123 protein-coding genes and 4 pseudogenes (2 of these 127 running past the window's edge) are annotated in these 111,778 nt (G+C 52.0%); 67 read left to right on the top strand and 60 right to left on the bottom strand.

Going from position 1 to position 111,778, the window contains the following annotated elements:
- The 9 genes from murA to NHAL_RS01670 form a co-directional block, all read right to left on the bottom strand.
- Positions 1–1,234, bottom strand: partial view of a UDP-N-acetylglucosamine 1-carboxyvinyltransferase gene (murA, locus tag NHAL_RS01705; protein ID WP_013031440.1) — the 5' portion only. It extends 62 nt beyond the left edge of the window; the window shows 1,234 of its 1,296 coding nt (coding positions 1–1,234); the start codon lies at positions 1,232–1,234; its stop codon lies off the left edge, out of view.
- 60 nt (positions 1,235–1,294) lie between these two features.
- On the bottom strand, positions 1,295–1,522 hold the full coding sequence (locus NHAL_RS01700; RefSeq protein ID WP_013031439.1) for a BolA family protein: 228 nt from the start codon (positions 1,520–1,522) through the stop codon (positions 1,295–1,297).
- Between the two features lie 96 nt (positions 1,523–1,618).
- Complete coding sequence (locus tag NHAL_RS01695; protein WP_013031438.1) at positions 1,619–2,263, bottom strand: MlaC/ttg2D family ABC transporter substrate-binding protein; 645 nt, start codon at positions 2,261–2,263, stop codon at positions 1,619–1,621.
- Between the two features lie 338 nt (positions 2,264–2,601).
- On the bottom strand, positions 2,602–2,808 hold the full coding sequence (locus NHAL_RS20085; protein WP_238985414.1) for a transposase: 207 nt from the start codon (positions 2,806–2,808) through the stop codon (positions 2,602–2,604).
- A gap of 17 nt (positions 2,809–2,825) precedes the next feature.
- Positions 2,826–3,191 (bottom strand): STAS domain-containing protein, encoded by a 366-nt coding sequence (locus NHAL_RS01690; protein WP_013031437.1) that lies wholly within the window; start codon positions 3,189–3,191, stop codon positions 2,826–2,828.
- A complete protein-coding gene (locus NHAL_RS01685; RefSeq protein WP_013031436.1) occupies positions 3,192–3,833 on the bottom strand; it encodes an MlaC/ttg2D family ABC transporter substrate-binding protein in 642 nt (213 codons plus the stop codon).
- Between the two features lie 78 nt (positions 3,834–3,911).
- Positions 3,912–4,379, bottom strand: coding sequence for an outer membrane lipid asymmetry maintenance protein MlaD (gene mlaD, locus NHAL_RS01680; RefSeq protein ID WP_013031435.1), 468 nt, complete (start codon positions 4,377–4,379; stop codon positions 3,912–3,914).
- Between the two features lies 1 nt (position 4,380).
- The gene (gene mlaE / locus NHAL_RS01675; protein WP_013031434.1) at positions 4,381–5,163 is read right to left on the bottom strand and encodes a lipid asymmetry maintenance ABC transporter permease subunit MlaE; all 783 of its coding nucleotides are present in this window, start codon (positions 5,161–5,163) and stop codon (positions 4,381–4,383) included.
- Positions 5,160–6,035: an ABC transporter ATP-binding protein gene (locus NHAL_RS01670; RefSeq protein WP_013031433.1), complete on the bottom strand. Its 876-nt coding sequence runs from the start codon at positions 6,033–6,035 to the stop codon at positions 5,160–5,162. Before NHAL_RS01670 ends, mlaE begins: the two co-directional genes overlap by 4 nt.
- A gap of 203 nt (positions 6,036–6,238) precedes the next feature.
- Here NHAL_RS01670 and NHAL_RS20880 point away from each other — a divergent pair, with 203 nt between their 5' ends.
- From NHAL_RS20880 to mgtE, 16 genes are all read left to right on the top strand, one after another.
- On the top strand, positions 6,239–6,388 hold the full coding sequence (locus tag NHAL_RS20880; RefSeq protein ID WP_157862463.1) for a hypothetical protein: 150 nt from the start codon (positions 6,239–6,241) through the stop codon (positions 6,386–6,388).
- A 158-nt stretch (positions 6,389–6,546) separates the two neighbouring features.
- Positions 6,547–7,329 carry an MlaA family lipoprotein gene (locus tag NHAL_RS01665; protein ID WP_013031432.1) on the top strand — a complete coding sequence of 261 codons (783 nt, stop codon included), beginning with the start codon at positions 6,547–6,549 and terminating at the stop codon, positions 7,327–7,329.
- 141 nt (positions 7,330–7,470) lie between these two features.
- Positions 7,471–8,487 carry a KpsF/GutQ family sugar-phosphate isomerase gene (locus NHAL_RS01660; RefSeq protein ID WP_013031431.1) on the top strand — a complete coding sequence of 339 codons (1,017 nt, stop codon included), beginning with the start codon at positions 7,471–7,473 and terminating at the stop codon, positions 8,485–8,487.
- A gap of 21 nt (positions 8,488–8,508) precedes the next feature.
- Positions 8,509–9,030: a 3-deoxy-manno-octulosonate-8-phosphatase KdsC gene (gene kdsC / locus NHAL_RS01655; RefSeq protein ID WP_013031430.1), complete on the top strand. Its 522-nt coding sequence runs from the start codon at positions 8,509–8,511 to the stop codon at positions 9,028–9,030.
- Positions 9,031–9,091: 61 nt separating this feature from the next.
- Entirely contained in the window at positions 9,092–9,601 is a 510-nt protein-coding gene (gene lptC, locus NHAL_RS01650) for an LPS export ABC transporter periplasmic protein LptC (protein WP_238985413.1), read from the top strand.
- A complete protein-coding gene (lptA, locus tag NHAL_RS01645; protein WP_013031428.1) occupies positions 9,579–10,406 on the top strand; it encodes a lipopolysaccharide transport periplasmic protein LptA in 828 nt (275 codons plus the stop codon). The genes lptC and lptA overlap by 23 nt, the downstream gene beginning before the upstream one ends.
- Positions 10,407–10,419: 13 nt before the next feature.
- Positions 10,420–11,145: an LPS export ABC transporter ATP-binding protein gene (gene lptB / locus NHAL_RS01640; protein WP_013031427.1), complete on the top strand. Its 726-nt coding sequence runs from the start codon at positions 10,420–10,422 to the stop codon at positions 11,143–11,145.
- A 67-nt stretch (positions 11,146–11,212) separates the two neighbouring features.
- Entirely contained in the window at positions 11,213–12,661 is a 1,449-nt protein-coding gene (locus NHAL_RS01635) for an RNA polymerase factor sigma-54 (RefSeq protein WP_013031426.1), read from the top strand.
- A 26-nt stretch (positions 12,662–12,687) separates the two neighbouring features.
- Positions 12,688–13,014, top strand: a complete 327-nt coding sequence (gene hpf / locus NHAL_RS01630) for a ribosome hibernation-promoting factor, HPF/YfiA family (protein WP_013031425.1) — start codon at positions 12,688–12,690, stop codon at positions 13,012–13,014.
- Between the two features lie 13 nt (positions 13,015–13,027).
- The gene (ptsN, locus tag NHAL_RS01625; RefSeq protein WP_013031424.1) at positions 13,028–13,510 is read left to right on the top strand and encodes a PTS IIA-like nitrogen regulatory protein PtsN; all 483 of its coding nucleotides are present in this window, start codon (positions 13,028–13,030) and stop codon (positions 13,508–13,510) included.
- A 15-nt stretch (positions 13,511–13,525) separates the two neighbouring features.
- Positions 13,526–14,074, top strand: a complete 549-nt coding sequence (locus NHAL_RS01620) for an HPr kinase/phosphorylase-related protein (protein WP_013031423.1) — start codon at positions 13,526–13,528, stop codon at positions 14,072–14,074.
- A gap of 47 nt (positions 14,075–14,121) precedes the next feature.
- Positions 14,122–14,970, top strand: coding sequence for an RNase adapter RapZ (rapZ, locus tag NHAL_RS01615; protein WP_013031422.1), 849 nt, complete (start codon positions 14,122–14,124; stop codon positions 14,968–14,970).
- On the top strand, positions 14,967–15,383 hold the full coding sequence (locus NHAL_RS01610; RefSeq protein WP_013031421.1) for a PTS sugar transporter subunit IIA: 417 nt from the start codon (positions 14,967–14,969) through the stop codon (positions 15,381–15,383). The genes rapZ and NHAL_RS01610 overlap by 4 nt, the downstream gene beginning before the upstream one ends.
- Positions 15,370–15,639 (top strand): HPr family phosphocarrier protein, encoded by a 270-nt coding sequence (locus tag NHAL_RS01605; protein ID WP_013031420.1) that lies wholly within the window; start codon positions 15,370–15,372, stop codon positions 15,637–15,639. Before NHAL_RS01610 ends, NHAL_RS01605 begins: the two co-directional genes overlap by 14 nt.
- A gap of 64 nt (positions 15,640–15,703) precedes the next feature.
- Positions 15,704–17,452: a phosphoenolpyruvate--protein phosphotransferase gene (ptsP, locus tag NHAL_RS01600; protein WP_013031419.1), complete on the top strand. Its 1,749-nt coding sequence runs from the start codon at positions 15,704–15,706 to the stop codon at positions 17,450–17,452.
- 145 nt (positions 17,453–17,597) lie between these two features.
- The gene (gene mgtE, locus NHAL_RS01595; protein WP_013031418.1) at positions 17,598–18,956 is read left to right on the top strand and encodes a magnesium transporter; all 1,359 of its coding nucleotides are present in this window, start codon (positions 17,598–17,600) and stop codon (positions 18,954–18,956) included.
- Between the two features lie 296 nt (positions 18,957–19,252).
- Here the strand turns inward: mgtE and NHAL_RS01590 are convergent, their stop codons facing one another.
- Both NHAL_RS01590 and mdh read right to left on the bottom strand, forming a co-directional pair.
- A complete protein-coding gene (locus NHAL_RS01590; protein WP_013031417.1) occupies positions 19,253–20,044 on the bottom strand; it encodes a GNAT family N-acetyltransferase in 792 nt (263 codons plus the stop codon).
- Positions 20,045–20,270: 226 nt separating this feature from the next.
- Positions 20,271–21,206, bottom strand: coding sequence for a malate dehydrogenase (gene mdh / locus NHAL_RS01585; RefSeq protein WP_013031416.1), 936 nt, complete (start codon positions 21,204–21,206; stop codon positions 20,271–20,273).
- 318 nt (positions 21,207–21,524) lie between these two features.
- Here mdh and NHAL_RS01580 point away from each other — a divergent pair, with 318 nt between their 5' ends.
- The 8 genes and pseudogenes from NHAL_RS01580 (at position 21,525) to NHAL_RS01545 (ending at position 26,221) form a co-directional block, all read left to right on the top strand.
- Positions 21,525–22,679 carry an MFS transporter gene (locus NHAL_RS01580; RefSeq protein WP_013031414.1) on the top strand — a complete coding sequence of 385 codons (1,155 nt, stop codon included), beginning with the start codon at positions 21,525–21,527 and terminating at the stop codon, positions 22,677–22,679.
- Between the two features lie 62 nt (positions 22,680–22,741).
- Positions 22,742–22,975: a hypothetical protein gene (locus NHAL_RS01575; RefSeq protein ID WP_013031413.1), complete on the top strand. Its 234-nt coding sequence runs from the start codon at positions 22,742–22,744 to the stop codon at positions 22,973–22,975.
- Complete coding sequence (locus NHAL_RS01570) at positions 22,962–23,282, top strand: type II toxin-antitoxin system PemK/MazF family toxin (protein WP_013031412.1); 321 nt, start codon at positions 22,962–22,964, stop codon at positions 23,280–23,282. Before NHAL_RS01575 ends, NHAL_RS01570 begins: the two co-directional genes overlap by 14 nt.
- A gap of 186 nt (positions 23,283–23,468) precedes the next feature.
- A complete protein-coding gene (locus tag NHAL_RS01565) occupies positions 23,469–23,714 on the top strand; it encodes a CopG family ribbon-helix-helix protein (RefSeq protein ID WP_203434349.1) in 246 nt (81 codons plus the stop codon).
- Complete coding sequence (locus NHAL_RS01560; RefSeq protein ID WP_013031410.1) at positions 23,711–23,998, top strand: type II toxin-antitoxin system RelE/ParE family toxin; 288 nt, start codon at positions 23,711–23,713, stop codon at positions 23,996–23,998. Before NHAL_RS01565 ends, NHAL_RS01560 begins: the two co-directional genes overlap by 4 nt.
- Positions 23,999–24,431: 433 nt before the next feature.
- Positions 24,432–24,836, top strand: coding sequence for a hypothetical protein (locus tag NHAL_RS01555; protein ID WP_013031409.1), 405 nt, complete (start codon positions 24,432–24,434; stop codon positions 24,834–24,836).
- Positions 24,837–24,873: 37 nt separating this feature from the next.
- A pseudogene (locus NHAL_RS01550) lies at positions 24,874–25,119 on the top strand (transposase); the annotation flags it as partial.
- Between the two features lie 70 nt (positions 25,120–25,189).
- Positions 25,190–26,221 carry a transposase gene (locus NHAL_RS01545; RefSeq protein ID WP_013031407.1) on the top strand — a complete coding sequence of 344 codons (1,032 nt, stop codon included), beginning with the start codon at positions 25,190–25,192 and terminating at the stop codon, positions 26,219–26,221.
- A 379-nt stretch (positions 26,222–26,600) separates the two neighbouring features.
- Here NHAL_RS01545 and NHAL_RS01540 read toward each other — a convergent pair whose 3' ends face one another.
- Positions 26,601–27,905, bottom strand: coding sequence for an SAM-dependent methyltransferase (locus NHAL_RS01540; protein ID WP_013031406.1), 1,305 nt, complete (start codon positions 27,903–27,905; stop codon positions 26,601–26,603).
- A complete protein-coding gene (locus NHAL_RS20080) occupies positions 27,902–28,102 on the bottom strand; it encodes a DUF1365 family protein (protein ID WP_275261124.1) in 201 nt (66 codons plus the stop codon). Before NHAL_RS20080 ends, NHAL_RS01540 begins: the two co-directional genes overlap by 4 nt.
- Positions 28,103–28,176: 74 nt before the next feature.
- On the opposite strand from NHAL_RS20080, the gene NHAL_RS20075 reads away from it, so the two are divergent.
- Positions 28,177–28,895, top strand: a protein-coding gene (locus NHAL_RS20075) for an IS1 family transposase (protein WP_420804776.1) whose coding sequence is annotated in 2 segments (ribosomal slippage) — positions 28,177–28,447 and positions 28,447–28,895 — 720 coding nt in all. Because the reading frame shifts where the segments join, the coding sequence is not laid out codon by codon here.
- A 20-nt stretch (positions 28,896–28,915) separates the two neighbouring features.
- On the opposite strand, the gene NHAL_RS01525 is transcribed toward NHAL_RS20075, so the two are convergent.
- From NHAL_RS01525 to NHAL_RS01500, 8 genes are read right to left on the bottom strand one after another with little or no spacing between them, the layout of a single operon-like run.
- Positions 28,916–29,506 carry a DUF1365 domain-containing protein gene (locus NHAL_RS01525; protein ID WP_013031404.1) on the bottom strand — a complete coding sequence of 197 codons (591 nt, stop codon included), beginning with the start codon at positions 29,504–29,506 and terminating at the stop codon, positions 28,916–28,918.
- Positions 29,507–29,562: 56 nt separating this feature from the next.
- Positions 29,563–30,759, bottom strand: a complete 1,197-nt coding sequence (locus NHAL_RS01520) for an NAD(P)/FAD-dependent oxidoreductase (protein ID WP_013031403.1) — start codon at positions 30,757–30,759, stop codon at positions 29,563–29,565.
- A gap of 50 nt (positions 30,760–30,809) precedes the next feature.
- Positions 30,810–31,805: an acyl-CoA desaturase gene (locus tag NHAL_RS01515; protein WP_049780564.1), complete on the bottom strand. Its 996-nt coding sequence runs from the start codon at positions 31,803–31,805 to the stop codon at positions 30,810–30,812.
- 29 nt (positions 31,806–31,834) lie between these two features.
- A complete protein-coding gene (locus NHAL_RS01510; protein WP_238985412.1) occupies positions 31,835–32,515 on the bottom strand; it encodes a DUF1295 domain-containing protein in 681 nt (226 codons plus the stop codon).
- Positions 32,472–32,612: a hypothetical protein gene (locus NHAL_RS21715; protein ID WP_238985411.1), complete on the bottom strand. Its 141-nt coding sequence runs from the start codon at positions 32,610–32,612 to the stop codon at positions 32,472–32,474. Before NHAL_RS21715 ends, NHAL_RS01510 begins: the two co-directional genes overlap by 44 nt.
- Positions 32,605–32,763, bottom strand: coding sequence for a hypothetical protein (locus tag NHAL_RS21710; RefSeq protein ID WP_013031401.1), 159 nt, complete (start codon positions 32,761–32,763; stop codon positions 32,605–32,607). Before NHAL_RS21710 ends, NHAL_RS21715 begins: the two co-directional genes overlap by 8 nt.
- 2 nt (positions 32,764–32,765) lie before the next feature.
- Complete coding sequence (locus NHAL_RS01505; protein WP_013031400.1) at positions 32,766–33,173, bottom strand: DUF2878 domain-containing protein; 408 nt, start codon at positions 33,171–33,173, stop codon at positions 32,766–32,768.
- A gap of 22 nt (positions 33,174–33,195) precedes the next feature.
- The gene (locus NHAL_RS01500) at positions 33,196–34,338 is read right to left on the bottom strand and encodes an SAM-dependent methyltransferase (protein ID WP_013031399.1); all 1,143 of its coding nucleotides are present in this window, start codon (positions 34,336–34,338) and stop codon (positions 33,196–33,198) included.
- 483 nt (positions 34,339–34,821) lie between these two features.
- On the opposite strand from NHAL_RS01500, the gene NHAL_RS01495 reads away from it, so the two are divergent.
- From NHAL_RS01495 to trhA, 4 genes are all read left to right on the top strand, one after another.
- Positions 34,822–35,307, top strand: a complete 486-nt coding sequence (locus NHAL_RS01495) for a VOC family protein (protein WP_013031398.1) — start codon at positions 34,822–34,824, stop codon at positions 35,305–35,307.
- Positions 35,308–35,362: 55 nt separating this feature from the next.
- Positions 35,363–35,860, top strand: coding sequence for a hypothetical protein (locus tag NHAL_RS01490; RefSeq protein WP_013031397.1), 498 nt, complete (start codon positions 35,363–35,365; stop codon positions 35,858–35,860).
- A gap of 180 nt (positions 35,861–36,040) precedes the next feature.
- Complete coding sequence (locus NHAL_RS01485) at positions 36,041–37,219, top strand: BaiN/RdsA family NAD(P)/FAD-dependent oxidoreductase (protein WP_013031396.1); 1,179 nt, start codon at positions 36,041–36,043, stop codon at positions 37,217–37,219.
- 113 nt (positions 37,220–37,332) lie between these two features.
- Positions 37,333–37,950 carry a PAQR family membrane homeostasis protein TrhA gene (gene trhA, locus NHAL_RS01480; RefSeq protein WP_013031395.1) on the top strand — a complete coding sequence of 206 codons (618 nt, stop codon included), beginning with the start codon at positions 37,333–37,335 and terminating at the stop codon, positions 37,948–37,950.
- A 14-nt stretch (positions 37,951–37,964) separates the two neighbouring features.
- Here trhA and NHAL_RS01475 read toward each other — a convergent pair whose 3' ends face one another.
- The 3 genes from NHAL_RS01475 to NHAL_RS01465 all read right to left on the bottom strand — a co-directional run bounded on the left by NHAL_RS01475 (position 37,965) and on the right by NHAL_RS01465 (position 39,753).
- Positions 37,965–38,534 (bottom strand): hypothetical protein, encoded by a 570-nt coding sequence (locus NHAL_RS01475; protein WP_013031394.1) that lies wholly within the window; start codon positions 38,532–38,534, stop codon positions 37,965–37,967.
- A gap of 243 nt (positions 38,535–38,777) precedes the next feature.
- Positions 38,778–39,284: an arsenate reductase ArsC gene (locus NHAL_RS01470; protein ID WP_013031393.1), complete on the bottom strand. Its 507-nt coding sequence runs from the start codon at positions 39,282–39,284 to the stop codon at positions 38,778–38,780.
- A 91-nt stretch (positions 39,285–39,375) separates the two neighbouring features.
- Positions 39,376–39,753 carry a metalloregulator ArsR/SmtB family transcription factor gene (locus NHAL_RS01465; protein WP_013031392.1) on the bottom strand — a complete coding sequence of 126 codons (378 nt, stop codon included), beginning with the start codon at positions 39,751–39,753 and terminating at the stop codon, positions 39,376–39,378.
- A gap of 501 nt (positions 39,754–40,254) precedes the next feature.
- Between NHAL_RS01465 and NHAL_RS01460 the strand changes: the two genes are divergently transcribed.
- The 5 genes from NHAL_RS01460 (at position 40,255) to NHAL_RS01440 (ending at position 44,865) form a co-directional block, all read left to right on the top strand.
- Complete coding sequence (locus NHAL_RS01460) at positions 40,255–41,283, top strand: penicillin-insensitive murein endopeptidase (protein WP_013031391.1); 1,029 nt, start codon at positions 40,255–40,257, stop codon at positions 41,281–41,283.
- A gap of 39 nt (positions 41,284–41,322) precedes the next feature.
- Entirely contained in the window at positions 41,323–42,003 is a 681-nt protein-coding gene (locus NHAL_RS01455) for a hypothetical protein (RefSeq protein ID WP_013031390.1), read from the top strand.
- 132 nt (positions 42,004–42,135) lie between these two features.
- Positions 42,136–43,272 carry a hypothetical protein gene (locus tag NHAL_RS01450; RefSeq protein ID WP_013031389.1) on the top strand — a complete coding sequence of 379 codons (1,137 nt, stop codon included), beginning with the start codon at positions 42,136–42,138 and terminating at the stop codon, positions 43,270–43,272.
- Positions 43,256–44,035: a hypothetical protein gene (locus NHAL_RS01445; protein WP_013031388.1), complete on the top strand. Its 780-nt coding sequence runs from the start codon at positions 43,256–43,258 to the stop codon at positions 44,033–44,035. The genes NHAL_RS01450 and NHAL_RS01445 overlap by 17 nt, the downstream gene beginning before the upstream one ends.
- 311 nt (positions 44,036–44,346) lie before the next feature.
- On the top strand, positions 44,347–44,865 hold the full coding sequence (locus NHAL_RS01440) for a hypothetical protein (RefSeq protein ID WP_162010815.1): 519 nt from the start codon (positions 44,347–44,349) through the stop codon (positions 44,863–44,865).
- A gap of 244 nt (positions 44,866–45,109) precedes the next feature.
- Here NHAL_RS01440 and NHAL_RS22195 read toward each other — a convergent pair whose 3' ends face one another.
- Entirely contained in the window at positions 45,110–45,232 is a 123-nt protein-coding gene (locus tag NHAL_RS22195; RefSeq protein WP_275261033.1) for a hypothetical protein, read from the bottom strand.
- Between the two features lie 41 nt (positions 45,233–45,273).
- On the opposite strand from NHAL_RS22195, the gene NHAL_RS01430 reads away from it, so the two are divergent.
- The 3 genes from NHAL_RS01430 (at position 45,274) to NHAL_RS01420 (ending at position 48,889) form a co-directional block, all read left to right on the top strand.
- Complete coding sequence (locus NHAL_RS01430; RefSeq protein ID WP_013031385.1) at positions 45,274–45,528, top strand: hypothetical protein; 255 nt, start codon at positions 45,274–45,276, stop codon at positions 45,526–45,528.
- A 208-nt stretch (positions 45,529–45,736) separates the two neighbouring features.
- The gene (locus NHAL_RS01425) at positions 45,737–46,576 is read left to right on the top strand and encodes a hypothetical protein (protein ID WP_157862460.1); all 840 of its coding nucleotides are present in this window, start codon (positions 45,737–45,739) and stop codon (positions 46,574–46,576) included.
- Between the two features lie 84 nt (positions 46,577–46,660).
- Complete coding sequence (locus NHAL_RS01420) at positions 46,661–48,889, top strand: fibronectin type III domain-containing protein (RefSeq protein WP_013031382.1); 2,229 nt, start codon at positions 46,661–46,663, stop codon at positions 48,887–48,889.
- Positions 48,890–49,015: 126 nt separating this feature from the next.
- Here NHAL_RS01420 and NHAL_RS01415 read toward each other — a convergent pair whose 3' ends face one another.
- Genes NHAL_RS01415 through NHAL_RS01405 form a run of 3 tightly spaced genes read right to left on the bottom strand, consistent with a single transcriptional unit; the run spans position 49,016 to position 52,076 of the window.
- Positions 49,016–49,720, bottom strand: coding sequence for a polysaccharide deacetylase family protein (locus tag NHAL_RS01415; RefSeq protein ID WP_013031381.1), 705 nt, complete (start codon positions 49,718–49,720; stop codon positions 49,016–49,018).
- The gene (locus NHAL_RS01410; RefSeq protein WP_049780698.1) at positions 49,720–50,847 is read right to left on the bottom strand and encodes a glycosyltransferase; all 1,128 of its coding nucleotides are present in this window, start codon (positions 50,845–50,847) and stop codon (positions 49,720–49,722) included. The genes NHAL_RS01415 and NHAL_RS01410 overlap by 1 nt, the downstream gene beginning before the upstream one ends.
- Positions 50,847–52,076 carry a sulfotransferase family protein gene (locus NHAL_RS01405; RefSeq protein WP_013031379.1) on the bottom strand — a complete coding sequence of 410 codons (1,230 nt, stop codon included), beginning with the start codon at positions 52,074–52,076 and terminating at the stop codon, positions 50,847–50,849. Before NHAL_RS01405 ends, NHAL_RS01410 begins: the two co-directional genes overlap by 1 nt.
- Positions 52,077–52,309: 233 nt before the next feature.
- On the opposite strand from NHAL_RS01405, the gene NHAL_RS01400 reads away from it, so the two are divergent.
- From NHAL_RS01400 to NHAL_RS21700, 4 genes are all read left to right on the top strand, one after another.
- Positions 52,310–53,173: a hypothetical protein gene (locus NHAL_RS01400; protein ID WP_013031378.1), complete on the top strand. Its 864-nt coding sequence runs from the start codon at positions 52,310–52,312 to the stop codon at positions 53,171–53,173.
- A gap of 202 nt (positions 53,174–53,375) precedes the next feature.
- Entirely contained in the window at positions 53,376–53,807 is a 432-nt protein-coding gene (locus tag NHAL_RS01395; protein WP_157862458.1) for a hypothetical protein, read from the top strand.
- A 279-nt stretch (positions 53,808–54,086) separates the two neighbouring features.
- The gene (locus NHAL_RS21705; protein WP_013031376.1) at positions 54,087–54,704 is read left to right on the top strand and encodes a spondin domain-containing protein; all 618 of its coding nucleotides are present in this window, start codon (positions 54,087–54,089) and stop codon (positions 54,702–54,704) included.
- 156 nt (positions 54,705–54,860) lie between these two features.
- Positions 54,861–55,718: a CHRD domain-containing protein gene (locus NHAL_RS21700; protein ID WP_013031375.1), complete on the top strand. Its 858-nt coding sequence runs from the start codon at positions 54,861–54,863 to the stop codon at positions 55,716–55,718.
- Between the two features lie 319 nt (positions 55,719–56,037).
- On the opposite strand, the gene NHAL_RS01385 is transcribed toward NHAL_RS21700, so the two are convergent.
- The 3 genes and pseudogenes from NHAL_RS01385 to NHAL_RS20070 form a co-directional block, all read right to left on the bottom strand.
- Positions 56,038–56,250 carry a DUF2283 domain-containing protein gene (locus tag NHAL_RS01385; RefSeq protein ID WP_013031374.1) on the bottom strand — a complete coding sequence of 71 codons (213 nt, stop codon included), beginning with the start codon at positions 56,248–56,250 and terminating at the stop codon, positions 56,038–56,040.
- Positions 56,238–56,453, bottom strand: a complete 216-nt coding sequence (locus NHAL_RS01380) for a hypothetical protein (RefSeq protein WP_013031373.1) — start codon at positions 56,451–56,453, stop codon at positions 56,238–56,240. The genes NHAL_RS01385 and NHAL_RS01380 overlap by 13 nt, the downstream gene beginning before the upstream one ends.
- Positions 56,454–56,684: 231 nt before the next feature.
- Positions 56,685–56,954: pseudogene (locus NHAL_RS20070) on the bottom strand (zinc ribbon domain-containing protein); the annotation flags it as partial.
- A 226-nt stretch (positions 56,955–57,180) separates the two neighbouring features.
- Here NHAL_RS20070 and aroC point away from each other — a divergent pair.
- From aroC to NHAL_RS01330, 9 genes are all read left to right on the top strand, one after another.
- Complete coding sequence (aroC, locus tag NHAL_RS01375; protein ID WP_013031371.1) at positions 57,181–58,290, top strand: chorismate synthase; 1,110 nt, start codon at positions 57,181–57,183, stop codon at positions 58,288–58,290.
- A 574-nt stretch (positions 58,291–58,864) separates the two neighbouring features.
- A complete protein-coding gene (locus NHAL_RS01365; RefSeq protein WP_013031369.1) occupies positions 58,865–60,115 on the top strand; it encodes an efflux RND transporter periplasmic adaptor subunit in 1,251 nt (416 codons plus the stop codon).
- Complete coding sequence (locus NHAL_RS01360) at positions 60,116–63,382, top strand: efflux RND transporter permease subunit (RefSeq protein WP_013031368.1); 3,267 nt, start codon at positions 60,116–60,118, stop codon at positions 63,380–63,382.
- Positions 63,383–63,414: 32 nt separating this feature from the next.
- Positions 63,415–64,824 (top strand): 3-isopropylmalate dehydratase large subunit, encoded by a 1,410-nt coding sequence (leuC, locus tag NHAL_RS01355; RefSeq protein WP_013031367.1) that lies wholly within the window; start codon positions 63,415–63,417, stop codon positions 64,822–64,824.
- Between the two features lie 11 nt (positions 64,825–64,835).
- Positions 64,836–65,774 carry a 50S ribosomal protein L3 N(5)-glutamine methyltransferase gene (prmB, locus tag NHAL_RS01350; protein WP_013031366.1) on the top strand — a complete coding sequence of 313 codons (939 nt, stop codon included), beginning with the start codon at positions 64,836–64,838 and terminating at the stop codon, positions 65,772–65,774.
- 239 nt (positions 65,775–66,013) lie between these two features.
- Positions 66,014–66,256, top strand: a complete 243-nt coding sequence (locus NHAL_RS01345; protein WP_013031365.1) for an AbrB/MazE/SpoVT family DNA-binding domain-containing protein — start codon at positions 66,014–66,016, stop codon at positions 66,254–66,256.
- Between the two features lie 4 nt (positions 66,257–66,260).
- On the top strand, positions 66,261–66,596 hold the full coding sequence (gene mazF / locus NHAL_RS01340; RefSeq protein ID WP_013031364.1) for an endoribonuclease MazF: 336 nt from the start codon (positions 66,261–66,263) through the stop codon (positions 66,594–66,596).
- Between the two features lie 806 nt (positions 66,597–67,402).
- The gene (locus tag NHAL_RS01335) at positions 67,403–67,618 is read left to right on the top strand and encodes a type II toxin-antitoxin system HicB family antitoxin (protein WP_013031363.1); all 216 of its coding nucleotides are present in this window, start codon (positions 67,403–67,405) and stop codon (positions 67,616–67,618) included.
- Positions 67,619–68,019: 401 nt separating this feature from the next.
- Positions 68,020–69,678 carry a chloride channel protein gene (locus NHAL_RS01330; protein ID WP_238985410.1) on the top strand — a complete coding sequence of 553 codons (1,659 nt, stop codon included), beginning with the start codon at positions 68,020–68,022 and terminating at the stop codon, positions 69,676–69,678.
- 23 nt (positions 69,679–69,701) lie between these two features.
- Here the strand turns inward: NHAL_RS01330 and NHAL_RS01325 are convergent, their stop codons facing one another.
- On the bottom strand, positions 69,702–70,040 hold the full coding sequence (locus NHAL_RS01325) for a hypothetical protein (protein ID WP_157862457.1): 339 nt from the start codon (positions 70,038–70,040) through the stop codon (positions 69,702–69,704).
- A gap of 536 nt (positions 70,041–70,576) precedes the next feature.
- Between NHAL_RS01325 and NHAL_RS01320 the strand changes: the two genes are divergently transcribed.
- Positions 70,577–71,158 (top strand): PIN domain-containing protein, encoded by a 582-nt coding sequence (locus NHAL_RS01320; protein ID WP_013031359.1) that lies wholly within the window; start codon positions 70,577–70,579, stop codon positions 71,156–71,158.
- 44 nt (positions 71,159–71,202) lie between these two features.
- A complete protein-coding gene (locus tag NHAL_RS01315) occupies positions 71,203–71,709 on the top strand; it encodes an alpha-ketoglutarate-dependent dioxygenase AlkB family protein (RefSeq protein ID WP_013031358.1) in 507 nt (168 codons plus the stop codon).
- A 70-nt stretch (positions 71,710–71,779) separates the two neighbouring features.
- Here NHAL_RS01315 and NHAL_RS01310 read toward each other — a convergent pair whose 3' ends face one another.
- The 5 genes from NHAL_RS01310 to NHAL_RS01290 form a co-directional block, all read right to left on the bottom strand.
- On the bottom strand, positions 71,780–72,502 hold the full coding sequence (locus NHAL_RS01310; protein WP_013031357.1) for a tellurite resistance TerB family protein: 723 nt from the start codon (positions 72,500–72,502) through the stop codon (positions 71,780–71,782).
- A gap of 207 nt (positions 72,503–72,709) precedes the next feature.
- Positions 72,710–73,465, bottom strand: coding sequence for a hypothetical protein (locus NHAL_RS01305; RefSeq protein WP_013031356.1), 756 nt, complete (start codon positions 73,463–73,465; stop codon positions 72,710–72,712).
- A 124-nt stretch (positions 73,466–73,589) separates the two neighbouring features.
- The gene (pmbA, locus tag NHAL_RS01300) at positions 73,590–74,927 is read right to left on the bottom strand and encodes a metalloprotease PmbA (protein WP_013031355.1); all 1,338 of its coding nucleotides are present in this window, start codon (positions 74,925–74,927) and stop codon (positions 73,590–73,592) included.
- A 68-nt stretch (positions 74,928–74,995) separates the two neighbouring features.
- Entirely contained in the window at positions 74,996–75,400 is a 405-nt protein-coding gene (locus NHAL_RS01295) for a M67 family metallopeptidase (RefSeq protein ID WP_013031354.1), read from the bottom strand.
- Positions 75,397–76,170 carry a HesA/MoeB/ThiF family protein gene (locus tag NHAL_RS01290; protein WP_013031353.1) on the bottom strand — a complete coding sequence of 258 codons (774 nt, stop codon included), beginning with the start codon at positions 76,168–76,170 and terminating at the stop codon, positions 75,397–75,399. Before NHAL_RS01290 ends, NHAL_RS01295 begins: the two co-directional genes overlap by 4 nt.
- Positions 76,171–76,380: 210 nt before the next feature.
- On the opposite strand from NHAL_RS01290, the gene NHAL_RS01285 reads away from it, so the two are divergent.
- The 4 genes from NHAL_RS01285 to NHAL_RS01270 all read left to right on the top strand — a co-directional run bounded on the left by NHAL_RS01285 (position 76,381) and on the right by NHAL_RS01270 (position 80,570).
- A complete protein-coding gene (locus tag NHAL_RS01285) occupies positions 76,381–77,325 on the top strand; it encodes a MerR family transcriptional regulator (protein WP_013031352.1) in 945 nt (314 codons plus the stop codon).
- 185 nt (positions 77,326–77,510) lie between these two features.
- Positions 77,511–78,272, top strand: coding sequence for an RNA-guided endonuclease TnpB family protein (locus NHAL_RS01280; protein WP_013031351.1), 762 nt, complete (start codon positions 77,511–77,513; stop codon positions 78,270–78,272).
- A gap of 109 nt (positions 78,273–78,381) precedes the next feature.
- Complete coding sequence (locus tag NHAL_RS01275; protein ID WP_013031350.1) at positions 78,382–79,128, top strand: SDR family NAD(P)-dependent oxidoreductase; 747 nt, start codon at positions 78,382–78,384, stop codon at positions 79,126–79,128.
- Positions 79,129–79,136: 8 nt separating this feature from the next.
- On the top strand, positions 79,137–80,570 hold the full coding sequence (locus NHAL_RS01270; protein WP_013031349.1) for a cryptochrome/photolyase family protein: 1,434 nt from the start codon (positions 79,137–79,139) through the stop codon (positions 80,568–80,570).
- Between the two features lie 63 nt (positions 80,571–80,633).
- Here the strand turns inward: NHAL_RS01270 and NHAL_RS01265 are convergent, their stop codons facing one another.
- Complete coding sequence (locus tag NHAL_RS01265) at positions 80,634–81,476, bottom strand: REP-associated tyrosine transposase (RefSeq protein WP_013031348.1); 843 nt, start codon at positions 81,474–81,476, stop codon at positions 80,634–80,636.
- A 103-nt stretch (positions 81,477–81,579) separates the two neighbouring features.
- Positions 81,580–82,107 carry an FkbM family methyltransferase gene (locus NHAL_RS01260; RefSeq protein WP_083761342.1) on the bottom strand — a complete coding sequence of 176 codons (528 nt, stop codon included), beginning with the start codon at positions 82,105–82,107 and terminating at the stop codon, positions 81,580–81,582.
- A gap of 251 nt (positions 82,108–82,358) precedes the next feature.
- On the opposite strand from NHAL_RS01260, the gene NHAL_RS01255 reads away from it, so the two are divergent.
- Both NHAL_RS01255 and NHAL_RS01250 read left to right on the top strand, forming a co-directional pair.
- Positions 82,359–82,724 (top strand): TraK family protein, encoded by a 366-nt coding sequence (locus NHAL_RS01255; protein ID WP_013031347.1) that lies wholly within the window; start codon positions 82,359–82,361, stop codon positions 82,722–82,724.
- An 11-nt stretch (positions 82,725–82,735) separates the two neighbouring features.
- Positions 82,736–83,584, top strand: a complete 849-nt coding sequence (locus NHAL_RS01250; protein WP_013031346.1) for a P-loop NTPase family protein — start codon at positions 82,736–82,738, stop codon at positions 83,582–83,584.
- A 94-nt stretch (positions 83,585–83,678) separates the two neighbouring features.
- Here the strand turns inward: NHAL_RS01250 and NHAL_RS01245 are convergent, their stop codons facing one another.
- Positions 83,679–84,143: an OsmC family protein gene (locus tag NHAL_RS01245; RefSeq protein WP_203434347.1), complete on the bottom strand. Its 465-nt coding sequence runs from the start codon at positions 84,141–84,143 to the stop codon at positions 83,679–83,681.
- Positions 84,110–84,268: a hypothetical protein gene (locus NHAL_RS21435; protein WP_203434346.1), complete on the bottom strand. Its 159-nt coding sequence runs from the start codon at positions 84,266–84,268 to the stop codon at positions 84,110–84,112. Before NHAL_RS21435 ends, NHAL_RS01245 begins: the two co-directional genes overlap by 34 nt.
- A gap of 495 nt (positions 84,269–84,763) precedes the next feature.
- Here NHAL_RS21435 and NHAL_RS01235 point away from each other — a divergent pair, with 495 nt between their 5' ends.
- Positions 84,764–85,009: a hypothetical protein gene (locus tag NHAL_RS01235; protein WP_162010814.1), complete on the top strand. Its 246-nt coding sequence runs from the start codon at positions 84,764–84,766 to the stop codon at positions 85,007–85,009.
- On the opposite strand, the gene NHAL_RS01230 is transcribed toward NHAL_RS01235, so the two are convergent.
- Positions 85,010–85,546 (bottom strand): hypothetical protein, encoded by a 537-nt coding sequence (locus NHAL_RS01230; protein ID WP_013031345.1) that lies wholly within the window; start codon positions 85,544–85,546, stop codon positions 85,010–85,012.
- Between the two features lie 433 nt (positions 85,547–85,979).
- Here NHAL_RS01230 and NHAL_RS01225 point away from each other — a divergent pair, with 433 nt between their 5' ends.
- Positions 85,980–87,017 (top strand): GlxA family transcriptional regulator, encoded by a 1,038-nt coding sequence (locus tag NHAL_RS01225; RefSeq protein WP_013031344.1) that lies wholly within the window; start codon positions 85,980–85,982, stop codon positions 87,015–87,017.
- Positions 87,018–87,194: 177 nt separating this feature from the next.
- Here the strand turns inward: NHAL_RS01225 and NHAL_RS01220 are convergent, their stop codons facing one another.
- The 12 genes from NHAL_RS01220 to NHAL_RS01160 all read right to left on the bottom strand — a co-directional run bounded on the left by NHAL_RS01220 (position 87,195) and on the right by NHAL_RS01160 (position 99,423).
- Positions 87,195–87,425, bottom strand: a complete 231-nt coding sequence (locus NHAL_RS01220; protein WP_013031343.1) for a DUF2442 domain-containing protein — start codon at positions 87,423–87,425, stop codon at positions 87,195–87,197.
- Positions 87,426–87,431: 6 nt separating this feature from the next.
- Positions 87,432–87,689: a DUF4160 domain-containing protein gene (locus NHAL_RS01215; protein ID WP_013031342.1), complete on the bottom strand. Its 258-nt coding sequence runs from the start codon at positions 87,687–87,689 to the stop codon at positions 87,432–87,434.
- 238 nt (positions 87,690–87,927) lie between these two features.
- Positions 87,928–88,242, bottom strand: coding sequence for a helix-turn-helix domain-containing protein (locus NHAL_RS01210; RefSeq protein WP_013031341.1), 315 nt, complete (start codon positions 88,240–88,242; stop codon positions 87,928–87,930).
- A 628-nt stretch (positions 88,243–88,870) separates the two neighbouring features.
- Positions 88,871–89,413, bottom strand: a complete 543-nt coding sequence (locus NHAL_RS01200; RefSeq protein WP_013031339.1) for an SEL1-like repeat protein — start codon at positions 89,411–89,413, stop codon at positions 88,871–88,873.
- A gap of 108 nt (positions 89,414–89,521) precedes the next feature.
- Positions 89,522–90,739 (bottom strand): HEPN-associated N-terminal domain-containing protein, encoded by a 1,218-nt coding sequence (locus NHAL_RS01195; protein WP_013031338.1) that lies wholly within the window; start codon positions 90,737–90,739, stop codon positions 89,522–89,524.
- An 89-nt stretch (positions 90,740–90,828) separates the two neighbouring features.
- Positions 90,829–91,401: a hypothetical protein gene (locus tag NHAL_RS20800; RefSeq protein WP_157862455.1), complete on the bottom strand. Its 573-nt coding sequence runs from the start codon at positions 91,399–91,401 to the stop codon at positions 90,829–90,831.
- A gap of 113 nt (positions 91,402–91,514) precedes the next feature.
- The gene (locus tag NHAL_RS01185) at positions 91,515–92,666 is read right to left on the bottom strand and encodes an IS4 family transposase (RefSeq protein ID WP_041355275.1); all 1,152 of its coding nucleotides are present in this window, start codon (positions 92,664–92,666) and stop codon (positions 91,515–91,517) included.
- A gap of 478 nt (positions 92,667–93,144) precedes the next feature.
- Entirely contained in the window at positions 93,145–94,146 is a 1,002-nt protein-coding gene (locus NHAL_RS01180; RefSeq protein WP_013031335.1) for a YbgA family protein, read from the bottom strand.
- 63 nt (positions 94,147–94,209) lie between these two features.
- Positions 94,210–95,061 carry a peptide chain release factor N(5)-glutamine methyltransferase gene (gene prmC / locus NHAL_RS01175; protein ID WP_013031334.1) on the bottom strand — a complete coding sequence of 284 codons (852 nt, stop codon included), beginning with the start codon at positions 95,059–95,061 and terminating at the stop codon, positions 94,210–94,212.
- 490 nt (positions 95,062–95,551) lie between these two features.
- Positions 95,552–96,592 carry a response regulator gene (locus NHAL_RS01170; RefSeq protein ID WP_013031333.1) on the bottom strand — a complete coding sequence of 347 codons (1,041 nt, stop codon included), beginning with the start codon at positions 96,590–96,592 and terminating at the stop codon, positions 95,552–95,554.
- A gap of 209 nt (positions 96,593–96,801) precedes the next feature.
- Positions 96,802–97,851 carry an RNA-guided endonuclease InsQ/TnpB family protein gene (locus NHAL_RS01165; protein ID WP_041355273.1) on the bottom strand — a complete coding sequence of 350 codons (1,050 nt, stop codon included), beginning with the start codon at positions 97,849–97,851 and terminating at the stop codon, positions 96,802–96,804.
- Between the two features lie 207 nt (positions 97,852–98,058).
- Complete coding sequence (locus tag NHAL_RS01160) at positions 98,059–99,423, bottom strand: NAD-dependent succinate-semialdehyde dehydrogenase (protein ID WP_013031331.1); 1,365 nt, start codon at positions 99,421–99,423, stop codon at positions 98,059–98,061.
- A 192-nt stretch (positions 99,424–99,615) separates the two neighbouring features.
- Between NHAL_RS01160 and NHAL_RS01155 the strand changes: the two genes are divergently transcribed.
- From NHAL_RS01155 to pspAA, 5 genes are all read left to right on the top strand, one after another.
- Entirely contained in the window at positions 99,616–100,599 is a 984-nt protein-coding gene (locus tag NHAL_RS01155) for a complex I NDUFA9 subunit family protein (RefSeq protein ID WP_013031330.1), read from the top strand.
- 8 nt (positions 100,600–100,607) lie between these two features.
- Entirely contained in the window at positions 100,608–101,819 is a 1,212-nt protein-coding gene (locus tag NHAL_RS01150; RefSeq protein WP_013031329.1) for a multifunctional CCA addition/repair protein, read from the top strand.
- A 58-nt stretch (positions 101,820–101,877) separates the two neighbouring features.
- Positions 101,878–103,458 (top strand): bifunctional aminoglycoside phosphotransferase/ATP-binding protein, encoded by a 1,581-nt coding sequence (locus tag NHAL_RS01145; RefSeq protein WP_013031328.1) that lies wholly within the window; start codon positions 101,878–101,880, stop codon positions 103,456–103,458.
- Positions 103,459–103,547: 89 nt separating this feature from the next.
- Complete coding sequence (locus NHAL_RS01140; protein ID WP_013031327.1) at positions 103,548–104,249, top strand: PspA/IM30 family protein; 702 nt, start codon at positions 103,548–103,550, stop codon at positions 104,247–104,249.
- A gap of 30 nt (positions 104,250–104,279) precedes the next feature.
- On the top strand, positions 104,280–104,558 hold the full coding sequence (pspAA, locus tag NHAL_RS01135; RefSeq protein ID WP_013031326.1) for a PspA-associated protein PspAA: 279 nt from the start codon (positions 104,280–104,282) through the stop codon (positions 104,556–104,558).
- Between the two features lie 18 nt (positions 104,559–104,576).
- On the opposite strand, the gene pspAB is transcribed toward pspAA, so the two are convergent.
- Both pspAB and htpX read right to left on the bottom strand, forming a co-directional pair.
- On the bottom strand, positions 104,577–105,143 hold the full coding sequence (gene pspAB, locus NHAL_RS01130; RefSeq protein WP_013031325.1) for a PspA-associated protein PspAB: 567 nt from the start codon (positions 105,141–105,143) through the stop codon (positions 104,577–104,579).
- Complete coding sequence (gene htpX / locus NHAL_RS01125; RefSeq protein ID WP_013031324.1) at positions 105,140–106,042, bottom strand: zinc metalloprotease HtpX; 903 nt, start codon at positions 106,040–106,042, stop codon at positions 105,140–105,142. Before htpX ends, pspAB begins: the two co-directional genes overlap by 4 nt.
- A gap of 120 nt (positions 106,043–106,162) precedes the next feature.
- Between htpX and NHAL_RS01120 the strand changes: the two are divergent.
- Both NHAL_RS01120 and NHAL_RS01115 read left to right on the top strand, forming a co-directional pair.
- Positions 106,163–106,331 (top strand): annotated as a pseudogene (locus tag NHAL_RS01120) (M48 family metalloprotease); the annotation flags it as partial.
- A 281-nt stretch (positions 106,332–106,612) separates the two neighbouring features.
- A pseudogene (locus tag NHAL_RS01115) lies at positions 106,613–106,900 on the top strand (M48 family metalloprotease); the annotation flags it as partial.
- 80 nt (positions 106,901–106,980) lie between these two features.
- On the opposite strand, the gene NHAL_RS01110 reads toward NHAL_RS01115, so the two are convergent.
- The 4 genes in view from NHAL_RS01110 to glyS are tightly spaced (at most 59 nt apart) and all read right to left on the bottom strand, a layout consistent with a single transcriptional unit that may run on beyond the window.
- Entirely contained in the window at positions 106,981–109,071 is a 2,091-nt protein-coding gene (locus NHAL_RS01110; RefSeq protein WP_013031322.1) for an EAL domain-containing protein, read from the bottom strand.
- Positions 109,031–109,945: a lysophospholipid acyltransferase family protein gene (locus NHAL_RS01105; RefSeq protein ID WP_013031321.1), complete on the bottom strand. Its 915-nt coding sequence runs from the start codon at positions 109,943–109,945 to the stop codon at positions 109,031–109,033. The genes NHAL_RS01110 and NHAL_RS01105 overlap by 41 nt, the downstream gene beginning before the upstream one ends.
- Entirely contained in the window at positions 109,938–110,477 is a 540-nt protein-coding gene (gene gmhB, locus NHAL_RS01100) for a D-glycero-beta-D-manno-heptose 1,7-bisphosphate 7-phosphatase (protein ID WP_013031320.1), read from the bottom strand. Before gmhB ends, NHAL_RS01105 begins: the two co-directional genes overlap by 8 nt.
- 59 nt (positions 110,478–110,536) lie before the next feature.
- A protein-coding gene (glyS, locus tag NHAL_RS01095) for a glycine--tRNA ligase subunit beta (protein ID WP_013031319.1) crosses the window boundary here: on the bottom strand, positions 110,537–111,778 show its 3' portion. Its footprint extends 834 nt past the window's final position; the window shows 1,242 of its 2,076 coding nt (coding positions 835–2,076); its start codon lies beyond the right edge, outside the window — the gene reads right to left on this strand; its stop codon occupies positions 110,537–110,539.

Genomic DNA, 111,778 nt, shown 5'->3' with positions numbered 1-111,778 from the left:
CTAATTGCTGCAGCTTTTCCTCGATACATTCGTAGCCACGGTCAATATGGTAAATACGGTCCACGGCCGTGACCCCATTAGCCACCAGTCCTGCTAAAACCAAACTGGCCGAAGCCCGAAGGTCGGTGGCCATCACCGGAGCACCCGTAAGCGTTGCCACGCCGTTGGTAAAGGCGGTATTGCCCTCCAACCGAATGTCCGCCCCCATCCGCTGCAGTTCCTGGACATGCATAAACCGATTTTCAAAAACAGTTTCCGTAATCGTGCCACTCCCCTGGGCGACAATATTTAGGGTTGTAAATTGAGCCTGCATATCCGTAGGAAAAGCGGGATAGGGCGCGGTGCGGATATCCACCGCGCGGGGTCGATGACCTTTCATATCCAGAACCACCCAATCCTCTCCCGTATTAATCTCAGCGCCGGCTTCCTCCAGCTTAAGCAATACCGCATCCAAAATTCCCGGGTTGGTATTCTTGAGTTTCACCCGTCCCCCCGTCAAAGCGCCGGCGACTAGATAAGTACCCGTCTCAATGCGATCAGGAAGCACCGAGTGACAGGCGCCGCTAAGGGAATCAACTCCCTCAATGACCAGGGTATCGGTACCCATGCCACTAACTCTTGCGCCCATCCGATTAAGGCAGTGGGCCAAATCCACCACTTCCGGCTCACGAGCCGCGTTTTCTATGAAAGTGGTGCCTTTAGCCAAAGTTGCCGCCATCATCAAATTCTCGGTTCCAGTCACCGAGACCCGATCCATAAGTAACCGGGTTCCCCTCAGCCGCCCTTGAGTGCGGGCCCGAATATAGCCTCCTTCAACATTAATGGTTGCCCCCATGGCCTGCAAACCATGGATATGAAGGTTAACCGGCCGGGAACCGATAGCGCAACCGCCGGGCAGAGACACATCCGCCCTTCCATAGCGGGCCAATAGGGGACCTAGCACCAGGATGGAGGCGCGCATGGTCTTCACCAAATCATAAGGCGCATAAAACTCCTTTAATTCCCGGTTGTCTACCTCGATATTGAGATATTCATCCACCATGAGTTGGGCCCCCATGCGCCCCAGTAGCTCCATGGTCGTGGTGATATCATGCAAGTGGGGAATGTTGCAGATTTTGACGGGTTCATCCGCAAGCAAAGTCGCTGCCAACATGGGCAAGGCGGCATTTTTAGCACCCGAAATACGGATTTCTCCGTTAAGGGGGATCCCCCCCGTGATCAATAACTTATCCACAAGACATCGGCTTCCTAGGGAATACTATCCGCTATGGATCAAACAAAAGGAGTCCCTCTCCTAACCTTCCCCAGGAGCACGGGTGCGAATAGCCAAAGCGTGCAAGGTAGACTTGAAGCTATCCCCCAAGGTCTCATACACCATGCGATGCCGTTCAAGCAAGCTCTTATCCTTGAAACCCTCGTAGACAACAAGGGCCTCAAAATGGTGACCGTCTTCACTATGCACTGCCACCTCTGCCTCTGGCAGACCGGCTTCTATCATGTGTTTGATTTCGCTAGCATCCATTAAGTTACCTCAGTTCAAGCTTAAGGGGCCAGAGAATACCCCTTCGGTCCGAGCCTGTCATCCCCCGTGGTTTAAATCCGTGAGTCGCGACGCCGCTCAAGCACCCACCTTTTGGTTCTTTTTCTCTAGCTTCTCGATGAGCTGATCAAGGCCACCTTGACGTATCTCACTAGCAAAATTGGTGCGGTAATTAGTCACTAGGCTGACCCCATCGATTTTTATATCATAGACTTTCCAATCTTCCCCTTTCTCATATAGATCGATTTCCATCGAAATAGGAGGTCCACCCCTGGCTTGCTCAATCTCCATTCGAACAAGGATATTCTCAGCCTCCTTCGGCCCCCTCAATGGCAAATAGTTAATCTTCTCATCGCTATACTTTAGCAAAGCCGTCGAATAAGTCCGAACCAAAAGGGTCCGAAACTCGCCGACAAAACGCTGCCGCTGGTCCTCTGTAGCCTGCCGCCAATGTCTCCCAAGCGCCAAACGAGCAATACGCTGAAAGTCGAAATGGGGCAATAGGATTTCCTTGACCAAATCATAGATCCTCTCCGGATGCTCTTCCAACTCTTCACTTTTATTCCGCAAGGTCTGAAGCATGCGCTCGGAGGTTTCTTCCACTAATTGCTGGGCTGATGCGGTAGGCAGTGGATCAGCCTGGATTGGAGAGACGTTAAAGCCTAAAACCGTCAATATTAGGGCTACAGCTAAGCTCGCACCTAGCCTATGGTACCTATTCATGATTGCACTCTTCCAAAGGTTGATACCACCGTCTTTATCTTTAGACGGTCAGTTTTAACTACGAGATTAAGCGGTGTCTACTGTTGGCTTGGCGCGCGTATCCCACGTCGATGTCCAGCCTGCCAGACAGGCGTAAATAAATAACGAGGGATTGCTTTGCTTATCAGCTTAGCAACGGGCGCCCCTGTGGGGTAAGCCGTCCGTATGTGGGGTCTCTTGACTACCATAAATGACCGCTCCTTTCGGGGTTGGGTCTGAAAAAGCCACCTGCTTTAGCAGGTCGGTCGTTTACTATGTTTCTCCACATTAATCTCTGCATCCTTGACATCCTTCCCGCCCTAAAGGACGGGAATTCCTTCCGCAAGACGGCGATGCCCCGCCGCGAGAATGTTCATGGCTGCGTTCACGTCTCTATCGTGATGCACCCCACACTCAGGGCATGACCATTCTCTTATTCCAAGACCCGCCCTACCTCTCGGACTACCGTTGCTGATACAGCCACAGCACGAACAGGCTTGGGTAGTGCACGCTTCGGTAATAAGCATACTCCCATACAAAAGCGTTAGCTCACAGGAGAAATAAGTTTTTTATCCTGAGCTAAAGATGAGGGGGTGCTCAATGCTTGTTTCCCAGCCAAAGGAAGAATTTGATCCAAACTGCTAATCCGGGCTATCGCCAGCATCTGATCTGGAATATTAAAAAGCTGGAGGGATTTATTGTTCACCTGGGCGTAACGCATCCAGGTAATAAGCAACGCCAGGCCTGCGCTGTCGGTGCGAGAGACCTCCTGTAGATCGATATGAAGCTCCCCTACTGCCTCGTCAAATAATGCCAGCCCTTTTTTTGCTGCCTCCGGCACGGTATTAAAGGTTAATTCACCGAAAATCCGGAAATGCCCTTTCTGTATAGAATCAATACGGAAAATCATTCACACACCAGTCTTGCCATTTTTCTCCGCCAACTTTTCGATCAATTGATTGAGCCCCCCACTGCGCACTTGGCTGGCAAAACTAGCGCGATAATTGGTGACCAGGCTAACGCCATCGATTTTGACATCAAATACTTTCCAAGCGCCGCCCTTGTTATAGAGATGTAAACTCATGGGCACAGTTGGCCCCCCGTTGGCTTGGAGAACCTCAATCCGCACCACCGTGTCACGTGCTTCCGCAGGCCCATGCACCGGCAAGTAACGAATCTTTTCATGGGAATACTTAAGCAAAGCGGTAGAGTAGGTCCGTACTAGAAGGGTGCGGAATTCATGGACAAAGCGCTGCCGCTGCTCCCCGGTCGCCGGCCGCCAATATTTTCCCAAGACAAATTGAGCCATGCGCCGAAAATCAAAATGGGGCAATACAATATCCTTGACCACCGGATAAATCCGCTCAGGGTGGGCTTCTAGCTCGCTTTTTTGAACCTTAAGAGTCTCCATTAAATGCTCTGAAGTCTGCTTCACCAGGTCCTGAGCCGAGGCAACAGGGAGGGTGTTGGCCGCTGCCTGTGGGAGAGTAATCCCCCATCCAAGCACCAATAATAGTAATGTGACCATAGCTAAGGTTGATTGGTTATTCATCTTTGAGTACCCGGTCGCCATTTGCGTTTAGGTTAAGTTAAGGGAAAATTTAATTATTTCAACCCAACCTAACACAACTTAAGACTCTCCAGCAGCTTTGCTATAAAGGAATTGGCCAATGAGCTCCTCTAGCACCAGGGCCGATTGGGTCAGGAAAATCTTGTCACCTTCTTTGAGATAAACCTCGGCTCCCCCAGGCTCCAAGGCAATATACTGCTCGCCCAGCAGTCCGGCGGTATAGATGCTGGCTGAGGTATCTTCGGGCAGATAATCATAACGGGATTCAATCCGCATTTTGACCTCTGCCTCATAGGTTTGGGAGTCAATTTGTATCGCCGCCACCCGGCCAATGGTGACCCCGGCCAGCGTCACCGGGGAGCGCACCTTAAGGCCTCCAATATTCTGGAATTTTGCGATGACGGAGTAAGTGTCCTCCTGCGCTACCAGGCTTAAATTGCTGACCTTCATCGCCAACATGAAAAGGGCTCCCAGACCCGCAGCCACAAATAGACCCACAACCAATTCTACCGTTCGAGATTGCCTCATCCTATTCGGCTCCAAACATGAGGGCAGTTAACACAAAGTCCAGCGCCAGCACAGCAAAAGCAGAATGGACGACAGTACGGGTAGTCGCCCGGGCAACCCCCTCAGAAGTGGGGGCGGTATCGTAACCTTCAAAAACAGCTATCCAGGTCACCACGAGTCCGAACACCAAACTTTTAATCACCCCATTGAGGATATCTTCTTCCCAATCGGTATTAGCTTGCATCTGTGACCAAAAGGCTCCTTCATCCACACCCAATAACCCCACTCCCACAAAATATCCTCCTAGCACCCCCACCGCACTGAAAATCGCCGCCAATAGCGGCATGGAAAAACAACCCGCAAAAAAGCGGGGAGCAGCGACCCGGCGCATCGGATCAACCGCCATCATTTCCATCCCTGATAGTTGTTCGGTCGCCTTCATAAGACCAATCTCGGCGGTAAGGGCAGAACCGGCCCGCCCCGCAAAAAGCAAAGCACTCACCACCGGCCCTAACTCCCGAACCAGAGAGAGGGAGACAATCACTCCCAAGGACTCCTCAGCGCCAAAATCGACTAAGGTATTATAACCTTGAAGTCCTAACACCATACCCACAAAGGCGCCGGACACCACGATAATAGGTAAGGTTAAGACCCCTACGGAGTACATCTGCGCAATAAGCAGAGGAAAACGTAACAATAGGGCGGCAATGCCTAGCAGCAGGCGCGCCAAAAAAAGGTGACCTCGCCCCAAACGTTCGAAAGTTCCCAACCCCCAGCGACCTAAGCGAAGAAGAGCGCCAATCATGCTGCCTCCCGCCCAGTACGCCGCCTAAACAGGCGCCTTAACCCCTTAGCCGAAGTGCCCTGCTCTGCACTAAGCAAGTCTTCAGCATAATCCCGACCAGGGTAATGGAATGGCACGGGTCCATCTGGCAGCCCCTCCATAAACTGCTTAACGGCGGCAGAACCTGAGCGATTAATCTGCCCAGGCGTGCCATGCTCCACTACCCGCCCTCCCGAAAGAATATAAATATAATCCGAAATGGAAGCAGTTTCCTGAACATCGTGGGAAACGATAATGCTCGTTAGCCCCAGGGCATCATTAAGCAGGCGAATAAGCTGTACCAAAGTCCCCATGGAGATGGGATCCTGGCCTGTGAAGGGCTCATCATACATGATCATCATCGGATCTAAGGCAATCGCCCGAGCTAAAGCCACCCGGCGAGCCATCCCCCCGGAGAGTTCACTAGGCATGAGGTGACGGGCACAACGCAGGCCGACTGCTTGGAGCTTGATAAGCACCAAATCACGGATCATGGTTTCAGATAAACGAGTATGCTCTCGCAATGGAAAAGCAACGTTATCAAACACGGAGAGATCGGTCAGCAAAGCACCGGTTTGAAACAGCATCCCCATCCGTCGACGCAGCGCATAAAGCTCTCCCCTGGGTAAAGAAGGAACCTGGTAACCATCGACCTCCACGGTCCCTGCATCAGGATGTAATTGCCCTCCAATCAAGCGCAACAGGGTGGTCTTACCCGTCCCACTCGGTCCCATAATGGCGGTCACTTTGCCCCGCTGGATATTAATATCCACGCCTTTGAAAACAGGGCGTTTCCCATGGGAGAAATGCAGGCCCCGGATTTTGACCAGAGATGCATCCGGTTCTGTACTCATACCATGATTCCGTCTTATGTTTTCAGTCCTACTATACTTCTCAAGAGGCGAGCGACAATCAAAGAGCACCCGCCGCTTAATTATTAAATTTTACCCCAAGCGGTAATGGAATTTTTCCCCTGCGCCATTCTGACACAAACCAAAAAAGGTTAAGGAACAAACTTTAAGCTCTCAAGTTTCATTGAGGCTCACCCTCAAGTCAAATGGCATACCCCCCAAAACGACTCTATGAAAAACCCCATGGGGGGTCGATAACGATTTACACCGTCTTACTGAGCATTACTTCAGGGTTGATCCCCCTTTCACTGCGTGCGATGATGGCGGGTGCTCAAATTGCGGGGAATATAGGGTGAATTCTCTCCAAGATCAATTGAGAAGCGCAGCCAAGTCATTAAACCGCTTGTGCTCGCCATCAGTGTTCATCCATGCCTAATCCCAAAATTATGGCAGTAAAACGCAACGATAAGAATGCAACAACAAAAATCGATATAAAGTTAAGCCGAGAGGAGTTATGAACCGAATATCTGCAATGGCACTACGGGCCGGGCTAGGAATATTCGTTAGCCTATTGGTTGGCTGTGCGACCAACGCCACCTATGATGATCCCCGTGACCCCTTCGAAGGCTTTAACCGCGCTGTCTACAAATTCAATGATGCCGCAGACCGCTACGTAATGAAACCCATTGCGGAAGGTTACGATAAGGTCGTACCGACTCCCGTTGACAAAAGTATCACCAATTTCTTTAGTAACATCGAAGACTTGATCATTACCGTCAACGCCATATTTCAAGGAAAATTTCATCAAGGGCTAACAGATTTTGCACGGTTCCTGGCGAACACCACGGTGGGTGTTGGGGGCTTATTTGATGTGGCCACCTCCGGCGGCATGGTCAAACATAACGAAGACTTTGGGCAAACACTGGGCGTTTGGGGCTTTAACACCGGCCCTTATTTAGTTTTGCCCCTCCTGGGACCCAGCGATGTACGGGATGGCATTGGCCTGGGAATCGATGCCCTCACCTGGCCTATCACTTATTTGGGAAATACGGGAATCAAATCTGGACTCACCGGCGTTCGAGCGGTGGATGCCCGGGCAGACTTGCTGGAAGCAACCGATATCCTGAAAGAAGCGGCTTTGGATCCCTACGTCTACACCCGAGAGGCCTTTCTTCAACGCCGCAAGTTCCTGGTGCACGATGGCAAAGTGCCCAGAGAGGAATTTCCGGAAGAAGAGTTTGACGAAGAAGAAGAGGTACCTGGAGAACCTCCCTCTCCAGTTCCCACTTACCGCTGAGGCAAATCTGCCTAAATATTGGCATAATAGGCCGAGGTCGTGGGCAGACCCTTTATCTGCCCACTCTGCTCAACAAACAAAGAAGGCCCGAATTTCCAGGCCTTCTTTGGCTTCTAGTTAGCCTATTAGCTTAGTATATCTATGGTCAGCAACCCATTGAATTCACCCCTATCCAGCTACAACGAGGATCTGGATAAACGGCTGGCCCAGCTAGGAGCAGCTGTTATCGAAACTGAAGCCAGTGCTGTAGCTGCATTGAGAACTCGAATTAACGGGAATTTTGCCGCTGCCTGCAAATACATGCTCGCCTGCACGGCCCGTATTGTGGTGCTAGGAATGGGCAAATCCGGCCATATTGGCGGAAAAATCGCGGCAACCCTAGCCAGCACAGGTACTCCTGCTTTTTTTGTCCACCCAGGTGAAGCCAGCCACGGCGATCTAGGGATGATTACCGAAAAGGATGTGGTGCTGGCGCTTTCCAATTCTGGAGAAACTGAAGAAATCTGTACTATTCTTCCCCTGATCAAACGTCTAGGCGTTCCCTTGATTGCGCTGACAGGACAGCCCCAATCAACCCTTGGAAAAGCTGCCGATGTTCACATCGATATTAGTGTCGAGAAAGAAGCTTGTCCCCTGGGGTTGGCCCCCACCGCAAGCAGTACGGCAACGCTAGCCATGGGTGATGCCCTTGCCATTGCCTTGCTAGAGGCACGGGGGTTCACAGCGGAGGATTTTGCCCGCTCTCATCCCGGCGGCCGCCTGGGAAGGCGACTCTTGCTTCGGATTAGCGACATCATGCATCGGGGGGAGGCCATCCCCGCGGTCACGGAGGATGTGCTCTTGAGCAATGCCTTGCTGGAAATGACCCGTAAAGGGCTAGGAATGACAGCCGTCGTTGATGTTCAAAACCAGGTCGTCGGCATATTTACCGACGGAGACTTGCGCCGGGCCCTCGACCGGGGGATCGATGTTCATGCCACCCCAATTGCCGCCATCATGACCACCCATTGTAAAACCCTCGGTCCTGAACTCCTTGCCGCTGAAGCCTTGCAAATGATGCAGCGTCATCGTATTAATGCGCTCCTTGTGGTAGATCACGAGCAACACTTAATTGGCGCTTTAAATATGCATGACCTGCTTCGGGCAGGTGTCTTGTAGGGACAGAATAGGATAACTCCCATGCAGGAGGTATTTGCCAGAGCCTCGGCTATCAAATTGGTCATTTTTGATGTGGATGGCGTGCTCACCGATGGGGGCCTTTACCTAAGTGATGACGGCCAGGAGTACAAGGTCTTTCATTCCCGCGATGGCCACGGCATGAAAATGCTACAATACACGGGGGTTCGAATTGGGATTATTACCGGCCGAACCTCTCAAGTAGTCAACCATCGTATGGAAAACCTCGGAATCACCCATGTGTACCAAGGCCAACAAGTTAAACTCCCTGCCTACGAACATCTGCTTGAAAAGCTCAACCTCCAACCCCATGAAACGGCCTATGTGGGCGACGATGTGGTGGATTTGGCCATTATGCAGCGGGTAGGATTGGCCATCGCCGTCCAAGATGCTCATCCCCTGGTCAAGCAGCATGCCCATTGGATTACCCCCAAACCTGGCGGTCGGGGTGCCGCTCGTGATGCCTGCGAGCTAATCATGGAAGCCCAGGGAACTCTCGAAGCGCAGCTGGAGAAGCATTATTAATCTAGCCCGTCTTTGGGGTGCAGCGATACTTGCCCTTATTGCTGCCTTGACGGCGTGGAAGTTGTTCAATGAAGACCCCGAACGCCCTAGCCCCACAGATCCGAACAGGCGTACTGCCGATTATTTCATGGAAGAGTTTACCTTGACGTTAATGGACCAAGAGGGTCTCCCACTTTACCGCTTGGAGGGTACTCACATGGTCCATTACCCGGCTACCGATACCGTGGAAGTCACGGCGCCACATGCGGTTTTTTACCATCAAGTCGTCCCCCGCTGGGAAGTGGTGGCTGAACGGGGCTTGACCAATAGCCAAGGCGATGAGATTTACCTGCTAGGAGAAGTCGTTATTCGCCAATTTGGAGCCGATGCCAAAACCAACAAGATGAAAATCTTAACCCAGGATGTACGGGTAGAACCCAGGGCAGAATATGCCGAGACTAATCAACCTGTCACGTTGCTAAATAACTTGGGCAAAACTCATGCCGTCGGGGCTCAAGTGTATCTGAAAGAGGAGCGTATAGAACTATTATCGCAGGTAAGAGGGGACTATGAGCCGGCACCTAGGCCTTAAACTGGCCACCCTTTGGCTTATTTTCGGGGGTCTAAATGGCGAAACTGCCTGGGCCTTATCCAGCGATCAGGAGCAACCCATCCATATTGAGGCCGATCGAGGGGAGCTAGATGATCGCAAACAGATCGCGGTGTATCGTGGCAACGTTCATCTTACCCAGGGTACCCTGCGCATCGACTCCGATATTCTAACTATCTACTACACGCCGGGAAAAAAACTGGAAAAAGCCATTGCCGAAGGCCAACCCGCCTGGTATCGGCAACGACCCGACAATAGCGATGAAGATATCCGGGCTAAAGCGCTGCGGATGGAATATCACGCCAACACGGCAACCATTTATCTTTTACAAAAGGCTCATGTCTGGCAGGGTGCCAATGAATTTACCGGTGATCGTATCGTCTACGAAACAGAACATGACATTGTGAGGGGGGAAGGCTCCAAGACGGGGGATGGCCGAGTCCACGTTACGATCCGTCCTGACAACAGTAATACTCCCGGCAGTGAACCTACTCCTGAAAGCTCAACCCCCATCCCGGCAGAGCCAGAGCCCCCGGAAAATCAAGAAGGTGATAACCAGGCGCTCAATCCTGAATTAGCCCATGGGCGAACCACAACTTGGCTAAACTTACGCACCGGTCCCGACACCGATTACAGCAAAGCAGCCCTCCTCCCGCCCCGAACGCCCATCACCATCTTAGAACGACAAGCGGAATGGCTACATATCTCCACACTTGCCGAAGGCGAATCAATAGAAGGTTGGGTCCATGCCGACTTTATTCGCTTGCTAAATGGGCACGGGGAATAAATCCTATTACCCCATGAGCAGGCTATCAGCCTATCATCTTGCCAAATGCTACCAATCCCGCTGGGTGGTCAGGGATGTTTCTCTAGAACTCTCAAGCGGCGAGGTCGTGGGCCTACTCGGCCCCAATGGCGCCGGTAAGACAACCTGTTTCTACATGCTAGTGGGCTTAATTTCAATCGACAAAGGCCTCATATCCCTAGATCACCACGAGATCACCCGCTACCCCATTCACCGCCGGGCCCGTTTAGGGATCAGCTATCTACCCCAAGAGGCCTCGGTTTTCCGGAAGCTGACCGTAGCCGAAAATATTATGGCCATTGCAGAAACCCGGAGCGATCTGACAAAACCGGCTCGCCGACAACTAGTGGACGAGCTGTTGCATGAACTCAATATTACCCATGTGAAAAATACCTTGGGGATGAGCCTCTCCGGCGGAGAACGGCGACGGGTTGAAATTGCCCGCGCCCTGGCAGTAGAACCGCAATTTATACTATTAGACGAGCCTTTTGCCGGAGTAGACCCTATTTCGGTGCTAGACATCCAGGGTATCATCCGGCAACTGACGGAACGGGGGATCGGGGTCTTAATTACCGACCACAATGTCCGGGAAACCCTAGGAATCTGTCAGTATGCTTATATTGTGAATGAAGGCGAAGTCATCGCCAAAGGTCAACCTCAGGAAATTCTGAACAATGAACGAGTAAAGGAAGTTTATTTGGGGTACAATTTTCATCTTTAATAGCTATCATGGCATGTTTATTGCTGTCTATAATAAATAGTAATCCAATAGCAAGTAGAGCTCAGGTATGAAAACCTCTCTCCAACTACGCCTTGGGCAACAACTCACGATGACGCCCCAGTTGCAACAAGCCATTCGCCTGTTGCAGCTCTCGTCCTTGGAATTACAAACGGAAATCCAACAGGCGCTAGAATCAAATCCACTGCTTGAGCAAAGTGAAAGCGAAGAGGGGCAGGAATCTTTAGATACCGATGAAGTAAGGGAAGCCATTACCCCTGAGGGCAATGAATTAAATGCCTCACTGGGCGAGGCAATCCCCGACGAATTGCCGGTAGATAGCAGTTGGAACGATATCTATGACAGCTTACCGCTGCCCGCTGCTTCTGGAGATGAATCCCTACCCGATCTGGAAAACCAAGGCAATCGGGAAGAAACCTTACAAGAACACTTGCTCTGGCAGGCCCGTTTGGTAGCGACTAACGAGAAAGATCTCGCCATTGCCACCGCCATCATCGATTCGATTAATGAAGAAGGCTATTTGTGCAGCACCCTTGAGGAGATACAGCAAAGCCTAGGAGAGGACATTGAGGTTGAGCCTGGGGAAGTGGAAGTCATGTTGCATCAAATACAAAATTTCGACCCTCCTGGTGCCGGGGCTCGTGACTTAGGCGAGTGCCTGCTGTTACAGCTGAAACAATACCCCCCGGGCACCCCCTGGCTAGAAGAAGCAACGCTGTTGTTGTCCCAACATATCGCCACACTGGGTAAACGGGACTATGCCCAATTGATGCGGGCAATGAAACTCTCGGAACAAGAATTAGGGGCAACTATCCACCTGATCCAATCCCTCAACCCACGGCCAGGGACCCAAATACAACCCAGTAAAACCGAATACGTAGTACCTGATGTCTATGTCACCAAGCAAAGTAACAGTTGGCATGTTGAACTTAATCCTGATATCGCGCCACGTCTGCGGGTCAATACCCAGTATGCCAGCCTAATCCGGCGGGCTGATGATAGCCTCACCAACAGCTATCTCAAAAACCAGCTCCAAGAAGCTCGCTGGTTCCTTAAAAGTTTACATAGCCGCAATGAAACATTGCTCAAAGTTGCTTGCTGCATTGTGGAGTGCCAGCAGGGATTTCTTGAACACGGCGAAGAAGCCATGCGCCCTTTAGTGCTCCACGATATTGCAGAAGCCGTCTCCATGCATGAATCCACCATCTCTCGGGTCACGACCAACAAATATATGCATACCCCCCGAGGAATCTATGAGCTAAAATACTTTTTTTCCAGCCATGTGGCTACCAACAGTGGCGGAGAGTGTTCCGCAACTGCCATCCGTGCCCTTATCAAGAAGCTGATTGCTGGGGAAGAGCCCCGCAAACCCCTAAGCGATAGCAAAATCGCGCAAATCTTATCCGAACAAGGAATTAAAGTGGCACGGCGTACCATCGCCAAGTATCGGGAAAACTTGAATATCCCCCCTTCCAATGAACGAAAAAGATTGATCTAAAACGCAAAATAATTAAGGAGCAACCCATGCAAGTGAATCTCACTGGCCATCACGTTGAAATCACTCAAGCCCTGCGGAGCTATGTGGAAAATAAGTGCGAGCGCCTAGAACGCCACTTTGATCAATTGACTAATATTCACGTCGTCCTTAGTGTTGAAAAAAAGAGGCAGAAAGCTGAAGCAACACTGCATGTCAGCAAAGCCAATGTATTTGCCTCCGCCGAAGACGAGGACATGTATGCCGCCATTGACGATCTAGTGGACAAATTAGATCGGCAGATTAAAAAGCACCGGGAGAAACTGACCGACCACCGCCGTAGTGAGGGGGTAATGAAAAAGCAGCAGCAAGGATAGATTAACCAAAGCCATGCAGATTACCGAGCTCCTCATCCCAGAACAAATCGCTGTGGGTGCCGTTGCAGGCAGCAAAAAACGGGTGCTAGAGCGGCTCAGCGAGTTGCTTGCCCGGGGCACGGATGACCTGGACTCGACGGATGTTTTCGATTGCCTACTTGCCAGGGAACGTCTTGGCAGCACCGGTCTTGGGGATGGGATCGCCATCCCCCATGCCCGCATGGCTGGCAACCAACACACCCTCGCGGCATTCGTCCGCCTGGACCAGGGAATCGATTTTGATGCCCTCGATCAACAGCCAGTCGATCTATTCTGCGCCTTGCTGGTTCCGGAAGAATCAGCGCAAATCCACGTGCAACTCCTTGCTCAGCTTGCGGAAATGTTCCGTGATCCGGAGCTATGTACGCGCCTACGGCAAGCCAAGGACCCCCATAACCTGCTGGAAGTCCTAAAGGAATGGGAACAAACCTCTGCGCCTACCGGTATTGTCGACTAAGCGGGAGTGTAAGGCATGAGCAGCCCCAATGAAGACAATGTCACAGGTCATGGCGTGCTGCTGGTGATTTTCGACTCCGGGGTGCTCTTGAGGGGGGAAAGCGGCGTTGGCAAAAGTAGCCTCGCCCTAGAATTAATCCGGCGGGGACACCGTTTAATTGCGGACGATGCCCCCCTTTTCCAGCGGGCATCAGCCACCCAATTGATGGGTAGTTGCCCCTCTGTATTGCAGGATTTTCTAACCGTGCCAGGTTTGGGCGTTGTCGATATTCGCGCGATTTATGGCAGTCAGGCCATCGCCGCGCAACACCCCATTGATCTCGTCATCCATCTTATCCCTAACAAACATATCGAACCGCTCACCCGCAGCCTTGGTCAGTGGGAGCAGCTAAACGTGAAAGTGCCTGAACTTACCCTGCCCTTGGGGGGTAATTTGCAACCCGCCACGATGATAGAAACAGCCGTCCAAGACTATCAGCTACGGAGCAAAGGTTATGATGCCTTGCTTGAGCTGCAACAGCGGCAACAGAAGCTCCTCAACCCTTCCCCTCCTAGGCACAAATAAGGGGTGCCTTAGAAGCACTCATTCAAAAGAGAATTGGCGAGACTCCCATGAAATTGCTAATCATCAGCGGTGTATCGGGATCAGGCAAAAGTATTGCCCTTCATGCCTTAGAAGATCAGGGTTTCTATTGCATTGATAATCTGCCTGTCTACCTTCTTCCCGTCTTTGCCCAAAAGATGCAACAGGATGATGCCCAGCAACTCCGCGCCGCCGTCGGTATCGATGCCCGCAACCTTCCCCAAGAACTACAACAATTTCCCCAGATCCTAGAGGACATTGAAAATGTGGGGGCTCACTGCCATATCATCTTTCTTGATGCCAGTGACGCCACCCTTCTTAAACGCTTTAGTGAAACCCGCCGCAAACACCCACTCAACAATATTCCTCTCGCCGAGGCCATCCGCCATGAGCGGGAGTTATTAGAGGCCATTGCCGAAAAAGCCGATCTTAGGATTGATACCACCTGCACCACGGTCCACCAGCTACGGGATTTAATCAGCGAACGGGTCGGCGATGGTGCGCGTACGGGAATGTCACTGCTATTTCAATCCTTTGGCTACAAACATGGCGTCCCCCTCGACGCTGACTTTGTATTTGACGTCCGCTGTCTTCCTAACCCCTATTGGGAACCCCATTTACGTCCCTTAAGCGGGCGTGACCAAGAAGTGATTGCCTATCTTGAGCGCCACGAGGCCGTCGCCCAAATGCGGCAAGACTTGATTACCTTCTTACAGCACTGGCTGCAACGGTTTCAAGAGACCAATCGCAGCTATCTGACGGTGGCCATCGGATGCACAGGGGGACAGCATCGTTCAGTTTATTTAACAGAGCAGCTCACAGCCCATTTCCATTCCGCCCATAGCCGAGTACTTTGCCGCCATCGGGAATTGTCATGACCGTCGGCGTGCTTATTATCACTCACGATAATATTGGCTCGTCTTTGTTGGATACCACCAACGACATGCTGGGCAGCTGTCCTCTTCAGATCCAAATACTCCCTGTGACCCGCGCCTCTCACCCCGATGCTTTGCGGGAACGAGCACGAGAGCTAATCCATAGTTTGGACACCGGCCACGGGGTTTTAGTCTTGACTGATATGTATGGTTCCACCCCCAGTAACATCGCCTGTTACGCAGCGGACGCCCAACATGCGCAGATCGTCACAGGCCTTAACCTGCCCATGCTGATACGAGTGCTGAATTACCCACGCTTGAGCCTCACCGAACTCACAGAAAAAGCGATAAGCGGCGGGCGCGAAGGGGTTTGTGCCTGCTTTACCACCATGAGGAAACAGGATGACACAGAATGAGGTGACTATTATTAATAAGCTGGGGCTACATGCCCGGGCTGCAGCCAAATTCGTCACTCTAGCTTCTCGCTTTAAAAGCGAGATACGCATTCAGCGGGGGACAAAAGAGGTCAATGGAAAAAGCATCATGGGCGTGATGATGCTGGCGGCGTCCCAGGGAACCCGCCTCTGTATTATGGCCTCGGGCCCCGATGAGGAAGAAGCTCTACAGCAACTGAAAACGCTGGTGAATGAGCGCTTTGGAGAACACGAATGAGAGTAAGGCAAATCACCCTAGTAGATGGGGACCTAGCCAAGAAAAATTTCCTTAGGGCCTTGGCATGACCCTTGAACTGCACGGGATCGGCGTCTCGCGAGGCATCGCTATCGGTAAAGTTCATATACTTTCCCGCGATCAGCCCGAGGTCAACGAATATTTCCTGCCCCTGAACCTTATCGAAAACGAGGTTCAACGGTACCAAGCAGCGCTCAGCACTGCCAAGGCGCAACTCCAGTCTATTCAGGAGCAAATTCCGGACAATATCCCCACCGATATCGCTTCTTTTATCAACACTCACCTGTTAATGCTCGAAGACAAGGCGTTGGCTATTGTGCCCATAGATCTCATCCAGAATCGGCACTGTAATGCCGAATGGGCACTCAAACTACAGCGTGACGCCCTGGCAAGCGTTTTCGATGAGATGGACGATCCTTATCTTCGCACCCGCAAAAATGATGTGGACCACGTCGTCAATCGCATTCTTCGGATCCTGACTAACCAAGAGAGCCCCCGCCATGAAGTCTCCGGGGGGCGGCTTAAGGGTTATATTTTGCTGGCCGACGACTTGACCCCTGCCGACATTGTCTTAATGCAGCAGCAGCAAATTAGCGGTTTTGTCACCGAGCATGGTGGGGCTAACTCCCACACCAGTATCCTCGCCCGCAGCTTGGGGATTCCAGCTATCGTCGGCCTCCGTGGGGCTCGCCGCTATGTCCAAGATGACGAATTGCTAATCATCGATGGCGAACAAGGAATCTTGCTCGCCGGGGTCGATGCTTTTCTTATCGAAAAATTTCGGGAAAAGCGGCTCGCTCAGCAGCGCCGCCTTGCCGCGCTGACGGCACTCAGGAGCCAACCTGCTATCACCCTCGAGGGGCAACCCATCACCCTCGAGGCTAATATTGAATTGCCAGAAGATTTGCCCCTCGTGGCCGATTCCGGTGCCGAGGGAATCGGCCTCTACCGCACTGAGTTTTTGTATATGAACCGCACCACCCCACCCGATGAGGAAGAGCAGTTAAGTGCCTACACCCGGGTAGTAGAAGCCCTTGGGGGAGCGCCAGTGACCATTCGCACCGTGGATTTGGGGGCTGACAAAACCGTGGATGGAGGCCGCCTCAATACCCCGGTGGCGACTAATCCTGCCCTAGGCCTGCGCGCCATTCGCCTGTGTCTGCGGGAACCTGGGCTATTCCGCCCCCAACTGCGGGCCATTCTCCGAACCTCGGCTCAGGCCCCCGTACGGTTGCTGCTACCGATGATCTGCACCTTACAAGAGCTGACCCAAGTGATGATGTTGTTAGAGGATTGCAAACGGGAACTTAAGCGCCAAGGACTGAAATATGACCCGGCATTGCCCGTAGGGGCCATGATTGAGGTTCCCGCCACCGCCATCTGCGCCGATATTTTTGCGCGCCACCTAGACTTCCTTTCCATTGGCACCAATGATCTTATCCAGTATACACTGGCCATCGACCGCATCGATGACGAGGTCAATTACCTCTACGATCCCTTACACCCAGCAGTATTGCAGCTCATTCATCACACTATCGTGGCCGGAGAAAAAACGGGCACAGCCATCTCCATGTGCGGCGAAATGGCAGGGGATCCCCGCTATACGCGGCTACTGTTGGCACTGGGGCTGAGAGATTTTAGTATGCATCCGGCCTCCTTGCTGGAAGTCAAACGGGTGATCACCGAAAGTAACCAACAAAAGCTTACGGAAGTCTCCCAACAGTTCTTAGAATGCTACGATCTCTCAGAGATGCAAGCCCTATTAGACCAAATCAACGAAGATCTGCCCAACTAATCCCTTCCAGGGGCGAACCCTCCTCAAGCTTCTTAACCTGCTTTTTCAACCCACCCCTTAAGCCACAGCAGTATCCAGTTCCCCCTCCCCCCTGTAGAATGGAGTTATTCCAAACCTATCCGCCAGTCCAACGCGAGGAGTCATCATGCTGCAACCCCTCTCCCCGGAAAGGAATAATGAACGCCTAAACGCCCTGGTAGCAGCACTTGAAAGCGGCCGGATGGTGCGCCTACGGCGACTACTCAGCAGCCTACATCCCGCTGAAGTTGCCCATTTACTGGAGTCATTACCTCCCCCAACCCGACATCTAGCCTGGCAGCTGGTGGGCGCCGGCCATCGAGGCGAAGTATTGAGCTATGTGGGCGATGAAGTGCGCTCCGATCTCATGAGCGACATTGCGGTAGAAGATTTGGCCTCCCTCATGGAAGACCTGGACCCCGATGATTTAGCCGACATCCTCCGGGATCTGCCGGAGACGGTGGTCGAGCAAGTCCTACAGACCATGGATGCTCAGAATAGGCGCCGCCTGGAAACGGTGCTCTCCTATCCGGAGGACACAGCGGGGGGGCTTATGAATACCGATACCATCACCATCCGGGGTGACATCACCCTGGACGTGGTTCACCGCTACCTGCGCCTTTTAGGAGCACTGCCAGAGGCCACGGACAGCTTGTTCGTGGTGGACCGAGACGATAATTACCAAGGGGTATTGTTGCTGACCACCTTACTCACCCGAAAACGGGAACTGACCGTCGCCGAAGTCATGTCCCACGGGGTGGAAAACATTCCGGTCTCCTTACCTACCGCCCAGGTCGCCCAGCGCTTTGAAAAACGGGACTTGATCTCCGCTCCTGTGGTGGATGAGGAGGGAAAACTGCTTGGCCGAATCACTATCGATGATGTGGTCGACGTGATTCGGGACGAAGCGGATCACTCTTTAATGAGTATGGCGGGCCTAACCGAGGATGAGGATACTTTTGCCCCTGTTCTTCTCAGCTTACGGCGCCGTTCCCTGTGGTTGGGGATCAATCTTATTACCGCCTTCCTCGCCGCCTGGGTCATTGGGCTATTTGAGGCGACCATCCAAAAGCAAGTCGCCCTGGCGGTCTTAATGCCCATCGTCGCCAGCATGGGGGGAATTGCCGGCAGTCAAACACTCACCTTGGTAATCCGGGCCATGGCCCTAGGCCAGCTCAGCCAAAGCAACACCCGCTGGCTATTGAGCAAGGAGCTAACCTTAGGCGTCCTTAACGGTCTCCTCTGGGCACTGGTGATCGGAATAGTCGCTGCGACCTGGTTTAAAGGGGCTGAACTGGGTATTCTGATTGGGGCCGCTATCATCATCAATTTGATTTTCGCCGCCCTTTCGGGGGTCGTCGTTCCCCTCTTCCTACGACGGATAGGCGCTGATCCAGCTCTAGCCGGCGGTGTTCTCCTCACCACCATCACCGATGTCGTGGGCTTTATGGCCTTCCTAGGGTTTGCGACCCTTTACTTGATTTGATTCCTCTCGCCGGATGGAGAGGCTTTGAAAGAAAAGCCCGCTCCCGAAGGAGCGGGAAAAACTTAATTTATAGCCTGTTAAATGGGAACCGCTATAAAATTTAGGTAGAGTGACAGTGATGAAAACGCTTTGTCATCACAGCTATCGGCAACAATAGCTCGGACTTGAATTCCCCTAAAACAGAACTGATGTTTACCGGCTTTCCTCTAGATAGTCTTATCCGACCCAGCGAATCTTGAGCTCCTTGGCCTCTTCCAGACCTAAAGTGGCTGCAATTTGATGCCGGGTTTCCCGGGCTAAAGTATCCCGACTCTGTCCCTGCCAGGAGAGGGGTTCGTGAAATGCCGTAAGTAACGGCGATTGATATTGGCGCTGCGCAACAGCACAAAAACATCAGCCACATTAAATGCCCGATCCAGGCAAGGTTCTCCACAAATTTCCGCCCCTAGCCGCAAATAGCCCTTAAGCAAGGTAGGCACCACGGCTCCTGGCCGGGAGGCGGTATCCGTGCGAGGCAAGGGCAACCGAGGCACGACCCGCAGGTGGGGGGGGCTGAGATACTTTTCCCGCAACTGGTCAAAGACGGACAACGCCTCGGCGCCCCCCGCGGACATAGGAATACTGGCACAACCTATGAGGTGATCAACACCATTCATGGTCATAAAACGGGCTAGTCCCGACCATAACAACATAATCGTAGCTCCATTCCGGTAATCGGGATGGATGCAGGTCCGGCCCACCTCCATAAAGCGCCCTGGCAGAGCCAATATCTGCTCTAGTTCGAACTCCGTTTCAGAATAAAACCCGCCGGCGTTGACGGCCTGCCAGTCGGTCAAAATCCGATAACAACCCACCACTTCGCCAGTGCCGGTATCACGGACAAGCAAATGCTGGCAAAAATCATCGAAGTAGTCTCGATCCAAACCAAATTCTGGGCTATCAAGGCGCGCCCCCATCTCTTTCGCAAAGATCCGATAGCGTAACCGCTGTGCTTCTCGAACTTCACAACGATTTTTTGCCAAAGATAAACTTAGGCGGGAAGTCCGAGTGCGAGTGAAGACCTCCCTTGGGCTATGGGCAAGTTCCATGGTTTCACCTTCTCAACAGAAGCCAATGGATTGCAGCATGCCTCACGCCCATGACAGCGCCGTAACAATTTAATGAAATTTATTTGACAGTCCCACTGCTTCCCTGCTTCCACTTCCTCTATAGCTCTTCCATTGAAATCAACCCTAAGCATCTCGGCAAAAATTTTGAGTGGCTCAAGCCCCCCTCCCCACCGATCAGTGGGGTGCACTGTGCCCACGAAGAGGTTCAAGCTTTAGTAATATGGGCAAGATCGGCCCGAATGGCCTCTACCGACCGCTTAAATTGGGCCTGTTCCTCTTCAGTCAGGGACAATTCCACAATACGCTCTAGGCCATCCTCCCCCAAGACGCTGGGAACCCCCATCGCCACTTCATCTTCACCGTACTCTCCTTGCAGGATCGCCACACAGGGCAGGATACGCTTACGGTTATGGCGAATCGCATCCACCATCGCCGCAATGGAGGCCGCAGGCGCGTCATAGGCACTGCTGGTTTGCCGAAGGCGGAGAATTTCAAATCCCCCATGCCGAGTGCGCTCGATGATTTTTTCAATGGTTTGCTGGTCGAGAAAATGGGTCAGGGGTATCCCATTGATAGTCGTGTAGCGAATAAGCGGCAACATGGTATCCCCATGTCCCCCAAGCACCATCGCCGAGATATCCTTGACCGACAAATTAGTCTCTGCGGAGATAAAGCTTGCCATTCGGGCTGAGTCCAACACCCCCGCTTGCCCGAAAACCCGGGTCCGATTCCAACCACAGTGACGCCAGGCATGATAGGTCAACACATCCACCGGATTGGTCACCATCATCACCAAGGATTGGGGGGCAAAACGCATCACCTGATTCATGATGTCGGTAATGATAGGGAGATTAGAATCCAGGACATCGGAACGGGACATTCCAGGTTTTCTGGGCTTACCCGCGGTAATGACGACCAAATCCGAGTCCGCGATGAGCTCATAGTCAGTGGAACCCGTTACCCGGGTATCAAAATTAAACAAGGGCGCCGACTGCTGAATATCCAGCGCCCCCCCCTGGGCAACCCCTTCCTGGACATCCAGGAGCACCAGTTCCCGGCAAAGCTCGTTTTTGGCCAGAAACTGAGCCGTTGCCTCACCTACCCGGCCTGCGCCCACAATGGTGATTTTTCTTATCGCCATGATCCAATCCTCCATTTTGGCTGTTGCAAATTAGATAACAGTGTAGTTGCTGAAGAATGCCCCGTCCGGTCAAATCTTGACCTACCCCAAGGGATTTGTATTGATACAATATCCCCTCTTTAATAATAAAGGTGCCGATCTGCCAACCCTTCAATTCTATGACAAGTATCTCGGCAAAAACTGTGAGAAGAATGCGGTCGGTTGCACGCTGCTCAACCGCCCTGACGAGCCGACAAGTCGCGTGCGCTAGGCGCACGAAGAGACTTATTCAAGCTTCAATCCATCCCACCCACCGATCACGGGACCTCTAGGTAAAAGATGTCAACAGAAACCCCGGCTCCACCCTACTGGCGTCTCTCCGGCTTTTACCTGTTCTACTTTGCGACTTTAGGCGCACTGCTCCCCTACTGGAGTCTCTACCTTCAGTCCCTGGGATTTACCCCCCAGAAAATCGGGGAATTGATGGCCTTGCTGATGGCCACTCGAATTTTGGCCCCTAACGTTTGGGCCTATATCGCCGACCATAGCGGCAAGCGCATGATCATCGTCCGTATCGCTTCCTTACTGGCCGTCCTGGCCTTTAGCGCCGTGTACTTAAATCACAGCTATTGGGCCCTAGCAGGGGTGATGGTGACCTTTAGCTTCTTTTGGAACGGGACCTTAGCCCAGGTTGAAGTGACTACCTTAACCCACCTAGGAAAGAAAACCCATCATTACAGCCGAGTCCGCCTTTGGGGTTCCATCGGTTTCATTCTCACTGCGGCCCTCCTCGGCTCCCTCTTGGACCACGCCGGCATGGATCTTTTGCCCGCCGTCATCCTGACCCTGATGGCCGGCATTTGGGTGATGAGCCTCACGGTGCCAGAAAGCAATACCCCTCACCACCCCCCCCACCACGGGCCACTGTGGCGCGTCTTGCAAAAACCAGAAGTGTTGACCTTTTTCGTGGCGGCTTTCCTGATGCAAGCCAGCCATGGCCCCTATTACACTTTTTACACCATTTATATGGAGGGATACGGTTACAGCCGCGGCCTCATCGGCAGCTTATGGGCCATCGGAGTCATTGCCGAGGTGGGATTGTTTCTTGGCATGCACCGCTTGCTGCCCGCCCTGGGAGCCCGCTGGATGCTGCTAGGAAGCTTGCTGCTGGCCAGCCTCCGCTGGTTACTGCTGGGACTCTACCCTTCCCTGTTACCCTTGATGGTCTTTGCGCAGCTTCTGCATGCGGCCACTTTCGGCGCTTTTCACGCCGCCGCCATCGATTGGGTCCATCGCCACTTTACCGGTCCTCACCAAGGCCGAGGTCAAGCCCTTTACAGCAGCCTCGGCTTTGGCGCGGGAGGGGCCTTTGGCAGCTTCTACAGCGGCCATCTCTGGACCCTGGAGCCTAAAGGCGCCTATCTGGCCGCCGCCCTGATCGGAATCACCGCCTTTTGTCTGGCCTATCCCACCATCGACCGCCCATCAAAATAATCAAACTTATTGTATTTGTATATAATATATAAGATATATTAAGCAAGAGAGGAAACATGCCGATGCAAAAAGTTTTATTTTCCCTACCTGATGATTTAGTCACTCGAATGAGAGCTAGCATCCCTTCTAAACAGCGAAGCAAGGTCATCGCTTGCTTGCTGGAGCAGGAAATTCAAAAGCGGGAACAAGCCCTTTATGAGTGCGCCTTGAAAGTCGAAGCAGATGAGACCCTAAAAGAAGAAATGAAGGACTGGGAAGCCACCCAGGGCGATGGAATAGAAAATGAATCGTGGTGAGGTCTATTGGGTTAATCTTGACCCTACCCAGGGATCAGAGATCCGCAAGCAACGTCCTTGTGTGCTAGTAGGCGCCACCCCCATTAATAAAGCTCGGCGCACAGTCATAGTCGTACCCCTTTCCACCTCCGCCAAGCCCAACCCCCCACTCACCATCCCCATACAGTGCCTAAACCGCCAAATTGTAGCAGTCTGCGACCAAATTCGCGCCATAGATAAGACTCGACTGCTAAAGTCCGCAGGCCGCTTATCAAAAGAAGACATGAAGGCCATCAATGAGGGATTAAGACAAGTTCTAGTACTTTAAAAAAAATCGTGAAAAGATGGGATCTGCTGAAAAAGCTTGAAGAAATGAGTTGCTCTTTATTCGCCATGGTAGAAAACATGGTTGGTATCAAAACCCAAAGACAAAAATATCTCAACCTGTTCCAAGGCATCTATGATTACAAGAGAATACATACGAACCACAGGAGCATTGAAAATGAAGGAAGGTGTGTTTACTGTCCGTATAGACCCTGAGAAGCAGAAACAGCTTGACGCCATTGCGCAGCAGCTTGACCGTTCCCGGAACTATGTTGTCAATCAAGCCATCGAGGAGTTTCTGGACACCCACGCTTGGCAGGTGGAGCACATCCGGGCCGGACTGGACGCCGCCGAGCAGGGCGCGTTTGCTACTGACGAAGAGATGGAAGCAATTTTCAACCGCTACCGTCCGGAAGAAGGAACCCCGGAGAGATGAGGGTCAAATGGACCCGGCCAGCCAGTACCGATCTGAAGCACTTGCAGTACCATATTGCACAGGATAATCCTCACGCCGCTTTTCGTGTTGCCAGCCTCATCCGTGAGCAGACTGGCAGACTATCTGAGCATCCTTATTCTGGCAGGCCGGGCAGAGTGGAGGGTACGCGGGAACTGGTGGTATCAGGGACGCCTTATGTGGTAGCGTACCGGATCAGGGAAGGCAATGTTGACATTCTAGCCGTGATCCATGGTGCCCGGAAATGGCCAGAAGCCTTCGAGTAGGTCATCTCTGTCCAGAGCATCTAGGCATTATTTCACCCCGGTATCCCTTACTCCTCGAAAAAGCGTGCGCTGTGCGCACGAAGAGGCTGGCCCCTATCCTACCATTGACCGTCCACTACCTGTTCAGCAATTTCGGTGCTCCACCGACGCAGCTTTTCATCCAGTCACTCAGCCAGAATATCCATTAGGACAATTTAAAGTTTGCTAGCGAGGAGACGAAGTTACTGAAAGTCAGCCTGCCGTTTGACATTCCAATGAATGATTTCCAAACAAATGGTGTAAATGGAGATGACAAGCCCCACAATCTTCGGTTCCTCTGCCCTAATTGTAACTCACAACAAAAAACACATGGTGGAGGAAATCGTGATCGCGTAACTCAAGAGGAAAATTCATTCGTCATAAATCATCACCACGGAAATAAGGAAAAGGGACAATGGAGCTTGATGAAGCCAGAGAAATATTGAATGCTCTTGCAAATGGCGTAGATCCGGTGACTGGTGAGGTTCTACCGGAAACGAGCCCATACAACGAGCCGAAGGTCATAAGGGCACTTTTCACAGTACTAAATTCTCTGAAGGGCAAAAGACAGCCAAAAAAGACACTTGAAGAAAAACAGCAGGAAAACATCGCGGCTGGACGTCCAAGGAACGCGGGGTTGCCTTGGACGGATGATCTAAAAGGGGAACTTGCAGAGAAATTCCAGAGTGGTGTGGCTTTGGATGAGTTAGCTCGGTACTTTGAGCGCACAAGGGGAGCAATTTTATCCGAATTGGCGAAACAAGGGTTTATTGAGCAGGCAGAAGTCGATGAGTTGGGGGGTGTACAAATAACTGTGTAACTGGTGATCTGTAATTAACAACAAGGAGAAAGCACTGATGACCAGTATTGAAAAAAAGACCGATGAGTTGCTGGATGAACTTCTGAAGGAGTGCAATAGCCCGAAAGAGGTTCTGGGCGAGCATGGGTTATTGAAGCAGCTGAGCAAGCGCTTGGTGGAGCGGGTTTTGGAGGCTGAGCTGACTGAGCACCTAGGGTACGCGCCCCATGCTCAGGAAGGTCGGGGCAGTGGCAACAGCCGCAACGGCAAGAGCAAGAAGCGGGTTCAGAGCGAGGCGGGGCAATAATAAAGGAGCCAATAAAGGACACCCATATTTTGTTGCCCTTCCTGTTTTGATCCGCTAGACTTCCACCATGACACAAGCGCGCTCTCTTCAAATCAGCCTTGTCGATACTCCGTACTACCACTGCGTCGCCCGTTGTGTGCGCCGTGCATTCCTGTGCGGCGTCGATGACTTCTCCGGTCGCAACTACGAACACCGCCGCCAATGGATTGTCGACAAACTCAAGCGCTTATCGTCCATATTCGCTATCGACATCTGCGCCTATGCCGTGATGAGCAATCACTACCATGTCGTATTGCGGGTCGATGAAGACACGGCGGGGCACTGGGAAGACGCCGACGTTATTGAACGCTGGACCACTTTGTTCAGCACACCGGTGTTGATCCAGCGCTACCTGAAAGGTGAAACCACCACCGCCGCCGAGATCACCAAAGTCGGCGAGATCGTCGCGCTGTGGCGCGAACGGCTGACGGATATCAGTTGGTTTATGCGCTGTTTGAATGAATCCATCGCGCGGAGGGCCAACAAGGAAGACGGCTGTAAAGGCCGGTTCTGGGAGGGACGGTTTCGCTCGCAGGCCTTGCTTGATGACAGCGCGGTGCTGGCCTGTATGGCCTACGTCGACTTGAATCCGATCCGCGCCGGTCTAGCCGATTGCCCGGAAAACAGTGACTTTACCTCGATACAAGCGCGCTTGCGCCAGTATGCCGATACGCTCAAGCCAGAAGAACCGGACACGGCCGATCCGGTCACCGAGCAACCGCTCGATCTACTGCCTTTTATCGGCGGCGCACATCTCGACGCGCCGAGCGGTATCGCCTTTGCACTGCCGGATTACCTGCAACTGGTCGATTGGACCGGCCGGGCGGTGCGTGAGGACAAGCACGGTGCAATTCCCGCCGATGTGCAACCGATCTTTCATCGCTTGGGGTTGAACGAATCGCAATGGCTAGAGACCGTGCAACATTTCGGGCAACGTTATCGCCTGGCGGCCGGTGCAGCCGAACGCTTGCAGACGATGGGACAGCGTCTGGGCCGGTGCTGGCTGCAGGGTGTGGGCTTTAGTCGCCGATCCTATCGACCGGCTGCTGTACCCGGCTAGACGAGCGATGGCTACCACTGCCCTTGAAAAGACAAGAAAAGGGACTCACGGGTAATATCTTATCCGTTAAGCGCACCGAATGAAAAAGGGGTCAGGTCTTGTCAAGTGCTTTTTTTTTGGAAAGGTGTTAGCTGAAGAATGGCTCTCCCAGGAATTGGGTAAGCAGCCCATAATATTAGAGACGATATTCGATGGGCCAATCTCAATCCTATTCGAGTACATATACAAATCGCTCAAATCGAACCCACGCTTTTGAGCAGGATGAGATCGATTTCGCGCTGCTCAACCGCCACCATGAGCCAACAAGTAGCGGGCGCTGTACGCACGAAGAGGCTAGCCTATCTCCCTATTGAGCACCCCCAAGATAAACCGGCGCCAATCAGGCAGCGCGCTCGGTCGGCGGGGCCAAGGAAGGCAGGATAGGAGCCCTACGGCACAGGGGTTTGGTGAACAACATTTGAACATCGCCGGTGGCCCGCTCCAAAAAGCCCCCTTCGCAATAACACAAATAAAATTCCCACATACGGATAAAAGTCTCGGAGTAACCCAGCGCCTGCACCTGGGCCAAGTTGGCCAAAAAGTTCTCCCGCCAGTATCGCAAGGTAGTGGCGTAGTGGGGCCCTATTTCTTCCAAATGAAATAGGCGCATATCCGTAACTCTAGCCACCGAATCGGTCATGACCGCCACTGACGGGATGCAGCTGCCGGGGAAAATATAGCGCTGAATAAAGTCCACTGAACGGCTGAATTCAGCAAAGCGCTGATCGGCAATAGTAATGGCCTGCAACAGCATGAGGCCCTCCGGTTTCAGCAACTGGCTGCACTTTTGAAAAAAAGCATCAAAGTAGGCCTGTCCTACCGCCTCAATCATTTCAATGGAAACCAACTTATCATACTGACCGGTAAGGTCCCGATAGTCTTGTTGCAGCACCCTGATCCGATCCTCCAAGCCTGCTTCCCGCACCCGCTGGCAGGCGAACTGGTACTGCTGCTCCGAAATTGTGGTAGTGGTCACGCGGCAGCCATAGTGGCGGGCTGCGTGCAGGGCAAGGCTCCCCCAGCCGGTACCAATTTCCAGCAGGTGATCCTGGGGGGTAAGCACCAATTTCTTGCAAATGCGATCGAGCTTAGCCATGGATGCCTGCTCAAGACTCATCTGGGGGTGCTCAAAAACGGCGCAGGAATACATCAGGGTTTTATCCAGAAATAAGGCGAATAGCGCATTGCCCAGGTCGTAATGGGCGGCAATGTTACGCCGGCTTCCCTTCTGAGTATTGCGGTGAACCCAGTGAAAGAGCTTGTGAAGCGGCGCACTCAACCGGGCCAGGCCCGTTTCCATGCCCTCAAGCACTGCTTGGTTGCGCAACAAAATACGCACCGCGCTGGTAAGATCATTGCAGCTCCAATAGCCTTGCATATAGGCTTCTCCTGCCCCAATGCTGCCCCCAAAAGCCAATTCCCTGTAGAAACGGGGATCATGAACGGTCACCGTGGCCCGGAGGGGAAAGTGCCGGGATCGCCTTCCAAAGGTATGAATCTGGTCCTTTTCCTTAACCACCAGTTGACCCTGGCGCAATCCAGCCAAACGGGAGAGGACGGCCTTGCGGGCTCCCCGTTCCAACCAACCTAGGGGCTGGGACCTATAATAGCTGGGAGTTTCCTTGGGAAAATATTTGGTGCTCATAAGGGTTTCTCCGGATTGGTCGCCGCTCTTTTTCCAGGATGGGAATAGAAAGGGCTTTTTTTCAGCCACAGGCCGAGGGCCTGGTAATAGATAGCGGTGATCACCCTGATGGTCATCACCGGATATTGCATTAAAACTCTGCTTAAGCTTCGATGGTCGATTTCCCGGCGCTGCAAAGCCAAGGTGGCATCAAAAATTGGTAGTGCTGCATATTGAGTGATTATGCGCTATATTTATATTATGTATGTATAGATTTCTCAAGGAGATAGCCATGAACTGTCCCCGATGCGGTGGTACTCATATTGTCAAAAATGGGAGTAATGGGGTCGGGACACCCAAATTTTTATGCAAAGTCTGCGGTCGGCAATTCGTGGAGGACCCCAAGAATTGCTCCATTACTCAAGAGACGAAAGAGCTGATTGATAAATTGCTCTTAGAGAGAATTCCGCTGGCAGGGATTGTCCGAGTCACGGGCGTTTCAGAGCGCTGGTTGCAATATTATGTGAACGATAAATATGCGCATACACCGCGGCGAGTGGAGATAAAAAAAAGTCCAGAGCTCGTTTAACCCTTGAGTGCGATGAGCTTTGGTCGTTTGTCGCCAGAAAGGGCAATAAACAATGGGTGTGGTTAGCGTTCGATAGGGACACCCAAGAAGTTGTGGGGGTTTATATCGGCGATCGGAGTCAAACAGGGGCACAAGGATTATGGCAGTCCTTACCCGCCGTTTATCGGCAGCGGGCCGTAAGTTACACCGATTTTTGGGAAGCCTATGAGGCTATCTTCCCAGGGCCACGCCATCGCAGCGTGGGCAAAGAAACGGGACAAACAAGCCACATTGAACGCTTTAATTGTACGCTCAGACAGCGTGTTTCGCGTTTAGTCAGAAAAGCACTCTCTTTCTCCAAGAAATTAGAAAACCATGTCGGCGCTATTTGGTATTTTGTCCACCATTATAATGCGACCCTTTGCCCAACAACCCGATCCTGATTATCACTCATAATGCAGGACTACCCAAAAATTTTATGCCCCGCCTTCCAGTTTTCCATGTGGACCGCCAAGCGCGGGCCCGGCGTGGTGAAATGCCAGCGATAACGGATTTCCAGGGGCATAAAGGGGGAGACATGGAAGCACTTGCTAAACTCAAAGCGCAGGTGTCCAAAATTGCCGGGAGAGTCCCGGACCTCAAGCGCGTAGCTGTATTGCTCCCCCCAAGGGGTGTTGTTGATCTCAGCGACAATGGCTTCCAGTTGACTCCCATCGGGGGCGAAGCAGTAATAGAAGCTCACGGGATTAAAGCCATAACCCCAGTAACGCAGGTGGGTAAGCAAGCGGATGGGACCCTTGGGACGGTGACCGGTTTGTTGCTGCACCCCATCCCGCACCGCCTCAGCCAAGGGCAAACGTGCACCCCCCAGGTGGTCCCGGCGGCGAAACCAGGCCAGTGCCGGACGTCGGCTGGACCATAACCAATAGGGGTCGAACAGCTCCGGCAACTCGTCCAGATCCAGATACATTTGAAACAGGCGATATTGAAATTGATGCTCCACTGGCTGGAAGCGCCGGTGCCTAACTTGCCCGAGGTAAATGCAGCTGTGCATGGCTAGTCCGCTCCATGAAATGTTGCAAGGCGGTCAGGGCACTGACCACGCCATCCTCATGAAACCCAGAGCGCCAATAAGCCCCGCAAAAATAGGTGCGCTGGCGCCCATTGATTTCCCCATGGCGCTGCTGAGCACTGAGCAGCCACCCCGCCGGGGGTATAGACGGGATGGTGGTAACGCATCCGCCGTAAAATACGCTCAGGCGCAATGGCATCCGTATAGTTGAGGGTGACGCAAAGGGGGCTGGGAGCCGGCAGGCTTTGGAGAATGTTCATATTGTAGGTCACCGCCACCCGGCCCCGGTTCTGGCGTAAAATGTGATAGTTCCAGGCGGCCCAAGCCAGCCGCTGGCGGGGGAGCACGGCAGCGTCGGTATGGAGTACCGCCTCGTTTTCCTGGTAGGGAATGGCCCTGAGGATCTCCCGCTCCAAGGGACTAGCATCGGCCAATAAGGCTAGGGCCTGATCGCTATGGCAAGCAAGGAACACCTGCTCGAAATGGTCGATATGCCCCCCCGCAGTGGTGATCTTGACAGAACCCGGATAACGACGAATGGAGACCACCGGCGTCTTAAGACGGATACGGTCCCGGAAGGGGGCGGTAAGCCGCTCCACATAGCGCTGGGAACCGCCCTTGATCACATACCATTGGGGGCGATGGTTGACGCTCAGCATGCCGTGGTTGTGAAAGAAACGCACAAAAAAGTGGGCTGGGAAGGCATGCATTTGAACCGGGTCCGCCGACCAAATCGCCGCCCCCATGGGGATGATGTAGTGCTCGATAAAGGGCTGGCTATACCCCTGCTCCGCCAAATACTGCCCCAGGGACAGATGGTCATCCCCTACCTCAAGCAACTGCAGCGCCTCCCGGTTAAAACGGAGAATATCCCGGATCATGCGATAGAAGGCGGGACGCAGCAGATTGCGCCGCTGGGCAAACAGAGTGTTCAAGGTAGTGCCGTTATACTCCAGCCCGGTCCGCTCACACTTGACGCTAAAGCTCATGGGGCTGGGTTGAAACTCGACTCCTAAAGTTTTTAACAGGCGGATAAAGTGGGGATAGGTCCATTCATTAAACACAATGAAACCGGTATCCACGGCGTAAGGGCGCCCATCGAGCTCAATATCATGGGTATGGGTATGCCCGCCCACATAGTCATTGGCTTCAAACACGGTAATGTCGTGTTCCTGGGAGAGGTAATAGGCGGCCACGTTGCCGGCAATACCTGTCCCAATGACCGCGATCTTCATAAATGCCTACCTCCCTGCCTTAAGTACCTATGAATAAAATATGAGCTGTTTTAGGAGCGAGCCGTGCCTGACCAACCGCCACGGCTTTTGGCCGGCAATTGCTTCAAATCCCAGATCAATCCAGTGGCGGCCAGCAGGCGCAGAAAGTAATAAGTAAAATCAATTTCCCACCACCGGAATCCCTGCCGAACCGCGCCGGGAAAATAATGATGGTTGTTGTGCCACCCTTCACCGAAGGTCAGCAGGGCCAGCCAGAAGTTATTGCGGCTGTTATCCGAAGTAGCGTAACGCCGGCTTCCAAAACGATGGGCCAAGGAATTGATGGTAAAGGTGGCGTGATAAAGCACAACGGTGGAAATCCCAAAGCCCCACACCAATAACTGGAGACCATTAGTGCCAAGTTCCGGGGTCATTGCTCCCAATCCCTCCCCCACTCCATAGAGGGAAAGGGCCAGAAGGGCTGGCACCAGGGCATCGAAGCGATCCAGGAAACGCAGTTCAGGATAGCGCACCAGATCCGGAACGGCTTTCAACTTGGGGGGAAAATTGGCCCTAGAGAGAAACCATCCCATGTGGCTCCACCAAAATCCCTCCTGGAGCGGGGAGTGGCTATCCTGCTTTTGATCCGCATAGCGGTGATGGTGGCGATGGTGGGACGCCCACCACAGGGGGCCCCGCTGCACCGCGGAGGCTCCCAAAAGGGCAAACACAAACTGGGCTCCCCGGGAAGTCTTGAAGGCCCGGTGGGAAAAATAGCGGTGATAAAAGGCCGTTACCGCCAACATACGAATCCCATATAAGGCTACCGCCACGGCGATTGCCGTGGGGCTCCACCCCACCCACAGCACCCCCAAGCAGGACAAATGCAAAAGCAAAAACGGCAGGACCCGAATCCCATCAATCCGGGTCCCATCGCCCTCCTGCAAACCCGTGGTGAGGCTGCTATCAAACCAACGAAGTAGAGACCACCAGCGCCGCTGACGAACCGGCCGAAACCGGGCAACTTCGTAGCGGGAAGCTAAAATATCCTGTTTCCTGTCAGACATGGGATTGATTTCCATAGCCGTCTCGGGAGTCATTGCCCAGTGTTTTGGGGGGATCTCGGCGGAGCCAAACGGGGTGGCCGAGGGAAAAAAGCCGGGGTGCGCCAGATATAGTCCCGGTAAGGGGGACGGCGCTCACTGATGTCTTTTTCCAACAACGTCACCCCGGAGACTTTAAGCAGCAGGACCGACATCAGTAAGGGTGAGGCAATGGCCCACCAGGCGCCCGCCGACAAGGCCAACAAGTAAAAACCCCACCAGAGGCAAAATTCTCCAAAATAATTAGGATGGCGGCTGTAATGCCATAACCCTTGGTCCAAAACCCGGCCCCGGTTTTCAGGCTGGGCCTTGAAACGGGCCAACTGATAATCGGCGCCCACTTCGAAAAACATGCCCAGGAGCCAAAGGCCCATGCCTAAGAAATCCAAACCGCTAAGGGGGGCGCTGGAGGCAAGCGCCCCGAGCAGCGGCAGAGAAACGATCCAGGCCAATAGGGCCTGCAAACCGAATACCAGATAAAGGCTCTTAAAGGCAAAATGGGGCTGATGGTGACGGCGGAGGGCCTGATAGCGATGGTCTTCCGGCTCGCCCCAACGACGCCAAAGAATGTAGCCTGAAAGCCGAACGGCCCAAAGACTGACCAGTATCAAGACAATGACACCCCGCCCACTAAGGGCCTCCTGCCACCAGGCGTAGGTCAAGGCCGACGACAATACTTACATCGCCCTTAAACAGGCTTAAAAACCAAGTGCCCAAGGCCAGCAGCGCCATGACCGCAAGACCGCGGAGATAAAGGTCCCACTCAAACATGATGGATACTCCCTTTAGCGTGGGGTCCGTAGGCCAGCCCCGCCGCGCCTTGGCCAATGCCATCAAAGCGCATGGAGAACCGCGCCAACAGGGGCAGCAACACCGCCCATCCCACAGCCAGTACTGACAAGGCTTGCATGAGCTCCGGCATCGCTACCCCGCCAAGTCGAGAGGCAGCGTAATAGGCAGGGGGCCAGCTAGGGCTCCACTTGCGGTGGCAAGCCACCAGCGACCCTTGAGCCAACGCAGGCTCACATTGAGAGTGCAGGCGAACAGCATCCACAGAGCGATGATCCAATGGGGAGCCATGCCTACCATGAAAGTGCCGGAGGGATAATGGAGCCAGCCCATGGTAACCAAGAAGCTGTCCCAAACCGTGCCGATGACACCCGCTAGCAGAATCAGGCGCAACTCCCGACGTGGCGCTCGGGTCATGGCCACATGGAGTCCAACAAAAATAGCGGCTAGGGTAGTGCCCAACCAGGGCAGTTGGTAGGCACCCCCTAGCACGCAAGCAAGCCACCCTACTTGGAAGGCAAACAAATTAATGAGGACTGCCATGGGAAATCGGTCTCTCGGTCACTTACTTCGCCGGGCGATCAAAAAGGTAATGACTCACCCACCACTGCTGTCCCTGCTCATAGCCAAACAACTCGGCGCAGGCCATGAAAAATATCCGCCACCGCATCCACCACTGGTGGCTAGCCTCTTGGCCGTACACCTCTGCCAGAATAGGCAGCAATAAATCCTTATGGGTCTCCATGTTGTCCAGCCAGGCGTTGGCGGTCCGTTCGTAGTGGCGACCATCCCAACGCCAGTGCTTGATACAGCGAAGGTGCTCTTGGAAGTGCAAGGGCAGGTCGTCACTGGGCATCATGCCACCGGAGAAGAAATAGCGGCCCATCCAATCGCTCGGCCCCTGGTCTTCAAAGGCATAGGGCACATCCCGATGACAGAAAATATGCATGAAAAACTTTCCCGATGGTTTCAGCCAATGGTGAATCCGGGCCAATAACCACCGGTAATTCCGCATGTGCTCAAACATCTCCACCGAAACGATGCGATCGAAACGCTCCTGGGTGGAAAAGTCATTCATATCCGCGGTGATGATCTCCAAATTGGAAAGGCCAAATTGCTCGGCTCGCTGCCGGATATAGTGGCTTTGGGAGTGGGAATTGGAGACCGCAGTGATGGTGCTACGGGGATAAAGGGCCGCCATCCAGAGGCTCAAGGCCCCCCAACCACAGCCCAATTCCAAAATCCGCAGGCCATCTTCCAGTTGGGCCCGCTCACAGGTGATAGTAAGCGCAGCGGCTTCCGCTTCCCCTAAGGTCCGAACGCCTTCATCCCAGTAACAGCAGCTATATTTGAGATGCTGGCCCAAGACATATTCAAAAAAGGCGGGAGGTACTTCATAGTGCTGCTCGTTGGCTTTCTCCGGCAGAGCCGCAATGGGACCTTTATTCATTTGCTCGATAAAAGCCCGCTTCGTATCGGCTACCGCCTCACAATCATCCGCCTGAATCTCCCCTAGGCGTTTTCGCAGAAGACCGCGAATACCGTAGCGGATAAAGACATCCGGGATTCGGGCCTGCTCAGTTAAATTGATAGCAATGGTCGTCGCTATGGAAGCCAATTTCTTCCCCTCACAAGGAGGCAAACCGTGGGATCCGTAGAGGTTATCGCTTGAGGATAGGTGATAGGGTGTCTGGCGTTGGTTGCTCATGGGTGACCTCCGTGGCCTTAGATGCTCCAAGTGGCATCCCCCTGCTTAAATTATACAAATATTATACAAAGTTACTATTAATATTCCCCATAAAAATATAGTATTTGATAAATACAGTCTTATTTAGTGGGTAATCAGGCAATAATACTTTACAAAAACTTAACTAATTATGGATATGAGACCAGTTATTTTGTATAAGGTTTCGGGAGGGTATAGGAATTTTCGATCTTGTGTTGACCCCCTTTGGGATTAGGGGTGAGAGTAGAGCTAGATAGCCCTTATCGTGCCAAAAAGAGCCCCAACCCCTAGACAAGTAACGTGCCCTGTGGGCATAAAGAGGCTGTAAGGAAAGTTCCGGCCCTGAAAAACCCTACTATCGGATTTTGCCGGTAGCGGGCAACCTTTAAAGAGGCTAGCCTAACAGTCAAGCAGCTAGACTATCTCGAACACAGCCGCTCTTGGCGAGCGAAAGGAGGACCGACCATGATCCAAAAACTGCATCATAACGCTTACCGCTGTCGCGACTCGGAAGAGACGCGGAGCTTCTATGAAGACTTCTTAGGCCTGCCCCTTGCCGGCGCGCTTGAGATCAAGGAGACTAAGAGCGGTCGCAAAACCCATGCCTTGCATACCTTTTACGAACTCGATGACGGCTCCTATCTTGCCTTCTTCGAGGCACCGGACAGACCCTTCGAGTTCAAACCCCAGCATGATTTCGACCTTCACATTGCGCTTGAGGTCGATACTGCCGCTTTGCATGAGATGTTCGCTAAGGGAAAGGCACAGGGCATCGAGACCCGTGGGGTTGTGGACCATGGATTTGTTCATTCCATCTACTTCCGGGATCCTAATGGTTATGTGATCGAGCTAACAGCAAAGACGCCCGAGCATGATCGGATGATGGATCCGGCGACCAACGGAGCGCGTGCTATTCTCGACCAATGGCAAGCTGAAAAATCCCAGGGGTGAGCCGCTAAAGGACTGTTAGAATACCCCTTTTTAAATAGTAAGGTAATCCGCATCAATGAAGACCAAACCATTACCACTTTGGAGTTGGATTTTTATCGTCACCATTCTTTGGATAGGGTTTGTGCTTGCCATTAGCTTCATGGAAGCCCCCATTAAATTTCAAGCGCCTTCATTGACACTACCGGTGGCTCTTGAAATTGGCTATCTTGTGTTTCATGCCCTCAATTTTGTGGAAATTACATGTGCAGCGTTAATCATCGCAGCCACCTATTTTGGCCAACCTTCCCGGAAAACCACCCTTTTTGCCGCTGGCGTTGTGGCCCTGCTGATCATTCAAACCCTCCTTCTTTTTACCAAGTTGGACGCAAGAACACTGGCCATCATCAACGGCCAGGAAGTTTCCTCCGCGCCCTACCATATCGTGTATATGGGGATAGAAGTCATCAAATTACTGGGTTTGGTGGTTTTGGCGTTTAATCAGCTCCATGACTTTAAGTCATTGGCCCTAAAGCTTAGCGGACAAAATTTGGAAAGTCCCCGTCATGCCCGGTAACAAACGGGCCTTATCTTTATAATTCCCTATGATGGGAACCGGCTGAAACAATCAGCGTGGGGGCCGCCCTGCAAAGCCCAGCCCCCTGGGTTTATAGCGTTTCCCTGATAGTTAGGCTGAGAAGTTAAGGTCCTGGCAGGCCGTGTTTGCGTCCTATTTATTCGGGAAATGCGATAGTCTATGATTGTATGGGATGTGGTCATCATTGGTGGCGGCGCCGCTGGTTTGATGTGCGCCATCGAAGCAGGCAAGCGCCGACGACGGGTTTTGATCCTCGAGCACAGCAACCGGGTGGGCAAGAAGATCCTCATGTCCGGCGGCGGACGCTGCAATTTCACCAATCTCCACGTCACACCGGATAACTTCCTCTCCGCCAACCCCCATTTTTGCAAATCCGCACTGGCCCGTTACAGCCCCTGGGACTTTATGGCCCTGGTAGAGCGCCACGGCATTGCCTACCACGAGAAGGAATTGGGGCAGCTATTCTGTGACCAATCCTCAAAGCTGATCGTGAAAATGCTGGTAGCAGAATGCCAGCAAGCCGGCGTGCAAATTGACGTAGGTTGCAAAATCACTATGGTGCAGAAAACTGCCGCGGGTTTTGCATTGGAAACCAGCCTAGGTCCGATCCAGACAACAGCCTTGGTCGTGGCTAGCGGCGGTCTATCCATCCCCAAGATGGGCGCCACTGGCTTTGGTTATGAACTCGCCAAACGTTTTGGGCACCGTATCCGAGCCACTCGCCCGGCCTTGGTTCCGCTGACCTTAAACGGAGAGACCCTGGCACAGTATCGGGATTTAAGTGGTATTGGGTTATTGGTCGAGGCCAGTTGCCATAACCGGTGTTTTCCCGGTGGCCTGTTGTTTACCCACCGGGGGATTAGCGGCCCAGCTATCTTGCAGATTTCTTCCTACTGGCAACCCTCTGATGAACTCCAGGTCAATTTATTACCGGGGATAGAGGTCTCGGCATGGCTAACAGATCGGCAACACAACCGCCCCGATGCCGAACTGAGGACGGTGCTTACCGAAAAACTGCCCAAGCGGTTGGCCCAACGCCTCTGCGAACTGGCGTTTGACAACCTGCCGCTGCGCCAATACCCTCCCCAGGAATTACAGGCAATGGCCAAACAACTCCAGCACTGGCGTTTCCACCCCCAGGGGACTGAGGGCTACCGCACCGCCGAGGTCACCCTAGGTGGCGTTAATACCGATGAACTTTCTTCGGCGACAATGGCTTCCAAAAAAGTGCCGGGTTTGTATTTCATTGGGGAAGTGGTGGATGTGACCGGCCACCTGGGTGGATTTAATTTTCAATGGGCCTGGGCATCGGGTCATGCTGCCGGGCAGGTGGTTTGAGGAATGATTGCAACGGGTTCTTCAAGAATATTTGGTCTGTTGAAATAACAGCCGCATATACAAATACAAAAATCAATCATAGCCCTTTATGGGGAGCACCAACAATTGAACAGATGCAAAAAGGCGAAAAGTTTAACAGCATCAGCCATCTGGTGGGGGCAATAGCCGCAACTGTAGGTTCTGTGGTGTTGGTGGTGCTGGCAGCGCGCCAGAGCGATCCATGGAAGATTGTGAGCTTCAGTATCTATGGCGTGACCTTATGTTCGCTGTACATCGCTTCCACCCTTTACCATAGTTCCCTGGGGAAGACTCGACGCTTCTTCCGCAAACTCGATCATCATACTATTTACCTATTGATCGCAGGGACCTACACCCCTTTCACTTTAGTTACGCTACGCGGCCCTTGGGGCTGGTCGTTATTTGGTATCATCTGGGGCCTTGCTATTCTTGGGATTGTGCTAGATTCTCTGCCAAACGAAGGGCGTAGAATACTCCCCGTCGTCATTTATCTCCTCATGGGCTGGCTTGCCCTCATCGCCCTAGATCCGCTAATGCAGGCTTTGCCATGGGCGGGCTTTATTTGGCTCTTGGCGGGCGGGTTATTCTACACAATTGGCATTATTTTTTATGCCTTGGGGAATAAGCTAGACTATGCCCATGGCATCTGGCATCTATTTGTACTGGCGGGTAGTTTTACTCACTACTTTGCTATATTGCTTTATGTCGTTTAAGTTTAGTTTTTATTTTATCGATTCTTGATGTCTTTATAAAACGCCTTAAGAGACTCTAGCAACTTCTCTTTCTCTTCATCCGGGATGCTCTCATCCTTTAATTTCTTAGCGATAGTTTTGATTTCTTTTTTCTCCTCCGAGGTCATTTTCTGGAGTAAAATTTTGTTTTTCTGCTGTTCTTCTTCCGCCTTTTTTTTGGCAGTTTTCAGTATATCGCTCCATTCATCATCGGAGAGATCTTCCGGTTTTCTTCCCGATGAAAAAAGGGAAACACAGGTCCAGCCAATGGTTTCAGTCAATAAAACCGTGGTTGCCGCGTTGGCCCAATTGCCGACGCCTGGAAGCCAAAATAAAAGCTTGCCGGTGAGATAGGGTCCCGCATAGTAGGCAGCGCATTGGCCGATAATCTGCTTAGCAGCGACATCCTCAACCCCATAAATCTTTCCTAGGCGGCGGACCATATATAAGGTTAGCCCTGTCACCAACATCGTATCCCCTAAAGCGGTATTAGCAAGGGTAAAAGCAACCCCCCCATTGGCAACGGCGCTGGCGTGGATGAGCACTGCGGCTTCGTTGCTTTTCATCAGGGATACTCTAATTTTACGGGATTAAGATGTAGACGTTATACCAATCCCAATAAAAAACATTCTTTATTAACCATTACCCCCCCTCATCCTAATCTTCTCCCGCCAGGGGAGAAGGGATAAAAGAGCGTTAATTTCTGGGATGAGTATTATTCCATACTAATCATAGCCCACAACCTCCATCATTGCAGAGTGGCGATATCCAGAAATTAGAACCCTCATGTCCGGTCAAAATTCCAGAGGCTACTCTCCCAGTTCAGTTTGCCCGATTTCTTCTAATTTCTTTTGCAATTTCAATGTATCCAAGGAGTCAAAGGGCAGATTGACGAAAATTTTAATTCGGTTTTCCAACTCCCTAAAAGCCTGCCGGAAGGCCATCATGCGCTCCACTGGATCGCCCTCCACTGCCGCTGGATCAGGAACCCCCCAATGGGCGGTGATAGGCTGCCCCGGCCAAGTGGGGCATTGTTCAGCAGCGGCGTTGTCGCAAACAGTAAAGACAAAATCCATCGCCGGGGCACCAGGTTGTGCAAACTCATCCCAGCTCTTGCTGCGCAACGACTCCGTGGAATAATGTTGACGGCGCAACACTTCAAGAGCCAGAGGATGGACCTCCCCCTTAGGGTGACTGCCGGCACTGTATCCCCTAAATTTTCCCTGGCCCCAACGGTTGATGAGGCATTCTCCGATAATACTGCGCGCTGAGTTGCCTGTGCACAGGAAGAGTACATTAAAAACTTGATCAGCCATTCACTTTTCCTTTTCAGCCTAAATTTTGCTGGGTACGGCGCTAACACGCCTTAATTCTCTACTTAAAAAGTTTTCCAACAGTTTTTTATTCTTAGGCGCAATGGGTCGCACCTGGTCGGTTGGGCATGGCCGCTAGTGCCGTCCTATCGCTGGTAAAGGGTTCATGGTCGCTCGCCCCCTGGGCTGTCTCCCGAAGAACCCTGAAAACCCAATCGGGCAAATCCGGGTTCACCCGATAGTAGATCCAAAGCCCTGCCCGCCGATCAACCACCAAACCAAGCTCGCGCAGTTGGGCTAAATGGCGTGAAATATGGGGTTGCGCTACCCCCAGGGCGTAGGTCAGTTCGCAGACGCAGAGCTCTTCGTGGCTAAGCAATAAAAGCAAGCACCGCAGGCGTGTGCCGTGACCCAAAGCGGCAAAAAAACTCACCGGCTCTATATTCATAAAAACGAATATAGCTATTTCCATATATTCCGTCAACAGGATATACCTCAGGAATTATCCAAGGGTAAGTGATTGGAAAAACCAGGTTAAATTTCCTATTTTTATATTAAAGGCAGCTCATTCTAATCAATGTCTAGGCACAAATGATTGCTCTACGTTTTTTATCTCTCGGGGGAATAGCTTTCGCCTATGGGTCGGCGGCTTGGGGAATTGATTGCCAAGGCATTGTTCACGATCAAGACCTTAAGACCAATCCCCTTCATAGTGTCAAGACTGAAGTACAAAACAGTCCCCTATTTACTTTTACTAATTTAAAAGGGGAGTTCACACTGACCTTTCCTGAGGGTTCAAAATGCAGCGACTACGCAATCAAAGCCTCGGCGACCACCCTCAATGGGGACAACTTCTTTAGCGAAATCATTTCTTTAAGTGATGGGAGCACCCCTAAGAAAATACCTATTAACCAGCCTGTTCCCTATGTAAGCTGCGGTTCTGGGATAGGAATAAAATATAAACTGTATCTCCATGCCCCCTGGCCAGGAGCCAAAAAAAAACTATCACACCCCCCACATTCTTCGGGTTGGCTCTGTTCACAGTGAAGAAGCACGCTATAAAGCTGAGGTTAAGTGCTTACAGAAGCGCCTAGAGGAATTAGGATTCAAATCAGGGGTTGTTAAGCAAATAACCGAGAAAATTGAAGTCAACGACCTAGAAAAAACCGTCAAGAATTTGAAATATCACCCCTATAGCGATCGTAATTTTAGTACGGCAACCACTAATACCCCCGGCTTATACGATAATGATGAGGCGTTAGCGGTGTGGCAATTCCAAGGTTTGGCCATGTGCCAAGCTTCCACCGGCGCCCTTCCAAGATTGCCTAGCCGATGTACAAGCAAGATATTTGGGAAAATAAGATACAAGGCCAAACAAGTAGATAAAACCACAGTAAAAATACTCAATGCCACCAATAGCAATCCTTTTTGGAAATGGGCGCAATTTCAACCTCAACAATGTGCTCCACCCCATTCAACACAAAAATGCTTATGGCGTAAAAAGTGGAAACAACCCCAAGTGGAATGGGGGACAAAGGCATTAGTAGAGGTTTTGCAAAATGCCGCCAAAGCACTCAATCAAGCGAGTGCTTCAAGCACTGCAAACTATCGGGGAATAGAAATTGGCGATATCAGTTATCCCACAGGCGGAAGCGTAACCGGCCATGGTTCTCATGAACGAGGTATTGATGTAGATATCAATACTAGAGCCCTTTGTGCCGATGGCACCACACAATATGGGGCGATTGAATACTGGCAAACTGCACCCTGTCCTTATGATCAAGCCTACATGGAAGTTTTACTCAAAGCCCTGGCTGCTCAAAAATATGTGGATAAGCTGCTTTTCCACGATCCAGCCTTTTTACCCGGCGGTGCCCGCTATAACAATATTCCCGCAAGTGATAGGAAAAAAATTACTTGCTCCAAGTATCAACAGCATACCCCCTGTCCCGGTAACTCACATACCCATCATATCCATATGCGGCTCAAATGGGAGAATTAGTTTTCATATCATTGGCCCCCATTTTTATGGTCAACCCCCATGAAGATTAAATCCATTTATCTTTTTTATTTTTTTATTGCATTTATTTCTATAATAAATCCGCAACAGGCAGAGGCTAGCAATTCTTCTCCCATTCAAATCACAGTCCCCTTTCATTTATTTTCATCAAACGGTCAAGCCGCTACCTTTAATATCAACCCTGTCTCCAAACCTGAAGATGGGAGCGACACTTTTAGCATTATTCAGGTTCCCCATAATCGGCGTATTCTAGAAATTCCAGGGTTTCCCCTCTTCCGGGTTATTCTGGGTGATACTCCCCTTGGGACCGATGCCTTTTTTAGCGCATTGATGTATCCCTCGGTCAATTACTTTCAAATACAGCTCTCAGGTTCCATTTGCCTAGGGTTTCCCAAAGCCATACTCAAGCCGGTGAGTGCGCCCAAACATACCGCTCTGTGTCAATCCAATGAATTAGAGCTGCAATTTGGCCGGGCAGTGAATACTCCAAAATCAATCAATGACTTTCCCGATTTGGCAGAAGGATTTCTAGAGTTCAACGCGGTCATGGATTTTAATACTGGAGAGTTTTATCTCACGGGGATTGATTTACCAGAAGTTGATATCTTCGGCTTGGGTCTTACTATGAGCGCCTCTAATATTGCGCTTGATTTGTCGGATTTTTTCAATCCCTGGGAGGTTCTAGATCCCCCCATGACTTAGGACACACCTGAAAAAATTAATCATTATTGGTCTGATTTTGATCAGTTAGACACCGCCTTTTCAGGGGAAGATTTATCTGACACTCAATGGAAGGGACTCTATATCCAAGAAGCCAAGATCACTCCCAAACTGTTGGGAATAAACACGCCTATAAAGGTACACCATCCCATTATCGATCATCATGGACTGACCGGCGCCATCAATGCCCCCATCACCCAAAAGGTCAGCTTGGGAGGGTTTTCGGCCGACTCGGCTCAGTTTAATGCCATTTTTGTCCGTAACACCCTCAAAGACACCCATCTTAGTGTTGATCTAGAGATTTTTAATGGAAAAGCCAGGGGCCTATTGGCCTTTGATATCAAAGGTCATTGGAGTGCTAAATTAGGGCCAATGCCCTCCGAAGATTTGGTAAAGGTCTGTTTTCCTACTTCCTGTTCAGATGCTCCTGGAGCGATTCCCCATATACGCCTCAATTTAGAAGAGCTTCGATTAGGGCATAAAAAAGAACAGGGACCGTTAGTATTGACCGTGGATGGGAAAGTCAGTTTACAAAAGCTGGTAGGGAAAGTGCCGGGATTCGGCGATCTAGACTGTCCTCCTAAAAAAGCGGACTCCGACTATTCAGGTTGCGGTTTGGATTTCTCCGGCTATCAGATAACCTTTAGCTCTCCTGGGAAAATGAATCCCCCCGAAGGATTAGGGGGTTGGGTCAATATCGGCCAATTCAAAGAAAAAAGTTTTTATGGCTTTAATTTCAATATCCGCAAGATTGGTTTTGGCACGTTAGCCGGTTTTCAAGGCTTTGAAAAACAAGGCTGGTTTGGCATCGGGGGTAATTTTGCATTGGGTGATGAATTTGGAATAGGGGTCACCCTCAACGAGCTGCGTTTTAAATGGGGTTCGCCCGCGGGTTCCGGCTGTCAATTAGGTCCCTGGAGTGGGGTTTGCCTAGAGATCCCCAACATCGATATTGAAGTCAATAAACAGGTCGTAAAACTCAAGGGCGCTTTAGCATGGCACGATGGCGGATTGGGGAATCAAAACTTTAAAGGGGCTATAGAAGCCACCTTCCCTTCATTGGAATTCTCCGTTGGGGCCACCCTTTATATTGGTCAGGCAAAGACTGCCGCGCAACAATGTCAGTATTGGTATTTTGATGCTCAGACTCAATTCCCCACCGGCATTCCCATTGCCTCCAATGTTTCTATCTATGGGTTTATGGGGGGGGGCGGGCTACCATGTACGTTCCAAATTGATCGATACCAATAACGATGGTATCTACGAAGGTTATAAGAATTGGGATAAACTTTGTGACGACGATGCCTATGCTTTCATTGTAGGTCTGACCCTAGGCACCTCTTCTGATAATGGTTATGTGGTTAACGCCGATACATCGTTACTTATTGAAACCTCAGGGCCTGTCATTACTCTCGATGGGAGAGGTTGGATATTGCAAAACCGCTTTGACCGGGGAGAACCGACCAAGCCATCAAATGTCTATGCACTGACACGTTACGATGGGCATCAAAATATATTTTTGATGCAGGTAAGTGGCTTCTATCAAGTGGAATCCAAAGGGCTAACCCTCATCAAGCTCTCGGGCGGTTTTGAAATCCTTGCCTCACCGCCTGAATGGCATGTCTACCTCGGTTGGAAAGGTTATGAATGCCAAGGCCCACCCCCTCGTCAACGGACAGAAAAAAAACTTGAAGTCAATATTCTCTCCCTATTCGATGCCCAGGGTTATTTCATGGTTGGGTCAATGACTCCCTTTCCCAAGGCCAAAGATTGCCGCCCTGCCATCATGTTGGGGGCCGGCTTTGATTATGGAAAAGAAATCGATGCCAAAATAGTCACGATTTATGCCCAATCCTGGGGTTCCGGTGATTTGGCCATTAGTTGGCACCCGACCCAAACCTTCGCCGCATTCGGATTAGGGGGAAAACTAGGATTTAGTTTATTTGGGATTGATTTTGGTAGAGGTTTTGACGCCAACGCCCAAGGGCAATATCCCACCCAGCAGAATTCTTAGCTCACGTTTCTTTTTCTCCACCACTGCCCTAGCCACTGCCGGATGTGCGAATCTCATTTGATATTACCTTAAAGGAGAAAGAGCCTGGGATAGGTGATATTCCCTCCTTCCCCCATCCACTTCGCTCCGTAGAGTTAACCTTCCCCCAGGGAAATCTTTCAAAAAACAAACACAGTATTAAACTCGAAGAAGGAAAAATAAAGAACATCCCCCTGTTAAATCCTCGATTTGTGAGTACATTTCATCGACCCATTACAGGGGAGCTACCCATTAACTCGCCACCATTTAATAAGCAACCCGTTTCCAAGGATGTGCTCCCATTCGGTGGCTGGAAGAAAGCCACTCCGCAAGCATGGGTCGATCAAGTGGGCCAATTTCAAGCCTGGTACCGGTTTCGATATCGAACCTTTAAAGAATTTGAGGAACCTCAAGAATTACTAACCTGTGGGGCTGAAGGAGGCAGAAATGTGGCCATCAAAGGGTACTGGGGGAGTGTCTATCAGGATGATCCTGGCAACGCCTGGAATACCGAAAAACAACTCATCATGGAAAAACCGGCAGTAGGAAAAAAAGAAACCCTAGCTCCCAGTGATCATCCCGTTAATCAGCGGCGGCGGCAACTCTATGCTTGGCATGCCACCGCACTGCCTTACCCAGGGGGAATCCCCTTGACCGATGCCATTTTTGAGCAAGAAGATCTTATCATTACCGATCCGCCTAAGGCTTTAAAACCCAATACTTTTTACCAAATCAAGCTGGTGGCCCGCCATGATTGGTACTGGCCAAAAACCAATCAAACGGGGGGGAGCCGCCCATACCCTGTATACTAAAAAATTTATGGAGAAAAACATCACCGCGGAAAATAAATATTATTGTTTTCGCACCGGACCTGCCCCCCTCGATCTGACTCCCTATATCGCCTGGACGAATCCTATAGCCGACGCCAAAAATATATTTTATGGGGATGACTTGATGGTTTTATTTAATACGGCGGGGATGAAAGCACTCTATAATTATAAAGCACCAAAATTTATTATTTATACCCAAAACGGAAAAGCCCTCGGGAAAGGGGAGCTAACCCTTAACGAGCAATTGCTCCACATCAGCGGTACTGACCTCATTAAAGCCGGGATAAAGCCAAGAAAGCGCTATTTTGTCAGAATCCAAGACCCCTATTCCAATTGTCTGCCTATTCATTCCAATTTACCACCTCCCAATATCAATCTTTCAGCGCCTTAATGGAGGCGACTAACACTAAAATTGGAGGGCCTAATATTGTTTCGACACAGCCACTGACTGCTTACCAACCCTTATCCATTAAACAACCTGATACCGATTTTATTGTGGTTAACACCCCGGAACCGTTACCTTGGAGCCATAACAAGCTCAAAGTCACACTAAAAGATGCCGCCAACAATACTATTCCCATTGAACGGCTCACCCCTGATCACGGGACTCAACATGTATTTATCCGCCAGGATAAAAAAACCTGACTCCAGGGAACTATAAGCTCATTTTTTCCTATGCCCGCCATCTTCCAGCCCAGCCCAAGGATCCCACCCTAGTGAATACCTCGGCACTGATCCAAGATGCCAAAAACCGGATTTCGGCACTCACCTTTGTGTCAGAGACGGCCATAATGCAATTACCTGCTCCGATCATTGATGTAGAAATAAAAGAACTCACCTTCACAAGGAAGCCATGATGGGACGCGACAGTGCTTTGATTGCCCTTTTTATCGCCTTGACTCTGGGACTAATAAGCTGTGCGCCGCCACCAGAACCCCGCTTGGCCATTAAGACGTTGGTGGTAGAAAACAAAGAAACTCAGGGGATAGTAGTTAAACTTCGCTGGTCATTAGATAAGGAAAAATTCACCGGCAAAGATCGATACCGTTTCCCCGAATGTGGATTCACCTTGTATCGCAAGGAAGAAGATTCCGCTCAGCCCAGTAGCACCGTATTCAAACCCTTAGGGACTTTCTCCCTTCCCCAGTCTAAATCAGAATTAATATCCCGCCTTCAACAGATTAAAGATGAGGCCATTAAATATCGATTATTATCACCTGAAGGACTGAAAGAAGAAGGAAATCATTTATGGCAAGCGATTGAAGTCAGTCAAACGGGAAAACAACATCCCTTCCCTGCGGAGCCAATGGATTTATTAACCCTTGCGGCCATCAATCCTGATATGGCCCAAGTGCTAGGGTTGCTCTACGTAGATACTGCCGTGGCGCGGGGTAAAAAATATACCTATAAATTAGTCGGCGCTTGGGATCAAACCCCGGGAGGTGGTATTTCCTGCAAGTCGGGGCCGGCTAATGAAGTGGTCACGGATCCCCCCGTAGAAACCACCCCGGAAGGGCCTTTAAACACGCCCCTATGGGTGGATATAAAAAAAGATACCCCCTTAAAACAGCTACGGTATATCACCTTTGATAAGCCGGAACAGCAAGTCACCGTCTTTTGGGACAAACCAACGGGCACTAAACAGAAACCCCCATCCTTCGTGCCAGAGGGACCGGTCGTGCGCCTGCGTTGACAGAAAAATAACCCGGATTTCGTAGGCTACTATATTGATCGGTGGAAAATAGAAAATGACGCTGAAGGCGCCGTCCCCATCAGAGTGACTGTTTTACCCAATGGAACCCCCTATTTGTTTTTGAGCGGCGTTCCTGCCACGGAAGAAAAACCAGAGCAATTTCTTGATAGTTATCAGCTACAAAAAGCAAAAACGATTACCTTAACCCCCATTGATTTTCCGCCCATTCCCCCTCAGCGCACTTGTTTAGAAAGCTATGATCCACAAACAGGCTTATTAAGCGATTCCTGTCCTAAAAAGACCCAAAACACCACGGATCCGGCAGCCCCTAAAGTCACGTGGGTAACTCCTGCAGACTTGAAACAACCTAAAAAAAGTGATCAATTATCCGTACGGCTAAAATGGCAGTGGACTGAAAAAGAACAAGCCCGCTTCAAGGCCAACAAATTCAATATCTACCAAATCATTAATCCCGATTCCAAAACGCCTAATGTATGCCAAACCCAAAAAACTCCCCCTGCCTCCTACCAAATAGGCAAGATGAACATTACCAGCGCGACTTCATATCAACTTGAACCTCAACCTTTAACGCTGATGGCAGGCGATACGGTGTCCTATTACTATTTTTGTATTACCACCGTATCGCACAATATCGATGACGATAACGATGGGAAACGGGATGAAGATCCAAAGGGTGACGATAATGCCGATGGTTGCCCCGGCCGATGTGGTATCGATGATGATGGAGATGGCCAAATCGATGAATCTGTGGCCATGGATGACGATGAAGATAATGATCAACTCTTAAAAGATGGGATAGATAACGATCGAGATGGCCGCATAGACGAACCTGGTGAAGGCATTGATGAAGATCCCTATGAAAGTGAAAGCGTTCCTTCTTTGCCTCTACTGGCCTATATGGTGGATAAAATCCCCCCCCAATTACCTCAAGCTCCCTGTGAGATCTCATGGGCGGAAATAACCGGTACCCAATTAACCAATGGAGTGATTGAAGCTGATTCCCAACAAGCGCCTAATTGGGAAGGAAAGTTATCGGTTCGCCTTGACTGGAGTAAGTTTTCCTCCAAGCTTGCCTCCGACATAAAAGGATATAACCTCTACCGGGGGATTGATCAACCCACAGGAGAATATATCCGGCTTAACCGTCATCTTATCGATAATACGGTCTATGTGGATTACCTCGAGGCCACGGCAAAAAATAAGTTTTATTATCGGCTGCAAGCCGTCGATAAAGCAGGCAACGAAAGCGATAAATCAGAGGCCACCTGCGCCATTGTATTGCCAGATAAGATACCGCCTAAACCCCCCGTCATCGTCAATGTCAGTGGTGGCAATGAAGCAATCAAAATCATCTGGGAAAGCAGTTCCAGTAGTGATGTGGCAGAATATCACCTTTACCGGGGAGAAACACGTTCCCAGGTAGAATTTCAAACTCAGGATAAAAAAAACCGAATCAATGTTTCGCTTATTACACCACTAGGCCCAGAAAATAAAATTTCTTATGTGGATGGACCCGCTTTAAAAGCTAGAAAAGATTATTACTATATTGTCGAAGCAGTGGATAAAAAAGGGAATCAATCCTATTCACTGCCGGCCGCAGGCAGGGCCTATGACATCAATCCACCCGCTCCGCCTTCTAGCTTATCGGCAACATTAAAATTGTTACCGCCTAAAGTTGCTGCACAAGAAAACGCCTGGGTCAAACTTACCCGCATCACGCCCCCCAAAGCAAAGGACGGAGGCACCTTTCCGGTCAACATTGAAATCCAGTTTAAAAACAATCACCTGGAGAAACTCTCTATCGCCGAGGATCTGCGAGCCCCGTTCAATTTAGAAAGCGGCGATTTATACGGGGAATGGTTTGATATTCCCACTGGCAAATTACTTCGGCTCAACTATGAGTTGCGCGTTAGTCAAGGTACTCTACCCGGTCAGCATACCGTTGCCTTAAACACTTTAGAGGCTATCCCCCTTGGGCAACCACCCATAGCCATCAAAATGACTTCTACAATGGATGTGGTCTCTACCCCAGTCAGTGAAGTTTCGATTCTATTGACCTGGCAATTGGATGAAGCCCAAGTCCGAACAGCCGTTTGGCGCTGTGAGGACAGTGGGTGCACCCATGAGGGAGGAAACTGGAAGATGATAGCTCCCTTATTATTGGCAGATGACAGCGACTATGAAGATGTCAACATTACCCAGGGAAAGACTTACTATTACAAGCTCCAGGCTTACGATAAATTAGGCAATAAAGGCGCCTTTAGTAAGGTCGTCGAAGTAGAAGCCAAATAGTCAGGAGTTACGCACACGGCAATGATAAACGGCGTCAATCCAGACAGTTTTAAAGATCACCCATGTGGCCGGAGTTATCAGAAATCCTGGCCTCACCAACAGCCCCCTCCCCAGGGCAATCATTGTTCATAGGCTGCCGTAAGTCCGACATGCCAAAGGCCGGTCCACCAAGCGGGTCAAATCCTGGGATAATGGCAATGCCAAATCACGGGGATGAATGGCAACCCGAAGTGGCGCGATAGACCCCGCGCAACGAAGATTGAGGGCATTCCAAAGACGCAGGGGAGGAACCCGCCCGAGGGAATCGGCCTCATATCCCACCAGGGGCAGCCGGATGAAGCGGTCGGCGCGGGCATCATAGACCCCCCCAAAGACCTCGTAATAGCGAAAGGGGAGAGTGCGCAGCCGTTCCCATTTTAGACAGCCCATGGCCCAGGCGGGGGGGACATATAAATCGGGTGAGCCCAGGCGATGCTCCCGGAACCAAGCGTAGCAACGGGCAATCAAATGGGCGATGGCGTGACTCTCCAGGGCGAGGTGTTCGCCTGCTTTGCGGGATAGAAGGAGGCTATGGAGGCGGTGCCTGAGTCCTCCTATGCGCTCTACCCGATGGCTCCAGCCATGCCCAGCAAGCACCACCCCTCGTTCCTGAAGCCCTCGCAAGGTCTCAATTCCCGCCGCTGCCCAGGAACCTCCGGGCACCACCAGCAAAGTCACGGGAGCAATGGCCCGAGCCTCAAGAAAAGCCAATACTTTGAGCACATGGGCGAGCGTCTCCGGCATGGCATCGTGCACGGAAACCAGCGCGGGAATAGAGTGCTCCTTAACCACTAAGCCCGACCTAAAATATCCACCCAGCGCTGCAAGGTTCTTCCATTAAGCTGAACTGCCGCCTGGCGTCCGAGGCGGGCTTTCTCATTGCGGAGTCCATAATCAAGGCTAACAAGGCGTTGGATCGCCGACGCTAGATGTTCCCCCTCCCGTATTCTGAACAACCCCCGCTCTAGGGATGGCCATCCAAGAATACCGCAGCCTACGGAGACCAAGACATTTCGCCCCCGTGCCAAGCCCTCCAAAGCAATCGTCCCAAAGGCCTCTTCATGGGAGGGTAGAACCAGCAGATCGGCAGAGTCCAGTGCTGTACGCAGCCCTGCCCGAGACAACCAACCCAGGTAACGGAGATTGGGCAGTGTGCGGGCATGATCAACGATAACGCCGTGCAAAGGGCCATGCCCCGCAATACAAAATTCCAGGGAAGGCAGAAGTTTTGCCGCCTCCAAAACCGCCTGCACATTCTTCTCTGCCGCCAGCCTGCCCGCAAAAAGGACCCGGGTTAATTCTCCGCCGAGGACCGCCGGAGGGGTCTTCAGAAACTCTCTGGATAAAGGAGTACCGACAACTTCAACCTCCCGTGCTCCCTCCCTACGGGCAACCTCCGCCATATCCTCTGAATTCGCCAGAACAACTGCCCCATGGCGGAATAAGAGTCGATTGCAGGCTCCAAAATAGGACCGGCTGGCAGCATTAAAGAGCCGATTCCAGTATAAACCCGTGAGCCGCTCATAGCGGGTGTGGAAACCAATGAGAATGCGGGTACCGAGGTGTTTACCCAAGCCTAACCCGAGAAGCCCATAGGGTCCAGGCGTCGCGATGACGATAGCATGGGGCTTAAACTGGATGACGTGCCGCACGATACGACTGACGGGCGGCAGAGCAATCTCCTGGGTGGCATCACCCGGCAGGGGAAAACGCAACCATCCCCGCCAGCCGTGGGTAGACGAATCCGGGCAAATGAGCTCCCCATGCCCTATCTGGTCCTCAAGATGGGCGATCAAATCATGATAGTACGCCCCTACCCCATTACGCTCTGGCGCCGCATCGGAAAAAATCACCACCCGTAGCGCCCTCTGCTGCTCAACAAAGTGGGGGGTTTGAATAGCGGGGGATGCGGATGCCATTAACATACGGCGACCTCTTTTATGACTTTGTTATGACTGCTGGTGGGGATGGTGTTGATGGCCTTCACGGCTAGAGAAGCAGCCATGAAGGTTTCATGCCAGGCATAGTAGGCCCTAAAACGGCGCTGAATAATTTCAGAATCCAAGCCAAATTCAGCTAAAGAATAAGCATGCTGGCTGCTATAGCAACGGGCGGCTGAATCTTCATGGTCCAATATCCGCCTAAACTCAGGATTGAACGGAATCCCTAACTGCCCGTAGGCCGCCCCTATTTCACGGCCCAAATTCGACCTTAAATTTTCCATCGGCAAAAATAGACGGCGGTGAGGAGGCAAGGATTCTAATACCTGCAACAGGTTCTCATAATGAAATACCAGGACCTCAATCATTCGTTGGGGTAGAGCCGCACGGCCACCGGAGCTGTCGAATAACTGGATACCGGAGCGGATGGAAGAGAGCTGAGAAGGGACCGTCTCCAGGGGATCCCGCATACAGCAGAGGATACGGGCATCCGGAAAGGCCGTAAGCAAACTGCCGACCCAAGGACCAAAGGAGGCGTTCTTGGAGAGCAGCCGTTTGTCAGGGCCATGTACATACAGATGCCGCTGCCAACAGCGCCTATAATAATCAAGCAATCGCTCCTTTTCTTTAGCCCCCATTGCCCGATCAAAAAAACCCATACGCCAGAGGGGCTCCGCAAAGGGAAAGGGCAACACCAGAATAAAGCAGGCCATGAGGGGGAGCAGGATCAAATAATCTTCTTCCGGAGCATCCAGACGCGTCGCATGTATGGCCTCCAACCCCCCCAGCACCCGGCGCTCCAGCCGCCCCAACAACCGTCCTAGGGGCCAACCGGCAAGGCGATCTAACCTTCCCAGGGCAAGCCAGAAGCGGCGCTGGGTCACCGAAGGGGCAAATAGGCACTCCCAGGTGGTAAAAGTGGTGAATTGGGGATCCCGGGCGAGAACCCGATGCAGCAGGGTGGTGCCACTGCGCGGTGGTCCCAGCACCAACAGGGGCTGGGACACGGACACCTTTCGGTAACCCCGGAAAAAGATTTCGTCGAATAGAAAGCCCAGCCAGTGCAGTCCCTGCAGAAGACCGAAAACAGGGAGGAACGCCATCATCACCAGGGCCCGCCGCCAGGATAAACCTTTCCCTCCTGGGGCAAAGGTGCCCCAGGCTATAGCCAGGTAGGTCTTGAAGCTCTGTAGGAAAAGAAAAAACACAATCGCCCTGTCCACACCATTATTTATTTAAAGCGTATACAGGGTAATGTAGAAATATTTCAAAACGATAACGATTGAAGATCCCAGCTTAGGCTATGACATGAACCGGGTGGAAATGGGCGTAGTCCGAAGGGGCAGGAGCCGGAAATTTACCCTGCTTATGGAAAATTTAGCTCCCCCTTTCCATACTGTATGGGTAATCAATATTGTTCCGTTCAGGATCTGGCTAAATTATGATTACCCTACGCTTCTTTACTCCTTTGCTCTCCTTGCTATTTATTTTTCTAGTGGGTTGTATTGCGTTGAATGCACAAGCTCAACAACGCACTTTTGAATTAAAGGATACCGTCAAACAGCCTCTTGTACTCCAACCTCTCTTGCCCCATCGCTCATTACAGCACCCTAGTATAGTTGCGCCTTTTAGCATCACACCTACCCCTGGAGATCGGCAAGTGTATCAATTAACTGTGGATACTTCAGGCCGATTGATAGTCCATGCTAACTGGCCAAGCACTATAGCGTTAGCTTTGATACTTAATGGCCCAGGTCAAACCGGTTACTACGCCCGAAAAGATGGCCCAAGTCCTCTAACCATCGATTTTGAGATCACTCCCGAGTTACTTGAAAAAGGAAACCAGTGGAAACTTTCAGTGGTAAATTTTAAGGGACAAGGACCACCCACCGTCGGTAGAATCTCACTTAGCCTTCCCAAATCCACGGCAAGCACCGCCTCGCCAGAAGCGATAGTAGAACGGACTATCCAACCTGATGGCAGTGTCCTTATCAAGTATGCTGACGGAACCAGAAAGCATATGTATAGGGGAGGAGTTGATCTCACCAGGCCTGATGGCACCGTACAGCGATCCAGTTTCATCGAGGTTCAAGTAGCCAATCTGCCAGATTTTCCCACAGAAGGACAAACTGTTATTTGGTTGCAAGCTCACAATGATAACCTGTTAAACATTATCCAAGCTCTAGTAGACAATGACGAAACAGCTATTCAAAATTATCTTGCCCATGAGGGTGAGGAACGGCCGCTTTACGAAAAAATTAACAAACGAACCCGGGCTATCCAGTGGCTCACTAGCGGGCAATAAGGACGGATGGAATCATCACGGCTGGACCCACTTACCCACGCCAAGGAGTATCAGTCTAGTTCTAGCTCTACTTTTGCTAACCAATGGAGTCGGAGCCCAGACTCCTGATGAAAACCAGAAGACGGGGAAAGCAACTCCCCCCTCAGATCTTCTGGAGGAATTTGTGAAGGAGGAACGCGCAGCCGAGGAGCACCCCACCAAAATGACATCTAGAGCCGTTCCTCCAAACAAGAATTCGATACTGGAACTCCCCGTCCCCATGCCTGATCTCTGGGATAAAAAAACAATCCAATATTACCTTGGGGCTGTACGAGGCGGATTAGAGTACCGTATCAACGGCTACAAACATCGCCAAGAAGTTTTTGAGTGGCAGTTATTTTCTTCCCAGGTGATTTTCTGGGTCGTTATCATGCTGGTGTTTACAGGAATGTACTTTGCGGCGGTTCAATTCCATAGAGGGGGTTCCGGCAAGAAGCGGGCTAGGGAGGAAGATAGCGGGGAAACTGAATTTGTTGCCTCGCTTAAAGGCTTTAAAGTTAAATCACCCGTCCTTGGCGTTGTTATCCTCGTTATTTCCCTTGCATTTTTCTATCTTTATCTTTCCCATGTATACCCGATCCGGGAGATTTTTTGATGAACAGTGACCTGGGCTGCTTATAACCATAGACACCCTTCTTTTATCCAGAACTCAGGTTAAATTAAACAGCATTAACCGCTTAGACCATCTATAACTACATCTAGTAGTAATCCTACAAAAAAATAAGCCGAAGGCCACCATCAGTGGGTATGGGTCTCGCTCGAACTGGACCGCACGGGGCAGTACTTTCTTACTGCTTAAGGGGCACACCTATCCAACAGGTGAAGAGGCCATTCAAGTCTTACTCCACATTCTAAAATGCAAAGGGGAAGAGTCATGAAAAAACTTAGCTTATCATCAAGCCCTCTCTTCCGCGCCATGCCCCTAGCCTCCTTGGCGCTAGGCGCAGGATTTAGCATCGCCCCCCACGCCCAGGCGGTTGAAGTGACCGTCACCATCGAGAACCTTTCACCCTCCAACGGCCTGTTTTTAACGCCGGTTTGGGTTGGATTCCATAATGGCAACTTTGATATTTACGATCTGAACACTCCCGCTTCCTCCGCCCTGGAGCAACTGGCGGAGGACCGTAACAACGACCCTTTAAGCGCGGAATTTATGGCCAGTGAGCCCGATGGCACGGATGCCACCATCACCGAATCGAGCCGGATCTTGGGCCCTTTCGATCCAGGCAGCAGAGCTCGCCAAACCTTTGATCTGAATCCGGCCACGAATCGTTTCTTCAGCTACGCCACCATGGTGATTCCCTCCAATGATGCCTTCATCGCCAACGCCAACCCCCAGGCTCATGAACTGTTCGACGCCGAGGGGAATTTCATCGGTCCCATCACTTTCACCGTCTTGGGAACCCAGGTACGGGACGCGGGGACCGAGGCCAACACGGAAACGGATGCGGCTTTTTTTGACCAGACGGCGCCTAATACCAATTTCATGTGATTTTGCATTGTATGGATTCAGTCTAAACAACCACTTGAAGCCTTAATAGATTGCATTCTTTGGTTAAATTGGTATAACACCGGAACCCCTACCACCGATCCGGTTTCGGCGCATCCCGGCTTTAACGGTTCCTTTGGCAATCCCGGTGGTACCCCCATGAATATTCTCGGCGGCACTTCAAACGATGGGATTTCCTTCGATACCTTGGCCGCCGACTTTAGCCAACCGGGTTATGCCTTAGCCCGCATCACCATCACTGGTCCTGGAGACAAACTTTTTAATTTTGCCCTGGGCGGCAATCAAGAGGTACCAGCCGTCGACACTGAAGCGAGCGGAAGTTGCGTTGGGATTCTGAGGGGCGATCAGGCCGCGTTTACAGCCAACTGCAACCATAATGTCGATGACCTGACGGCAGCCCACATCCACCCAGCACCCCCCGGCGTGAACGGAGATATTCTCTTCCCATTTACTTCCCCTGAGAGCCCGATTCAACAAACTTTCAGCTTCACAGAGGAGGACGTGGCCACCTTATTGGCGGGAAATTTCTACGTCAACGTTCATTCTGAAGACTTCCCAGCGGGGGAAATCCGCGGCCAGATCACCGTGCCCATAAACGGCACTTTCAGTGGCTCCTGGTTCAATCCCGATCGGGATGGGGAGGGCTTCATCTTCGAGGCTACCCATAGAGACAATCCTACCTTGGTCGCTTACTGGTTCACCTATCAACCCAGTGGTGACAATGGAGAACAGGCCTGGCTGATAGGCAATGGGCCCATCAGGCTCAATGAAAGCACAATCACCAACACCATCATTACTGAAGGCGCTGAGTTTGGTGATGGCTTCGACCCCTCGGAAGTGAACCAAACCCCCTGGGGAACGCTGAAATTCACGTTTACCTCATGCACCACGGCGATTGTGGAATACGATTCAGTCATCGAAGATTTCGGAGCGGGCACACTGCGGATACAGCGCCTCACTCCCGCCCTTATTGGACAAGAAGAGGATTGTCCCTAAACGCTTTGAACCCTGACCCGTAACCCCATTGCGGCGACGAGGCGAAAATGTAGCGAAGGGAGTTCAGAGCCTGCTTGCTGGCTGCCCCCAAAGGGGCAACGGCAACGTCCCGGGGCGGGACACGCCCCGGTTAGCCTGTGAAGTGAACGGTGCGGTAATATCGCCCGCAGTAGGAACCCACCGCAGCGGCTCAATGCCGCTCCTGAGTGCCGAAGCCCCCCGACTTCAGGGGGGAGGATGTCAATTAGACTTTCATGCCCACTAAAAATGGGGAAGTTCAACATCCGAGTTGAGCACCATGCTAGGCATAGCTTTGATCTTACATGCTCACCGTTTCAAATAAGACCCGTAACTGTTCCGATGTAGAGACCGAAAAATTAAGCTTTTCAAAACCGATTACACGCCCAGTCCGATCTTTCATCAGGATTACCTCATCACCAGTTTCTTCGCAGATATACTCGTCCTGCGGGTCACCGAACCAGACAGTCAATGTATTACCAGTACGATCATGGAAGACCTTTACCTGCTCCATATCTGTTCACCTTCTTTGATTGCATCGGTGGGGTAGGTCGTGATGAGGAAACCCTCACCATTAAGTCGTTTTACTACTGCACACAGCCAGCGGCCAGGTCGTTCTAAACGATAAAAGAGGAAAACGGCGGGATCGCTTCGGCTTCGCCGAATCTCATCAGGCACTTGTAAAACATGCTGTACATCCACTTCACGCCCGCGCATCACAGGATGCTTCACCGTAACAATTAATTCCCAGTAATTACGGGTAACGCGAACTTTAAATCCAAGAATAGATCGTTAGTCATTAACCTCTCAGTTGCCAGACGCTTAACAAGGGCGCGAAGCGCCGACGAACTATAAATAGATACCCTAACAAGGTCTGACTTCTCCCCCCCCTGTCGGGCGAGGGTTGTTGGATCACTCCAAGAACTTTCCTCGTTCAACACGCCTTCCCTAGGCGACAACGCCTGTTGTCGCCCCCGTTCCAGTCGCTCCAGAGGCCAACCCCGCCAGCCCGGCGGTTTTGATATTGATCGCCGCTGCGATGTCGCGGTCATGGGCGCTCCCGCACGAGGGACAGCGCCATTCACGCACCTCCAGCGGCAGCGTTTCGTTGATATGTCCGCACCCTGGGGTGGGGCAACGCTTGGAGCTGGGGAACCCGCGGTCGATCTCGACTACGGTTCGCCCTACCCACTGCGCCTTGTACTTCAGTTGACGGACAAACTCACCCCAATTTGTATTTTACAAAAATAAGCGCATTCTGTAAATCCGCTTCGCGGCTTGCGCTTATATCACCGCCCGATTGGGCGATGCTTTACGCGCTATTGGGTAAGACAACGCCCGACCTCCCGCTACGAGGGGAAACTTACGCTGAATTGCTGCCACTGTAGACAATATTCAACATAGCACCTAGCCCCCAGCGCCTAATGGCCCTACAATAACCGTCATGTCTGGCAACACCCTTGGTAAACTCTTTACGGTCACCTCCTTTGGCGAAAGCCACGGGCCGGCGTTGGGCTGCATCGTGGATGGCTGCCCACCGGGCTTGGCCTTATGCGAGACGGACATTCAAACCGACCTGGACCGGCGCCGACCCGGCAAAACCCGCCATACCACCCAGCGCCGGGAACCGGATCAGGTCCGGATCCTCTCCGGGGTATTTGAAGGAAAAACCACCGGCACCCCCATCGGCCTGATCATTGAAAATATCGACCAACGTTCCCGGGATTACGACAAAATCAAGGAGCAGATCCGGCCCGGCCACGCAGACTATACCTACTTGCAAAAATATGGCCTGCGGGACTACCGGGGAGGTGGACGTTCCTCGGCCCGGGAGACGGCCATGCGGGTGGCTGCGGGGGCCATTGCCAAGAAATATCTGGCAGAGCGGTATGGGATAGGAATTCGAGGCTATCTGGCCCAGCTCGGGCCGATTCGAATTGAGCGATTAGACTGGGATGCGGTGGAACAAAATCCCTTTTTCTGCCCAGACCCGGACAAAGTCCCTGAGCTTGAGGCCTATATGGATGCCCTCCGCAAAGAAGGCAACTCCATTGGAGCCCGAATTAATATCATCGCTACCGGGGTCCCCCCCGGCCTGGGCGAGCCTGTCTTCGATCGCCTCGATGCCGATCTGGCCCATGCCCTCATGAGCATTAACGCCGTCAAGGGCGTTGAAATCGGGGCCGGCTTCTCGGCGATCACCCAAAAGGGCACCGAACATCGGGACCCGATTACCCCTGAAGGCTTTCTCAGTAATCATGCGGGCGGGGTCCTGGGGGGAATTTCCACCGGACAGGATATTCTCGCCAGCATTGCTTTAAAGCCGACCTCCAGCCTTCGCCTACCGGAGCACACCGTTAACACCCGTGGCGAACCGGTGGAAGTCATCACCACCGGCCGCCATGACCCTTGCGTGGGTATCCGCGCCACCCCCATTGCGGAAGCTATGGTCGCCCTGATCCTGATGGATCACCTATTACGCCATCGGGCCCAAAACATGGACGTTAAGCCGGAACTATCCCCCGTCCCTCCCCACCCGGGTGGCACCGACTGATATCCAGTTAAATATTTAATGGTAAAGCAACATTTTAAGAGCTTAGAGCAACCATGATATACCTTTTGATTTTTTACCTTTCTTTTGCTTTTGTTCTTTACTTCGTGGCGCGAAAGAAAGGCCGGGAACCGGTATTTTGGGCAGGATTGGGGTTTTTCTTCGGTCCCTTCGCCCTGATTCCCTTATTATTTTCCCAGCCCCCGAGGGATAGCAAAAAACTTCCCAGGAAAAAGAAAAGCGGCAAGCGGGTGGCCTAACCCTGGAGGGGTACTCCCCTCTAAGTGATTGCCCCAGAAAAAAAACTCTGTGGCCTTTCGGTGGTCTAACGACGGGAAAAAGGTTTCCTTGCCGGAAACTCCCGTAATGAAACACACCCATGTGTCGTCTTTATACCTTGGCACACCGGAATAGGCTGAACAGAACATTGAAAACACCAAGTTGATATTGCTCTTCGCGACGATTATTCCCCATCGATCCAATTAAATTTTAAATTTCGATGCGATTTCTTTCGTATAGGGGAAGTCTTGTGCTGTAGGAAACAGACGATCTTGTTGGGGATGGTTGAGGAGATCCTATGCCGGCCAGAAGCAAAGTCGTAAAAATAGCATTACCCATTATTATCTTGCTTGCCTCCTTAGGCATATTTGCCGGCTTGCTTCAGAGTAAGCCAACCAAGCCTGCAGTAGATCAGGAGGAAACCGTATGGCGGGTGGCGGTGACGCAAGTCAATCCCAGCCAAAGGCGGCCGACCCTCCCCCTCTATGGACGCATTGAAACCCCCCGCTCGAGTAAGCTCCGGGCTGCCATCACGGCGGATGTGCGGGAAGTCAAAGCAAAAGAAGGGGATTTCGTCAGTGGCGGCCAATTGTTAGTCCAGCTCGATGAGCGAGAAGCAAAGCTAGAGTTAGCCCAGCGCCAAGCTGATCTAGAAGAAATTCAGGCACTTATCGCCAGCGAAAAAGTCCGTCACCGGCGTGACTTGAAAGCCCTGGAGCATGAGAAGGCATTGTTGGAATTGAGTCGCCGGGCGCTGGAACGGGCTAAGACCCTCGAGCAACGGAAGCTCACTCCCCGGTCGGCATTGGATGAAGCCCAACAAGCGGCGGAGCGACAAGCGCTGGAACTGAACACCCGCTTGCTTGCCATTGATGATCATCAGGCCCGGCTGGCTCAACTGGAAGCTCGGCAATTGCGGGCCCAGGCGCTGCTGGTCCAGGCTAAACTAGATCTGGATCGAACCCAAATTTCATCCCCTTACACAGGCCGGATCGCCTCGGTTGCCATTGCGGCCGGGGATCGGGTGCAAGCGGGCAATGACCTGCTTGAAATTTACGACACCGATGCCCTAGAAGTCCGAGCCCAAATTCCCTCCGGCTATGTGGGCCAGATCCGCAAAGCATTGGCTCAAAATGAGCAATTGCAGGCAACCGGTACGGTGAATGGAACCCCCTTGACCTTCCTGCTCGACCGCTTGGCGGGACGGGTAGAAAAAGGCAGCGGCGGCGTCGATGGGCTGCTGAAGTTAGAAGAAGCAGGGCACACCCTCCCCCTGGGTAATTTCGTGGAACTCCAGTTGCAATTACCGCCGGTAGAGAATGTGGTGGCCTTGCCCTTTGAAGCCATCTACGGCCTGGATCGGGTTTATAAGCTGGTAGAGGGCCGGATGCGGGCCGTGGCAGTGGAGCGAATCGGTGAATATCAAAACCAGGAAGGTCAAATCCGGGTGCTGGTCAAAAGCCCCCAGTTACACCAGGATGATCGGGTGATCACTACCCAGCTCCCCAATGCCATGGAGGGTTTACGGGTTGAGACGGTAGCAGGCTAAGTGGATTACGCATCATCATCTCAAGGGGGGCTAATCGGCCTGTTTACCCGGCATCGAGTGGCCGCCAATCTGCTTATGCTGACCATGATAGTCTCGGGGATGTGGGCCCTCTCTCAGCTCAACCGTCAATTTTTCCCCAATTTTGCCCTTGAGGTTATCAATGTCAGTGTGGTCTGGCGCGGCGCCAGCGCCGAGGACGTCTCCCGCTCTATTACCGAGCGTCTGGAGGAAGAGCTGCGCACCCTAGATAGACTCAAAAAGCTCACCTCAACCTCGGCCTACGGCTTATCGACTCTGACTCTGGAATACCATGAAGGCACCGACATGGGGGTGGCCCTTGACAAGGTCAAAGAGCAAATCGGTCAGATTCGCGACTTACCCTTGGATTCGGAATCCCCCGAGACCAGCCTGGTATCACGCTATGAAAATATCGCCCGGGTTCTGGTCACTGGCCCCGAAGACCCCCGGGAATTGCGGCAGCTGGTACACACTTTTGAAAGGGATTTACTCAATCGGGGCATTGCTAAAGTCGATATCGTAGGGCTGCCTCAACAGGAGATTGCCATCCAAATACCGGTAGCCCATCTGCACGAGTTGGAAATGTCCCTCGACCAAGTGGCGGAACGAGTGGCGAATATCAGCCGGGATCTCCCTGCAGGGACCATTGGCCGGAACGACGTGGCCCGCCAGCTACGCAGCCTAGAGCAGCGGCGCGACAGCTTGGCGTTTGCCGATATCCCGTTGAAGGCGGAGGCCGACGGCCGCCTGATTCGCTTAGGGGATGTGGGCACCATTGAGCGCCGTCCTCGGGACGGGGAAACCCGACTTCTTTACCAAGGAAAACCGGCCGTCGAGTTGCAACTACAACGTGCCGAAAGCGGGGATTCGCTCCAAGGGGCGGAAATTTTAGCCCAATGGCTGCAAGAAGTGCGCCCCACTTTACCAGCAGGTATCGAACTGAATGTCTTCAATCAATCCTGGGAACTGATTAAGGAACGCATTGGGCTTTTGCTCAAAAACGGGGGGGGCGGCTTAATCCTGGTCACTGGAATCCTGTTTCTATTTCTCAATGGCCGGGTGGCAGGATGGGTAGCCATCGGGATTCCCGTGTCTTTCTTAGCAACCCTAGCAGTCCTCTGGGCTGCGGGGGGCAGCATCAACATGATCAGCCTGTTTGCATTGATCATGGCCCTGGGAATCATTGTTGACGATGCTATCGTCGTGGGCGAAGACGCCCTCACCCAACACCAAAAGGGGCTACCGCCATTGCCAGCGGCCGAGGAAGGGGCCCGCCGCATGCTCCTACCGGTTTTGGCATCCTCTTTAACCACCATCGCCGCGTTTCTCCCCTTGATGATGATAGGCGATGTGACCGGCAATATCCTGTTTGATATTCCCATGGTAGTGATCTGCGTCATCCTAGCCTCCCTAATTGAAAGCTTTCTGGTGTTGCCAGGCCACCTGCGGCATAGCTTTGAAAGGATAAAGGAACATCGGGAAGGCAAGGTCCGGCGCTTTTTAAACCAAGCTTTTGAACGCTTCCGAGATCGCCTTTTCCGGCCCCTGGCCCTGCTTGCAATTGGACATCGGTGGACCACCATAAGCGCCGCTTTGGGGTTGCTGCTGGTGGCCCTGGGCCTGCTCCTGGGGGGGCGTATTAACTTCACCTTCTTTCCCTCACCCGAGGGCATTGTCATCTTTGCTAATACGAGCTTTGTGGCCGGCACCCCTCCCCAAAGAGTCGCCGCTTTCATCACCGAGTTGGAGCAGGCCCTCTATGAGACCGAAGCGGCTTTTGGCCAGGATTTAATTGCAGCCTCCACCGTAAAACTTGGTTCAACCACCACCGCCGGAGGCCGCGCCACCCGCAATGGAGATCGCTTCGGCTTAGTTGCTGTGGAACTGATCTCCCCTGATCGGCGCGAGATCCGAAATCAAGAATTTATCCGTGCCTGGAAAGGGCGGATTGAACTGCCCCCCGGAATCGAGAGCTTTACCTTGACTGAGCAGCAGACGGGCCCGCCGGGTCAAGACTTGGATATTGCCCTGGTGGGGGAAGATGAAATGACCCTGAAATCGGCGGCGGTGGAGCTGGCGGATGTGCTCAGGAAAACCCCTGGGGTCTCCGCCGTGGAGGATGATCTCCCCTACGGCCAAGAGCAGCTCGTTTACCGCTTGACAGCGGAGGGAGAATCCCTGGGACTCACCGTAGAAGATGTGGGCAGACAACTTCGGTCTGCTTACGAGGGCCGGTTGGTTCAGATATTCCAGGATGGGGGAGATGAGATTGAAGTGCGGGTCACTTTACCCGACGATGAACGCCACAGCTTGGCCAGTCTCACCCACTTGGCCATCCAGCTTCCCAACGGCAGTACGGCCCCCCTCGATACCGTGGTCGATTTAAAGTCGCGGCGGGGGTTTGATGTCCTACGCCATACCCAGGGTAAGCTGGCGGTCCATGTCTCCGGTACTGTAGACCGGACCCTCAACAACAGCAATCGAATCCTGGCCGATCTAGAACGGAGCCTATTGCCCGAGCTACGGTCGCGTTATGGAATTCAAACCATATTTGAAGGCCGGGCCGAGGAGCAGCGGGATACCCTCGGCGACATGCAGCGGGGTGTACTGCTGGCACTGGCCCTGATCTATTTAATCCTGGCCGGGGTATTTTCTTCCTATGGCTGGCCCCTGGTGGTCATGACCGCCATTCCCTTGGGCCTGGTCGGGGCGATCCTCGGGCATTATGTCATGGGAATCGATCTCACCATTTTGTCTTTGTTTGGTTTCTTTGGTCTCTCGGGTATCGTGGTGAACGACTCCATTATTTTGGTCACCTTCTACAAGCAACTCCGGGAACAAGGCCAACCTTACAATGAGGCCCTGGTTGAAGCGGCCTGCCAACGCCTTCGGGCGGTGCTGTTGACCTCTTTGACCACTATTGGCGGTTTGACCCCCTTGCTCTTTGAACGGTCTTTACAAGCCCAGTTTTTGATTCCCATGGCGGTCTCCATTTCCTTCGGTTTGATGTTCGCCACCGTGCTGGTGCTCCTAGTCATTCCCGCCCTGCTTTCCCTCTATGAAAGTACCCTCGCCCGGCTCAAACCGAGCCGGGAAGCGGCCACCCCCCACCGGGCAGCATCAGAGATAGGCCTAGATTCGCTTTCTAGCGGCGACTACACACCCATCAACGATGACGAACTAGAGCAGCACAAGCAGGGAAAAATGCGTAAAATATCAGCAGAGAATGCCGGCTCAAGACAGCAGTAGCCGGTCACCAGGTAGGAGGTTAAGAGGTAACAATGGCCGGAAAAACCCTGTATGACAAACTCTGGGATTCCCACGTAGTCCGCACCGATCCGGGCGGCACCGCATTACTCTATATCGACCGGCACTTGGTCCACGAGGTCACCTCCCCGCAAGCCTTTGAGGGATTGCGCCTTGCGGGTCGCAAGCCCTGGCGGAAGGGAGCCAACCTGGCGGTACCGGACCATAACGTGCCTACTACTGACCGCAGCCAGGGCATTCAGGACCCCATCTCCCGGGCCCAGGTGGAAGCCCTGGATCGGAATTGCCAGGAACTAGGCCTTACTGAATTTAGGATGGATGATCCCCGCCAGGGTATCGTCCATATCGTCGGCCCGGAACAAGGAGCCACTCTGCCCGGCATGACCGTTGTCTGTGGCGATTCTCACACCGCCACCCATGGGGCCTTCGGCGCCCTCGCCTTTGGCATCGGCACCTCCGAGGTGGAACATGTGCTGGCCACCCAGTGCTTGCTCCAGAGAAAGTCCAAAAATATGCTAATCCAGGTCAACGGCAAGCTGGCCCCGGGAGTGTATAGCAAGGATCTGATCCTGGCCATCATCGCCCAGATTGGGACTGCCGGCGGTACCGGTTACACCATCGAGTTTGGCGGGGAGACCATTCGCGACTTATCCATGGAAGGGCGCATGACTCTTTGTAACATGGCCATTGAGGCTGGCGCCCGAGCAGGCTTAGTCGCCGTGGATGAGACCACCATCGACTACCTCAAAGGCCGCCCTTTTGCCCCTTCTTCCCCTTACTGGGATCAGGCCGTGGACGCTTGGCGGACCCTCCAAAGCGACCCGGATGCCCATTTTGATCGGGTGGTCACGATGGACGCCAGCACCCTCAAACCCCAAGTAAGCTGGGGCACCTCTCCCGAAATGGTGGTCTCTATCGATGGGCAAGTACCGGATCCCCAGCAGGAACCCGATCCCACCAAGCGAACCGGCATGGAAAGAGCCCTGGAATACATGGGCCTTAAAGCCAATACCCCCATCAGTGCAATTCAGCCTGATATCGTCTTTATCGGCTCCTGTACCAACGCCCGCATTGAAGACCTGCGGGAAGTCGCCCAAGTGGTGGCTGGCCATAAGGTGGCCGGGAATATCAAACAAGCCCTAGTGGTCCCCGGCTCCGGGCTGGTAAAACGCCAGGCTGAGGAGGAAGGTTTGGATCAAATCTTTAAAGAAGCAGGCTTTGAATGGCGGGAACCTGGCTGCTCCATGTGTTTGGCCATGAATGCAGACCGCCTAGAACCGGGAGAGCGGTGCGCCTCCACCTCCAACCGCAATTTTGAAGGCCGTCAAGGTCAAGGAGGACGCACTCACCTGGTCAGCCCGGCCATGGCTGCGGCAGCCGCCATCGCCGGCCATTTCATGGACGTTTCCACCCTCAAGCACTAAACAAAAGCCCCTTGAGCACCCCACTGGAGAATCAGGTACAGCAGCAACTCCATACCCTTCGGGATTTTATCCGCTGGGGTGCTAGCCGCTTCAATGAGGCGGGACTTTTTTTTGGCCACGGCACCGACAATGCCATTGATGAAGCCACCACCCTGGTCCTCCACGCCCTTCACCTGCCCCCTCAAAACCTACCTGCTGAGTTTTTCGGGGCCCATCTGACCGAAAGAGAAAAGCGCCAGATATTGACCTTGCTGGAGCGCCGGATTCGGGAACGGATTCCGGCCCCTTACCTTACCCACGAGGCCTGGTTTGCGGGATTGAGTTTCTACGTGGATGAGCGGGTTTTGATCCCCCGCTCACCCCTGGCCGAACTCATTGAGCAACGCTTTACCCCCTTTGTCTCCCCCGAAAGGGTTCACACCCTGCTGGATCTTTGCACCGGCAGCGGCTGCATCGCCATCGCCGCCACCTACGCCTTCCCCCAAGCCCAAGTGGACGCCACCGATATCAGCCAAGAGGCCCTGGCGGTGGCGCGCCTCAATATCGAGCGCCACGGTCTCCAAGATCAAGTACATACCCTCCCCTCCAACCTCTTCGAGGGATTGAAAGAGCGGCGTTATGATCTGATTGTCAGCAATCCTCCTTATGTGGGAGAAACGGAACTGGCTTCTCTGCCCAAGGAATATCATCATGAACCCCGGCAGGCCTTGGAGGCAGAAGATGAAGGATTAAGCCTCGTTCTCCAAATTCTGCTTCAGGCCCCCGATCACCTCAATGAACAAGGGATTCTCATCGTCGAGGTGGGAAACAGTGAAGCGGCCCTGACCAGGCGCCTGCCTGAAGTACCTTTCCTATGGCTGGAATTCGAACGGGGCGGCTATGGGGTTTTCCTGCTGACACGGGAACAACTCATCAATGTTAAAGAAGCTATTCTAAAGCACTGCTATTGAACCACTGATCACTAGCTCACTACCCCAAATGCGTTCTAAAGAACGAAAAATGAAAAATGGGGTCAGTGAAAAATGGGGTCAGGTCTTGTCAGGTGCATTAAAAAGACACCCAACCTTGCACTGCACCGGAGCGGTCCCTTCAGTGGCGCCCGGTGATGCTGGTGCGTTAGACTTTTTACCCCCTTGCACATCAGAATAAATTAACGTATCTTCATTGTATCTACTTTTGGAGAAGCACAATGAAGATACAGATTCAGAAGTGGGGAAATAGCTTAGCAGTACGTATCCCCAAATCATTTGCTCAAGAAGTCCATATGGATCAGGGCACAATTGTTGATTTGGCGCTAGAAAAGGGTCAAATCATCATCAGGCCTGTGGTTGAGCCACAGTATTCGCTAAATGAATTATTATCCAAAGTGACCAAGGAAAACATTCATAGCGAAGCCGATACCGGGGAACCTCAAGGAAAAGAGATTTGGTGATACGATGGCTTATGTTCCTAATCGGGGTGACGTCGTATGGTTGGATTTCAACCCACAGGCGGGGCACGAGCAAGCCGGGAGAAGGCCAGCGTTAGCGCTCTCTCCCCTAGCGTATAACAGGAAAGTGGGGTTGGCCATTTTTTGTCCGATCACTAACCAAACCAAAGGCTATCCTTTCGAGGTCGTGATTCCTGATGGTTACCAGGTCACCGGAGTCATTCTTTCGGACCAAATCAAGAACTTGGATTGGAAGAACAGGAGTTGCAGGCGCGTCTGCGTGCTAGAAGCTGCGATAGTTAAAGATGTGCTAAAGAAATTATCGGTATTGTTGCAGACATAGATATAAAAGACCAAATTTAGAAAAATGGGGTCAGGTCTTGTATCATGCATCAAAAGATTTCTAGCTAATTACCTGACAAAACTTATTGGTATAAGACAAAGGCCACATCCGCTATTTTTTTCTAATCCTGTAGACGAAGCTGGACAAGACCCACTCCATGCCCAATTTATAGTTGAATTGTACCTTGTCTAATCACACTGAAATGAGTCTGCAGTGGAGCCAGTTCCTGTCAAAGAACTATTGGAAAACTCTATTCTTAGCGAAGGGTATAGCGTTTCCCGAATAAATGAGACACGAATATCGACATATCAGGACCTTAATTTTTCGATCCAGCCGTATCTTCCCTATCAGGGAAACGCTATAAGATAAGCCTAAATATGGCCCCAACATTAAGCACTTAAATTTTGGTGGGTACGGCGCTAACACACCTTAACCCATCCACTTAAAAAGGGATTTTTTAACAGTTACTTAAGGATATCAAGGCCTAGTTCTTATACCAATTCATATTTAATTCCTTTTATCCTCCGTACCAACCAAAGTATAGTGACAGCCTGCAAGATGGTAGATTTTTTGGGAATTGATATTACAATAATGTATTTTTAAGCTATTTACTCATCCTTAAATAAATAGAGCTTCTGGCACGCGCGGACTAGATCTAGGAAAACATATTCCTCATGACTTTATTCTATGATTGCACTGTTTTTCATCCCCATCGCTTGCCATAATTTTCTATTATGACAAGAACTTATTATTGACTCTGTACTGGACGGAGGCAGACAGAGCAGAAAATACACTAGGACAGAATTATGAATAATACATATAGAGCAATTTTAGAACGGGATGGTGATTGGTATATCGCTTATTGTCCTGAGGTTCCTGGCGCGAGCGGTCTAGGCCACACGAAGGAGGAGGCGCGGGAAAGTTTAGCGACAGCAATTGTGCTTATCCTCGAAAACCATCGGGAAAATGCACTACGAGAATTGCTAGACGACGCTGAGCAGGATGCGATAACGGTCGCCTAAAGAAAGCTTCGCCACCTCTCAAGATAGGGGTGCTATCTGAAACGGTAAGGGGCTATACATTCACGGGAATAGGAATTTAGATCAGCGTACACATCTTGCGCTGACGGAGTGCTTCCTTCAGTCGCGACCGCTAATGCTAGCGCTTTAGATTCTTTCAATCGTAGGCAAGAACAACTTGACCAACTCGATTTTCCAGGGGAATAAATCAACCTTTTAGGCTTGTCTCCGATCCTATCAATGTCAAAGAAGCTATTGCTAACGCCCTGATATTGAAGCATGATAACCACCCCAGATGAATTCTAAATTAAAGGGCAACTGCCCTATTTTCTCTATTTAGTCTTTTGTTCAACCCAAAAACCACTCTAGAAAATTTACGGATACGCGTTGCCTCAGTAGAGGCCTTGCCCCAGCTCTCCCTCCTCGGTTTATTGACTGGGCTGTTGGCAGGGGCTATTACCGTGGCCTTTCGGCTGGTAGTGGATATCGGCCAGATCATCCTTCTCCCTGAACATCAGGTAGATGACTTCGAAAGCCTCAGCTGGATCGGGCGATTACTGCTTCCCATCCTGGGAGGATTGGGCATCGGCCTACTGCAAGAGATTGCCCATACCTACCGAACAGTAGGGGTGGTCCATGTCCTGGAACGGATTGCCTACTACCAAGGCCGCCTACCTTGGCGCAACACCCTGCAACAATTTGTGACTGCCGCCCTTTCCATTATCTGCGGTCACTCGGTAGGGCGGGAAGGCCCCAGTGTGCACTTAGGAGCCGCCAGTGGCAGCTTGCTGGGACAATGGCTGGAACTGCCCAATAACGCCCTCCGCACCCTGGTGGCCTGCGGTATTGCGGCGGCTATTGCCGCCTCCTTTAATACCCCTCTGGCAGGCGTCATCTTCTCCATGGAGGTGATCATGATGCAGTATCAACTTGCCGGAGTAGCGCCTATTATCCTAGCCGCCGTGGTAGGGGCCGCCATCGCTTGGGCCGTGTTTGGGCCTTCTCCGGCTTTTTCCGTCCCCCCCACCGAAATGCAGTCCCTGCTCGATCTCCCTTACCTGGTTCTGATTGGACTGGCAGTGGGCATCCTGGCAGCCGCCTATAACCGGTTGCTGCATTTTTTTTCCGGGCTGGGAAGCAGCCGGCCTGTCTGGCAACGCTGCACCGCCGCCGGGTTACTGGTCGGCCTTTGTGGTATCGCCGTCCCGGAAATCATGGGCCTTGGCTACGATACCGTAAACACCACCCTTCTTGGTCAACTGGGTCTAGGCACACTAATCGCCATTACCGCCGCTAAATTACTGGCCACCACCGCCTGTGTGGGCCTAGGGATACCCGGGGGACTCATCGGCCCCACCCTGGTCATTGGCACAGCAGCAGGCGGAGCGCTGGGCATTATTGGCACGGCCTTACTTCCCCAAGAGGCCTCCCCCCCGGCCCTCTACGCCATGGTGGGGATGGCCGCCATGATGAGTGCCACCCTGCAAGCGCCCCTGGCCGCTCTCGTAGCCTTGGTGGAACTGACCGCCGATCCCCATATTCTCTTTCCGGGAATGTTGGCAGTCGTCGTAGCCAATCTGGTAGCCCGGGAGTTGCTTCGCCAGGAAGCCCTTTTTCTGATGCTGCTGCGCGCCCGCGGCCTGGATTATCATTATGCGCCCACTTCTCTCAAACTCCGCCAAGCTGGCGTTGCGAGTGTGATGGATCGCCGCTTTGTAGAACTCCCTGTTACCATAGACCGGGAAACCGCGGCCCAAACCCTCACGAAAAATCCCCGCTGGGTGCTGGTGAAACAAGCCTTCCGGCCCATCTCCGTGATGCAGGGCATTGATGTCGCCCGGGCCTTAAACGAAGAGACCCAAGATCCCCTCAATCTTATGGAAATCCCCGCAGCCCGGGAAGATATCCAACCTGTCCCCTTCCATGCCACGCTCCAGGAGGCCCTGGAAATCCTCAATACCAGTCATGCCAAAATGCTGTATGTGGAACGGCGCATAGGACCCACCAGTGTGCGAATTTATGGCGTGCTAAGCCGACAAGAGATTGAGTCTTATTATGGCTAGCCATTATTCCGTTGGCTCAAGGGTTAGGGTTCTATTTTGGATTTATCCTGCTGTGCATAAACTACAGCGATGCCGTAAATTATCACAACACCGATTAAATCAATCCATAAGGCGGGCGGAGTGGCGATAACAAGCCCCATGAGGAAAAGAGGCCAACCAAGAAGGGGAGAGAACAAACGGTGAGTGAAAGGATTCCAATAACTTCCTAGCCCTTCAAGGGCATGGAGTACCGTATCGGGATGCTGTTTGGCAATCCACGTAAGCAGGCCCAACATGCTTATCAAGATTCCCAACCTAGGTTCGAAGCCACTCACCCCGGCGATAAGCAAGACTCCACTGAGAAAAGTAGCTACAGCAGTCACGCCCGCGGCTTGCCTCTCATGCTGCTGAAAGAATCTTATCGGGATTTGATCGCGTAGAAAATAGGCTCCCAATAGAACAATAGTTATGAGTAAAAGTAATGTGTACATTCCAACACTGGAGAGGTTGTTTAAACAAAATGATTAACCTTAAAGATAGTGCTCAGCAAGAAGGGTTTCAACTAGGGGCACGGCGTCGCCGTGCTTAAGGGCTAACCCTCCTGCACCCTATATCCCGCCTAATTTTGCAGGCATTAATAGGCCACCAACAGAAGCATTCCTGGCGAACGTCAAGAATAACAGTAACTTACCAATTAAATAGATAGGGGCACGGCGCTACTATTCCCCTATTTCATTTTTGAGGTCCTAATGAAGTGTCATTAGGGTGAGTCGCTCTATGGTTAGGCTGGAAAGCAATTGGAGAAATGCTATGGCTAAAGAAGCAGAGCAAGAGAATGAGCCTAATAATAATATTTTTTATAACCCTGTTTTTGATCGCTGGCGATGTGCGCCATTAGCATCTACATAGGAAAAATTTCATGATTTGGGGATTTGTCGATTACGAAAATGTGGGGAGTCTTGAAGGATTTAGCCTCTTGGATTATGAGAGAGTTTTCTTATTTTGCGGACCCAAAAATACCAAGATTAAGCTCGGTGAATTACCATCAACAGAGTTTTGCAGAATTGAGCTGATTGGGATAAAAACGATTGGTGCAAACAACCTTGACTTTCATATAGCATTCCATGTAGGGCGGCTTCACGAATCAGCAGCAAAAGACATAGAGTTTCACATCATCACAAATGATACGGGTTTTAATGGACTTATAAATCACCTAAAAAAAATCGACAGGCCATGTAAGCGCATTTCCACAAAGAACAAGGTAATTAATGCTAACTATTCTATTGAACTCAGCGAATGTGCAAATTTAGTCGTCTCTCGGATAAAGCAAATAGATGGCAGGAAAAGGCCAAGAAAAAAGCCTTCACTAATTAACTGGATAAATTCACAATGCAAACATATGAATTCGGAAGTTTCAGCAGAAAAAATCTATGAAGAACTAAGGCTATCCGGAAACATTTCAGTTGGCACTTCCGGGGTTACATATCATCTCAAACATTAGCCCGTCGGGGCACGACAGTGCCGCTCTCCTAGTTGTTTGGTAACATGGAAAATATTAACTCAGAACCACGACTTATCCACTTATACCAATTTAACCAAAGAATGCAACCTATTAAGGCTTCAACTGGTTGTTTAGACTACACTCATGCGGTGCAAAGTTACATGAAAGTGGTATTACCAGACGCCGAGCTGCTATTGTTGCCAAAATTTTTCAGTTCTAATGAAGCGGATCTTTACTTAGAGGTTTTGAGGACGAAGGTAACCTGGACCCAAGAACAAATCAAACTCTATGGCAAAACATATGATGTTCCGCGCCTTACGGCTTGGTATGGAGACGTCGGCAAAATTTATACGTATTCTGGAATCCGTACCGTAGCCATGCCTTGGACCGCGCCTTTATTGGAGATAAAGAGTGCAATCGAGCAAGCAAGCCTAGCTCCATTCAACAGCGTTCTTCTCAATTATTACCGAAGTGGATTGGATGGGGTTTCTTGGCATAGCGACGATGAACCTGAACTCGGAAAAAATCCAATAATCGCATCCGTGAGCTAAGGAATTTTTTCATGTAAATGGACTGGAACTGGCACTGGCACTGGCACTTTCCCCAGCTATTTTCACTTTGTCACACAGGGGGTGAGCCTGTCAGTTGGTGGAGACGGGCAACCGTCCCCGCATCTAGCTCTAGCGCCTGCGCCAATTGCCGCAGGTAGATTCTCTCAGCTTCCGTATCAATGTCGATGGCAAATAGCGAAGCGGCATAGAGTTCGGCTGCAACCGCCTCATTTGGTACGGATGAAACCAGCGCCTGTAAATCCATGGGACGGCTCAATTCGTCCATGACGAGCCGACGTTCTTCATCGGTCACACCGTCGGTATTAATCTTGCCGAAGATACTATCCATTTCCTTCTGATCCAGCTGTCCATCCGATTTGGCTGCGGTAATCATGGCCCGGATCACAAGTCGTTCTGTTTGGGGCGCAGTCAGTGCTTCCATTTCCTCTTGGGGCAGCGGCTGCGCTCCGGAGGTGAGGTTCGTGGACGAGGGTTGGGCATTCTGCTTATTCTGAAGCGCTTTAGCTGCCAGCGCCCCCAGAATCGCCATGGCACTTCCACCGGCAGCACCTTTTGCTGCACTGCCGCCACCTCCCAGTAGCGCTCCAGCAAGCGCACCAAGGCTGCCAAGCTGCCCGCCCGTCATACCACCTGCCTGTTTATTGCTAAGAAAATCCTGAGCAATATCCATCAGGCCGCCAAGACCTTGGGAACTAGCCGTATGTTCCAACCTGGAACGACTCTGACCGGCCATTCCTTGCAGCAACCGTCCGACGATATTTCCAAAACTCATGGTATATTCCTGAAATTAAAGGACTGGTTTTTTCGGGCTTACTCTTAATAATTTAAGGTTATCAGGAGAGAAAATTCCACTCCCTCTGCCGAAGTATCTTCAACATCGGTGCTCACCACATTTTCATCTTCAAAGCAATGAAGAATACTTGAATGAAACCATCGGCTTCTTGCTTCGAGACAGGGCACTGCTTATTCCAAATTCGGGCTACATGGGAATAGCGAACTTTAACTCGTCTTTGTTATAAAATTCAATTTGATTGGTTTCGGGATTATATTTCATAGAAACGGTCCCTTCGTTATTAAAACTGATGTGATCCCCTGCCTGGATACGAATAGCTTCGCCGGAATCAATATGATCAACAACAATCCCGCTTTCACTTGCTGGAGCATGGAAAAAGCCATGGGCGGAACCGGCCAGCATAATCCCTATTTTGGGCTTTCCCTCCGGTTGGTTGTTCGAAGTCTCAATCCCTAAAGCCCATTGCGTGGCCGCATTTCCTCCGTTGACAATATCCATGCCTCGCACCGGAACACCAGGGTCACCGGAAAAATTCAACCCATTGACTTCAAGTCCAATAGCCGGGGCGCCTGAATAGGTAGCGGCGAAGCTATTGGAACCAAAGGCGGGACCCGGCCCCTCGGTCTCACTGTAAAAGAATCCCCCAACCGCCTCTGCCGATCCCTCCGAGCGAACAGCCGAAGCAATGGGAGAATGAGCGCCCGAAACGCCAGGGGGGATTTGGGTATAAAAGAAGGCAGGGGTATCTCCTTCGGAGCGGGCGGTATTGGAAACAAAGAGACGAGTATTTATCAGCCGATCCGTGAAGTCCCATACCCTGAGGGCAGGAAAAGTCTCGTCTCCCAGGATTAAATCAGCGGACATATAGCCCGTCAAGAGAGGGTAGGTGACATTTCCTAAGAGAAATCCACCTAACAAGCTCAGGGTTAACAGTTTTTTCATAGCACGCTAGGGGTTAGACACCCCGTCCTCCATGGATTGAAAGGGTATTGCCCCCATTATAGAGATGGTAGGGAAAGTCTATAAATCCTGTGTCTCAATGAGAAAAAAGAACAATCCCCTCTCCCTATTCACCGGCCACAGTCATCCCATCTATCAAGACAGAACCGGTACGGATATTCCCCCGCATCTCCATATCCGTCCCCACTTCCCCTATCCCTAAGAACATATCCCGCAGATTGCTGGCAAGGGTAATTTCGCTCACCGGGTATTGAATTTCACCCTTGTCTACCCAAAAGCCCGCCGCTCCCTGGGAATAATCGCCAGTCACCAGGTTAACCCCCATCCCCATCAGCTCGGTCACGAGCAAACCCCGGTTCATTTGCTTGAGGAGAGCAGATTGATCATGCTGGCCAGGATCCACGGTAAGATTGTGTACCCCGCCTGCGTTGCCGGTCGTTTTCATCCCCAGTTTCCGAGCGGCATAACTGCCTAGAACATAGCCTTGAAGGACACCGTCCGTGACGATATCCCGGGCTTGGGTCGCCACCCCCTCATTATCAAAAGCAGCGCTTCCCAGAGCCTTGGGCAAATGGGGTTGTTCGTGGAGGCGCACAAAGGAAGGAAAAATTTGCTTACCCAGATGATCAAGGAGAAAAGAGGACCGGCGATACAGGGCCCCACCCCCAATTGCGGCAACAAAATGAGCAAACAAACGGGAAGCCACTTCCGCGGCAAACAATACCGGCACTGCGCCGGTAGGTAACCGCCGAGGATCAAGACGGGCCACCGTGCGCCGGGCCGCTTTTATACCCACTGCCTCGGCAGGTTCCATTTCTCTCCAGTCCCGGGCCCTGGTATACCAGTAATCCCGCTGCATGCCTGCTTCAGTCCGGGCCACCAGGACGCAACTCAAACTATGGCGGGTGCTGGCATAGCCTCCCAAAAAACCATGACTATTGGCATACACCCGATAGCCTTGCCGAGTAGAGAGTTCCGCCCCCTCCGAGATGACGATCCGATTGTCAAAGCTGCGGCCTGCCTCCTCGCAGCGACGAGCCACGGCAATGGCCTCTTCCCCACTCAATCCCCAAGGATGGCAAAGATCCAGCTCCGGGATGTCCCGGGCCATCAACTCGGGCTCGGCTAATCCTGAGCAAGGATCAGCGGCAGTATAACGGGCAATACTCGCCGCCCCCCGAACCGTCTCTTGCAGGGCCGCAGGGCGCAAGTCGGAAGTGCTTGCCGAGCCCTTTCGATGGCCGAAATAGAGCGTTATCCTAAGTCTCTTGTCACGGTGATGGGCTACCGTTTCCACCTCGCCTAAGCGAACGCTTACCGAAAGGCCCGTTTGGGCGTCAATCCCCACCTCGGCCGCCGTCGCCCCCAGGGCGCGGGCTTCATTCAGCACCTCTTCCGCCATCAGCTTCAAAGTAGCCGGTTCTTGATTCTCGGGCAAACTCATGAGCTCTCCTGGCGCCGAATTATCGGCAGGGGAAGTATCGCCATCAGGATTTCCATGTCTAGGGTAAACTATAATTGGAGTTCGATTTCCTTGTAGGCTTCCCCCTGCAACCGAAAACCCCGCATCTCCAGCACCCCTTTCGTATTCAGGGAAATGATGAGATACAAAGCGTCCGGGTAAGCCGCCTGGGCCAGATCACTCTTTGAAGGCAAGGGGGGAGTCTCGGGATGGGAGTGGTAGATGCCGAACAATTCCTCTCCTCCCTCGCGCATACGACGCATAGCCTCGATCTGGCCTTGTGGGTCCATGAAAAACTGCCGTTGCGGGTCGGGAGCAATATTGTTGACCGGGTAGCAGTTAGAGGGGGTGCCGTTACGGGCACCAATCAATCCACAGATTTCCCGCCGGGAACTCGCTTGTGCTTGATGCAGCAGTTGGTTAACCATAGTCCGCGGAAGCATCACTTCTGTCATTTGGCCAACTCCTGTGATCTATCTTGGAAATCATTACAGATAGGGCATTGGGGATCCCTGCGAATCCGGATCTCACGCCAGTGCATCCCCAGGGCATCGAACAACAACAATCGATCCTGGAGACTCTGGCCTATGCCCAACAGCAGCTTGAGGGTTTCCATGGCTTGAACGCTCCCAATAATACCCAATAAGGGCGCAATCACCCCCGTTTGGGAACAGGTCTCTTCGTTCTCTTCTCCTTCACGAAAAAGGCAATGGTAACAGGCACCCTCTGGTCGCCGGCTATCAAACACCGCCACCTGCCCTTCCATACGGATGGCAGCGCCAGAAACCAATGGCCGCCCCGCCCGAACGCAAGCGATATTCACGGCAAAGCGGGTGGCAAAATTATCACTGCCGTCCACCACCACGTCTGCCTGGGCGACTGCCGCCTCTAAATCCTCACCCTCCAGCCGATCAGCCACTGCCCGCACCTCCACCTCCGGGTTCAAATCCTGGAGGCGACGTCGAGCAGATTCTACTTTAGGTAAGCCAATGGCCTCGCTATCGTGCAGAATTTGTCGTTGCAAATTGGAGAGTTCTACTTGGTCAGGATCCACAAGGGTCAACTGCCCCACCCCCGCTCCGGCAAGATACAAGGCGACTGGTGACCCTAAACCGCCGACCCCGATCACTAAGACCCGGGCATTAAGCAATTTTCGCTGGCCTTCAATATCAATCTGAGGCAGCAAAATCTGACGACTATAACGTAACAGCTGCTGATCATTCATATCGCCACCGATAATGTGCCTGAAGCTTTCGGGTGAGATACTAGCATAATAGGCTTATTTCCATCGGGCGTCAGGGAAGATAGAGTGAACCAGTTCTCTTTTTATTTTCCTAGTTGAGTTCTGGGTTATTTTTATCTATTATTGTACAAAACTTATACAATAAAATTTATTATTATGGTAAATCACAGCCCAGACCCCAAAAGCCCGGCGATGGCCTCTTCAAAATCCCAGGAGGGAACCCCGGAGGCCCTCTACCCCATACGCGAGGTAGCCCTACGCACGGGGGTCAATCCGGTGACGCTTCGTGCCTGGGAACGCCGTTACGGCCTCATCAAGCCTCGCCGCACGCCTAAAGGACATCGTCTTTATTCCGAGGCGGACATCAACCTTGTCCACCGCATTGTCACCCTCCTGAGCTCGGGTCTTGCGATCAGCCAAATTCGCCCTTTGCTGGAAAAACCGGAGACTGCCAGTGAAATAGGAGAGGCAATGGCCACGACTACTTGGAAAGAACAAGCGGAAGCATTGCTAGAGGCTATTCGCCATTTCAATGAAAACGCCATTGACGCCATCTATCATAATGCTTTTTCCCTCTACCCTACTGAGCTCACGTTACGACGGTTGCTTCAACCCATGCTGGACAACCTGCGCCAGGACCGGGAACGCCTAGAACTGGGGGCTGCCGAAGAAAGCTTCTTCAAAAATTACCTGAAATACCGGTTAGGCGCACGCATTCAGCAACAAAATCCCCGCAATTCCGGCCCCCGGCTTCTTTTTGCCTGTTTGCCCAATGACCATAGTGAAATGGAATTGCTGCTCAATGCTTTTGTCATTGTCAGCCATAACTACCGGGCGCTTCTCCTAGGGGAGAACGTCCCCCTAGCCCAGATGACCCAAGCCGCCAATAAAGCAAGATGCCAGGGAGTGATGCTGCAAGGGAACGTCGCCCCTACGCCGCATATCATCGAATCAGAGTTGCCTGAACTTGTACAAAAACTCTCAGTTCCTGTGTTTATTATGGGGCAAACCGCAGCCCGTTTCGAATACGAAATTAGCGCCCAAGGAGCCATTCCGTTGCCTATGGATTTCCACCCCCTGCTGGAAAAACTCAACACTCAATTGGCGCATCAGGATTATTCCCCACAGACAAATTAAACCGTTTGCTCTAAAGAGATATACACAGGTGTCTAAACGATAGCATGAAGCCAAAAAACCAGGAGGTTCCTAATAGCCTCATTTTTTACCCAATAGCGCGTAAAGCATCGCCCAATCGGGCGGTGATATAAGCGCAAGCCGCGAAGCGGCTTTATAGAATGCGCTGAGCTTTGTAAAACACAAATATGACGAAGAGGGCGTACCAGGAACGATTCTATCCCACAGCTGAACAAGCCGAACTGCTGGCTCGTTCGTTCGGCTGTGCGCGTTTTGTTTGGAACAACACGCTCAAGCATCGTACCGATGCGTTCTATCAGAACGGCGAAGTCATTCCCCATTCGGCGCTGGAAAAAAGGCTTGTCCAACTCAAGCAGGACTTTTCTTGGCTGAATGAGGTTTCCAGCGTCACTAGCGACGGATTCAAATCCGGCAATCCCAAGTACACCAAGCAGTACGAAGCGAAGCTGGCCTATCTGCAGGGTAAGCTGGCGAAGAAGCGGAAAGGTTCCCGTAACCGCAACAAACTGCGGCTGAAGGTGGCCCGTCTGCACACCAAAATAGCTGACTGCCGTAGGGACGCCACCCAAGTCGTGTGCGTTGAATCTCTTGCGGTGAAGAACATGATCAAACACCCCCGGCTTGCCAAGCCCATAGCCGATGCCAATTGGGGTGAGTTTGTCCGTCAACTGAAGTACAAGGCGCAGTGGGTAGGGCGAACCGTAGTCGAGATCGACCGCGGGTTTCCCAGCTCCAAGCGTTGCCCCACCCCAGGGTGCGGACATATCAACAAAACGCTGCCGCTGGAGGTGCGTGAATGGAGCTGTCCCTCGTGCGGGACTGTCCATGACCGCGACATCGCAGCGGCGATCAATATCAAAACCGCCGGGCTGGCGGGGTTAGCCTCTGGAGCGACTGGAACGGGGGCGACAACAGGCGTTGTCGCCTAGGGAAGGCGTGTTGAACGAGGAAAGTTCTTGGAGTGATCCAACAACCCTCGCCCGACAGGGGGGGGGGGAGAAGTCAGACCGGGGTGCTTTGACTAAAAGGAGGTGCCCAGTGACTAAAACCGTACTCATTACAGGCGCAGCCGGCGGACTTGGACATAGCCTTGAACAACGTTTGAGTGATAAAGGTTGGCAGCTTGCCCTTGTTTCCCGTGATTCGGATCGCCTCCAAAGCCTCGATAGGGGTGGAACGGCACTCTATCTCACCGGAGATGTCTCCACTGCCCAGGGCGCGGAGCAAATCATCACCGAATGCGTCGAGCGCTGGGGCCACCCCCCTGAAGCCCTCGCCCATTGCGCAGGCAGCACCCTGATTGTCCCCCTACATCGAACCCCGGAGGAGCAATATCGGGCCTGCCTTGCCGCCAATCTGGATAGCGCTTTTTACACCTTGAAGGCTTGGATTCAGGCTTGCCTGCACCATAAACAGGGAGGCACAGCGGTGCTCGTTAGCTCTGTAGCAGCCCGTATCGGAGTGATTAACCATGAGGCTATTGCCACGGCCAAAGCGGCGGTAGAGGGACTGGCTCGTTCCGCTGCAGCCACTTATGCCAGCCACGGCATTCGGGTCAACGCCATCGCCCCTGGACTTCTCCGTAGTCCCGCCACGGAACGATTATTCATGGGGGGGAAAGCGGAAGCGCAAATCGCTGCCCAATATCCTCTGGGCCGCTATGGCAGCACCGAAGATGCAGCCGCTGCCATGGCCTGGCTACTCTCCGATGAGGCCCAGTGGATCACCGGCCAAATTTTACCCGTGGACGGGGGCTTTTCCGCTTCCCGACCCTTAGTCCGTTAGCAATCCCCATGGCTCAGCCTACTGCTTTGGTCTGGTTCCGCCGCGACTTGCGATTAGGGGATAATCCGGCCTTGGCTGCGGCCTGCGCGCTAGGGGGGCAAGTGATCCCTGTCTATATTGATGCCCCGGAAGAAGAAGGTGCCTGGCCTCCCGGTGCCGCCAGCCGCTGGTGGCAACATCATAGTTTGGCAGCCCTTGACTCTGGGCTAAAAAAACGGAACTCCCGGCTCATCGTGCGGCAGGGTCCAAGCCACAAGGCCCTAGGCCAGCTTGCAGAAGAAACCAGCGCTACCCATATATTCTGGAACCGCCGCTATGAGCCTGCGGTCATCAAACGGGACCAGGCGATTAAACAGCAGCTCCGCGCCGCTGGCCTGACAGTTAAGAGCACCAATGCTCTGCTGCTATTCGAACCTTGGGAAATTGCTAAAAACGACGGTATGCCTTATCGAATTTTCACCCCTTTTTGGAAAACCTGCCTAGAAAAAGGCATAGGCCGGTCTCCTTTCCCTCCACCGCAGCACTTACCCCCCGTAAACCGGCAACTACAAAGCGAGCCTCTATCCACCCTCGGGCTGCTGCCGAAAATTCCTTGGGACCAGGAATTCTACACCCATTGGACTCCTGGGGAAGCAGGGGCCTGGCGACAATGGGAATGCTTCTTGGAAGAGGCTTTAGGAAAATATCACCAGGAACGGGACCGGCCCGATTTACCAGGGACTTCCCGTCTCTCGCCCCATCTTCATTTTGGCGAGATTAGCCCACGTCAAATAGCGTTCCAGATCCAGATTCAAATGGACAGGCGCGCTGAACTTACTGCCGGCGGCCAAGCCTACCTCCGGCAACTTGGCTGGCGGGAATTTGCCTACCATTTGCTCTACCACTTCCCGGAAACACCGGAAAAACCCTTAAACGAAGGTTTTACCCATTTTCCCTGGGCCGAAGATTATGGTGAAGCCCTAACCGCCTGGCAACAAGGCAGAACAGGCATTCCCCTGGTGGATGCGGGGATGCGAGAGCTATGGCGAACCGGTTGGATGCATAACCGGGTGCGGATGATTGCCGCCTCCTTGCTGACCAAAAACTTGCGAATTCCGTGGCAAGAGGGGGAGCGTTGGTTCTGGGAGACCCTGGTCGATGCCGACCTGGCCAGTAACACCCTAGGCTGGCAATGGGTGGCAGGATGTGGGGCCGATGCCGCCCCCTACTTCCGTGTTTTCAACCCCGTGCTCCAGGGTAAAAAGTTTGATCCTGAAGGGAAATACGTACAACAATGGATTCCTGAACTCCGGAAAATCTCCAAACAACACATCCATGAACCTTGGAAAGAGGCGAGGCAACCCCTCTCAACCCCAGGGAGCGTGGGGGGTCAGTCGGGAGCGTGGGGAGTCAGGTCTCGCAATGTGCTTTTTCCATATGATAATCCTAAAATCCACAGATAAGAACAGACGACAATTTGAGCTCAAAGACAACCCCCCTGATCCGGGAGGAATGAACGCCCAAAATTATGTTTTATCGGCAGCCCTGATGATTCGACTGATGCGCGAATAGTGAAGGCCAAAGTGTGCACCGATTTCCTTCATACTGTACCCGCCACTAGCGTATGCCTGCACAATAGCAGTATCCCTATCACGATACTTTCTGGAAAAGTACTCCAAGGGCTTCGCCACCGGCCGCCTTTGAGCCGAAGGGACTTCGCTCAAATCCTGCTCAGAATCCAATTGCCGCTGCATCTTCTCCACGAAGGACTCTGAACCCAAATAGATTTGATTCTTAAGCTGCTCCCAGGGGCTTGGTTGATTCTTCCCCTCGGAAACAAAAGCCCGGTAACGTTTTATCGCCTCTCCCTTGCGCCGGGAAAAAGCCGATAATATCCACTTGCTCTGCAGCCACATCGGCCCTTTCCCCAGCCCTGCAGTAGCCCGATAGCTGCTCCAGGGCCAGTCCTTCGCGCTTCGCACCTTCCGGGCGCGAACGGGGTTAAGCACAATGTAGCGCGCCAATTCCAATAGGTAAGCTTCTTTCTGCACAAGAATAGCTTTATAGCGCCCCTGAAAAACATGCCCTACCCGTTTGTGCCTGGCATTAAAACGCTGGGTGTAGACACCGTTGAGGTGGCGCATCCCCTTGGCCAGGTTGCCATCAGGTGTCTCGACCAAGAGGTGATAGTGGTTATCCATCAAGCAATAGGCATGCAGAACCCAATTGAACCGCTTGCATACCTCCCCCAGGACACCAAGATAGATTTTTCGATCAGCATCATCCTGATAAATATCTTCCTTCCTATCACCCCGGGAGGTCACATGATAAAGTGCACCAGAAAATTCAATACGTAAAGGACGAACCATAAGACAAACATTACCACAAAACCCAACAAAAAGCAATTAACAAGACCTGACCCCAAAATGCCCCCCACCTGAACCTGATAGCCATATTTCTCAAGAAGGCCAGTTATCCTTTCCAGATGCCCCGTCTCAGAACCAAGGAACCAAGGGAGCTCACTTCAATAGCCAATCGCCGAATTCGCGGCCAATGGGACTCCTCGATACCGCAAAGTACCTGCCATTCAGCACGTTCTACATCCACTTTCAGCAGGTCCACCTCCAGCTCTGGACGCTCCGCAAGAAAGGTCGATAATCGTCGTATGGAAATATTCACATGCTGGGGCCGACCCCACACTTTTCTAACCAGCGCTCGGAATAAAGGACGACCGATGAGGCGTGCCCACCAACGGCTCTCAACTGCTCGGAACGACAAAAACATCTTATCCATTAGCTCGGAATCCAACTGACGAGGGTGAAGGGTAGAGTTTCCTGGCACTAAGGGGTAGTAACTCAACTCCGCCTCCCCATCGAAGTCAGCAATTCCCTCCAGAAACATTTTTACCGACTGACCTTGCAGGTTCTTCTTCAGAATTTCAAAGGTGGGAGGAGCCGGCTCAAAGCAGAAGATCCGAGCTTGCAGGTAAGTACGAAGCACCCAAAATTAGACAGACAAAACAACGCAATATGATGCGGAAGGTGGAGTCTCTTCCCTATGCGTAAACCTCCCAGAATCTCGGCGGGAGAAAACCAGGCCCTCTTGGTGAATGTACTCCAACATATCGCCCCCTAAACATACTGGTCAAAGGAAAAACTGTTCAGAGTCAAAAGGTGCTTGCAGTGCGGTTAAAGTGTGGTAAAGTGACGTTGCGTGTGGGAAAGTGAGGATAGATGTGATAAGGGGGATCCATGACCCTATCTGAGGAATTAAAACAACGCACCCAGGCCCGTAGCGGCCAACGGGGCGATGGGCGGCAAGCATTTTTAGCTCAACGCCGCGAGATCGCCAGGGCACTGAAAGACGGCTACCCGGCCAAAACCGTGTGGGCGCTGCTACACGAGAAAGGAACCATGCCAGTCCAATATCGGACCTTCATGGAGTATGTAAATCGCTACCTCAAGGACTGCGAGCAACCACAACCAACCCGTCCTCCCGAAAAGCCGCCCTCACCCCCCCTGAGCAAACCCAAGAAAGCAGTCAAACCAGCTAAAAAACCCTCAACCAAACGCTTTAAGTTTGACGCGAGAGGCAAAAGCAAAGAAGAGCTCATTTAGGAGAGTACCCCATGGCACGAGCGCATTTTACCCTGCAAGGAAAAGGCGGCGTTGGCAAAAGTCTGGTCTCCGCGCTGATTGCCCAACATCGCCAGGAAAATCACGTTCCCCTGATCTGTGTGGATACCGACCCGGTAAATGCCACTTTTTCCGGTTACACGGCTTTTTCGGTCAAGCGGATAGAGTTATTAAAAGAGAACACGATTGATGAGCGGGAATTTGACCGGCTCATGGAACTCATTGCGGAAAATCGGGACGCGGAAGTAGTCATTGATAATGGAGCGTCCAGCTTTATTCCCCTGTCCTCCTATCTGGTGGAGAACGAGGCAATAGACATGCTCCAGGCTCTCGGTCACTCGGTCGTCATTCACCCGGTAGTCACCGGCGGTCAATCGTTGCTTGATACCCTCTCCGGCTTTGATGCCCTCGCCAGTCAATTCCCGGCCTCAGCAGAAATGGTGGTATGGCTGAATCACTATTTCGGTCCCATCGAAAAAGAAGGCAAGACTTTCGAGAAAATGAAAGTTTTCCAGGACCACCAAGGACGTGTGAAGGGGGTTGTGACGATTGACCGCTATAACCAGGCAACCTTTGGGGAAGATGTGCAACAAATGCTCGAAGACCGGATGACCTTTAACCAGGCGATTGAGTCCGAGCACTTTAAGCTCATGTCCAAACACCGCCTTAAAATAATGAAAAAATCCCTGTTTGAACAAATGGATCGGGTATTAGGAGTGCCGGAAAAGGAAAAACCTGTGGCTGCAAAACCCGCGGCTACAAAGTCTACGGCAAAAACCACGACGACAACGGCCGAAGCAGCAAAAAAACGGAAAAAAACGAGCAGTACCTCTAAAACTTGATTAGAAGGAAGGGAAAAGAAACCTTAGGCTCTTGCAGCCAACCCATAATGCCCGGCTAAAGCGAGTCATCTAGGTTGGCTGCTAGGCCAAGCTTTTATTTTGCCTCCACTTGAATATCCACATTCGCGCCCTGGGTAATAGTATTAAACACGGGTGAGTACTCCGTTAATTTTTTAAGGCGTTCCATATTATCCACATCAGCCTTAACCTTGAAGCTCACCCGGATGTCGCTAAAGCCCTTCGGGACATCATTAGAAAGCCCCAAAAAACCACGCAGTTCAATATCGCCTTCAATCTCAGACTCCAGTTCCTCAATATGGATGCCCCGCACTGCGGCATGAGCCACCATGCTGGTAGTGACACAAGCGGCCAGGGCATTGAGCAGATATTCGACCGGATTGGCGCCCTCATCACCTCCCGCTAGTAGGGGCGGTTCATCCGCATGCAACACAAACATTTGTTTGTGGGCTATTTCTTGCTTGGCACCATAGAAGCCGGTAATCGTGCTGGAATTATGATTACCCCCTAGCCATGTATATTGCGCGCGCGGAATTTGCATTGCCCTAGATCAGGCTCCTGTTCGATAGCATGAACAGTCCCTTGCAGAATGTCCATATTGATGCCATTGACATACACGCCGTTGGTAAGGGTTTGCTCTTGCTGGTTCGTTGTCTGATTGGTCATTGCCTTTCTCCTAAATAAAATAGAGGTCGATTTTCAGTGGGTCGCTTAGGCCGCGTAACAACCTGGAAGCGACTTGAGATACACAATAGACCTTGACAAGCGGTTACATAAGATGGATTTTGGACAATATCGGGGCATTTGTGCCACTATTTAGAGAACCCACCCACAGAGAGGGGTCTGCGACCTTCCGACTTCAGACAGAGTCTCTCATCTGGGGGTATTCCTGGATAGAACTCCCGTGAGCATGAAAATAAACTTATACCTTAAAAGCCTATCTAATGTCGCCTGACCACGAGGCGGAAAATTCGTGGTATTTGGCCTTCCCAATAGCCCGGATCCCCCCATTTCTTCCGGGCTATTTTTTTGGGCCCCCGGTGTTCCAGTCAGTGAATGAGCCTTTAAGATCAAGCATCTCCATCCTCTATGATGCCTTGGCGCAAGAGGCTGAGGATTCGTGAATACAGAAAATGGGACCGGAGAAGTTGACGTAGGAAAGTGCCATCCCAAGTGGCCTTTTTGTGCTTGCCACGCAGGCGGGCTTTAGTGGAGCAGTCCTGGCTCTTCCCAGCTTTTGCAACTGAAAATTACTATGGACAGCTTATTCTCCCGGAAATAATTGCCATAGCCCCTTCTGATCCTAACGGACAACCGGGAATTGGCGGAAAAAGAATTTGTCATCCTGATGTGCCGGTGAGCGTTACCGTCAATGTCATTCGCAAAAAGGCGCCGCCAACATCCTAATTAATCAGGCGCCTTGATACACAATTCTCCGGAAAACTCCATATCAATTGCCAGATTACAGAATAAGGTTCCTTCGATGGTAATGGAACCGCCCGTTACCCCCTGGAATCGACCCGTTCCAGTGCCAGGCACAGGCCACGATTTTTCCCAAAAAGAGTAGCTCTGAAGGCCATTCGGACAATCTTCTAGTTCGATTGTTGCCTCGCCACTCGTGTCCCACAATAATTGGGAATGAACCGGGAAATCATCACCCGTATCATCATCGCACACTATGGTGTGATCGAAGTTCAGAGGCCCCTCATAGTGAGGGTCTTCAGGATCCCGATACTTTCCGTCTCCCCTTATCCCACACTTAAATTTTTCTGTACCGAAAATAATGTGTACGGTTCCCAACGTACTCCCGGGACCCAGCGCATTATTGAAAATTTTTCCCTTTACTGGCACTGGAATGCAGTCTCCAGTAGCCGACCCCGGAGCAGCTAGCCCGAGACTAAGCAAAACAGCACCCAAAGGTGCAAGCCCATATTTTCTATCCATCGAGTTTCCCTAACCCTGTCGAAGAAAAAGAGAGGGTTTGGCAAATGCCGTACCCGTACGATCCGCAACGGTAGGATATATGTGAAAGTTTCCTACATAAACTCAAGGTAAGCTGCATAGAATTAGGCACTTTTCATGCCGAAAAAAACAAAAATATAAAATATCAACCAATTAATTTTATTTTTAAGTACAACTAAACCATCACAGTTTGAATTATAGAAAATATTCTGACAAATGCTATTTCCACCTCCGAAAAATTAACTCCCATAGAGACCTACGGGTTTACCCATGGGGATCTCTTTGGAGCCGGAGTTTTCATGCGTTAGCCCTGCCCTACAGCCGCGGTTTTGTAGGGTGCACAGAGCATCGCGATGTGCACCATCAAAAGGGAAACCCAATTATTCGGAATTGACGTTATTTAAAGGTAATCATTATGACAAGTTCCAATAAGGGTCCTATAGAAACCTTGATTGTCGCCGTACCGGAGACTGCGGGCTCCGCCCTATACGGGATGGTGGATGTGCTCCTGGCGGCCGGAAATATATGGCAGACCCTGGTGCGCACAGAACCGGAGCAGAGACTGTTCCAAGTCCGCATCGTCGCCCCCACTAGGGAAGCCTTCAAATGCGGTCATGGTATTCCGGTTGCCCCTGATTTCTCGGTCGCGGACAATCCCAAGGCCCAAATCTTGATATTGCCTGAACTCTGGCTGGGTCCGGACGAGGACCTACATGGGCGCTACCCAGAACTCATGGAGTGGATTTGCCGTAAGTATAAAGAAGGCACCCTGCTTTACTCCGCCTGCTCCGGTACAGTGATGCTGGCCGAAACCGGTTTGCTGGATGGTTGCGAGGCCACTTCCCACTGGGGCTATCAAGATCTTTTTGGCAAACGATACCCCAAAGTCCGTTTCCGTCCGGAACCGAATCTTGTTTTTGCCGATCCGGCGGGCCGGATCGTCACTGCCGGTGGCACCACTTCTTGGCACGATCTTGCCATCCACATCATTTCGCGCCATTGCAGTCCGGGAGAGGCACTGCGAATTGCCAAAGTATATCTTCTGAAATGGCACGGGGAAGGCCAATTACCCTATGCCACCCTGGTGCGCAGAAATCCCCATGCCGATTCTGTGGTGCGGACCTGCGAGCAATGGCTTAGCCAGCATTTCCGAGAAACAGACGCCATCAGGCAGGTGATCGAGTTATCCAAAATCCCCGAACGCACCCTGAAGCGGCGCTTCAAAGCAGCTACCGGCTCTACGCTTATCGAGTACTTACAGAACTTGCGCGTGGAAGAGGCAAAGCGCCTACTCGAATCTGGAGCAATGCCTGTGGAGGAAATCAGTGAGGAAGTCGGTTACGAAGACCCCTCTTTCTTCCGAAGGCTATTCAAACGATTAACCGGCCTTTCCCCGAGTCAGTACCGCCGCATGTTCCAACCGGTTTTCAGAGCTTCAGGGGCCATAGAGTGATTACAATAGGCTTCTTTTCTAATCGAGTCAGGTCTTGATTAGTGTTTAATTGCGATCTTGGTAATGCCGGATACGTGAATAATGAGAGCTAAGCTGCGCATTGATTTCCTTGGGAAAGGACCGACGATAAAAAAGCACTAGACAAAATCTGACCTGATACTTTACTTGAGCGGTTTGTTAGGTAATGTGCTCCCGCAAAAATTCGGGTGCAAAATCAGCTCCGTTTTCCCAAGCGACAGTGTTGCCCTGGATGCTGAATTGCCTGAAATAGTTTATATCCTTTAGAGGTTCAAATATCTCACCGTATAATTCCGATGAAAGATCAATTCGACCTTCTGTTCCATCATTAAATTTAAGCCACAGTTTATAACCATCGATGTATTTTGCTTCGGTAATATGAGGAAACATACTTGACTACTCCAGCGGTTCAATCTTCTGTAGAGGCTGCCGCTTCTCCGCTCGCCGCCAATTTTCCAGCAACTCGTCCTTATACTCAAGGTACCACTCTAATACAGCAGACAAGGCGCGCCGAGGAAACTTACCAGTAACCACGCCTCTTTCAATCTCTACTGTAATTTCATAGTCACCGTATTCCGCATGAAAATGCGGCGGCGCATGATCACGGTAGTACATATAGATGACGATGCCTAGGAAGCGGCTTATTTCGGGCATTCCTTCCACTCTTTTTTCATTGAATGCCTAACGTCGCGGATCAGGGGGCTAGCGAAGCCAGCTCCTTGCATCCGTCAATTTAGACCATATCTTCCTATCTCGCAAGCCTTAGAGCACATGGATTGTTTGACCTAACCCATTTACACTATTCACAAAAGCCAAGCCGTGTTTTGAGATCCAAACACAACGACTTGTTCGACCCCTAAATGACCGATGGACTCGGCTGCTCGCGGTAGCCTTATACTGCAACCTTGCGTAAAACTTCAGGATGACGCTCTGCAATTTTGAGTAGAGTCTTTGCTGCGCCCGATGGCTCACGACGACCCTGCTCCCACTGTTCAAGAGTGCGTTTGGACACACCCAAAACAGAAGCAAATTGCGCCTGCGAGAGCCCGCTTTTTAGCCTTATGCGTACTACATCTGACTCCGGTTCGACTTTTCGGCGTTTACCTCCACCGGCCTTAATTTCCTTGACGCTTTCCAGGACCTCTTGCCACACGTCGCGTTGAGCCTCGAATCTCTCTAGCTCCTTTCCACTAAGCTTATTACTCATTTCCGAATGCCTCTAATAATTTAATTGTTTCAGAATATGTGCGGGGACATTGTCATGTTTTGCCTTGGAGTAGGCAGTTAACATCCAGAACTCGTTTGGTTTGTACCGCACGAAATAAATTACTCGTAGTCCGCCACGCTTACCCATTCCTTGCCGCGTCCACCGCAACTTTCTGACCCCACCGGATCCTGGTACGACCTGACCAGCCTCAGGATTTCGGATCATGTATTGTTGAAGCTCGGCGTACTCATCATCGTTTAGGTATACGGAGCAGACTCTTTCGAAAGCTGATGACTCGACGAAGATGAACATCAAAACATTATACGCCAATGGCGTATTCATGCAATGCCCATCCTTTAGTAGAGCTTTTGGAATGATTCCAAGCCTGATATGGAACCGAATGGCGGAGCTGAGCTATCGGCTTAGGCGTTTGGACCTCAGCGCGGAGCGCCTGGGCAGCCCTAAATCTACCACAAAAATCGCGGCGGCACTTGGATCCGCCTGAACCGCCGTGTTAGGAGAGCTATATGTAAGCATGATACAAGACCTGACCCTATTTTGTGCTCTTTTGTGTTTTGTGACCTTATTCATAGGGACTTATATCACATCTGCCTCTACTTGAAGCAAGTTATCGCGCAATCAGCTCAAATATCTTTGACGCGATCGTTTCAGCTTTCTGCCTCTTGCTATCTGTCAAAACCGCTCGTATCTCATCCCGATAGAAAATAGACGTCTTGTCTTCAAATGCCGCCCCAATTAAAGCCCACGCATATGCTCTAACTAAGTTACCTTGCATATTCTCAAGTTGCATCATACGGCGCATAGCCGATGGTAATCTGTTCACGGCTGCAAAATACAGATACTTACGGGCTTCGCTGAGATTCTGCGGTGCAACTCGCCCCTGCAAGTACCAGAGGCCAAGCTGATTTGCCGCTAACGGGTTTCCGAGGTCCGCAAGCTTTTTGGTACACTGATACCCATCAAGCATGGTTGTTCCATTCTTTGCACAGCCGGTTAACTCATTGAGGTAAGTGCAGAATTGCGTGCCCCGGAGCTTTCCAGCATCGCCACACTGAATCACTAACCGGCCCCAATCTTCAGCCCAAACCGAGACACTTATGACAAGCAAGAAAGTAGCCCCCAAGCGCTTGAACCAAACTGTGTTTTCCATTTCTTCTCCTTAAAACGTGCAGGAAATAGGTTTCACAACCATGCTCCGTCTAACGCTTGCATCACAGATAGAAGCCACACAGTGGCTGGAATCTCGTGCAGGTACTTGTTAAATTCCTTCTAGCTCTCGCGATTCGACATTTACTAACCTCAGCGTAGAATCACTCATCATTGAACTATCTTGATCTACACACTGCTCTGAGGTAGCGAAAATAACTATTGCTTTCTTTCCTTTGTTTTTTGAGCTTGGATAAATCACACCATCAATTTCGCTACCTTCATAAGTTTTAAAAATATGCCTAATATACTCAGTAGCTATTTGGGTCGGCACATAGTCAACGTGTACTCGATCATTTCTTTCAATCGGCTTAGTAAAATCAGCTATGAAATCATAGAGAAAGCTCAAATTGCTACGATTGTGCCTTGCGTGTTCGTCAAATAAGCTTGGCAAATATGGAGTGTCCGAGAGGTCAATTACGGACAATGACCTAACAGGTTCAAAAACTCCACAAATGGCTTTCTTACTTTCTAGGCAAGGCTCGTAGGTTTCTTTGATAGCTGTATCAAAATCGAATGCACCATAAAACATTGGAATTCCAGCAGGACTCATTCTGTTAGCCATGGTAGCAGATTCACTGGGAGGAGAGCCGAGTTCTTTGGCAGTTGTCAGATTTTCTTCTGGATCAATAATTCTTACTCTTCGTATTTGTGTATTAACATCAACTGATTTCACTAATCCGGTCTGCTTTATAATATTTTCTAAAGCATCAAGTATTCTAACCGGATCCATTTCGTCGTGCTGCTCCTCGTCATAATCTGGGTTTTTTGCTTTAAAAAACACATATCTGGCTTTGTTTTTCACAAAATCTGAAAATTTTTCCCAACCAAATATTAAGGTTCTATCCATGCTTAATGAATACGGATCTCTTTCGCACCACTCTTGATTATGAATAGAGCTACAAATATCTTCATAAATCTGGCCACATTGATTACCCAAACCAATTTCATCAAGCAATTCCCATGTGTCATAAACTGTTGCTACTTGCCACCCACCCTCACGAGTTTCGTAAGGTAGCCCTTCATCCGCAGGATGCCCCCACTCATAACGGATGCTAGTTAGAATATGATCAATTAAAGAATCCAACTCGCAAGCGATGATATCTTCGCCTTCTGCCTCACAGTATGAGCAGTTAAAGTGAGTGTGATGTTCTTCTATAAACTGCTTGAGAGCATATTCGCCAAAGCAATTTGAACAAACGGTTTTTCCTTCATTAGAGCTATAGCCTCTATCCTGTTCTTCCTCCCACATTCTCTTTGCTATACCCATTTTGCAAAGTTCCTTGAGTAGAATTTAACGTTGGCGATGAGCCGCATTTGAGAGCGACCGACCGGAGCGGAAGCGAAAGAAGGAAGCGATCAAGTGTCGGACTCCATCGCCTGGTTAGGTGTAATCACTATAAGTTGATAACTATCTGTCTCTTTCACCAAACCTAATTCCAGCATGCGCAGCAAATAGGATACGCGGTGAGTTCCTTCGACGAGATAGTATGGGCGACCAACGTAACTAGGAGCCCCCAGTTCTTGCGCGAACCTCCACTCAACAATTACTGGCGGGAACGACCAATTCCTATGTTCGATCATATACTCGAACACCTTAGAACCTTTACCCGCACTACGAAAATCGTCGAATTGTTTAAACCAGAATCGTAAATCATCATCGTTGTCATATCTGATATTCCCTTTAATCCAACTAGCCGAACGCTCGGTACGAAGCGCAGTATGTTCTTGTGGGTTAAAGCCCGGAAAAAACGAATCGAATCGAGTTGGGTGTTCAAAACAAATCTGCGAAATGAAATCCGGATCTAGATTCGGATATCTTCCAGAATTGTCGGATATAAACGCTTCTGCATTTAAACTGGTTATCGTCTCTCCCGGTCCTTTGAGGTTCGATGGAAGCATAGGCGCGCCTAACAATTTATCCTCAGACAAATACGCTCTGATAAGTTAAGATCACAGGGTAATTTAGGCGCTTTTGCTATGAGAATGTTTCATTCAGGCAAATTTACCTTGATAACTTGATATCACTACTGTCCCATAAACTTTCACGAAAACTGCAATGAAGCCTGAAGAGGTAGAAGTTCTGGTTCTGGCGGATCGCCTCGTAGCAATGCTTGAAGGTCGCGCCGCTCAAACAGATTGAGCTGGAGCAATCGAATAATCTGCTGAAGAGAGCAGTCTATTTTGCTGACGAACTTGAGATAAGCGAGCAATAAATAGGCACAAAGGGCGATCCAGAGTTGGGTCATGACGGCGTTTTTTGAGGTTCCCAAGAAACGCTTGATCTTTAAATTCTGCTTTATCCATTTGAAAAACAGTTCGATCTGCCATCGGGACTTATAGATTGCCGCGATAGTGCTGGCAGCAAGATGAAAATTGTTGGTCAGGAAGCAATACCGGATACCGGTGTCAAAATCCTTAAAGCCGATGCGGCGCAGAGCGATCGGGCAGTTTCGGGCCTTGGCGCCGGTCAGTTCGAGGGTCTGATCGCTCGTCAGGCCCTTGGATTTATCGACTTTACGGCGTTCAACCACGCGATAGCGGGCCTTTTTACGTTGGCGCGTGACAAAAAAGATGCCCTGGGTATTGAGTTGATGATACCCATCATAATCGGTATAGCCCCGATCGAAGACCACGATACTGCCTTTGGGTAATGCCAAAGTACGGGCCACGGTAATATCGTGGACTTTGCCGTTAGTGACGGTCATCAATGCGGGGAGCAGCCCGTCATGATCCAGACCGACATGGAGCTTGACGGCCCCCTTGGTGGTTCGAAACTTCGCCCAGGGAAAGACGCTCAGGCACAGATCGAGAGTAGAAGCATCAAGTGAGTAGAGCTTGTTCTTGAACCGGAAACCATGACGGGGCGCGAGCCCTTGACAGCGGGAAAACAGTTTGGCGAATAACGCTTCGTACAGTGCATAGGGTTGTTTCTCATTAACCCGGGCTAGAGAGGAGCGGCTCACCGGCACGGCACCTAAAAGGTAGAGTTTTCTGGCCTGAGCCGATAGATTACTGACCACATCACGCAAACTAGTGCGCCCTGACAGCTGTGCCAGTGCCATGGAAACAAATTGTGACCAACGGGTCATCTTGCGTAGTTTCCGGCCCTCGTGGTGCTGATTTGCCAGCACCACGAATTCATGTCTCGGGACTAGTTTCAGTAACTGAGAAAATACAGTATTATGATGTGTCAAGGCCTGAACTCCTTCTTGTTCTTCAATGATTTGTCGTGATTTCATTGTATCAAAACAAGTTGGTTTTCAGGCCTTTTTCGTTAATTCTTAGTGGGACAGTAGTGACTTGATATTAACTTAAAAATCAGGCAAGTTTGCCTGCATATTGGTTAGAAATCACCCACTGGAATGTCAAACGGGAGGACCACTTTCAGTAATTTCGTCTCCTTACTAACAAACTTTAGTCACCCTCAGCATGGAACCCGTAGCGAAAGAAAGCTTACCTGCCACCTGCTCCACGACAACCGCCTGGAAGCGACACGGAAATCTCTAGAGCGTTTCCCGAATAAATGAGATACGAATATCGACGTAGCAGGACCTTAATTTCTTAAACTACCCGTATATCTCCTACATAAGGGAAACGCTCTACCCGGATTTTCACCAAGACAAAAAGAGCACAAGAGAAAAGAATTTAAGCGAGCTGAGGAAAATTGAGGAATTAAATCAAATTCCGCAGCATTAATTCAGGAGGGTGGGGATTAAGATAATATTGCTTGTTCACATAGGGGTTGGGGTGGCGCCGGAAATGATGCTTGAGCAAAGTGATGGGGACAATTAAGGGCACCAGACCCAGGCGGTAATTTTCAATGGACTCTAGGAGTTCCGCCCGGTCTTCTTTATCCAGCTGGGTGCGTAAAAATCCTAGCAGGTGCATCAGCACATTGGCATGTCCCCTTCGGGTGGCACATTTTTTCAGGGCGCTCATCAATTCCGCCCCATAGGCTGCCGCCAATGTTTCAATGGGCTCGCTGCCCGCCTTTGCCACCAAGCGCCCCAAACGCCGGTAAACCGCTTGGCTATGGGCCATGACCGCAAATTTATGCCGGCTGTGAAATTCCACCAAAGCCGCGGGCGTCATTCCCTCCGCCTGCATCTGCCGCCAGCGGTAATGGACAAAAACCCGCTCAAAAAAGTTCTCCCGTAATACCGGATCGTTCAAACGCCCCTCTTCCTCTACCGGCAGCCAGGGTCGCCGCCTCATAAAAGCCTGGGCATACATCCCTACCCCTGTCCGGGAAGGGGCGCCCCCAGTGCCATGAACCCGAACCCGCTCCATTCCGCAGCTTGGCGAGTCTTTCTTCAAGATATAGCCGTCGATATCCTCCAGTTCTTCGGCCATGGCTTCTCCAAACTGGCGCAGCTTGTCGGTGACATCCAGATCCCTATGCCGTATGCCCCTTACCCGCGGCCCCTGGTCGGTTTTAACAATATGGATTGGCTCCCGGGGGATGCTCATCCCGATGGCCACCTCCGGGCAAACGGGAACAAAATCAAAATAGGCAGTCAGGGCCTCGGTCACATAGGTATCTCGCTTATGACCCCCGTCAAAACGGACCTTCTCCCCCAGGAGGCAACTGCTCACCGCAATGCGTATTCGGGGAATTCCAAGAGATTGGGGAGACGGGGTTTCTCCCTTGAGAGGGGCGGGGGTCATAGACATCTTTGGAGACCTATCAATTTATCCGAGGCGAGACCACCGAAGAGAGCTGAACTTTCCTTAATCTTAGCAAGCCCGCCATTGCCCCACCACCACCCGGGGCACCCCGGCCAAATCGCAAAAATCCACTACCTGCCGGTAACCTAGCGTTGTGAGCAATTCTAAAAGGAGTGGTCCCTGATCATAGCCATGTTCCAGCAATAACCACCCCCCCTCGACCAGGTGTTCCCGAGCCCCTGTGGCAATATGGCGTATCGCCTCCAAACCCCTGTCTCCCGCAATCAAAGCCGTGTCAGGCTCAAACTCTAGACCCCCTTGGGTCAGATGGGGGTCGCCTTCCGCGATATAGGGTGGATTACTAACCAGGAGGTCGAAACGCTCCCCCCTTAAGGGAGCGAACCAATCTCCTCGCCGAAAGGTGACATTTTCAAGCCCTAGGCGACTCCCATTCTCCCTTGCTACGGCAAGGGCAACGGCTGAAATGTCGGCCCCAATCACCTGGGCCTGGGGCCGTTCGCTCCCGATGGCCAGCGCTATAGCCCCGCTGCCCGTTCCCAAATCGGCGATTTTAAGGCTTTGTTCCAAGGCCATCCGTTTTATGGTCTCTTCCACCAGCTGCTCCGTTTCCGGGCGGGGAATCAAGGTCGCTTCAGTGACCCGCAAGTCAAGGGACCAAAATTCTTGCCGGCCACGGATATAAGCCAGGGGTTCCCCCTTGGCTCGGCGCTGCAATAGTTGCTCAAAGCAGCTCCATTGAACCGACGTTAACTCCTGCTCAGGCCAAGCGTGCAGGTAACTTCGCTCTACTTCCAGGAGATAACTTAACAATAGCTCGGCTTCTAAGCGCCCGCTGCCCGTAGAAGCTAGGCGGTCTGCAGCAAGCTCCATCGCCGAGGCAATAGAAATATGGGGTGCCATCTTAAACTTATCCATTAAAAAAGGGTCAAATGTGATTTAGGGTTTGCAATCCTGGGCACGATGGATTATAGTGTCGGCCAAGTCAGCTCAGGATGATCCAGCAATGGGATATCTTACCCTGATAATGAAAAGTTTGTTCGTGCTCCCTCAAGACCTGTGGGGGAAGGCATGAGTAGTCACATTCTTAAAGCCCTTTTCTTTTCGGCTGAAGCTTCCTTTCCTTTGTCCTCTCCAAAGAAGATCCGGACTCTAGTAGTATCTAACGATCTGCTTATAAGATTACTATTTTATAAAAATAATAAGTAGAGAGAGGCTCAAGACCTATTAAAAGGCTCCAATTGGAGCCTTTTTTTTTCCTTGTCTTACCCCTATAAAAAAATGCCCGAATTGGTTTTCCCCTTACCAATCCGGGCATGAAAAATAGCAGCCCTTACGGCTCGCTGGCTACCCCATGCAATTATGAATAGAGCATTCCGCCAAGTTCCTTAACTCAGGACCGCCCCCAACGCCACTTCCACAAACCCGAGCGGCTTTGCTGAGACGGTTCCTTTGGTACTGCTTCTTCCTGGGCTGTCTCCTCCATGATTTGCCGGATCAAAGCCCGACCTTGTTCTTGCGCATAACGGGAGAAGCTCGAAGCCACATGTTTTTCTGCGGCTGCCGCTACCGTTTGCTCGGCAGCCTTTTGCAATGTCTCCCGGAATTGAGCTTGTTGCTGCTCTAAAAAGGCCGCTACGGCCTGGGCACCGGCAGAACGAGCCATGGCTTTAACCGCCTCTTCAGCCTTACCCATCACTTCCTGGCCGGCTTTTAGGGCGACCGCTTCGGCCGTCGCCTGGGCTTTTTGCTCCGCTTGTTCCCGGGCGGCGACCAGCGCCTTGTCGGCAACCTCCTGGGACACTGATTGGGCCGTCTCTCTCGCGACCTGTTCGGCTAATTCCGGGACAAGTTTTTCAACCAGTTGCCGGCTTACGCTCTCTGCCACCTCCCGGGCAATACCTTCTGCCAGTTCTTGGCTAGCCCGACGGGCCTCAGCGACTGCCTGCTCAACAATCTCTTGGGTGGCAAGGGTCGTTGCCCCTCCCCTGGCATCAGCCCCTTGGGTCGCGGTGGGTATCCTTTCAGAAGCATCCACCTCCCCAGTAGCCGCCGCGGCTGAAGAATCGGTCACCAGCGCCTGCAGGACTCGATCGAGATTTTCCTCTCCCGCCGGCTTGGCCAAGACATCCCTGGCCCCCACTTCCAGGGCGAAATTTTGATCGGCTGCGGCTTCCTTTCCGGTACACATCACCACGGGCAATGAGCGGGTCGCTTCCTGCGACAAAATGGCGCGGGTCGCTTCCAGTCCCCCCATGCCGGGCATCATGACATCCATAAAGACAATATCAGGTCGGTGGTGTTCCAAATATTCCAAAGCCTCCTCACCGGAAGCGGCGTCATCCACATTAAAATTGCGTTCCTTAAGCAATTTAGAGATTGCAATCCGGGCAACCTTGGAGTCATCAACGACTAAGGCGGTACGTGGGGCCATAAACTTGCATCCTTATCTTTGTAAGAGAGAAAGACGGTGGCAATCGTTTTTAATCTTGATGTTTATCATCGGATGGATGGCGGCAAACTTGAATGATAAAGCGTGAACCCGTTCTAAATTGGAGTTTCGCCATGACTGACTACGGTTCGGTCCATCCTCACCTTGTCAGTCTGGAGAATTCGCGTTTCCTCGCGGTCCTCAGACGGTGGCTAGGCCACGGCCCTTGGGGTCTTTACCGCTCCACGCGCTTTATCGGTTTCGGCGCTCCCCGCCGTACCCAACATCAAAACATTTTTGGCCGCGTTGATATCGCGATCATGGCTGGTATTACAGTCCGGGCAAACCCACTCGCGAACTTTGAGCGGCATGGGCTCTTGAATAGTCCCGCAATCCGCGACGGCTTTACTCAGGCGGCGATTTCTCAACATCCCTTTGATATTCAAATCCTCAAGACAAATTACTTGGTTCTCGTTAATCAGCTTCGAGGATTGTTGGTTCAGAAAATCCCGGCGGCTATCCGCTATCCGGGCATGAATTCTGGCCACACGCTGTTGCTGCTGGCGGCGGCGGTTGGCGCCTTTACGCTTCTTGCTCAAGCGTCGCTGCGCCCGCTTCAATTGACGGGCATAGCGGTAGGTGTATTTGGGCGCACCCGACTTATACCCATCGGAAGTGATAACCACATCCTTGACGCCCACATCCACGCCGATAGCGTTCCTTCGCACAGGCAAGGGGAGAATCTCTACCTCGCAGGCCATGCTGACGAAATAACGGCCAGCCGGGTCTTTGCTGACCGTGACCATTTTGGGGATGCCCCCCATACGCTGAGACCACTTGAGCTTGAGCGTACCCAGCTTGGGCAGCTTCAACCGCTTGCTTTCGGCGTTGAAGTTCTTTTCTATATGGCGTTGATCGAGTTGATAGCGCACCGATTGCGTTTGGTGGCGTTTCTTAAATCGGGGATACTTGGCCCGACCGGCGAAGAAGTTTTTAAACGCCGTATCTTGGTCCCTCAGTTTTTGGGTATGGCAACTGGCGGTGGCTTCGCTCAGCCAAGGGCATTCCGTTTGCTTCAGTACCGTCAATTGGCGGCTGAGGCTGATAGTGTTCAGCGACTCGCCCTGCGCTTTATACGCCTTCGTTCGCGTTTCCAACGCCCAATTCCACACATAGCGGGCATGGCCGAATTCAATGGCCAATTGCCGCTTTTGCGTGGGCGTAGGGTAAAACCTGAATTTGTAGGCCCGTTGCGTTACCACGCAGCCATCATGCCACAACTGTCGCCTATGGCAAAAGAATACTCAAGGGCTGGCCAACTACGCGAAACGCGAATTCATGGCGAAACGAAAGTAATGTGGCCCTCGCGCTCACCGCGTAGCAAGCTTCGCACTCTCGCTGGGGGGTCGTCGTGCGTCCATGCACTCCTTCAATGCTAAGCGAAGAGTTTATAAAATAAATTTCCCTAATTACTTGATCCACACAGTCTTCTGATTGACAAACTCCCGCATCCCGTGCCAAGACAGCTCCCGCCCATAGCCGGAGCACTTGACCCCGCCAAAAGGCAAACGGGGATCGCTTTTCACCAGACCATTGACAAAGGCCGCCCCGCATTGGAGTTGCAAGGCGAGCTGCTCAGCCCACGACACATCCCGACTCCAAACGCTGCCCCCAAGACCATAGCGAGAGGCATTGGCCATGGCGACCGCTTCCGCCTGGTCCGCAACCCGAATAATCGCCGCCACGGGCCCAAAAAGCTCCTCCTCGAAGGCCGGCATTCCCGGCTGCACACGGTCCAGGATAGAAGGGGCATAATAGGCTCCCGGCCCTGGCAAGGGCTGGCACCCGGCGACCGCCACCGCCCCCTGTTCAATACTGACCTTCACCTGTCGGTGGAGCCCCTCACGCAAATCCAACCGGGCCAGCGGTGCGAGGGTGGTCTGCTCATCCAAGGGATCGCCCGGCCGTAGAGCCTCCAGACTAGCCCGAAAACGGGCGACAAATTCATTGGCCACTTCTTCCATCACGATAAAGCGTTTAGCGGCAATACAGCTTTGTCCCCCATTGAGAAAACGGGACTGCACGGCCACCGGCACCGTTTGTTCCAAATCGGCATCCGCCAACACAATGAAAGGATCCGCGCCCCCTAACTCTAGCACCGTTTTCTTCAAGTGTTGGCCGGCCCATTCCGCCACCTTACGCCCGGCGGCCTCACTCCCCGTAAGGGTCACCCCCTGGACCCGGGGATCGGCAATCACCTCTGCCGCCTGGGCCGAGGTGACCAGCAAGGTGTGAAACACCCCTGGGGGAAAACCAGCCTCCAGCAAAGTCCGCTCAATGGCGAGGGCGCACTGGGGAACATTGGAGGCATGCTTTAATAAAGCCGTATTCCCAGCCACCAGGGCAGGCGCGCAAAAACGAAAGACCTGCCAAAAAGGAAAATTCCAAGGCATAATCGCCAACACAGTGCCTAGGGGCTGTAAGGCCACATAGCTACGGCCCGCATCGCTTTCAATCATCTCATCGGCGAGAAATCGGGGCGCCTGCTCGGCATAATATTCGCAGACCCAGGCGCATTTCTCGATCTCCGCCCGGGCCTCGGTGACAAGCTTACCCATTTCAAGGGTAATCAGCCGAGCCAAGTCTTCTTTGCGCTCCCGAAGCTGCTGGGCGACCGCCTCTAGCAAGCGGCAACGCTCCGAAAGAGGTCGGGCTGCCCAAACAAAGCGGCTCTCTTGCGCCTGCTGGAGGGCCTCTTCAATGGCCTCCTTGTCCCAGGCGCTAAAAGTTTTGAGAGATTGGCCCGTGGTCGGATTAACAGTTTCAAAAGCCATAGTGACGTCTCCTTAAGGAAAAATAAGCCATTAAATTTAAGTATAGGGGGGCATACTTTTACCTGACTAAAAGGGGATGCGTTTATAATCACAACATCCTAAATAACACGGTAATTAATGATCCCTGGTGAAGTAAGAGCAGGGATACCTGTATTAATCTTGAAGTTGAGATAACGGAGAATAACTACGCTGATGAACGAACAGACCGTCTGCATCCTGGGAGGTACAGGTTTTGTTGGTCGATGGCTAGCTGCCCATTTGGTGGACCATGGCTATAGAGTGCGGGTGCTGACCCGGCACCGGCAACGGCACCGGGATTTGCTTGTCTTGCCTGGCTTGCAGCTCAAGGAAGCCGATATTCACGATCCAGCCCAGCTTACAGCCCAATTGAGCGGCTGCCATAGCGTGATTAATTTAGTGGGCATTCTCAATGAAAAAGGACGTGACGGCAGCGGCTTCCGCCGAGTTCACGCGGATCTGCCAGAGAAAGTGGCCCAAGCTTGTCTCGATACCGGCATCCAGCGCTTACTCCACATGAGTGCACTCAACGCCGATGCCAACCAGGGCGCCAGTCATTATCTGCGTAGCAAGGGGGAAGGGGAATCCCGGGTGCTGGCCTTAGCGGAACAGGGACTTCAGGTCACCATCTTCCGGCCTTCTGTCATCTTTGGCCCAGGGGATAGTTTTTTCAACCGCTTTGGTACCTTGCTCAAGTTGTCGCCTTTTGTCTTCCCTTTGGCCTGTCCGGATGCCCGTCTTACTCCAGTCTATGTGGAGGATGTGGTCCAAGCCTTTGTCCGCACCCTCCCGGATAAGGACAGTTTTGGCCAGAGCTATGAATTGTGCGGCCCCAAGATCTACACGCTGCAGCAATTAGTGGAGTATACGGCCAAGGTCCTAGGCCTTAGACGCCGTGTCATCGGGCTTTCCGATAAACTGAGCCGCCTTCAGGCGGACATTTTTGAATACCTGCCTGGAAAACCTTTTTCCAAGGACAATTATGACTCCTTGCAGGCACCTAGCATCTGCCATCAAAATGGGTTGAGTGAACTGGGGATCGAGCCCACCACCATTGATGCAGTGGTCCCTGGATATCTCGGCCAACATAACCAAAGGGCCCACTATCTTGAACTGCGGCGACATGCCCATCGCCATGAAGAAACCGGTTTGAGCTAAAGATACCCGTGGAAATCTATCTCGTCGGTGGTGCCGTCCGGGACAAGCTTCTAGGACGCCCGGTTAAGGAGCGGGACTATGTGGTCGTGGGAGCCACCCCGGCCAGCCTGCTCGCCCAAGGCTACCGCCCCGTGGGAAAGGATTTTCCCGTGTTTCTTCATCCTCAAACCCAGGAGGAATATGCCCTGGCCCGGACTGAGCGCAAGACCGGGCCAGGCTACAAAGGCTTTGAGGTTTACGCCGCCCCCGACGTTACCTTGGAAGAAGACTTGCAGCGTCGGGATCTCACCATTAATGCCATCGCCGAATCTCCTGAGGGCGCGCTTTTCGATCCCTTCGGCGGGCGGCAAGATTTGGAACGGGGGATCTTGCGGCACGTCTCCCCCGCTTTTGTTGAAGATCCCGTCCGTATCCTGCGGGTGGCCCGCTTTGCCGCCCGCTTTGATTTTGAAGTGGCCCCCGAAACCATGGCCCTCATGCAAGCCATGGTGGCCGCCGGCGAGGTAGATCACTTAGTGCCCGAAAGGGTGTGGAAGGAATTAGAGCAGGCCCTGGCCGAATCCCACCCCCGGCGATTTTTTGAAATCCTCAGGGCCTGCGGTGCCTTGGCCCGGATCTTCCCTGAAATCGAGCGCCTATTTGGCGTCCCCCAACCTAAGCGTTACCATCCGGAAATCGACACCGGCATCCATACTTTGAAGGTCCTAGACATGGCCGCCCGCCTGAGCCAGGACACCCAAGTCCGCTTCGCCGCCTTGATCCATGATCTGGGCAAGGGGGAAACCCTCCCCTCTGAGTGGCCCCACCATCGGGGCCATGGGGAGCGGGGGGCCGCTTTGGTCCTGACCCTCTGCCAACGCTTGCGGGTTCCCAAAGCTTATCAGGAACTTGCCGTCCATGTGGCCCGCTACCATGACCAAGTGCATCGGGCTCAAGAGTTGCGCCCCGGGACCCTCCTTAAATTGCTCAATAGAGTCGACGCTTTCCGTCGGCCTTCCCGTTTCGATCAGTTCTTGCTGGCCTGTGAAGCGGATGCCCGGGGTCGAGCGGGATTAGAGGACCGACCCTACCCTCAGGCTGACCGCCTTCGCTCCGCCTTTCACGCGGCAGCGGCGGTGACCGCACGGCCCCTGGTGGCGGCGGGCTTCCAAGGAGAGGCGATTGCCCGAGAACTCCAGCAGCAGCGAATTAAAGCGATTAAGCAAATCGTAACGAATTGAACTAATTTAAAATTATAAGATGAACCAAAACGTGCAATCACCTTAATGGAGGGGGAATATGACTGAACCGGCGGGCACCCTGATTAAAGCCCTCCAACAGCCTAAGGTCTACCATCATGCCGTTGAAAACCTTACCCTGATTGAAACCCACATTTCCTGGCTGGTGCTGACGGGACCCTATGCCTACAAAATCAAAAAACCCCTTAATCTAGGTTTTCTCGATTTTTCCACCTTAGACAAGCGCCGCCACTACTGTCATGAGGAACTGCGGCTCAACCGGCGGCTTGCCCCCGAAATCTATCTGGAGGTGGTCCCTATCAGCGGCAGTCCCGCCCATCCCCGTCTTGGCGGTGCCGACACCCCCATAGAATACGCGGTCAAAATGGTCCAATTCCCCCAGCAAGCCCGTCTAGACTACTGCTTGCAACGGGGCGAATTATCCCCGAAGCTCATCGAAAACTTAGCCCATAAAGTAGCGGCCTTTCACCAAAGCATTGCGATTGCCCCTCAAGACAGCCCTTATGGTACCCCCGAGGCGGTGCTGCAACCGGCCTTAGAAAACTTTGAACAGGTGAACAGCTTCCTTGAAGAAGAGAAGGAGGATCAAAAGCGGCTGGCCCGCCTTCGGCAATGGACGGAGGAAAAATGGCGGCAACTGCAACCAGAATTTATCGGCCGTAAAAAGGCTGGTTTTGTGCGGGAGTGCCACGGCGATTTGCATCTGGGCAATATCGCCTTAAGGGAGAGCCAGTTCATCATCTTTGACTGTATCGAATTTAATGAGAATCTGCGTTGGATTGATGTCATGAGTGAGCTTGCCTTCCTGGTCATGGACCTGGAGGATCGGGGTCGTCCGGACCTGGCCCACCATTGCCTTAACCGCTACCTAGAACGCAGCGGCGACTATCCTGGACTGGCGGTATTGGGCTATTACCAAGTTTATCGTGCCCTGGTCCGGGCCAAGGTCACCGCTATCCGCTTGGGACAAACCCCCTCGGCCCCCGAGGCCCAAGCCATCAAGGAACGCTACCGCAGTTACCTGAAGCTGGCCTCAAGCTATATTCAACCGGCCCAGACTTTTTTAATCATTACCCATGGCCTCTCCGGGAGCGGTAAAACCACCTTGAGTCAGCCCCTCCTCGATCACCTCGGCGCCATCCGCTTGCGCTCGGATATTGAACGCAAACGCCTCCATGGTTTGAACCCCCGAGACCGGCCCGGTGAAGGGGTGGCTACCGGAATGTATTCTGCACAATCCAGTCGCCAAACTTACCAGCACCTCCAGCAACTTGCCCAAACAGTGCTAGCAGCGGGGTATCCTGTCCTTGTGGATGCGGCCTTTCTCAAGCAAGCACAACGCCAAGCCTTTCAAGACTTAGCCCAAACATTAGGCGTGCCCTTTGCCATCCTGGATTTTCGCTGTGAACCCCAACAATTACAGCAGCGGATACGGGAACGCCAACGTCAGGACAGGGATGCCTCCGATGCGGATCTGGCTGTTCTGGAACACCAACAAACGACTCAGGAACCCCTGACTGAAGCGGAGCAAAACATAACCCTTCCTATTGAAACTTCCCAGCCTTTAGATATGGAGAGCCTGAGGGAACAGCTTCTTCATCAACTGCACCCAACCCCCTAAGGACCGCTCTTTTGGTCTATTATTTTAATTGCCAGAAATAGCGGGGCTACCCCCCAATTTCTTCTCAGCTTCTTTCAAGGAGGTAAAGCGTGGGGCTCCTATCTCGTATGGCCACTATTTTAAAGGCGAAGATGAATGCGCTGTTGGAAAGCAGCGCAAACCCTGCCGAAACCCTGGAATATTCTTATCAAAAGCAAGTAGAGCTTCTGCAAAAAGTCAAGCGGGGCATTGTAGAGGTCGTGACTTCGAAACGCCGCGTGGAACTGCAAGCTGCCCGAGTGAGGGAGCAAGTGAGCCAACTTGACGCCCAAGCGGAAGAGGCGCTGGCGGCGGGCAGAGAAGATTTGGCCCGGCTCGCCCTGCAGCGAAAACAAATTGGCCAGGAACAGCTCGGCGATTTGGAACAACAGCTTTCGGTGTTGGAGCAAGAGCAACAAAGGCTCACCACTGCTGAAACCAGACTCAGTACGAAGGTGGAAACATTCCGCACCCGAAAAGAAACCCTCAAGGCCCAATATACCGCCGCAGAAGCTCAAGTGCGCATTGGCGAAGCAGTGCACGGGCTCTCGGAGGAGTTGGCGGATATGGGATTGGCCATCGAACGGGCGGAGGAAAAAACAGAAAGCATGCGAGCCCGCGCTGCAGCAATCGACGAACTGGCTGAAACGGGGGTACTGGTGGATCTTACCCGTTCTGGGGAGGATCAATTGAGTCGAGAATTAAAGCAAATCAGCGCTTCCCGAAATGTGGAAGCGGAACTCGCCGCCATGAAAGAACGCCTTGGCCAATAGAGAATGCCATAGAAAATAGGGAGCGAAAGCATGATAATCCGGATCATGAGCGAAGGTCAGTACCGGATGCCCAGTGGGCACTTGGATCAACTCAACGATTTAGATGCCCAAGTGGTGCTTGCGGTAGCTCAAGGCGATCAAGCCCACTTCCAAACTACTTATGCCCAAATGCTGGATTTTGTGCGCCAGCAGGGGGAGCCGGTAGCCGCCACGGAGCTAGTCGAATCCGATGTGATCCTGCCTGCTCCCGATCTGGAACTCAAGGAGGCCCAACAACTGTTTAAGGGAGAAGGGATCATTCCCGGCTGATCTCCTTGCCGACGGTCATTACACGGGTAATCCCCATAAGGGGTACCACAACTCTAGCTGGGTCTCCAAGGGAAGTTCTTTTTCCATCAAAGCCTTAAGCCGAAACTCTTTGGCATTATCCCGCTGCTGGTTCGGCAAAGGGACAAAAGGGTAAAAAGACCCTCGCTTATAATTATAAACCCAATAAATGGGTTGATTGGCCTGCTCAAAGCGGAAGACGGCCGCCAGCAGGGAGGACCCATAGCCCTGGTCCGTCAGCGTACTGCTCACCAAGTGCACAGTCGCTATTTGGTCTTCTACTTGCTCATCTTCGACCACCATCCATAAAAATCCATAGTCGTCCTTTTGCAGCAAGCAACGACTCTCCATTTCCGCCGCGCTCAGTTGCAGTAAATCCTCCAACTCCTGTTGAAGCCCTTGGAAACCTGCAGCATCCGCCGACCTAAACACTATCCCGGCCTTCCCCCCTGAGCTGTATCCCAACTTAGCCGCCAAGGTCACATAGGCGGTAGAGAGGGCAAACAGCCTTTCAAGCTTGGGCGGAGGCGGGGTGGCGCGGCCCAAAAGACTGTCCAACCATTTCATCGCTGTTCCATTTCCCTTTGAATACGCTCCAGCTCCTGGAGACGTTGCTCAAGAGGGGGATGGGTAGAGAGAAGCCTAACCAAAAATTCTTTTCCCGTGACCGGGATAATAAAAAAAGCGCTTGCTGCTTCCACTTGGCGCAAATCCTGTTGTGGAATCCGGTCCACGGTCCCGCTGATTTTTTGCAAGGCGGAAGCCAGGGTAGAAGGCGCCCCCGTGGTGAGCGCCGAGCCTCGATCAGCGGCGAACTCCCGATAACGGGAAAGGGCCCGCAATAACAAGGTGCTTATCGCCCACACCAGCATCGAAATCACCCATACCAGAAATAGGGCCGCCGCGGAATTGCCCCTTTCCCGCTGACTTCCCCCCATTCGAGGCATATAAAGCAGCCACCGCACCAGGAAAAAAGCCACCGTGGAAAAAAAGCTCGCCAAGGTCATTACCATCACATCCCGGTTTGCAACATGGCTCAGTTCATGGGCCAATACGCTGTCTAGCTCCGCCCCATCAAGTCGCTGCAAAAGCCCCCGGGTCACCGCCACCACTGAGCTTTTTTGGCTCCGTCCAGTGGCAAAGGCATTCGGGATATCCGTTTCCATGAGCGCCACTCTGGGCTTGGGCAGATCCATTTGCATGGCAAGACGCTCAATCCGGGCATGAAGCTCAGGCGCTTGCTGGGGACTGACCTCCCGGGCGCCAGAGGCTAGCAACACCAATTTCCCTGAAAAGAAGTACTGGGCTCCCAGCAAAAGTGCGGCAAAGAGCACCAGGCCGCGAAAAGGAACCCCCATAGCGGCCAGAAAAGCCAAAAAAGCCAGATAGAGGGCGGTGAGTATGAGCAGTACCACGCCCATCCGGAAGGACAAACCGGTGTCAGCGCCCAGTCCTCTCTTTGCCATGAGATCCCTCCTCTATAGGGGATAGGAAGGCTTTGAATTAAAGGTCGATCGGCATATAGCAAGCCTCTTGAAATACTCTAGCAACTCCCTCATATAGTGTCATCTAGTTATCGCTTCTCAGAAGCGGTATTGGGCCATGAAGTCAGCCATGTGGCTAACGGCGACATGATCACCCTGGCTTTGATTCAGGGGGTAATCAACACTTTCGTGATTTTCCTGTCCCGGGTGATCGGCCATCTGGTGGATCGGGTGGTATTTAAAACCGAGCGTGGTCATGGCCCTGCTTTGGAGCCTCACATGGAAGTTAGGCGACCCGCCAGCGAGGTCGCGAAGTGAAACGGCGCGCCGAGCGCGAGGGCCGCATGACTTACGTTTTGCCATGAATTGGCGCTATGATTTCTTGCTCTCGGAGCCTAGGGTGGGGAGCACCCGAAGTGAAAGCGCGAGGAGCGGTAAAGACCCCAAGACCAAGGTCACCCCTTCGTCGAGGACCGCGAGGAACCGCGAATTCTCCAGATTGATGAAGTTTTGTAGGAATAAAATTGAAATCAGTCATGGCGAAACTCCAACTGGATAACCACCATCATCGCCGAGATGGTGCCTGCCATCCTCGCCAGCCTCATCGTCTTGTGGTTCAGCCGTCAGCGTGAATTTCGAGCCGATGCAGGCGGCTCCCAACTAGCCGGCAGGGAAAAGATGATTGCAGCGCTAGAGCGGTTAGGTCGACTAGCCCAGGAAGGTCTTTCGGATCAGCTTCATGCTTTTGGGATCGCCGGAGGCAGATCGGGCTGGCAGCGTTTATTCATGTCCCACCCGCCCATTGAAGAGCGGATCGCTGCCCTTCGCGCTGAGCATTGAATGAGCCGCCTGTTCGTGCGCACAGCGCACGCTGCTTGTTGCCTTGGAGGGACAGTGAAGAGGTCGCAGCCAAAGCCGCGCTATTGGATATCCCCGGAAAAGTCATAACTTAGTAATTCATTGGGCTCCTGAATGTAATGGCCCTGGGCATAATCCACACCAAACTGCCAAAGTAGCGCCAAAGTATTGGCATCGGAGACAAATTCAGCAATGGTCGGTTTACCTGCTTCTTTAGCCATTTCAATAATGGTCTTGACGACGGTCTGGTTTTCTTCTTCTTGGAGTAAATTCTCGATGAAAGCGCCGTTAATCTTAAGGTAGTCCACATCCAGATGCTTCAAGCAATTGGACATGTCCAGTCCGGTGCCAAAATGTTCTAGGGCAAAGCAGCATCCTAAAGCCCGAATTCCCCCAATAAGCCGCTGCATTTGTTTTAAATAATTAAGGGCGGAACTTTCACTAATCTCAAAAATGAGTGAATTGGCATCTAGCTGATTCTCTCGTAAATGCTTTTCAAGCCAAGGCAGTAGATTTTTGTCATGGATCGAGAAGTCCGACAATTTGATAAAGAATCGGGTGGGCTGGCCTGCTTGATGCCGATCCCGCAATACGCGACTGGCCTTGGCGATCACCCAACGATCAATCTCGCCCATCAGCTTAAGTTGAGCCGCAGGCTCTAAAAATTCTTCCGGTGGGATGTACCCTCCCGCCTTATCGGTCATCCGCAACAAGGCTTCAAAGATTTCTTCGGTCTTGCCATGGAGACTCACTACCGGTTGATAGAGCAGGCGAAAACCATCCTTATCAATCGCTTGCCGGAGCCGAATCTCCCATTGTTTGATTTTTTCCTGATCGGTAAGATCGGCAGCCACCGGGCTGTAACGCTCAACCCGATTACCTCCCGCCTCCTGTGCTTTGACACAGGCCTTATGGGCCCGCTCCAGTACTTGCTGCACTCCTGGCGTATTCTCCCCCATCCGACAGAGCCCAACGCTGCACGTCACATTGATGCTCCGCTCGCCAATCTCCACCAAATGCTGATCCACAGCTTGGCGCAACTGCTCAGCCAATGTGTCCACTTGCTCGTCACTCGCTTGAGCGACCAGGAGAATAAAAATCTCATCCCCAAAACGGGCGAGAAGCCCCTTTTCATCGCAATACTGCTGTAAAATCCGGGCCACATCCGTAATCACCAGGTCGCTGGCCCCAATACCGACCCGCACTCTGACTCGGTTGAACTGATCCAAGGCGATATAGAGTAAACTGCTCTCCTTTTCTCCTGCCCTGGCAGCGGATACCGCCTCTTCCATCAACTCAAAACAATAGGGCCGGCTAAAGAGGCCGGTTAACACATCTCGTTGTTGGGCCTGTTTGATCTTTTCCTCCGCAACAGGATTATAGGCCTCATCTCGGATGACGATTTGGGTGCAAGGTTCACCCTCAATGCTTGCGGGGGTAAACTCCAGGGTGGCACTAAAAGTGCTCCCATCCAACTTGCGTCCCTTTAAGGGAAGCTGAGATTTTCCCCCCTCCCTAGCGTTATATTCTTTGAGAAAGGTCTTAAAACGGCTGTGCTCCTCGGGCGCCACCATATCCAGCAGAGGCATCCCCTCAATGTCGTCAAGATCATGACAGCCAAAAAGATCCAGGTAGGCCCGGTTAGCATAGAGGTGCATGCCTTCGTGGACATAGCCCACAGCGTCCCGGGAACTTTCTAGCAACGCCCGGGCCCGACGCTCGCTTTCTCCTAACACCATCTCACTGCGGCGGCGCGCCCGGCGACTTTCCAAGTCCCGAAGCTCCCGTTTAACCACATGTTGAAGACGGAGAGGGCGGCTTTTGAGTACCACATCCCGGGCACCGTCAGCATACATCTCGTCGATATCATCCGGATCGGTTTCCTCATCGATAACGACAACCAGGGGGATATCTTTTTCAGACTGGGCCAGCACCTGTAGCATCTGGGTCACACTCAACTGGGGGGGCGTGGCGGCGCAAACGATCAGATCCCAGGCTTGCCCCTCCAATGCCTCCCGGACTTCCTCCTCGTCCTCTACTCGCGAAGCCCGCACCGCAAAGCCCATGTTGCGCAGCAGGTTGGTGACCATTTCGGCATTTTCAAAGGAGGCATCAACGATTAACAACCGCACTATATCTTTGGGTGTTAGCATTAAGTTTCCGGTACTCTTCAATCGGCACAACTAAATTTAAAGCATCTAAATTGGATGCTTCAGGACATTCATCGGCCTCAGGAGGGTCGATTTCCTCCATGGCTTGTTCTATCCAATCGTATGCTTGTTGATTTACTTGAGTCGCCGTCTTGCCTTGAGTATCAATGGGGGGTCCAATGGCGACGTCGATCACCCCAGGATATTTGGTAAATCCACTGCGGGGCCAATAGCGTCCTGCGTTATGAGCCACCGGCACCACCGGATAGCCGGTGGCTTGGGCCAAGGCCGCCCCTCCAATGCCAAAACGACCCATCTTTCCGGGCGGCATCCGGGTACCTTCCGGGAATACCACCACCCAACGGCCCGCGGCAAGGCGTTGGCGGCCTTGCTGTATGATTTGCTCCAGGGCCTTGCGCCCTGACTTACGGTCAATGGCAATAGGCTCAAGCAAGGCCAACCCCCAGCCAAAGAAGGGAATCCACAGCAGCTCCCGCTTCAGTACCCAAATCTGAGGCGGAAAAATCTGCTGTAGGGCAATCGTCTCCCAAGCCGACTGATGCTTGCATAGTACTACCGCCGGACCCGGGGGAATGTGCTCTGCACCTCGGACCCGAAAACTAACGCCACAGGTTTTCCTGAGCCACCAAAAATTGAGGCGCCCCCATTGAATGAGAAAACGGTAACGGTAGTGAAAGGGTAGGAAGGACAAACATAACCCCACCAGACCAAAAACAAGCGTAGAGAATACTTGCCCTAAGCTAAAAATAAGGGAGCGCCAGAGCAATCCACTGGAGCTTGATCGGTGTTGAGCTGGAAATGATTGGCCAGAGACTTTGTTCAGAGGCTGGCCGGATTTTGGAGCTTGACTATCCATGTTTTAACAACGCATCAACAACTGAAGATAAATCATCATAAACCTCCACCCCAGGGGGTAAATTAGGACTTTTCGCCGTCATCTCGCCTTTACCGGTGCGCACTAACAAAGGTTTGGCTCCAACGGCTTGGGCCGCTTGCAGATCCCGCAAAGAATCCCCGATTGCCGGCACCCCTTCTAACTGAATACGCAGGCGACTGGCAAGTTCCTGGAATAAACCTGGGCGAGGTTTACGGCAGTTGCAATCATCGTCGGGGGCATGGGGACAAAACAAAATAGCCTCTATCCCTCCCCCCATTTGTGCTAACAGGTGGTGCATCTTGCTATGGATTCGATTGAGCGTGGGCACATCCAAAAGCCCTCGCCCTACTCCCGATTGGTTGGTAGCGACCACAATTCGATACCCTGCCTGATTGAGCCGGGCGATGGCTTCCAAACTGCGGGGAAGCGGTACCCATTCGGCTGGGCATTTGATATAGGCATCAGAATCTTCGTTAATGACCCCATCCCGGTCCAAAATAACTAGGCGCATGGCTATTCTCCTCTCACTTTGCCCGCCAACCTCACCCTCAATCTTCCCCCTACCCCCCTTTAACTCTGCAACCGGGAGATATCCGCCACCTGGAGGAATAAGGTTTGTAAGCGCTCCAAGAGGGCTAAACGGTTAGCACGCAGGGCGGGGTCTTCGACCATGACCATCACTTCGTCGAAAAATCGATCTACCGCCCCCCGTAAACTTGCCAAGGCCCTTAATGCAGCCTGGTAATCCTGTCGCTCCAACAAAGGGGACACTTCCCGTTCCAGATCGTACATTTGGGTGGCTAGGGCCTGCTCTGCGGGATCTTGCAGCAGTCCAGGTTCCACCTGGGGCGGAATCTTCTCCTTACTCTTGCGGAGAATGTTTCGGATCCGCTTATTTGCCGCCGATAAGGACTCCGCCTCGGGAAGTTCACGGAAAGAGGCGACTCCTTTGAGGCGACGATCAAAATCCCAGGGCCGTCCGGGCTTTAAAACCAAAACTGCTTCGATTTCATCGGGCCGGAAACCGGCTTCCAAGTAGTAACCCCGAAGGCGCTCTAGCAAGTAATCATGGACTTGAGCTGCGGTATTGCTTTCCGTCAGACGACCCCCATAGGCCTGACAACCCCTCTCCAGTAAAAGACGAAGATCCAGCCCAAGCTCAGCCTCGATAATAATACGCAATACCCCCAAAGCAGCCCGGCGCAGGCCATAGGGGTCCCTATCACCACTTGGCGGTTCCCCGATACCAAATAACCCCACCAAGGTGTCCAAACGATCCGCCAAACTGAGCGCCTGACCCGTAGGGGTCCCTGGCAGCTTATCACCTGCAAAGCGGGGCAAATATTGCTCCCGAAGCGCCTCCGCCACCTCCGCCGGTTCATCATCCCGGAGGGCATAATAACGGCCCATGATCCCTTGTAGTTCCGGGAATTCGGTGACCATCTCGGTGACCAAATCACACTTGGACAACAGCCCAGCACGCTCCGCCCAATCCCCATTGCCGCCAATACTGATAGCAATGCTCCGGGCAAGTTGTGCCAGCCGCTCAGTCCTCTCAAAAACGCTTCCTAGCTTCTCCTGGAAGGTGATTTTTTTTAGCTTCCCGCAGCGGCTGGCTAGGGATTCCTTGCGATCGGTGGCATAGAAAAAAGCCGCATCGGCAAGACGGGGCCGGATCACCCGTTCATTGCCTTCTACCACCGCCTCCGGCTGCTCGCTTTCGATATTGGACACGGTAATAAAGTAGGGCAGCAAATGCCCTTGACCATCCCGCACTGGAAAATATTTCTGATGGTCTTGCATGGTGGCGAT

The organism is Nitrosococcus halophilus Nc 4, from assembly GCF_000024725.1.
Lineage (GTDB): Bacteria > Pseudomonadota > Gammaproteobacteria > Nitrosococcales > Nitrosococcaceae > Nitrosococcus > Nitrosococcus halophilus.
Note: the sequence above shows the minus strand (reverse complement) of the source record. Positions and strands in the feature narration are given on the sequence as shown.

Bases quoted from the DNA above. Each gene is read 5' to 3' on its own strand.
- NHAL_RS01590 (WP_013031417.1), bottom strand. From the start codon at position 20,044: ATGGAACTTGCCCATAGCCCAAGGGAGGTCTTCACTCGCACTCGGACT.
- NHAL_RS01540 (WP_013031406.1), bottom strand. From the start codon at position 27,905: ATGAGCACCAAATATTTTCCCAAGGAAACTCCCAGCTATTATAGGTCC.
- NHAL_RS01470 (WP_013031393.1), bottom strand. From the start codon at position 39,284: ATGGCTGATCAAGTTTTTAATGTACTCTTCCTGTGCACAGGCAACTCA.
- NHAL_RS21700 (WP_013031375.1), top strand. From the start codon at position 54,861: ATGAATATTCTCGGCGGCACTTCAAACGATGGGATTTCCTTCGATACC.
- NHAL_RS01170 (WP_013031333.1), bottom strand. From the start codon at position 96,592: ATGGCCCCACGTACCGCCTTAGTCGTTGATGACTCCAAGGTTGCCCGG.
- NHAL_RS01220 (WP_013031343.1), bottom strand. From the start codon at position 87,425: ATGTTTCCTCATATTACCGAAGCAAAATACATCGATGGTTATAAACTG.
- NHAL_RS01155 (WP_013031330.1), top strand. From the start codon at position 99,616: ATGAACGAACAGACCGTCTGCATCCTGGGAGGTACAGGTTTTGTTGGT.
- mdh (WP_013031416.1), bottom strand. From the start codon at position 21,206: ATGGCGATAAGAAAAATCACCATTGTGGGCGCAGGCCGGGTAGGTGAG.
- NHAL_RS01665 (WP_013031432.1), top strand. From the start codon at position 6,547: ATGAACCGAATATCTGCAATGGCACTACGGGCCGGGCTAGGAATATTC.
- NHAL_RS01670 (WP_013031433.1), bottom strand. From the start codon at position 6,035: ATGAGTACAGAACCGGATGCATCTCTGGTCAAAATCCGGGGCCTGCAT.
- NHAL_RS01160 (WP_013031331.1), bottom strand. From the start codon at position 99,423: ATGGCTTTTGAAACTGTTAATCCGACCACGGGCCAATCTCTCAAAACT.
- NHAL_RS01525 (WP_013031404.1), bottom strand. From the start codon at position 29,506: ATGCACAGCTGCATTTACCTCGGGCAAGTTAGGCACCGGCGCTTCCAG.
- NHAL_RS01580 (WP_013031414.1), top strand. From the start codon at position 21,525: ATGTCAACAGAAACCCCGGCTCCACCCTACTGGCGTCTCTCCGGCTTT.
- hpf (WP_013031425.1), top strand. From the start codon at position 12,688: ATGCAAGTGAATCTCACTGGCCATCACGTTGAAATCACTCAAGCCCTG.
- NHAL_RS01455 (WP_013031390.1), top strand. From the start codon at position 41,323: ATGAAGATTAAATCCATTTATCTTTTTTATTTTTTTATTGCATTTATT.
- NHAL_RS21710 (WP_013031401.1), bottom strand. From the start codon at position 32,763: ATGCCGGAGCTCATGCAAGCCTTGTCAGTACTGGCTGTGGGATGGGCG.
- NHAL_RS01515 (WP_049780564.1), bottom strand. From the start codon at position 31,805: ATGTCTGACAGGAAACAGGATATTTTAGCTTCCCGCTACGAAGTTGCC.
- NHAL_RS01180 (WP_013031335.1), bottom strand. From the start codon at position 94,146: ATGTCTATGACCCCCGCCCCTCTCAAGGGAGAAACCCCGTCTCCCCAA.
- NHAL_RS01230 (WP_013031345.1), bottom strand. From the start codon at position 85,546: ATGGATAGAAAATATGGGCTTGCACCTTTGGGTGCTGTTTTGCTTAGT.
- NHAL_RS01685 (WP_013031436.1), bottom strand. From the start codon at position 3,833: ATGAATAACCAATCAACCTTAGCTATGGTCACATTACTATTATTGGTG.
- NHAL_RS20085 (WP_238985414.1), bottom strand. From the start codon at position 2,808: ATGCTTATTACCGAAGCGTGCACTACCCAAGCCTGTTCGTGCTGTGGC.
- NHAL_RS21435 (WP_203434346.1), bottom strand. From the start codon at position 84,268: ATGACCAATCAGACAACGAACCAGCAAGAGCAAACCCTTACCAACGGC.
- NHAL_RS01385 (WP_013031374.1), bottom strand. From the start codon at position 56,250: ATGGAGCAGGTAAAGGTCTTCCATGATCGTACTGGTAATACATTGACT.
- NHAL_RS20880 (WP_157862463.1), top strand. From the start codon at position 6,239: ATGGCATACCCCCCAAAACGACTCTATGAAAAACCCCATGGGGGGTCG.
- NHAL_RS01560 (WP_013031410.1), top strand. From the start codon at position 23,711: ATGAGGGTCAAATGGACCCGGCCAGCCAGTACCGATCTGAAGCACTTG.
- pspAB (WP_013031325.1), bottom strand. From the start codon at position 105,143: ATGAAATGGTTGGACAGTCTTTTGGGCCGCGCCACCCCGCCTCCGCCC.
- NHAL_RS01255 (WP_013031347.1), top strand. From the start codon at position 82,359: ATGACCCTATCTGAGGAATTAAAACAACGCACCCAGGCCCGTAGCGGC.
- NHAL_RS01320 (WP_013031359.1), top strand. From the start codon at position 70,577: ATGATTTGGGGATTTGTCGATTACGAAAATGTGGGGAGTCTTGAAGGA.
- NHAL_RS01200 (WP_013031339.1), bottom strand. From the start codon at position 89,413: ATGGAAAACACAGTTTGGTTCAAGCGCTTGGGGGCTACTTTCTTGCTT.
- NHAL_RS01555 (WP_013031409.1), top strand. From the start codon at position 24,432: ATGGAGCTTGATGAAGCCAGAGAAATATTGAATGCTCTTGCAAATGGC.
- rapZ (WP_013031422.1), top strand. From the start codon at position 14,122: ATGAAATTGCTAATCATCAGCGGTGTATCGGGATCAGGCAAAAGTATT.
- NHAL_RS01145 (WP_013031328.1), top strand. From the start codon at position 101,878: ATGACTGAACCGGCGGGCACCCTGATTAAAGCCCTCCAACAGCCTAAG.
- NHAL_RS01545 (WP_013031407.1), top strand. From the start codon at position 25,190: ATGACACAAGCGCGCTCTCTTCAAATCAGCCTTGTCGATACTCCGTAC.
- NHAL_RS01635 (WP_013031426.1), top strand. From the start codon at position 11,213: ATGAAAACCTCTCTCCAACTACGCCTTGGGCAACAACTCACGATGACG.
- htpX (WP_013031324.1), bottom strand. From the start codon at position 106,042: ATGGCAAAGAGAGGACTGGGCGCTGACACCGGTTTGTCCTTCCGGATG.
- NHAL_RS01460 (WP_013031391.1), top strand. From the start codon at position 40,255: ATGCCCCCTGGCCAGGAGCCAAAAAAAAACTATCACACCCCCCACATT.
- NHAL_RS21705 (WP_013031376.1), top strand. From the start codon at position 54,087: ATGAAAAAACTTAGCTTATCATCAAGCCCTCTCTTCCGCGCCATGCCC.
- mazF (WP_013031364.1), top strand. From the start codon at position 66,261: ATGGCTTATGTTCCTAATCGGGGTGACGTCGTATGGTTGGATTTCAAC.
- NHAL_RS01485 (WP_013031396.1), top strand. From the start codon at position 36,041: ATGATTGTATGGGATGTGGTCATCATTGGTGGCGGCGCCGCTGGTTTG.
- NHAL_RS01700 (WP_013031439.1), bottom strand. From the start codon at position 1,522: ATGGATGCTAGCGAAATCAAACACATGATAGAAGCCGGTCTGCCAGAG.
- NHAL_RS01425 (WP_157862460.1), top strand. From the start codon at position 45,737: ATGATGGGACGCGACAGTGCTTTGATTGCCCTTTTTATCGCCTTGACT.
- gmhB (WP_013031320.1), bottom strand. From the start codon at position 110,477: ATGCGCCTAGTTATTTTGGACCGGGATGGGGTCATTAACGAAGATTCT.
- kdsC (WP_013031430.1), top strand. From the start codon at position 8,509: ATGCAGGAGGTATTTGCCAGAGCCTCGGCTATCAAATTGGTCATTTTT.
- NHAL_RS01365 (WP_013031369.1), top strand. From the start codon at position 58,865: ATGCCGGCCAGAAGCAAAGTCGTAAAAATAGCATTACCCATTATTATC.
- lptA (WP_013031428.1), top strand. From the start codon at position 9,579: ATGAGCCGGCACCTAGGCCTTAAACTGGCCACCCTTTGGCTTATTTTC.
- leuC (WP_013031367.1), top strand. From the start codon at position 63,415: ATGGCCGGAAAAACCCTGTATGACAAACTCTGGGATTCCCACGTAGTC.
- NHAL_RS01695 (WP_013031438.1), bottom strand. From the start codon at position 2,263: ATGAATAGGTACCATAGGCTAGGTGCGAGCTTAGCTGTAGCCCTAATA.
- NHAL_RS01245 (WP_203434347.1), bottom strand. From the start codon at position 84,143: ATGCAAATTCCGCGCGCGCAATATACATGGCTAGGGGGTAATCATAAT.
- ptsN (WP_013031424.1), top strand. From the start codon at position 13,028: ATGCAGATTACCGAGCTCCTCATCCCAGAACAAATCGCTGTGGGTGCC.
- NHAL_RS01400 (WP_013031378.1), top strand. From the start codon at position 52,310: ATGATTACCCTACGCTTCTTTACTCCTTTGCTCTCCTTGCTATTTATT.
- aroC (WP_013031371.1), top strand. From the start codon at position 57,181: ATGTCTGGCAACACCCTTGGTAAACTCTTTACGGTCACCTCCTTTGGC.
- NHAL_RS01315 (WP_013031358.1), top strand. From the start codon at position 71,203: ATGGAAAATATTAACTCAGAACCACGACTTATCCACTTATACCAATTT.
- NHAL_RS01105 (WP_013031321.1), bottom strand. From the start codon at position 109,945: ATGGATAGTCAAGCTCCAAAATCCGGCCAGCCTCTGAACAAAGTCTCT.
- NHAL_RS01195 (WP_013031338.1), bottom strand. From the start codon at position 90,739: ATGGGTATAGCAAAGAGAATGTGGGAGGAAGAACAGGATAGAGGCTAT.
- mlaD (WP_013031435.1), bottom strand. From the start codon at position 4,379: ATGAGGCAATCTCGAACGGTAGAATTGGTTGTGGGTCTATTTGTGGCT.
- NHAL_RS01660 (WP_013031431.1), top strand. From the start codon at position 7,471: ATGGTCAGCAACCCATTGAATTCACCCCTATCCAGCTACAACGAGGAT.
- NHAL_RS01280 (WP_013031351.1), top strand. From the start codon at position 77,511: ATGACGAAGAGGGCGTACCAGGAACGATTCTATCCCACAGCTGAACAA.
- pmbA (WP_013031355.1), bottom strand. From the start codon at position 74,927: ATGAGTTTGCCCGAGAATCAAGAACCGGCTACTTTGAAGCTGATGGCG.
- NHAL_RS01430 (WP_013031385.1), top strand. From the start codon at position 45,274: ATGGAGGCGACTAACACTAAAATTGGAGGGCCTAATATTGTTTCGACA.
- NHAL_RS01295 (WP_013031354.1), bottom strand. From the start codon at position 75,400: ATGACAGAAGTGATGCTTCCGCGGACTATGGTTAACCAACTGCTGCAT.
- NHAL_RS01520 (WP_013031403.1), bottom strand. From the start codon at position 30,759: ATGAAGATCGCGGTCATTGGGACAGGTATTGCCGGCAACGTGGCCGCC.
- NHAL_RS01465 (WP_013031392.1), bottom strand. From the start codon at position 39,753: ATGGAAATAGCTATATTCGTTTTTATGAATATAGAGCCGGTGAGTTTT.
- trhA (WP_013031395.1), top strand. From the start codon at position 37,333: ATGCAAAAAGGCGAAAAGTTTAACAGCATCAGCCATCTGGTGGGGGCA.
- NHAL_RS01225 (WP_013031344.1), top strand. From the start codon at position 85,980: ATGACAAGTTCCAATAAGGGTCCTATAGAAACCTTGATTGTCGCCGTA.
- NHAL_RS01250 (WP_013031346.1), top strand. From the start codon at position 82,736: ATGGCACGAGCGCATTTTACCCTGCAAGGAAAAGGCGGCGTTGGCAAA.
- NHAL_RS01605 (WP_013031420.1), top strand. From the start codon at position 15,370: ATGACACAGAATGAGGTGACTATTATTAATAAGCTGGGGCTACATGCC.
- NHAL_RS01690 (WP_013031437.1), bottom strand. From the start codon at position 3,191: ATGATTTTCCGTATTGATTCTATACAGAAAGGGCATTTCCGGATTTTC.
- NHAL_RS01570 (WP_013031412.1), top strand. From the start codon at position 22,962: ATGAATCGTGGTGAGGTCTATTGGGTTAATCTTGACCCTACCCAGGGA.
- NHAL_RS01345 (WP_013031365.1), top strand. From the start codon at position 66,014: ATGAAGATACAGATTCAGAAGTGGGGAAATAGCTTAGCAGTACGTATC.
- NHAL_RS01575 (WP_013031413.1), top strand. From the start codon at position 22,742: ATGCAAAAAGTTTTATTTTCCCTACCTGATGATTTAGTCACTCGAATG.
- NHAL_RS21715 (WP_238985411.1), bottom strand. From the start codon at position 32,612: ATGTTTGAGTGGGACCTTTATCTCCGCGGTCTTGCGGTCATGGCGCTG.
- NHAL_RS01395 (WP_157862458.1), top strand. From the start codon at position 53,376: ATGACATCTAGAGCCGTTCCTCCAAACAAGAATTCGATACTGGAACTC.
- NHAL_RS01110 (WP_013031322.1), bottom strand. From the start codon at position 109,071: ATGCTAACACCCAAAGATATAGTGCGGTTGTTAATCGTTGATGCCTCC.
- NHAL_RS22195 (WP_275261033.1), bottom strand. From the start codon at position 45,232: ATGAATAGGCAGACAATTGGAATAGGGGTCTTGGATTCTGACAAAATA.
- NHAL_RS01270 (WP_013031349.1), top strand. From the start codon at position 79,137: ATGGCTCAGCCTACTGCTTTGGTCTGGTTCCGCCGCGACTTGCGATTA.
- NHAL_RS01475 (WP_013031394.1), bottom strand. From the start codon at position 38,534: ATGAAAAGCAACGAAGCCGCAGTGCTCATCCACGCCAGCGCCGTTGCC.
- NHAL_RS01490 (WP_013031397.1), top strand. From the start codon at position 35,363: ATGAAGACCAAACCATTACCACTTTGGAGTTGGATTTTTATCGTCACC.
- pspAA (WP_013031326.1), top strand. From the start codon at position 104,280: ATGATAATCCGGATCATGAGCGAAGGTCAGTACCGGATGCCCAGTGGG.
- mlaE (WP_013031434.1), bottom strand. From the start codon at position 5,163: ATGATTGGCGCTCTTCTTCGCTTAGGTCGCTGGGGGTTGGGAACTTTC.
- NHAL_RS01285 (WP_013031352.1), top strand. From the start codon at position 76,381: ATGGCCTCTTCAAAATCCCAGGAGGGAACCCCGGAGGCCCTCTACCCC.
- NHAL_RS01305 (WP_013031356.1), bottom strand. From the start codon at position 73,465: ATGAAAAAACTGTTAACCCTGAGCTTGTTAGGTGGATTTCTCTTAGGA.
- NHAL_RS01210 (WP_013031341.1), bottom strand. From the start codon at position 88,242: ATGAGTAATAAGCTTAGTGGAAAGGAGCTAGAGAGATTCGAGGCTCAA.
- ptsP (WP_013031419.1), top strand. From the start codon at position 15,704: ATGACCCTTGAACTGCACGGGATCGGCGTCTCGCGAGGCATCGCTATC.
- NHAL_RS01310 (WP_013031357.1), bottom strand. From the start codon at position 72,502: ATGAGTTTTGGAAATATCGTCGGACGGTTGCTGCAAGGAATGGCCGGT.
- NHAL_RS01265 (WP_013031348.1), bottom strand. From the start codon at position 81,476: ATGGTTCGTCCTTTACGTATTGAATTTTCTGGTGCACTTTATCATGTG.
- NHAL_RS01215 (WP_013031342.1), bottom strand. From the start codon at position 87,689: ATGCCCGAAATAAGCCGCTTCCTAGGCATCGTCATCTATATGTACTAC.
- NHAL_RS01505 (WP_013031400.1), bottom strand. From the start codon at position 33,173: ATGGCAGTCCTCATTAATTTGTTTGCCTTCCAAGTAGGGTGGCTTGCT.
- prmC (WP_013031334.1), bottom strand. From the start codon at position 95,061: ATGGCACCCCATATTTCTATTGCCTCGGCGATGGAGCTTGCTGCAGAC.
- NHAL_RS01335 (WP_013031363.1), top strand. From the start codon at position 67,403: ATGAATAATACATATAGAGCAATTTTAGAACGGGATGGTGATTGGTAT.
- NHAL_RS01620 (WP_013031423.1), top strand. From the start codon at position 13,526: ATGAGCAGCCCCAATGAAGACAATGTCACAGGTCATGGCGTGCTGCTG.
- lptB (WP_013031427.1), top strand. From the start codon at position 10,420: ATGAGCAGGCTATCAGCCTATCATCTTGCCAAATGCTACCAATCCCGC.
- NHAL_RS01410 (WP_049780698.1), bottom strand. From the start codon at position 50,847: ATGGCATCCGCATCCCCCGCTATTCAAACCCCCCACTTTGTTGAGCAG.
- mgtE (WP_013031418.1), top strand. From the start codon at position 17,598: ATGCTGCAACCCCTCTCCCCGGAAAGGAATAATGAACGCCTAAACGCC.
- NHAL_RS01610 (WP_013031421.1), top strand. From the start codon at position 14,967: ATGACCGTCGGCGTGCTTATTATCACTCACGATAATATTGGCTCGTCT.
- NHAL_RS01380 (WP_013031373.1), bottom strand. From the start codon at position 56,453: ATGCGCGGGCGTGAAGTGGATGTACAGCATGTTTTACAAGTGCCTGAT.
- NHAL_RS01500 (WP_013031399.1), bottom strand. From the start codon at position 34,338: ATGAGCAACCAACGCCAGACACCCTATCACCTATCCTCAAGCGATAAC.
- NHAL_RS01495 (WP_013031398.1), top strand. From the start codon at position 34,822: ATGATCCAAAAACTGCATCATAACGCTTACCGCTGTCGCGACTCGGAA.
- NHAL_RS01290 (WP_013031353.1), bottom strand. From the start codon at position 76,170: ATGAATGATCAGCAGCTGTTACGTTATAGTCGTCAGATTTTGCTGCCT.